89 protein-coding genes and 1 riboswitch (1 of these 90 cut by a window edge) are annotated in these 115,343 nt (G+C 44.4%); of the genes, 33 read left to right on the forward strand and 56 right to left on the reverse strand.

The genetic code is table 11. The features are described 5' to 3' along the window. The 10 genes from relA to djlA all read right to left on the reverse strand — a co-directional run. On the reverse strand, window positions 1-1,872 hold the 5' portion of the coding sequence (gene relA, locus R1T43_RS17130) for a GTP diphosphokinase (protein ID WP_211069857.1). Its footprint begins 312 nt before the window's first position; only the first 1,872 of its 2,184 coding nucleotides appear in the window; its start codon is at window positions 1,870-1,872; its stop codon lies off the left edge, out of view. Between the two features lie 12 nt (window positions 1,873-1,884). Beyond that, window positions 1,885-3,306, reverse strand: coding sequence for a 23S rRNA (uracil(1939)-C(5))-methyltransferase RlmD (gene rlmD, locus R1T43_RS17135; protein ID WP_317350482.1), 1,422 nt, complete (start codon window positions 3,304-3,306; stop codon window positions 1,885-1,887). Between the two features lie 17 nt (window positions 3,307-3,323). Then, window positions 3,324-3,701 (reverse strand): holo-ACP synthase, encoded by a 378-nt coding sequence (acpS, locus tag R1T43_RS17140; RefSeq protein ID WP_057793791.1) that lies wholly within the window; start codon window positions 3,699-3,701, stop codon window positions 3,324-3,326. 53 nt (window positions 3,702-3,754) lie between these two features. Further along, complete coding sequence (gene pdxJ, locus R1T43_RS17145) at window positions 3,755-4,492, reverse strand: pyridoxine 5'-phosphate synthase (protein WP_317350485.1); 738 nt, start codon at window positions 4,490-4,492, stop codon at window positions 3,755-3,757. A 154-nt stretch (window positions 4,493-4,646) separates the two neighbouring features. Then, on the reverse strand, window positions 4,647-5,360 hold the full coding sequence (gene recO / locus R1T43_RS17150; RefSeq protein WP_317350487.1) for a DNA repair protein RecO: 714 nt from the start codon (window positions 5,358-5,360) through the stop codon (window positions 4,647-4,649). Between the two features lie 45 nt (window positions 5,361-5,405). After that, complete coding sequence (locus R1T43_RS17155) at window positions 5,406-5,681, reverse strand: hypothetical protein (RefSeq protein WP_057793797.1); 276 nt, start codon at window positions 5,679-5,681, stop codon at window positions 5,406-5,408. 63 nt (window positions 5,682-5,744) lie between these two features. Beyond that, on the reverse strand, window positions 5,745-7,466 hold the full coding sequence (gene recJ, locus R1T43_RS17160) for a single-stranded-DNA-specific exonuclease RecJ (RefSeq protein WP_317355902.1): 1,722 nt from the start codon (window positions 7,464-7,466) through the stop codon (window positions 5,745-5,747). A gap of 138 nt (window positions 7,467-7,604) precedes the next feature. Next, entirely contained in the window at window positions 7,605-8,327 is a 723-nt protein-coding gene (gene dsbC / locus R1T43_RS17165) for a bifunctional protein-disulfide isomerase/oxidoreductase DsbC (protein WP_211069862.1), read from the reverse strand. Between the two features lie 183 nt (window positions 8,328-8,510). Beyond that, entirely contained in the window at window positions 8,511-9,428 is a 918-nt protein-coding gene (gene xerD, locus R1T43_RS17170; RefSeq protein WP_317350490.1) for a site-specific tyrosine recombinase XerD, read from the reverse strand. Further along, a complete protein-coding gene (gene djlA, locus R1T43_RS17175; protein WP_317350492.1) occupies window positions 9,428-10,285 on the reverse strand; it encodes a co-chaperone DjlA in 858 nt (285 codons plus the stop codon). Before djlA ends, xerD begins: the two co-directional genes overlap by 1 nt. A 441-nt stretch (window positions 10,286-10,726) precedes the next feature. Between djlA and R1T43_RS17180 the strand changes: the two genes are divergently transcribed. From R1T43_RS17180 to R1T43_RS17210, 7 genes are all read left to right on the forward strand, one after another. Beyond that, window positions 10,727-12,961 carry an LPS-assembly protein LptD gene (locus tag R1T43_RS17180; RefSeq protein WP_211069865.1) on the forward strand — a complete coding sequence of 745 codons (2,235 nt, stop codon included), beginning with the start codon at window positions 10,727-10,729 and terminating at the stop codon, window positions 12,959-12,961. A gap of 60 nt (window positions 12,962-13,021) precedes the next feature. Beyond that, a complete protein-coding gene (surA, locus tag R1T43_RS17185; RefSeq protein WP_211069866.1) occupies window positions 13,022-14,302 on the forward strand; it encodes a peptidylprolyl isomerase SurA in 1,281 nt (426 codons plus the stop codon). Between the two features lie 14 nt (window positions 14,303-14,316). Continuing rightward, window positions 14,317-15,300 carry a 4-hydroxythreonine-4-phosphate dehydrogenase PdxA gene (gene pdxA, locus R1T43_RS17190; RefSeq protein ID WP_013785394.1) on the forward strand — a complete coding sequence of 328 codons (984 nt, stop codon included), beginning with the start codon at window positions 14,317-14,319 and terminating at the stop codon, window positions 15,298-15,300. Further along, on the forward strand, window positions 15,297-16,124 hold the full coding sequence (gene rsmA, locus R1T43_RS17195) for a 16S rRNA (adenine(1518)-N(6)/adenine(1519)-N(6))-dimethyltransferase RsmA (RefSeq protein WP_057793809.1): 828 nt from the start codon (window positions 15,297-15,299) through the stop codon (window positions 16,122-16,124). Before pdxA ends, rsmA begins: the two co-directional genes overlap by 4 nt. A gap of 9 nt (window positions 16,125-16,133) precedes the next feature. Continuing rightward, complete coding sequence (gene apaG, locus R1T43_RS17200; RefSeq protein ID WP_013785396.1) at window positions 16,134-16,508, forward strand: Co2+/Mg2+ efflux protein ApaG; 375 nt, start codon at window positions 16,134-16,136, stop codon at window positions 16,506-16,508. A gap of 11 nt (window positions 16,509-16,519) precedes the next feature. Further along, the gene (locus tag R1T43_RS17205; protein WP_317350497.1) at window positions 16,520-17,335 is read left to right on the forward strand and encodes a symmetrical bis(5'-nucleosyl)-tetraphosphatase; all 816 of its coding nucleotides are present in this window, start codon (window positions 16,520-16,522) and stop codon (window positions 17,333-17,335) included. 226 nt (window positions 17,336-17,561) lie between these two features. Continuing rightward, window positions 17,562-19,586 carry a methyl-accepting chemotaxis protein gene (locus tag R1T43_RS17210; RefSeq protein WP_211069869.1) on the forward strand — a complete coding sequence of 675 codons (2,025 nt, stop codon included), beginning with the start codon at window positions 17,562-17,564 and terminating at the stop codon, window positions 19,584-19,586. A 146-nt stretch (window positions 19,587-19,732) separates the two neighbouring features. Here R1T43_RS17210 and lysC read toward each other — a convergent pair whose 3' ends face one another. From lysC to R1T43_RS17240, 6 genes are all read right to left on the reverse strand, one after another. Continuing rightward, the gene (gene lysC, locus R1T43_RS17215; RefSeq protein ID WP_211069870.1) at window positions 19,733-21,082 is read right to left on the reverse strand and encodes a lysine-sensitive aspartokinase 3; all 1,350 of its coding nucleotides are present in this window, start codon (window positions 21,080-21,082) and stop codon (window positions 19,733-19,735) included. Window positions 21,083-21,154: 72 nt separating this feature from the next. Beyond that, entirely contained in the window at window positions 21,155-21,604 is a 450-nt protein-coding gene (locus R1T43_RS17220) for a DUF192 domain-containing protein (protein ID WP_317350500.1), read from the reverse strand. A 70-nt stretch (window positions 21,605-21,674) separates the two neighbouring features. Then, window positions 21,675-24,287, reverse strand: coding sequence for a bifunctional aconitate hydratase 2/2-methylisocitrate dehydratase (gene acnB / locus R1T43_RS17225; protein WP_317350502.1), 2,613 nt, complete (start codon window positions 24,285-24,287; stop codon window positions 21,675-21,677). Between the two features lie 359 nt (window positions 24,288-24,646). Then, window positions 24,647-25,576, reverse strand: a complete 930-nt coding sequence (locus R1T43_RS17230) for a DNA ligase (RefSeq protein ID WP_317350504.1) — start codon at window positions 25,574-25,576, stop codon at window positions 24,647-24,649. A 200-nt stretch (window positions 25,577-25,776) separates the two neighbouring features. Then, window positions 25,777-28,590, reverse strand: coding sequence for a bifunctional aconitate hydratase 2/2-methylisocitrate dehydratase (locus R1T43_RS17235; protein ID WP_211069874.1), 2,814 nt, complete (start codon window positions 28,588-28,590; stop codon window positions 25,777-25,779). A gap of 415 nt (window positions 28,591-29,005) precedes the next feature. Beyond that, window positions 29,006-30,403 carry a PQQ-dependent sugar dehydrogenase gene (locus tag R1T43_RS17240; RefSeq protein ID WP_317350506.1) on the reverse strand — a complete coding sequence of 466 codons (1,398 nt, stop codon included), beginning with the start codon at window positions 30,401-30,403 and terminating at the stop codon, window positions 29,006-29,008. Between the two features lie 97 nt (window positions 30,404-30,500). Between R1T43_RS17240 and R1T43_RS17245 the strand changes: the two genes are divergently transcribed. From R1T43_RS17245 to R1T43_RS17265, 5 genes are all read left to right on the forward strand, one after another. Further along, entirely contained in the window at window positions 30,501-30,971 is a 471-nt protein-coding gene (locus R1T43_RS17245) for a hypothetical protein (protein ID WP_317350508.1), read from the forward strand. A gap of 232 nt (window positions 30,972-31,203) precedes the next feature. Beyond that, complete coding sequence (locus tag R1T43_RS17250) at window positions 31,204-32,772, forward strand: AMP-binding protein (protein ID WP_317350510.1); 1,569 nt, start codon at window positions 31,204-31,206, stop codon at window positions 32,770-32,772. A 138-nt stretch (window positions 32,773-32,910) separates the two neighbouring features. Next, the gene (locus R1T43_RS17255) at window positions 32,911-36,246 is read left to right on the forward strand and encodes an ATP-binding protein (RefSeq protein WP_317350512.1); all 3,336 of its coding nucleotides are present in this window, start codon (window positions 32,911-32,913) and stop codon (window positions 36,244-36,246) included. Beyond that, on the forward strand, window positions 36,239-37,333 hold the full coding sequence (locus R1T43_RS17260; protein ID WP_317350514.1) for a two-component system response regulator: 1,095 nt from the start codon (window positions 36,239-36,241) through the stop codon (window positions 37,331-37,333). The genes R1T43_RS17255 and R1T43_RS17260 overlap by 8 nt, the downstream gene beginning before the upstream one ends. A gap of 237 nt (window positions 37,334-37,570) precedes the next feature. Further along, window positions 37,571-38,152, forward strand: coding sequence for an acyloxyacyl hydrolase (locus R1T43_RS17265; protein WP_317350516.1), 582 nt, complete (start codon window positions 37,571-37,573; stop codon window positions 38,150-38,152). Window positions 38,153-38,277: 125 nt separating this feature from the next. On the opposite strand, the gene R1T43_RS17270 is transcribed toward R1T43_RS17265, so the two are convergent. The 12 genes from R1T43_RS17270 to phoB form a co-directional block, all read right to left on the reverse strand. Beyond that, window positions 38,278-39,603, reverse strand: coding sequence for a tetratricopeptide repeat protein (locus tag R1T43_RS17270; protein WP_317350517.1), 1,326 nt, complete (start codon window positions 39,601-39,603; stop codon window positions 38,278-38,280). Between the two features lie 4 nt (window positions 39,604-39,607). After that, complete coding sequence (locus R1T43_RS17275) at window positions 39,608-40,216, reverse strand: energy transducer TonB (RefSeq protein WP_013785411.1); 609 nt, start codon at window positions 40,214-40,216, stop codon at window positions 39,608-39,610. Between the two features lie 3 nt (window positions 40,217-40,219). Further along, window positions 40,220-40,627 (reverse strand): ExbD/TolR family protein, encoded by a 408-nt coding sequence (locus R1T43_RS17280; protein WP_013785412.1) that lies wholly within the window; start codon window positions 40,625-40,627, stop codon window positions 40,220-40,222. Between the two features lie 29 nt (window positions 40,628-40,656). Beyond that, window positions 40,657-41,175, reverse strand: coding sequence for a MotA/TolQ/ExbB proton channel family protein (locus R1T43_RS17285; protein ID WP_211069881.1), 519 nt, complete (start codon window positions 41,173-41,175; stop codon window positions 40,657-40,659). A gap of 2 nt (window positions 41,176-41,177) precedes the next feature. Beyond that, window positions 41,178-42,545 (reverse strand): MotA/TolQ/ExbB proton channel family protein, encoded by a 1,368-nt coding sequence (locus R1T43_RS17290; RefSeq protein ID WP_317350519.1) that lies wholly within the window; start codon window positions 42,543-42,545, stop codon window positions 41,178-41,180. 13 nt (window positions 42,546-42,558) lie between these two features. Then, window positions 42,559-43,317: a DUF3450 domain-containing protein gene (locus R1T43_RS17295; protein WP_211069883.1), complete on the reverse strand. Its 759-nt coding sequence runs from the start codon at window positions 43,315-43,317 to the stop codon at window positions 42,559-42,561. Between the two features lie 155 nt (window positions 43,318-43,472). Further along, entirely contained in the window at window positions 43,473-46,169 is a 2,697-nt protein-coding gene (locus R1T43_RS17300) for a TonB-dependent receptor domain-containing protein (RefSeq protein ID WP_317350522.1), read from the reverse strand. Between the two features lie 95 nt (window positions 46,170-46,264). Further along, window positions 46,265-50,338 (reverse strand): hypothetical protein, encoded by a 4,074-nt coding sequence (locus R1T43_RS17305; protein WP_317350525.1) that lies wholly within the window; start codon window positions 50,336-50,338, stop codon window positions 46,265-46,267. A gap of 207 nt (window positions 50,339-50,545) precedes the next feature. Further along, window positions 50,546-51,355, reverse strand: coding sequence for a 2OG-Fe(II) oxygenase (locus R1T43_RS17310; RefSeq protein WP_317350527.1), 810 nt, complete (start codon window positions 51,353-51,355; stop codon window positions 50,546-50,548). Between the two features lie 25 nt (window positions 51,356-51,380). Next, the gene (locus tag R1T43_RS17315; RefSeq protein ID WP_211069887.1) at window positions 51,381-52,343 is read right to left on the reverse strand and encodes a PstS family phosphate ABC transporter substrate-binding protein; all 963 of its coding nucleotides are present in this window, start codon (window positions 52,341-52,343) and stop codon (window positions 51,381-51,383) included. Further along, window positions 52,344-53,645: a phosphate regulon sensor histidine kinase PhoR gene (gene phoR, locus R1T43_RS17320; protein ID WP_061997161.1), complete on the reverse strand. Its 1,302-nt coding sequence runs from the start codon at window positions 53,643-53,645 to the stop codon at window positions 52,344-52,346. Between the two features lie 73 nt (window positions 53,646-53,718). Then, window positions 53,719-54,408, reverse strand: a complete 690-nt coding sequence (gene phoB / locus R1T43_RS17325) for a phosphate regulon transcriptional regulator PhoB (RefSeq protein WP_057793852.1) — start codon at window positions 54,406-54,408, stop codon at window positions 53,719-53,721. Window positions 54,409-54,610: 202 nt separating this feature from the next. Between phoB and R1T43_RS17330 the strand changes: the two genes are divergently transcribed. Together R1T43_RS17330 and rdgC are read left to right on the forward strand one after the other, a co-directional pair. Beyond that, on the forward strand, window positions 54,611-56,347 hold the full coding sequence (locus tag R1T43_RS17330; RefSeq protein ID WP_211069888.1) for a sensor histidine kinase: 1,737 nt from the start codon (window positions 54,611-54,613) through the stop codon (window positions 56,345-56,347). 93 nt (window positions 56,348-56,440) lie between these two features. Then, window positions 56,441-57,352, forward strand: coding sequence for a recombination-associated protein RdgC (gene rdgC / locus R1T43_RS17335; protein ID WP_317350532.1), 912 nt, complete (start codon window positions 56,441-56,443; stop codon window positions 57,350-57,352). Window positions 57,353-57,481: 129 nt separating this feature from the next. Here the strand turns inward: rdgC and R1T43_RS17340 are convergent, their stop codons facing one another. Next, window positions 57,482-58,051, reverse strand: coding sequence for an XRE family transcriptional regulator (locus R1T43_RS17340; protein ID WP_317350534.1), 570 nt, complete (start codon window positions 58,049-58,051; stop codon window positions 57,482-57,484). Window positions 58,052-58,213: 162 nt separating this feature from the next. On the opposite strand from R1T43_RS17340, the gene R1T43_RS17345 reads away from it, so the two are divergent. After that, a complete protein-coding gene (locus R1T43_RS17345) occupies window positions 58,214-59,377 on the forward strand; it encodes a benzoate/H(+) symporter BenE family transporter (protein ID WP_317350536.1) in 1,164 nt (387 codons plus the stop codon). Window positions 59,378-59,424: 47 nt separating this feature from the next. Here R1T43_RS17345 and R1T43_RS17350 read toward each other — a convergent pair whose 3' ends face one another. Beyond that, window positions 59,425-60,261, reverse strand: a complete 837-nt coding sequence (locus R1T43_RS17350) for an HDOD domain-containing protein (RefSeq protein WP_211069892.1) — start codon at window positions 60,259-60,261, stop codon at window positions 59,425-59,427. Between the two features lie 389 nt (window positions 60,262-60,650). Between R1T43_RS17350 and R1T43_RS17355 the strand changes: the two genes are divergently transcribed. Further along, a complete protein-coding gene (locus tag R1T43_RS17355) occupies window positions 60,651-62,357 on the forward strand; it encodes a dipeptidyl-peptidase 3 family protein (protein ID WP_317355903.1) in 1,707 nt (568 codons plus the stop codon). 100 nt (window positions 62,358-62,457) lie between these two features. Here the strand turns inward: R1T43_RS17355 and R1T43_RS17360 are convergent, their stop codons facing one another. From R1T43_RS17360 to folB, 4 genes are all read right to left on the reverse strand, one after another. Continuing rightward, window positions 62,458-62,826: a histidine triad nucleotide-binding protein gene (locus tag R1T43_RS17360; protein WP_211069893.1), complete on the reverse strand. Its 369-nt coding sequence runs from the start codon at window positions 62,824-62,826 to the stop codon at window positions 62,458-62,460. 142 nt (window positions 62,827-62,968) lie between these two features. Beyond that, window positions 62,969-63,769, reverse strand: a complete 801-nt coding sequence (locus R1T43_RS17365) for an undecaprenyl-diphosphate phosphatase (protein ID WP_211069894.1) — start codon at window positions 63,767-63,769, stop codon at window positions 62,969-62,971. 8 nt (window positions 63,770-63,777) lie between these two features. Next, a complete protein-coding gene (folK, locus tag R1T43_RS17370; protein WP_317350541.1) occupies window positions 63,778-64,272 on the reverse strand; it encodes a 2-amino-4-hydroxy-6-hydroxymethyldihydropteridine diphosphokinase in 495 nt (164 codons plus the stop codon). After that, window positions 64,272-64,625, reverse strand: coding sequence for a dihydroneopterin aldolase (folB, locus tag R1T43_RS17375; protein ID WP_317350543.1), 354 nt, complete (start codon window positions 64,623-64,625; stop codon window positions 64,272-64,274). Before folB ends, folK begins: the two co-directional genes overlap by 1 nt. Before the next feature lie 238 nt (window positions 64,626-64,863). On the opposite strand from folB, the gene plsY reads away from it, so the two are divergent. Then, the gene (gene plsY, locus R1T43_RS17380) at window positions 64,864-65,466 is read left to right on the forward strand and encodes a glycerol-3-phosphate 1-O-acyltransferase PlsY (RefSeq protein ID WP_211069897.1); all 603 of its coding nucleotides are present in this window, start codon (window positions 64,864-64,866) and stop codon (window positions 65,464-65,466) included. Between the two features lie 40 nt (window positions 65,467-65,506). Here plsY and R1T43_RS17385 read toward each other — a convergent pair whose 3' ends face one another. Together R1T43_RS17385 and tsaD are read right to left on the reverse strand one after the other, a co-directional pair. Next, the gene (locus R1T43_RS17385) at window positions 65,507-66,811 is read right to left on the reverse strand and encodes an ectonucleotide pyrophosphatase/phosphodiesterase (RefSeq protein ID WP_317350545.1); all 1,305 of its coding nucleotides are present in this window, start codon (window positions 66,809-66,811) and stop codon (window positions 65,507-65,509) included. Window positions 66,812-66,880: 69 nt separating this feature from the next. Then, on the reverse strand, window positions 66,881-67,894 hold the full coding sequence (gene tsaD / locus R1T43_RS17390) for a tRNA (adenosine(37)-N6)-threonylcarbamoyltransferase complex transferase subunit TsaD (RefSeq protein ID WP_317350546.1): 1,014 nt from the start codon (window positions 67,892-67,894) through the stop codon (window positions 66,881-66,883). Between the two features lie 389 nt (window positions 67,895-68,283). Between tsaD and rpsU the strand changes: the two genes are divergently transcribed. The 5 genes from rpsU to R1T43_RS17415 all read left to right on the forward strand — a co-directional run bounded on the left by rpsU (window position 68,284) and on the right by R1T43_RS17415 (window position 74,167). Next, the gene (rpsU, locus tag R1T43_RS17395; protein ID WP_012517258.1) at window positions 68,284-68,499 is read left to right on the forward strand and encodes a 30S ribosomal protein S21; all 216 of its coding nucleotides are present in this window, start codon (window positions 68,284-68,286) and stop codon (window positions 68,497-68,499) included. A gap of 307 nt (window positions 68,500-68,806) precedes the next feature. Continuing rightward, window positions 68,807-69,253: a GatB/YqeY domain-containing protein gene (locus R1T43_RS17400; RefSeq protein WP_062086005.1), complete on the forward strand. Its 447-nt coding sequence runs from the start codon at window positions 68,807-68,809 to the stop codon at window positions 69,251-69,253. Between the two features lie 141 nt (window positions 69,254-69,394). Next, window positions 69,395-71,176, forward strand: coding sequence for a DNA primase (gene dnaG / locus R1T43_RS17405; RefSeq protein WP_317350575.1), 1,782 nt, complete (start codon window positions 69,395-69,397; stop codon window positions 71,174-71,176). Window positions 71,177-71,500: 324 nt separating this feature from the next. Continuing rightward, a complete protein-coding gene (rpoD, locus tag R1T43_RS17410) occupies window positions 71,501-73,327 on the forward strand; it encodes an RNA polymerase sigma factor RpoD (RefSeq protein WP_013785437.1) in 1,827 nt (608 codons plus the stop codon). Between the two features lie 144 nt (window positions 73,328-73,471). After that, entirely contained in the window at window positions 73,472-74,167 is a 696-nt protein-coding gene (locus tag R1T43_RS17415; RefSeq protein WP_317350577.1) for a cupin domain-containing protein, read from the forward strand. 187 nt (window positions 74,168-74,354) lie between these two features. Here the strand turns inward: R1T43_RS17415 and R1T43_RS17420 are convergent, their stop codons facing one another. The 5 genes from R1T43_RS17420 to R1T43_RS17440 form a co-directional block, all read right to left on the reverse strand. Next, on the reverse strand, window positions 74,355-75,974 hold the full coding sequence (locus tag R1T43_RS17420) for a methyl-accepting chemotaxis protein (RefSeq protein WP_317350579.1): 1,620 nt from the start codon (window positions 75,972-75,974) through the stop codon (window positions 74,355-74,357). Between the two features lie 152 nt (window positions 75,975-76,126). Beyond that, a complete protein-coding gene (locus tag R1T43_RS17425; RefSeq protein ID WP_317350581.1) occupies window positions 76,127-77,308 on the reverse strand; it encodes a topoisomerase IV in 1,182 nt (393 codons plus the stop codon). Window positions 77,309-77,340: 32 nt separating this feature from the next. Further along, window positions 77,341-77,745, reverse strand: a complete 405-nt coding sequence (locus tag R1T43_RS17430) for a phosphate ABC transporter substrate-binding protein (RefSeq protein ID WP_317350584.1) — start codon at window positions 77,743-77,745, stop codon at window positions 77,341-77,343. 530 nt (window positions 77,746-78,275) lie between these two features. Then, window positions 78,276-81,386 (reverse strand): efflux RND transporter permease subunit, encoded by a 3,111-nt coding sequence (locus R1T43_RS17435; RefSeq protein ID WP_211069903.1) that lies wholly within the window; start codon window positions 81,384-81,386, stop codon window positions 78,276-78,278. A gap of 3 nt (window positions 81,387-81,389) precedes the next feature. Then, entirely contained in the window at window positions 81,390-82,451 is a 1,062-nt protein-coding gene (locus R1T43_RS17440; protein ID WP_317350587.1) for an efflux RND transporter periplasmic adaptor subunit, read from the reverse strand. A gap of 145 nt (window positions 82,452-82,596) precedes the next feature. Between R1T43_RS17440 and R1T43_RS17445 the strand changes: the two genes are divergently transcribed. The 5 genes from R1T43_RS17445 (at window position 82,597) to R1T43_RS17465 (ending at window position 86,949) form a co-directional block, all read left to right on the forward strand. Then, window positions 82,597-83,118 (forward strand): NUDIX hydrolase, encoded by a 522-nt coding sequence (locus R1T43_RS17445; RefSeq protein WP_211069905.1) that lies wholly within the window; start codon window positions 82,597-82,599, stop codon window positions 83,116-83,118. 116 nt (window positions 83,119-83,234) lie between these two features. Then, a complete protein-coding gene (locus R1T43_RS17450; RefSeq protein ID WP_211069906.1) occupies window positions 83,235-84,002 on the forward strand; it encodes a class II aldolase/adducin family protein in 768 nt (255 codons plus the stop codon). 64 nt (window positions 84,003-84,066) lie between these two features. After that, complete coding sequence (locus tag R1T43_RS17455) at window positions 84,067-85,251, forward strand: mandelate racemase/muconate lactonizing enzyme family protein (RefSeq protein ID WP_013785445.1); 1,185 nt, start codon at window positions 84,067-84,069, stop codon at window positions 85,249-85,251. A gap of 61 nt (window positions 85,252-85,312) precedes the next feature. Further along, on the forward strand, window positions 85,313-86,599 hold the full coding sequence (locus R1T43_RS17460) for a hypothetical protein (RefSeq protein WP_317350592.1): 1,287 nt from the start codon (window positions 85,313-85,315) through the stop codon (window positions 86,597-86,599). Then, window positions 86,596-86,949: a hypothetical protein gene (locus R1T43_RS17465; protein WP_317350594.1), complete on the forward strand. Its 354-nt coding sequence runs from the start codon at window positions 86,596-86,598 to the stop codon at window positions 86,947-86,949. Before R1T43_RS17460 ends, R1T43_RS17465 begins: the two co-directional genes overlap by 4 nt. Window positions 86,950-87,059: 110 nt before the next feature. Here R1T43_RS17465 and R1T43_RS17470 read toward each other — a convergent pair whose 3' ends face one another. Then, on the reverse strand, window positions 87,060-87,929 hold the full coding sequence (locus R1T43_RS17470) for an amidohydrolase family protein (RefSeq protein WP_317350596.1): 870 nt from the start codon (window positions 87,927-87,929) through the stop codon (window positions 87,060-87,062). Then, window positions 87,926-88,675, reverse strand: a complete 750-nt coding sequence (locus R1T43_RS17475) for an SDR family NAD(P)-dependent oxidoreductase (RefSeq protein WP_211069911.1) — start codon at window positions 88,673-88,675, stop codon at window positions 87,926-87,928. Before R1T43_RS17475 ends, R1T43_RS17470 begins: the two co-directional genes overlap by 4 nt. Before the next feature lie 245 nt (window positions 88,676-88,920). Here R1T43_RS17475 and R1T43_RS17480 point away from each other — a divergent pair, with 245 nt between their 5' ends. Beyond that, complete coding sequence (locus R1T43_RS17480) at window positions 88,921-90,681, forward strand: acyl-CoA dehydrogenase family protein (RefSeq protein ID WP_317350599.1); 1,761 nt, start codon at window positions 88,921-88,923, stop codon at window positions 90,679-90,681. 87 nt (window positions 90,682-90,768) lie between these two features. Here the strand turns inward: R1T43_RS17480 and R1T43_RS17485 are convergent, their stop codons facing one another. Both R1T43_RS17485 and R1T43_RS17490 read right to left on the reverse strand, forming a co-directional pair. Continuing rightward, window positions 90,769-91,302 carry a DUF3016 domain-containing protein gene (locus R1T43_RS17485; RefSeq protein ID WP_126872447.1) on the reverse strand — a complete coding sequence of 178 codons (534 nt, stop codon included), beginning with the start codon at window positions 91,300-91,302 and terminating at the stop codon, window positions 90,769-90,771. A gap of 309 nt (window positions 91,303-91,611) precedes the next feature. Continuing rightward, complete coding sequence (locus tag R1T43_RS17490) at window positions 91,612-91,977, reverse strand: hypothetical protein (RefSeq protein WP_317350602.1); 366 nt, start codon at window positions 91,975-91,977, stop codon at window positions 91,612-91,614. A gap of 321 nt (window positions 91,978-92,298) precedes the next feature. Between R1T43_RS17490 and ccoG the strand changes: the two genes are divergently transcribed. The 5 genes from ccoG to R1T43_RS17515 all read left to right on the forward strand — a co-directional run bounded on the left by ccoG (window position 92,299) and on the right by R1T43_RS17515 (window position 98,496). Continuing rightward, window positions 92,299-93,732, forward strand: a complete 1,434-nt coding sequence (gene ccoG / locus R1T43_RS17495; RefSeq protein WP_317350603.1) for a cytochrome c oxidase accessory protein CcoG — start codon at window positions 92,299-92,301, stop codon at window positions 93,730-93,732. Further along, window positions 93,729-94,700: a serine/threonine protein kinase gene (locus tag R1T43_RS17500; protein WP_317350605.1), complete on the forward strand. Its 972-nt coding sequence runs from the start codon at window positions 93,729-93,731 to the stop codon at window positions 94,698-94,700. Before ccoG ends, R1T43_RS17500 begins: the two co-directional genes overlap by 4 nt. 44 nt (window positions 94,701-94,744) lie before the next feature. Further along, window positions 94,745-94,961: riboswitch (cobalamin riboswitch) on the forward strand. Between the two features lie 51 nt (window positions 94,962-95,012). Continuing rightward, complete coding sequence (locus tag R1T43_RS17505; protein WP_317350607.1) at window positions 95,013-96,938, forward strand: TonB-dependent receptor plug domain-containing protein; 1,926 nt, start codon at window positions 95,013-95,015, stop codon at window positions 96,936-96,938. A 200-nt stretch (window positions 96,939-97,138) separates the two neighbouring features. Beyond that, window positions 97,139-97,771, forward strand: coding sequence for a thiol:disulfide interchange protein DsbA/DsbL (locus tag R1T43_RS17510; RefSeq protein ID WP_317350609.1), 633 nt, complete (start codon window positions 97,139-97,141; stop codon window positions 97,769-97,771). Window positions 97,772-97,893: 122 nt separating this feature from the next. Further along, complete coding sequence (locus R1T43_RS17515) at window positions 97,894-98,496, forward strand: HD domain-containing protein (protein WP_317350612.1); 603 nt, start codon at window positions 97,894-97,896, stop codon at window positions 98,494-98,496. Between the two features lie 209 nt (window positions 98,497-98,705). Here the strand turns inward: R1T43_RS17515 and R1T43_RS17520 are convergent, their stop codons facing one another. The 11 genes from R1T43_RS17520 to R1T43_RS17570 form a co-directional block, all read right to left on the reverse strand. Continuing rightward, on the reverse strand, window positions 98,706-99,881 hold the full coding sequence (locus R1T43_RS17520; protein ID WP_247670620.1) for an alginate export family protein: 1,176 nt from the start codon (window positions 99,879-99,881) through the stop codon (window positions 98,706-98,708). A gap of 274 nt (window positions 99,882-100,155) precedes the next feature. Then, the gene (locus R1T43_RS17525; RefSeq protein ID WP_317350614.1) at window positions 100,156-101,022 is read right to left on the reverse strand and encodes an ABC transporter ATP-binding protein; all 867 of its coding nucleotides are present in this window, start codon (window positions 101,020-101,022) and stop codon (window positions 100,156-100,158) included. Between the two features lie 15 nt (window positions 101,023-101,037). Next, entirely contained in the window at window positions 101,038-102,033 is a 996-nt protein-coding gene (locus tag R1T43_RS17530) for an ABC transporter permease (RefSeq protein ID WP_317350616.1), read from the reverse strand. A gap of 36 nt (window positions 102,034-102,069) precedes the next feature. Next, window positions 102,070-103,485, reverse strand: a complete 1,416-nt coding sequence (locus R1T43_RS17535) for a CmpA/NrtA family ABC transporter substrate-binding protein (RefSeq protein ID WP_211069922.1) — start codon at window positions 103,483-103,485, stop codon at window positions 102,070-102,072. A 438-nt stretch (window positions 103,486-103,923) separates the two neighbouring features. Then, on the reverse strand, window positions 103,924-105,240 hold the full coding sequence (locus tag R1T43_RS17540) for a methyl-accepting chemotaxis protein (RefSeq protein ID WP_317350618.1): 1,317 nt from the start codon (window positions 105,238-105,240) through the stop codon (window positions 103,924-103,926). A 199-nt stretch (window positions 105,241-105,439) separates the two neighbouring features. Continuing rightward, the gene (locus R1T43_RS17545) at window positions 105,440-106,435 is read right to left on the reverse strand and encodes a glycosyl transferase family protein (protein ID WP_317350620.1); all 996 of its coding nucleotides are present in this window, start codon (window positions 106,433-106,435) and stop codon (window positions 105,440-105,442) included. Continuing rightward, window positions 106,419-107,318 (reverse strand): uroporphyrinogen-III C-methyltransferase, encoded by a 900-nt coding sequence (cobA, locus tag R1T43_RS17550; protein ID WP_317350622.1) that lies wholly within the window; start codon window positions 107,316-107,318, stop codon window positions 106,419-106,421. The genes R1T43_RS17545 and cobA overlap by 17 nt, the downstream gene beginning before the upstream one ends. A 117-nt stretch (window positions 107,319-107,435) precedes the next feature. Then, window positions 107,436-110,225, reverse strand: coding sequence for a nitrate reductase (locus R1T43_RS17555; RefSeq protein WP_317350624.1), 2,790 nt, complete (start codon window positions 110,223-110,225; stop codon window positions 107,436-107,438). Between the two features lie 43 nt (window positions 110,226-110,268). Continuing rightward, window positions 110,269-110,622, reverse strand: a complete 354-nt coding sequence (gene nirD / locus R1T43_RS17560) for a nitrite reductase small subunit NirD (protein WP_317350626.1) — start codon at window positions 110,620-110,622, stop codon at window positions 110,269-110,271. Window positions 110,623-110,636: 14 nt separating this feature from the next. After that, the gene (gene nirB, locus R1T43_RS17565; RefSeq protein ID WP_317350628.1) at window positions 110,637-113,186 is read right to left on the reverse strand and encodes a nitrite reductase large subunit NirB; all 2,550 of its coding nucleotides are present in this window, start codon (window positions 113,184-113,186) and stop codon (window positions 110,637-110,639) included. Window positions 113,187-113,539: 353 nt separating this feature from the next. Continuing rightward, a complete protein-coding gene (locus tag R1T43_RS17570) occupies window positions 113,540-115,105 on the reverse strand; it encodes a SulP family inorganic anion transporter (protein ID WP_211069928.1) in 1,566 nt (521 codons plus the stop codon). Between the last annotated feature and the right edge of the window lie 238 nt (window positions 115,106-115,343).

A 115,343-nucleotide genomic window follows, 5' to 3' on the forward strand; every position in this document is an offset into this window, starting at 1 on the left:
TTGATCGCAGCTTTCCTTATGTACGCTTACCCCACGCCCTTGCGTGATATACCCCATAATGGGTTCACCAGGAACGGGTTTACAACAATTGGCCAGCTGGCTCATTAAATGACCAACACCTTGTACTACCACTGCATCCTTTTTGCCTGCGCCCTTAGCCGTACGCTTTGTTTTTACTTTAGGGCTAATTTCAGGCTCTTCTGGCTCTGGTTCTTGTAAGAAATGAATGAAGTTAATCACTTGCATCACCCTTACATCACCTGTACCTATTGCTGCATAGAGATCATCAGCACTATGGCCGTTAAACTTCTCGTACACTTCACTGGCTATTTTAGTAGGCAAGTGGGCGCGATGCAGTTCACGCTCTAGCAGCTCTTTACCTGCGGTTAAGTTTTTATCCCTATCTTGCTTTTTAAAGTATGAATGAATAGTGGCGCGGGCGCGAGAGGAGTGCACATAGCCCAAACCTGGGTGCATCCAATCTCGACTGGGGTTCAGCTCTTTGCCAGTGAGCACTTCTACCTGGTCGCCACTATGCAGCTGATAAGTAAAGGGCACAATTCGACCATTGGCTTTTGCGCCAATACAGCGATGCCCTACGTTGCTGTGAATATAGTAGGCAAAGTCTAGGGGCGTAGCACCTTGAGGCAAATCGATAACATCGCCTTTGGGTGTAAATACATACACGCGATCATCAAATACCTGACTGCGCAGCTCTTCCACCATATCGCCAGATTCGGCCACTTCTTCTTGCCACGCTAATATGCGGCGAAGCCAGTTTATGCGTTCATCGTAGCCCGACTGCTTACCCGTACTGCCTTCTTTGTATTTCCAATGTGCAGCAACACCTAGCTCGGCATCTTGATGCATTTTGTGCGTACGAATTTGAATTTCTACTGGCTTTCCTTCAGGACCTACAATAACCGTGTGGATAGACTGATAGCCGTTAGATTTAGGGGTGGCGATGTAGTCGTCGAATTCATTGGGTAAATGCTTGTAGCTGGCGTGCACGGTACCAAGCGCGGCATAACAATCTTGTAACCGCTCGGCGATAACCCGTACGGCACGTATATCGAAAAGTTGCTCAAAGGTAAGGCGCTTTTTCTGCATTTTTTTCCAAATGCTGAAAATGTGTTTTGGCCTGCCGTACACATCGGCACGAATGTTTTCGCTATTCATTAATGATTGAAGATCATCAACGATACCATCGATATAATCCGCTCTCTCTCGACGTTTACCGTCAAGTTGCTTCGCGATTTGTTTGTAGGTAATAGGGTGCAGATAGCGAAAGGCTAAATCTTCCAGTTCCCACTTTAATTGACCAATGCCTAAACGGTTAGCCAATGGGGCATAAATGCTGGCACATTCACGGGCCACCATAACCCGTGTTTCCTCATCTGCTTTTTTCGCTTGTTGAAGGGCGCAAATACGTTCTGCCATTTTAATCACAACGGCACGTACGTCTTCAACCATAGCTAGCAACATACGCCGAATACTATCTATATGTTGTTCATCAGATTTTTCGTTGAACGGCGAGCCATTAGCTTTTCTAGCATGTAAGGTTTTAATGGCGTCCATACGCCTTACACCCACGACTAAGTCACGAATTTCACTATCAAACTCTTGCTCAATATCCGCTTCGGTTAAACAGTGTTGTTCGCAGTAAGGAAAGACCAATGCCGCCTGCAAGGTGACATCATCCATATTTAACTGACAGAGTATTTCGACCATTTCTTGGCCGACGAGAAGGCGCTCTGGCATAGAAGACACACTGCGTAGTTTGTCTTTGGTTTCTTCACTTAAATCGAGGCTGTCTAGCCAAACCTCAAAGGGAGGTCTATCGGCTGCATGCACTTTTCTTGTTGTCACCATAACCGCTGCTCGCTATTGCTGTTGGCGTGTAAATAGCGCCATCGTTTCCATGTGATGGGTAAAGGGAAACATTTCAATCACACCCGCTTTTTGCATTTGATAACCTCCATCTATCAGAATACGCGCATCCCGCGAAAAAGTGTTCGGGTTGCAAGAAACATACACTATCGTATTTGGTATAGCGCGGACTAGTGCATGACAAACCGTCAAAGCCCCCTCACGAGACGGGTCGAGCAAGACTTTGTCGAACCCACCAGCTAGCGCTTTATCCACTGATTTTTCGTCAGCTAAGTCAAGCTGCATCCAGTCAACATTGGAAATGCCCTGTTCGAGAGCGTTACTTTTGGCGCGCTGCACCATTTCAGCAACCCCTTCCACTGCCCTTACCGTAGCGCCGCTGTTAGCAATGGGCAAGGTGAAATTACCTAAACCACTGAACCAATCAGCAATGCGTTCTCCGGCTTTTGGTGCTAACCATGACAGGGCTTGTGCCACCATTTTAGTATTTACTTCTGCGTTCACCTGAACAAAGTCATTAGGTCCAGGCTGCAAATAAAAGCCATCTACTGTGTTACACGTGATAGGTGCTATTTCATGCAATGAGGTAAAATCGCCATTACCGTCTTCGATTGTCATATTCACGTTTTGTTCCGCAGCAAACTGGGATAGCGACGCAATAAAGTCGTTGGCTAGAGAGCGGGTATGCTTCACAGTAACTTGCACCGCATTTTCACCCGCAAGCAAGCTGATGTGGCCAACAAGACGAGCGCTTGCATAGCCTGTAATGGCAGATTTGAGTGGCGCGATAAGCTGACTTAGTGCCTCAACTAAAACCGGGCAACCGTCGATATCAACAATGTTTTTGCCCGCACTTTCTCGAAAGCCAAGTTTTATTTTATCTGGATTTCTTGCATCAATTGCTAGGCGGGCTTTACGGCGATAGCGTGGACTGTCGCCGCTGATGGGCGCTTGCCATGCCCCCTCGTTGAAACCGAGTTTACGCTGGAACATACTTTTAAGCGCATCGTCTCGTAGCGCGAGAGCTTCTTGAGGCTCTACGTGCTGAAGCTGACAACCCCCGCACTGATTTGCCACCCCGCAAAACGGTTTTTGACGGTGCGCTGAGGGTGTATTCACTTTCGTGACTTTTGCGTTAACAATCTGCTTGTTGCTTGAAAGCGCTTTTATTTGTACGGTTTCACCAGGTAAAGCACCATCAACGAAGTATAAGGTTTCACCCCGGGCAACACCCTGCCCCTGCCAATCCATACCATCAATGGTTACCGCTTCATTGGCTGCATTGATGTCATCAACCGAGGGCCAAGATTGTTTGGTTTTTACAATGTGCTGCTTTTCGCCCGAGCCTGCGCCGCGCACTCTCCCTTTCACATTGCTTTTGTTTTTGCCTTTGCTCGGTTTATAAAATATGGCCACGTGGTGCTCCCGTTACATTAATTTTCAAGAATAACGGTAGCAACCGCATAGTGTATTTCATCAGATATGCTTATTACGCTAGAGGTAATAGCGCGCTGTTTACACAGCGTGGCAAATTCACCGGAAAAGTGAAGTTCTGGTGCGCCAAGGTCATTGTTACGCACTTCAATATGTTGCCAACTTATTCCATTACCAATACCAGTGCCCAAGGCTTTAACAGCAGCCTCTTTAGCGGCGAAACGCTTGGCTAAGTAGCGCACGGGATCATTGCTAGCAACATAAAGGGTAAGTTCGTAAGGCGTGAGCACACGTTTGGCGAGGCGCTCAGTGGTAGCGTCGCTTTTATTCAAACGTGCAATTTCAATAATGTCTGTGCCTAATCCAGCTATGGCCACAAGGTATTCTCTTAGTTGTTGCTAGCGTTAACGTGCTTTTTTGAAGTTCGAGTTTACACGCCGCTTCGTGCTTCTAGCATAAGTTTGCGCATATCAGCTACCGCAGTCGCTAAGCCATCAAACGCGGCTCGTGCGATAATCGCATGACCAATATTCAGCTCGATAAGTTGAGGGATAGCCGCAATTGGCTTCACGTTATGATAATGCAACCCATGACCAGCATTCACTTTAAGCCCTAGTTTATCGGCATATTCAATGCCTTCTACTAATCGGGCTAACTCTTTTTCAAGCTCTGCTTCACTGGTTGCTTCAGCATACTGGCCTGTATGAATTTCTATATAAGGTGCACCGCATTCAACCGCTGCATCTATTTGTTTTTTATCTGCATCGATAAACAGCGACACCAAAATGTTTGCAGCCGCTAAACGCTCACAAGCGTGTTTCATCACGGCTAAATTACCCGCAACATCAAGACCGCCTTCAGTGGTTAGCTCTTCACGCTTTTCAGGCACTAAACAACAAAATACCGGTTTCACTTCTTCGGCAATAGTGAGCATTTCATCGGTAACCGCCATCTCTAAGTTTAGGCGGGTATTGATAGTTTGCGCCAAAATACGTACATCTCGGTCTTTTATATGGCGACGATCTTCACGTAAGTGAACGGTAATGCCGTCTGCTCCCGCGCGTTCTGCAACATCAGCAGCATGCACCGGATCTGGGTAGTTGGTGCCACGGGCATTTCGAAGTGTGGCAATATGATCGATGTTAACGCCAAGAAGAAGTGTACTCATTAACAGATACCTATAGTAGAACAAGCATGTGGCAATCAGCGAGCATAGAAGTTTCGCGTATTGCCTGTCTAAAATTGAATAAGCGCTATTGTAACAAACTTTCGAACTATCACGTGGCAAAAAGCGTGATTAAATATGCGTAACACTTATCGCACTAGTGCTTTCGCACCACAAATAATTCTCTACTTTTTAGCGGTTTATCACCAATTAGCGGCTTGAGTAAATCACGACACAAAACTTTGGCCACCCGTTTGCTCATGGGCGTAAATTCACCTTGGGCTAAGGCAAGTAACGCACTGCCCGGCAAGCCCTTACGAGTGTAGCCATTTGGCACATCATCTGGCAGCGCACAAAAGCCAAACTCAGGCTGAAGCACATAGTGTTTTTCTGCTTCAATGGGCATCTCATACTCTACATCTTCAGTGAAATCAGGCAGTAATCCCATTTCATCTAGAAGCGACAATTCAAACTTTCGCAGGGTAATTTCAATGTCATCATCGTTAAATAGCGCCGTAAGCGCCTGCTCGTAAGCCTCAAACACCGCTTCACTGGCAAGGCCAGCAGGCATTATTCTATTGGTGAGTTCATTGAGGTACATGGCACAAAATAGCGGCGTACCCGCTAAATTAATGGATGGCGCAGTGCTTTCTACGTGCCGCAAATTTTTTAAATCAAATTTACCGGCAAGTTGAAGTTTGAGAGCTTGAAAAGGTTGAAGCAGGCTTTTTTTATCAGATTTACTGTTACGTACGCCCTTTGCCACCGCACTCACTTTGCCTTGTTCTAAGGTAAAGAAATCGACAATATAACTGGTCTCCCGATAGGCTCGGCGGTGCAACACAAAAGCAGTCAACCAGTCGTTATTCATTCATTTTCCTGTGTGTTATTTACCAGCGCTAGCAGATAAGTGGGCTTAGCTTCGTTTAATGCGTACCACTTTCATGGTTTCAAATTCAATGCCCGCCACCTCCTCTACCTGTCGGTAGTAAGTGATATTAACCCGCGCGCCCTTTAAGCTTTGGTACTGCTTTTTTCGTCGATAGATAAACGGGACATCAATGCCTTCTAACATTACCGTGTGCCGTATCCAGTCATCTTCTTCACGCTGAACATGAGACACCACCTTCATATTATCAGACTGATTTAACTGGCCATGCTTGCTGATTAATTTGTCAGTCTCTGATTTCATATTAGTCACCTTGCACCACGTTGTGTTCTGATGAGTGAGCGCTATGATCTGCGCGCTTTGGCTTTATGCGCTTTCTAGCTGTTCAATAATAAGCTGTACAGACTCTTGGCCGCGAAATACGTTTACATCTAATCGGTAAGCAATGCGTACCTGTTTTACCATGGCATTCGGCCACGCTTTAATATCAATGTTGAAAGCAATGGCATCTACTTCGCCCACTGAAGGCTCTCGCAATACCAGCTTTAAGTGTTTTTCACCCACCAGTCGTTGTTGCACCACTTGAAACTCACCATCAAAGAGTGGCGATTCAAAGCCCTGACCAAAGGGCCCGGCTTGCCTAAGCAAATGGGCAAAAGACAAAGACAACTCTTGTCCCGTTAAGCTGCCGTCAGACAGTAGTACTTGGTTACCGTCTAGTTTATCTACATGCTGCTTAGCAATGTCGATGAAGGCTTTTTCGAATTCTGCTAAGTTAGCAACCGGTAAACTCAAACCGGCTGCCATTGCATGGCCACCAAATTTATCAATAACGCCGGGAAAGCGGGTATTCACTTCATCGAGTACATCACGAATATGCACCCCTGGGATAGAGCGAGCCGAGCCTTTTATGGTCGTATCGTCTTGATGAGCAAAAGCGATAACCGGTTTCAAATACTTTTCTTTTAGGCGCCCCGCCACAATACCAATTACACCTTGGTGAAAATCCGCTTGATATACTACCAATGCGGCAGGAATATCGCCTTCAGTGAGAGACATTTTTTCTAGCACTTGTTCGGCTTGCGCCTTCATTCCAGTTTCTATTTCTCGGCGTTCGCGGTTTAGTGCATCTAGCTCCGAGGCTATCATGCGAGCTTGCATAGTATCGTCTTCTAACAGACAAGCTATGCCTTGAGACATGTCGTCTAATCTGCCGGCTGCATTTAAGCGAGGGCCAATAACAAAACCTAAATCGGTAGAGGTAAGGTGAGTGCAGTCTCGATTAGCCACTTCAACCAAGGCTTTAATACCCGGTCTGCATTTACCTGCTCGAATTCGCTGTAGGCCTTGATGTACCAAAATTCGGTTGTTTTTATCTAATACCACCACATCGGCCACCGTGCCTACGGCGACAATGTCTAGTAACGATGCCAAATTAGGCGCTGGAATATGCTTTTCAGTAAACCAGTTTCGTTGTTGTAGTTCGGTTTTAAGCGCTAACATGATGTAAAACGCCACGCCTACCCCAGCTAAGTTTTTAGAGGGGAACGTACAGCCTGGTTGATTAGGGTTAACAATAGCATCGGCGGGAGGAAGCTCATCACCCGGTAAGTGGTGATCGGTAACAATAACTTCTATGCCCAATGCTTTTGCATGCATCACACCTTCAATACAAGCAATGCCGTTATCTACCGTAATAATAACGTCCGCGCCTTGTTGCTTGGCAATATCCACAATAGGTACGCTAAGGCCATAACCAAAATCAAAGCGATTTGGCACCAAATAATCAACCTTCTTGAACCCCATCATGTGCAATGCATGAATACACACCGCAATACTAGTCGCGCCATCGGCATCGAAGTCACCCACAATAATAAGCGTCTTATTCTGCTCAATGGTGTCAGCCAGAATGCTCGCCGCTGCGGCCATACCCTTAAGCTCATTAAAGTGGGTAAGGCCCTTCAGGCCATTTTCTAATTCGCTAACATCTTGTACGTTTCTGCCGCGATAAATCCGGTCTATTACAGGGTGCAAAGCAGAAGCAAGAGGGGCGTCACCAGTTTCACGGCGCACTACAGGCAATATCATCGACATTCATCACTACGGTTAATTAGAGGGTAATGATACCCAAGGGAATGAGGTAGGTAAAACGAGAACATAAAAAAACGCACCTAGCATAAGCATTACCTTTTGCTATGGTGCGTTTTTAAAAAATTAAGATTGACGCTATTCGGCTTGCTCAATAGCCTGTGCAATCATACCAGCAGGCTGGTAACCAGGAATAAGCGAGCCATCTGGCAATACGATGTTAGGGGTACCATTTACACCCAACTTTTGCCCTAACAAATATTGCTCTGCAACTTTATTGGCACATTTAGCGGTTGCCACATCGTTGCCCGCTTTTGCGTCAGTTAATGCTTTTTGTGGGTTCGCTGCACACCATACCGACACCATGTCTCGGTAATTTTGGCTGTCTAAACCTGCACGAGGAAAGGCCAAGTAGTTTACGGTAATACCCATGTCGTTTAAGTCGCCCACTTCTTTATGAAGCTTTCGGCAGTAACCACAAGTGGTATCGGTGAAAACACTGATCACATGCTTTTCGTTTTTAGCTTTAAACGTAATGGCTGATGGCGCCATTTCTTTCACGCCTTCAATACGAAGGCCTGAATAGGCAACTTCGGTTTCATTACGCATGCCTTCATCAATATTAAGAATACGCGCTTGCACTAAATATTTAGCATCATCACTGACATAAAAGAAACCGCGGTTGGTAGATACTTGTACCAAGCCCGGAATAGGAGAATCGGCAAGAGAGTCAACGTCTAAGCCAAGCATATTAGTCAGCTTATCTTTAATTGCCGCATCATCAGCTGCGCTTGCAACACTCGCAAAAAGGCTTGTGGTGAACACCATTGCAACTAATAGGCTAAATTTTACTACTTTCACTATATTTACTCCGACAGCAACCATGCTTTCAAAATATTAAAATGGGATATAACTAAGACCGCTTAACGTTGAAAAAAATTTCATTTACTCGTTTCACTAAAGCAATACTTAGTGAGTATTTAAAGCAATGCTAACACACCCCTCGCTGGGGAACACTGAAGTTTGCCTTACCAATTAGTGGAGTTATCCCCGAGGGTGATGACTGTGAATAAGTGTTTGTAATCGCTCGGTCGCCACATGGGTATAGATTTGGGTCGTCGACAAATCGCTGTGGCCCAACAACATCTGCACAACCCGTAAGTCGGCGCCATGATTGAGTAAATGGGTGGCAAAGGCATGACGTAAAGTATGCGGAGACAAGTGCTGGTCAATATTGGCTTTCACTGCATAATATTTTATACGATGCCAAAAGGTTTGCCGCGTCATTTTTTGACCACGTTTGCTCAAATACACATAGTCTGATTGCTTAGTCGCAAGGACTGGCCGGGCCGTTTTTATGTAGGTTAACAGCCATTCTATGGCGTCTTCACCCAATGGCACTAATCTGTCTTTGTTACCCTTACCGGTCACACGAACCACGCCTTGCTGCAAGCTTACCTCGCTCATTTGCAAACCGATAAGCTCACTTACCCGCAGTCCTGTAGCATAAAGCACTTCGAGCATGCTTTTGTCTCGGCATTCTATCGGGTCTTCAACTAAGGGGGCGGCGAGTAAGTCTTCTACCTGACGCTCACTTAATGAGGCAGGTAAAGATTTAGGTAATTTAGGGTTTGATAAGGAAGATATTGGATTATCTACCCGTATTTGTTTACCGATTAAATACGTATAAAAAGCCCGTAACGCACTCATTGCACGTTGTGTGCTTCGTGCTGAAAGCCCCTTGTCATGGCGGTAGGCAAGATAGTCTTGCATCATTTCGGTGGTAAGAACCGCAATATCTTTGATGCCTTGGTTATTGCAAAAAATGGCAAGTTTAGTCAAATCGGTGCGATAGCTTTGCTGAGTGTGATCAGATAACCCTTTCTCAAGCCAGAGCATTTCTATAAAGCCATCGATATGCGCCTGACTTGCGGCAGGCACATAAGTAAGCTCACGCTTCATTAAAAGCCACGCTTTTGTTTTATCAACTCGTAAGCAGACTGAATATCTTGGGTCTTTTTCTTGGCCATTTCCATCGCTTGTTCAGGCAAGCCTTTAGATACAAGCTTATCGGGATGATGCTCTGCCATACGCTTTCGGTAGGCTCGTTTAATGGTTTTTTCATCATCAGACGCAGTAACACCCAAAATACGGTAAGCATCATCAAGAGATTGTTTTTCGGTATACGCGCTTTGCTGGGAAGAACGCTGCTGGCCATGGGCGCCTTGGCCACTTTGTCCTCCTCGCTGTCTAAAGCGTATTTCAGCCTCAAACATAGAAATAAGATAATCGAGGTCTCGGCGTCTAAAGCCCAGTGGCTTCGCTACTTTTTCTAATACCACATACTCTTCTTGGGTTAACTTGCCATCGGCAAACGCCGCTTGAATCAATATTTCTAAGAAAACTTGTAGAATATCTCGGCGACCATGGCTGGCTTCATACAGGCCTTTCAAAGTATCTGTAATAGGGAAGTCTCTGGCTTTACCTTCACGAAACGCTTCTTGTGCTTCTTTTCGTGCATCACCGGTTAACTTCATGTCATCCATGAGTGCGGTGGCAATTTGAATTTCACGGCTAGTGACTTTGCCATCAGATTTCGCTAAATGACCCAGCGCTGAGAACAAGCTATGAAAAAACACGGCTTGTTGCTTCATACTGTTTTGATCGGTAAAGAAACGGCCGAACCCACCAAGTTGATTAAAGTCTTGGCTGTAAGCCTTATCAAAGAAATGCCCTACAATTAGCCCTAAAACAGCACCGGGGATTTTTAAAAACATAAACCCAAAAAGTACACCAAGGATTTTTCCCCACACAGCCATGTCAGCATTCTCCTGTAATCATTAGCGCATTGTTGATGATGATTTTGCACCCAACCAACGCCTGAAATCGTTGTTTAAGCACCATGATCTGCAAGCCTTATAAGGCTATAAAAATAAAGTAATCATTAGAAGTAGGTATAGCTTGACGCTTTTCAAGCTAAAAACTTGTCTATTCACTTCATTAATTGAGTAGTTTTTTATGCAATAAGTCAGTAAATATGCGGTAAATCACTATTTAGATAAAGAGAAATACGATTTTTTTAATCCAATGGTTGGTAAATACAGCAGAAGTGCTTAGAATTGACGGCTAATTACATTGCGTTAACTGCCAACGCTACTTAGGTTGGCGTATTATTAACTCTATGCAGAACTATATGTGCGCCTTAAGGTCACACCATATAGTGTCAGCACCGAATAACAAAACAGGCCATTCACCACCGCATGAAAAAGACCTGCGCCATGCTTGTTTCCGCGACCTTGTCTACTCACGTCGCGTTTGCACAGGAAGCTAATCCAGAATCAGTCTCACCGCTAGCCTTTTGCTCGGTGGAGCCCATTGTCTTTAAAAGCTCAGCACTTATGCCTAAGGGGCATGTGAAGGTTGAAGCCAACCGAACTGAAATCATCGAAAATAAAGTAGCACTGTTTTCAGGTAATGTGGATATTACGTCTGATAGCGCCATCATTAGTGCGTCTCAAGCACAAGTGAATGGCAATGGTGAAGACGTTCTGGCTAAAGGCGATGTGCATTTTCGCGATGCACAATTAAGCGTAGAAAGTGATGCGGTGTCACTTCGTTCGAAAGAAGAACGCTTAGAAATGCAAAACACCCGTTATCAATTAACGGGGTTTGTTGGTCAAGGCGCTGCCGAAGACATATTGGTTGATACCAATGAGGGTATTGTTTTAAAGGAAGTGAGTTTTACTACCTGCCCTGAAGGCCATGAAGATTGGATGATTCGGGCCAGTGAGATTAGTATTGAAAAAGGCACTGCATGGGGTAAAGCGAAACATACCCGCTTTTATGTTGCTGATGTTCCTGTTTTCTATCTCCCCTATTTCGCATTTCCAGTAAGTAATGAACGTCAAACCGGCTTATTGTTTCCTGAAATAACAAGCTCTAGTAATACCGGCATCGATTACACCCAGCCGTTCTATTGGAATATTGCCCCTAACTTTGACATGACTATATCGCCTCGGGTGATGACCCAGCGTGGTGTTCAACTAAATACCGAATTTCGTTACCTAACCGAAAAAAGTGAAGGTACCGCGTACGTAGAGTACTTGCCGAGTGACAGTGATATTGAAGGGTCACCTGACCGTTACTTCTACCGTTTACAGCATCAAGGTCAACTTAACGATAACTGGGTATTGGGCATCGATTTCAATGGTTTGAGTGATGACAACTATATTGTCGATTTAGGCTCTGATTATTATAACAGCGCAGACACGCACCTTTACCGTACCGTAAGCTTGGGTTATTACACCCGAGATCTCACGGTAAATATGCAAGTAAAAGACTTTGAAATATTGGGTGATACCGCCGACAGCTATCGCGCGCTTCCAGAAGTTAAAATTGATTATCGTACGCCTTTTGGCCGCTATTTCGAATTCAGTGTGAACTCTGAACTGGCGTATTTCGATAACACGTCTGAAACCGCACCAACAGCAACTCGCTTTCACGTAGCCCCTACTCTTGCTATGCCTATTCGTGCTGCATGGGGTGAATTTGTTGCCGAAACTACCGTATTGCAAACGGTTTATAAACAAGAAAATATTCAAGATACAGACTTAGAAGAAAACGTAGAGCGTACTTTAGGTCAAGCTCGCTTGTTCGGCGCGCTGTATTTCGAAAAAGACTCTTCATGGTTTGGTAACGATACCGCCATGACGTTAGAGCCTAAAATTCAGTACCTGTATACCTCGTATGAAGACCAAACAGCAATTGGACTTTACGATTCAACGCCCTTGCTAACCGATGTTGAAGGGCTATTCAGAGGCCAAGAATTTACCGGGTTGGATAGAATATCAGACAACAACCAAGTTACCCTGGGTATAACCAGTCGAATATTGGATAAAAACAATAGGGAACAATTTGTACTTAGCTTGGGTCAGATATTCTACCTTGAAGATAACAAGGTCATTGCCGCGACTAAAAATCAAGACCGCTCGGCGCTTGCAGCTGAAATGGACTGGCGGTTTAACAAAAACTGGTACGCCCATTCTGATATTCAAGTGACCACTGACACCGATAAAGTTGACTTAAGCAGTGTTGGTTTAGAATATCGACAAGATGCAAAGCGATTTATTCAGTTAAGTCATCGATACGTTCGTGATTTAAGTGGTGAAACCATTGACCAAGTGGGAATATCGGCGAGTTGGCCTATTGCGGAAAACTGGCAATGGGTGGGACGAACTTACCGTGATATTGAGCGCGACCGCAGTATTGAGACTTATGCAGGTATTCAGTATGAATCCTGTTGTTGGGCAATACGATTAGTGGCAGAAAGAAGTTTAAGCAACCGTTACGATTCATCGGGGGAGCAATCTACCGACGATTTCGATACGGGTGTGTCATTACAATTTATATTCAAAGGTATCGGTACGTCTGGTACACAAAGAAGCATGTTACAAGATGGCATGTTTGGCTATCGTCAGCCATATAGTTTAAATTAATCCGTTGTAGCGTAGGGAGTAGCCCTACGTTAAGCATTAACCAATAATAAAAGAGTGAGTATGAAGTTCATAATCCGGGCCTTGTTAGTCAGTGCAGTGTTGTCGTTTAGCAGCTACGCGCAAGAAGTAATGCTTGACCGCGTAGCGGTTATTGTCGATCAGGGTGTTGTACTTCAAAGTGAAGTAGATGCACTCATGAATGACGTTAAACGTAATGCAGAGGCAAATGGGCAAGACCTTCCTTCTGACCGCGCACTGCGTACTCAAGCCATCGAGCGTTTGATCACTAAGAGCCTTCAGTTGCAGATGGCACAAAGAATGGGTATTCAAATAAGTGACCCACAGCTTGAGCAAACCATTGCAAATATTGCTGCAAACCAAAATACCACGGTAGATGAATTACGCAGACAATTGCGTTTAGAAGGCATTGCTTATGAAGACTACCGTGAAGATATTCGTGAAGAAATCGTAATGGGTGAAGTACGTCGCGCGAATGTTCGTCGCCGTGTTTACATTACCGATCAAGAAAGAGAAACCCTTATTGAACTCATGGAACAACAGGGGGCTGAACAAGAAGAATACCGTCTAGGCCACATTCTTGTTGGCTTCCCATCGGATCCTTCTGACGAGCAAATCAATGCAGCAAGAGAGCGAGCAGACAAAGTCCTTTCTCTATTAAATTCTGGGTCAGATTTTGCTAAGATAGCAATTGCATCATCATCAGGTAACGAAGCCTTAGAAGGTGGTGATATGGGTTGGTTGAATATTAACGCTATGCCTACCCTGTTTGCTGAAGCGATTCAGGGTAAAGCAAAAGACGAGCTAGTCGGCCCTATTAGAAGTGGTGCTGGTTTTCATATCTTGAAAGTTTTAGATACTCGAGGCATTGAAAAAGTAACCATTGAAGAGGTTAACTCTCGTCATATCCTCGTTAAGCCTTCAATTATACTCAGTGAAGATAAAGCAAAAGCGATGCTTGTTAAATTCAGAACTCAGCTTGAAGCGGGTGAAGCTGAATTTGAAGACCTCGCTAAAGAACATTCGGAAGATCCAGGTTCAGCCCTAAAAGGTGGTGAGCTTGGTTGGTCAGATCCAAACAACTACGTACCAGCTTTTAAAGACGCCCTTGCGCAATTATCGGCTGGTGAATACAGCGACCCAGTACGTTCAGTACACGGTTGGCACTTAATCCAATTAATCGATAGACGTGTAGACGACGCAACAGAGCGCCGCAAAGAAGACAAAGCGTATCAGCTTATTTTCAACAGAAAGTTCGCAGAAGAAACGGAAAACTGGTTACGTGAAATGCGCGACGCTGCCTACATTGAAGTTATCGAGTAATATATAGAGCATAAATGACACCGATAAAAATTGCAGTAACACCAGGTGAGCCTGCCGGTATTGGGCCAGACTTAATTATTAAGCTGGCTCAAGAATCTTGGCAAGCTCAGTTAGTGGTATTCGCCGATGGCGAGATACTAGAGACCAGAGCGAAAGCGCTTGGTTTACCGCTTACTTTACTTCCTTATGATGCATCAAACCCGCAGGTTCAGCCTGCGGGTTCACTGTTTATTAAGCAAATTGATAAAGCCGCCGATGTGGTAGCCGGAACGCTAGATAGCGAGAACGGGTTATACGTAGTAGAAACCCTTCGACAAGCTTGCCAAGCAAACATGGAAGGTGACTTTCATGCGGTAGTCACAGGACCTGTGCATAAAGGTATTATCAATAAAGCAGGCGTATCTTTTAGTGGCCACACTGAATTTTTCGCTTATCAATCCAATACCATTGATGTTGTCATGTTATTGGCAACTGAAGGCTTAAATGTTGCGCTAGCGACTACCCATATTCCTTTAGAATATGTGTCTCGTGCCATCACGAAAGAACGTCTTCACAAGGTGCTCCATATTATCAATACCGACTTCAAACTGAAGTTTGGTGTTCGTAATCCACATATCTACGTGTGTGGGCTCAATCCCCATGCAGGTGAAGATGGGCATATTGGTACAGAAGAAATTCAAACCATTATTCCGGCATTAAATGAGTTGCGTGAAGAAGGCCTAAATATTACCGGGCCACTTCCTGCGGACACTATATTTCAGCCTAAATATCTGGAAGATGCAGACGTTGTTCTTGCGATGTACCACGACCAAGGCCTTCCCGTGCTAAAATATAAAGGGTTTGGCGCTTCGGTTAACATCACCCTTGGCCTTCCATTTATAAGAACATCCGTCGATCACGGTACTGCACTTGATTTAGCAGGCCATGGTAATGCCGATCCTGGCAGTTTCAGAAAAGCATTGGAAAAAGCCATTGAGCTTGCACATCATCAACAATGAGTAAAACACATTTAGGCCACACGGCCAGAAAACGCTTCGGACAAAACTTCCTACATGACGACTATGTGATTGGTCAGATTGTGTCGGCGATTAATCCGCAACACGAGCAAAACTTGGTTGAAATAGGCCCAGGATTAGGCGCACTAACCGATCCGGTTTGCGATGAAGTTGAAGCACTTACCGTTATCGAGCTTGACCGCGATTTGGCCAAGCGTTTACGCGAGCATCCGTTTAACGGCGATAAGCTAACAGTTATTGAGCAAGACGCAATGACAATGGATTTCACTGAGCTGGCTAAAACCATGCCTGTGAAAGATAAAGGCTTGCGCGTTTTTGGTAACTTACCGTACAACATCTCAACGCCGTTGATGTTTCATTTGTTCTCTCACGCCGCCTGCGTAGATGACATGCACTTTATGCTACAAAAAGAAGTGGTGAATCGCTTAGCTGCTGGTCATGGCTCTAAAAGTTATGGTCGATTATCGGTAATGGCGCAATACTATTGTAAAGTCATGCCGGTACTCAATGTACCACCAGGTGCCTTTAAGCCGCCCCCGAAGGTTGATTCTGCGGTAGTACGTCTTATTCCACATAAAACACCGCCGGTGGATGTGGTTTCAGTAGCTACCCTTGAGCGAGTATGCGCGCAGGCGTTCAATCAACGTCGCAAGACAATACGAAACTCGTTAAAAGAAAGTCTTACTGAAGCACAAATCAGCGAGCTGGGTATAAACCCAACCGTAAGGGCTGAAGTGCTATCCTTGCAGGATTTCGCCACCATAGCGAATGCAGTATCAGCGTTAGAAGAAGCACAAGAAAATTAAAGTTAGCTTATGAATGAGTCTGAAATTAAGGTGCGGGTGAAAACCCGTCACCTGCCCGAGCATCTACCTTCTGATTCGCCACAATTCGCGTTCGCTTATCACGTGACCATTGTTAATGACAGCCAAGAAACGGTACAACTGATTAATCGTTACTGGCAAATTACCGATGCTAACGGTAAAACCTCAGAGGTAAGTGGATCAGGTGTTGTAGGTAAACAGCCCATATTAAAACCGGGCGAAGATTTTGACTATACCAGTGGTGCAGTACTTGATACCCCGGTAGGAAATATGCAAGGCTATTACGAAATGGAGCGTGAAAACGGAGAACGTTTTCGTGTTCCCATTGAAGTATTCCGTTTAGCGGTTCCCAACATTCTTCACTAAGTTTGAGACTTATGACCTATCGCAACACCTTTGTAGTGGGTGATATTCAAGGCTGTTATGGCGGGCTACAGCAACTGCTAGAAAAAGCCAAATTCTCTGCGGATAAAGACAAACTCATCGCCGTTGGCGACTTAGTTGCCCGAGGCGAAGACTCGTTAGGTACCTTACGGTTTCTAAAAAGCTTAGGTAGCAGTTTTGAGACAGTGCTAGGAAACCATGACCTTCACTTGTTGGCTGTGGCGAATAAGATTCGTAAACCTAAGAAAGCTGACAACCTTCAGCCCTTACTTGATGCTCCCGATTTAAAAGCATTGCTAGATTGGCTTCGCCAGTTTCCCCTCGCTAAAAAAATCAATGCCAATCAAACTATTGTACATGCCGGTCTTTACCCGCATTGGAGTACAGACACACTCGTCAGCTTAAGTGATGAAATCAGTCAACAATTACAATCGAAGCACTATACTGATTTTTTGAAAAACATGTACGGCAACACGCCAGTCAAGTGGTCTGATAAACTTGAAGGCGTACCGCGAACTCGCTTTATTGTAAACGCATGTACTAGAATGCGCTTTTTAAACGCAGATACTAGCTTAGAGTTTGAGACCAAATCCCATCCTTCTCAAGCGTCAAAGTCTGTTGTACCTTGGTTCAAAATAAACAATGCCCACCTTAACGCTCAAGAACAGGTACTTTTCGGTCATTGGGCTGCACTGAATAGTGAGACGCAAGATAATCGTTTCGTTGCATTAGATACCGGTTATGTTTGGGGCCAAGAAATGACCATGCTGGATGTCAATACAGGTAAGCTCATCAGAGTACATGCATAAATTACTTAATTGATACAGCAAACTACTAAATCACAAATTCTTGTGCTTTACTTGTTAACTTAATAGCTTACCTGCCGATACTCTGGTTATATACGTTAGTCTATAATCCCATTACAGTTCATGTTATGTATTTTAATACCTTTCTCTGGGTCATTGAGGTGTATTTTGGACGTAGTGCGGGGTAGTATCGTCACGCAAAAGAATAAAAAATAGTCTAGGAGTTTCAATGAAGATTACAGTAGCCACTCGCGTAATCGGCGGTTTTGTAGCAATTACTTGTCTACTGATTGTCATTAGCGTTGTTTCGTTGTTTAACCTCAATTCCATCGGTTCAGCTACCGAAGAGGTAAATGACATAGCGCTTCCTACAGTAGCGGGTAGTAACGCCTTAAAAGCGAACTTCCTGAACATGGGTAGATTGACATTCGAAGCCTATATTGAAGAAAATTTATCGGGCCTTCAGGAAAAGCGCACTGCTTTCAATCAAAGCCGAGATATGTTCGAAACTGAATATAAGAAGCTTGCCACTGCGGTTGCCAATGAACCTGAACTGCAAAGTAAGTTAAACAGCGTTCGAGCTTCCTATGATAACTACATTAAAAATGTTGAAGCGGTTTACCTGAACCACCAAAAGTTCATGGATATTCGAAACACTATTGACGACCGTTTAGGTGATGCTGAAGACAATGCTGACGATGCGTCTACTTACCTACTAGACTTTTCAGACCTTGACGCAGTGCAAAGCGACCCAAATCTTAGACGCGCAGCAGATATTGGTAGCCAACTAGAAACCTCATTACTTTCTTTACTTACCGTTTCTTATGAATACGTAAAAACAGAAACTATCGTACGCTCTCAAACGCTAGGTAACGAAGTTGACTTAGTGGTAGATAAGGTTGCTACTTTACTTAGCGATATGGGCCAAGCCGCTGGGCAGCGCGACCAATCTGGTACGCTTAGCGATATTAATGAATTGGTAAACGATGCTCTAAATGCGATTACCGCCAGTGATGGCGTCATGGCGCTGCATGTAGAAAGACTAGAACGCAGAAATGACTCTGAAAACGCGCTTAATGCGTCAGATAAAAACATTGCGAATGGTATTGTGGAACTTGAGCAGCTTCTTTCTCTTGCTGATGCTAAAGCGAAAGACGTAGAAAACCAAGTGAACAGCGCTATCACCACAGGTAACATTATTATCAGTGCGGTGGTTATTCTGTCTATTGCGATAGCCATCATTATTGGTTACATAACAGTTCGTGCCATTACTCGCCCGCTGTACCGCGTGAACGAGTTGCTTACCGTGGCGTCGTCTGGAGACTTAACCCATCGCCTTGACGATTCTGCTGAAGATGAATTTGGCCTATTAGCTAAAAACTGTAATAACCTGATTGGTAACCTTAAAGAGCTGATTTCAGGAATTAATACCCGTGCCGAGCAACTTGCCGCAGCATCAGAACAAACCTCTGCCGTTACTGCGCAAACCACCCATTCGATTCAAGATCAGAAGTCGCAAATTGGCCAGGTGGCAACAGCGACTACAGAAATGCACTCTACCTCGCAATTGGTAGTGCAAAACGCTGAAGATACGCTGAGCCAAATTCGCCATGCGGATGCAGAGGCTGAAAATGTACGTCAACTCTCGCTTGAGAATAAACGTATTATCGAAATTCTAGCCAAAGACGTACAAGACGCTGCAGATGTTATTAACAAACTTCATCAAGACAGCGCCAGCATCGGTGGCATTCTTGATGTTATCCGCGGCGTGGCCGACCAAACTAACCTACTTGCCTTGAATGCGGCCATTGAAGCGGCTCGTGCGGGTGAGCAAGGTAGAGGCTTTGCGGTAGTTGCTGATGAGGTTCGTACTCTTGCCAGCCGCACGCAACAGTCTACGCAGGAAATCAACGCGATGATTGAGGTACTTCAAGCGGGTGCTGAACGCGCGGTATCGGTAATGAATCAAGGTAAAGAGCAAACCGTAGCCTGTGTAGAGCAAACGGAAAAAGCGACGCAAGCCCTTGATATTATCTCTGAAGCTGTACACAAAGCTCACGACGTAAGTTCTCAAATTGAACAATCGGCACGTGAACAAAATACTGTGTCACAAGAAATTAGCGAGAAGCTTGAAACTATCGTTAATATTGCTGAAGAAACCACATCAGGTGCTCAGCAAACTTCTGACTCTAGCCACGAAGTGGCAAGACTTGCTGAAGAACTACAGCAATCTATCCGTCAGTTTAAGGTCTAGTTCCACTTAAGGTTTAGCACCACACTGAGTATTTGGTTTGCTTGAATTGAGTTAAACTAGATTGGATTGACTTAAATAGTCAGCTTTAAATAAAAAAGGGAAGGTTAACACCTTCCCTTTTCTGTCTGTGAGAAAAACATAACGCGCTATTCGAAGAGCGCTTTATGCAAGTCCTTCACTATTTTATCGCTGTCAGTTTCATTCACTAGGAATGACAGGTTGTGCGGGTTCGCACCGAAACAAATCATGCGTAAGTTAAAGTCAGACACCGCAGCGAAAATCTTGCTAGATACACCAATTGCCGTTTGCATGTGGTTACCTACCACAGTGACTAAGTCGTAACCATTCTCTACTTTCACATCACAAATAGTCTCAAGCTCTGCAATGGTTTCTTTGTTCAAGCGCTGTGCCACAGAATTAGCAGGGTTATCTAAGGTAAACGACACCGAGATTTCTGATGTCGTTACCAAATCCACACTTAGCTTGTGCTTCGCGATAATGGCAAAAACCTGCTGTAGGAAGCCCTGTGCGTACATCATCTTAGGTGTTTTTACTGTCACCATAACTTGGTCTTTACGGCGAGTAATGGCCCGATAAGGAGGCTCTTCCACGCAGTCTCGAACAATCCAAGTACCGCCCTTTTCTGGCTCTTTACTTGAGCCTACAAACACTTTGATGTTTTTACGAAGAGCAGGTTCCATGGTTGCAGGATGAAGCACTTTAGCACCAAAGGTCGCCATTTCAGCCGCTTCTTCAAAGCTAAGTTCTGGTAACGGACGAGCAGCTGCAGTAATACGTGGATCGGTAGTATAAACCCCAATCACATCGGTCCATATTTCACAGGCATCGGCGTCTAAAGCTTCAGCAATAAGCGCAGCTGTAAAATCAGAACCACCGCGACCTAATGTGGTAGTGCGACCTTCATCATCAGCTCCTACAAACCCCTGCGTTACCACAATGGCATTTTCAATTTCAGGGGCTAGCAACTGCTTCGCCAAAGCTTCAATAGTGTCAATTTGTGGTACGGCTTCACCAAACTCACTGTCGGTGCGCAAAACTTTCCGTACATCGAAGTTCATGGTAGCCACTTCTTGTTCAGCCAACACTGCACTAAACATCAATGACGACATGCGCTCCCCCATAGAAAGCAACTGGTCTTTCAAATCGTTTCTATGCAGAATCTCTTCGTGGAATGCTAGCGATTTCACTTCATCTAGCAAATCGTTTAATTTACTTTCAACCGAGCTTTTATCAGCAAGCTTGTTGAGAATGGCAAGTTCAATATCAACAATAGACTGGCAAGTAGATTCTATTTGCTCTTGGGTAAGTGGGCTGTGCGCCAAATTCACAAGGTGGTTTGTCACCCCTGCTGATGCGCTGACTACCACAATACGGGTCGCACTGTTTGAGGCAACAATTCGCGCACAGTTTTGCATCACTTCATAGTTCGCAACACTGGTTCCGCCGAACTTGGCGATGGTTAAAGCATTTGCCACGATTTCACTCCGAATTTCTTTTACCGAGCATGTTGCTCGATACTGACCGGCGAATAGATTATTCGCACCGGTTTAACGATTAATTTCTATCTGGTCACCCACACTTATATTGTGTGAAGCGAACCACCCTTGGTTCATTTCTAGCGCGTAGAGTACCTCTTTAGTGGCCTGCACCGACGTTAGGTCGTGAGGCTCTAGAGGTTTTATATCTGTAATTACGCCGTTTCTGTCGATATAGGCGACATCTAAAGCAACATTCGTATTCTTCATCCACATACTGGCGTATCTTGACGATGCAAACTTAAAGAACATTCCACAATCATCACACAGTGACTCTCTGAACATTAACCCTTGGGCACGTTGTTCAAAAGAATGCGCGTATTCCATTTGATAAAGTTTGCCGTCAATCGTTAAGGTGATTTGATCAAACTCTACGCTTGGCTGCATTTGTGCGCTGGCATTCAAAGCGCCATATCCTAGAAGCACAAAAAGCGCGATTGCAATGAAAGTAGTTTTAGCCATTAGACATTCCTTTAACCCATAAAAAAAGCCGGACACTTACTGTGCCCGGCTTTGTAGTTTATACACTAAATCAGGCAACATTCAACGTTGGAATGATATTGGCCTTCGCCTCTTCTTCAGCCTTCTTGAAACTTGGCATTTTATCAAAGTTTAAGTAGCGGAATACTTCAGACGACATGGAGTTAATTTTACTCGCATATTCCATGTATTCTTCTGCCGTAGGAATACGGCCAACGATAGCGCCTACCGCCGCTAATTCAGCCGATGTGAGGTATACATTCGCTCCATCACCTAAACGGTTAGGGAAGTTTCGAGTTGAAGTAGACAGTACTGTGGTACCTGCATCTACACGTGCTTGGTTGCCCATACACAGTGAACAACCAGGCATTTCTGTACGTACGCCTACCCTGCCATAAATATTGTAGTAGCCTTCTTCCATTAACTGAGCCTTATCCATTTTTGTCGGTGGCGACATCCACAAACGGGTAGGTAAGGTTTTATTAAACTGCTCAAGTAATTTACCTGCAGCACGGAAGTGGCCAATATTCGTCATACACGAACCAATGAAGACTTCATCGACATTTTCACCGGCTACGTCTGATAAGGTTTTCGCGTCATCAGGATCGTTGGGGCAACACACAATAGGCTCTTTAATATCATTAAGGTCTATCTCGATAATTTCTTTGTACTCAGCATCCGCATCGGCGCGCATAAGTTCAGGGTTAGCCAACCACTCTTCCATCTTTTGAGCACGGCGCTCGAGGGTACGTGGGTCGCCGTAACCTTCGTTAATCATCCAACGAAGCATAGTGATGTTTGAATTGAGGTATTCAGCAATAGACTCTTCAGACAGATTAATACTACAGCCTGCCGCAGAACGCTCTGCTGATGCGTCAGATAATTCAAATGCTTGCTCTACCGTTAGGTGCTCAAGCCCTTCAATTTCGAGCACGCGACCAGAGAACGCATTAATCTTGCCTTTCTTCTCTACGGTAAGTAAGCCTTGCTTAATACCGTATAACGGAATGGCGTGTACTAAATCACGCAGGGTAATGCCTGGCTGCATTTCGCCTTTAAAACGAACCAGAATGGATTCAGGCATATCAAGGGGCATGACACCGGTTGCTGCAGCAAACGCCACTAAGCCAGAACCGGCAGGGAACGAAATACCCAATGGGAAACGGGTGTGTGAATCGCCACCTGTACCTACCGTGTCTGGTAACAACATGCGATTTAACCAGCTGTGAATAATGCCGTCGCCTGGGCGAAGCGATACACCACCTCGGTTCATCATGAAATCTGGTAAGGTGTGCTGCGTTTCTATATCAACAGGCTTAGGATAGGCCGCGGTGTGACAGAACGACTGCATGGTTAAGTCAGCAGTGAAACCAAGACAGGCTAAATCTTTTAGCTCGTCTCGCGTCATAGGACCTGTGGTATCTTGCGAGCCCACTGTGGTCATTTTAGGTTCGCAATAGGTGCCAGGGCGAATGCCTTCAACGCCACACGCTTTACCTACCATCTTTTGGGCAAGAGTATAGCCTTTACCGGTATCGACAGGTTGCTCTGGGGTACGGAACAAATCTGTTGCGCCTAAGCCTAATGTTTCTCGTGCTTTTTCAGTTAACGCGCGGCCAATAATAAGGTTAATTCGTCCACCAGCGCGTACTTCATCTAAAATTACTTTAGATTTATAGTCATATTCAGCTAATACTTCGCCAGTTTCATGATTGGTGATTTTGCCTTCAAACGGGTAGATGTCGATAACATCGCCCATATTCATTTTTTCTACATCAGCTTCAAATACTAAGGCCCCGGCATCTTCCATCGTATTGAAGAAAATGGGGGCCACTTTACTTCCAATACAGACACCGCCGCCGCGTTTATTAGGTACGCCGGGTAAGTCTTCACCAAAGAACCACAACACGGAATTGGTTGCCGATTTACGTGATGAACCAGTCCCTACCACATCACCCACAAAGGCAACGGGATAACCTTGGTTTTTTACCTGTTCAATTTGTTTCATTGGGCCTTTCACGCCATGCTCTTCTGGCTCTAAACCGTCACGAGTCATTTTATAAGCCGCTAAGGCGTGAAGGGGAATATCAGGGCGCGACCAGGCATCGGGTGCGGGTGACAAGTCATCGGTATTGGTTTCACCGGTCACTTTAAATACTGAGTAAGTGATTTTATCGTCCATTAATTTACGCGACGTAAACCATTCACCTTCTGCCCAAGACTTTATAATATCAGTGGCAAATTCATTTCCGGCTTTGTGTTTTTCTTCAACATCATGGTAGGCGTCAAACATGAGCAGCGTGTGCTTAAGTTCTTTAGCGGCGAGGGGCGCTAGGTTGTCATCGTCGAGAAGCTCAACCAATGTCACGATGTTGTACCCACCATGCATATTGCCTAGAAGCTCAACGGCCTTTTCTTTTGAAATTAACGAGCAGCTATCTTCGCCTTTCACGATAGCACTTAAGAACCCCGCCTTTACATAAGCGGCCTCATCCACGCCCGGAGGAACGCGTTCAGATAACAATTCTAATAAGTTATCTGCTTCGCCTTTTGGTGGATTTTTAATTAACTCAACCAAGCCGGCTACCTGTTCAGCATTTAGCGGCTTAGGAGGGATCCCTTCAACAGCACGTTCTTCTACATGTTTGCGATAGTCTTGTAACACGATGTCTTCCTCTTGATGTCGCTTGCGCAATGGGGATAAACGGTCTTGTACGGTCTTGTACGGTCTTGACGCAAGGTCTGATTAAAAATACTTCATCAGTATAACGATTAACCTGCCTAAATTAAATTTTTGAGGCTTTTTATTCGTTTATAGTCGCCATTCAGCGCACTTAATATTGAACGATTAAAGCTATTAATAAGAAACAAATTAAACTTTAAAACTAATTAATATTTCATCTTATTATTTCTGTTATCGCTTTCTTTCATCATTACCAGTCATCACTCCCTGTCATTAGCAGCATGGAGGTTACCACCGTTAAAACCAAGCTATGTTTGAATACCACAGGTGGGTATAACGCCTTATAAATTTGGTAGGTCTTTAGCTGGACGAATATGCCTAAAGCTCGCAAAGCGGGGAATACCTTTTTTTGTTAAGCCAAAATATTTGAAGGTGATCCAGCTGTTCAGTGGTGGCGGATATTGACGCTGTTTTATACTAAACCCTGTTCCAATTTTAAATTGTATACCCTCAGGCGTTTCTACAATAAGAGAGCCCATCATGCCAGCGAACTTCCCTTTTCCTTTTACATAGCCAATCACTTGGGCTTCTGCATCGCTATACCGTTTCGCTTTTAATAACTGATTACTGCGCCCGCTCTGATAAAAGGCCGCTTTGTGATGTAGCATTAAGCCTTCACCGCCCTTTGCGGTGACCTCATCTATTTTCGCTTCAAGCAGCCGCTGAGAACTCAACGTAAATTGTGGGACCATAGCCAAACTGCTGCTATCGGCTCCCCTCACTAATGATTCCATTGTAGATAAGCGCGAGGCAAAAGGTACATCGCTGACGGGCATATCAAACACCATCATCTTCACCGCCCTCCAACGTTCATCAGGCGTATGGCTAAGTACAATTGAAGCGATAGATTCAAAGCTGCTCCGCTGCGTCCATAGCTCTCCATCAAGGGCTACATCAGGCCAGTTGTAGGTAAACCACGTAGGTGCATAAATTTTATTCCCATTTCGGGTAACAAGTTGCACTCCCGTCCAGCGGGCCCTAACGCCATCTAATTTTTCGCTTACGAAATACTCAGCAATATTGATGTTATCACCTGCCGTGTAAGTCGCTGCGGTTTGGATAGGCGGAACAGTCTGCTTGGGCACTCTTGTAATGGGGTTAAGCATTGGCTTAGCAGCGTTAGACATTGCGTCAGGAACGGGAGCGGCCAATGAGGCTGGAAACGAGCTTATCGCGAGTATTAGTAGTAAGAAAAAGGGTTTGAAATTCATGTCCGCATTCTTGTTAAAAACAAAAAAGCTTACGCTGTTCAACTTATGAGTAAACTGGGCTTAGGACGGGTTTACATGAAGGTTTAGAATTCAGGCGGGAATACAGGTGGGAATCAGGTAGGAACATATATATAAAAAAGCCCCAACCAAGGTTGAGGCTTTCACACTAAATTTCAATTAACCAAAGGTTAAGTTTGAACTTAGCTTACTGTTTTAACAGCAACGCTTGGCGAAAATTTAGGCGCAACAGCCATATCTTCAGCCGGTGGAGCGAAGTCTGTAAGGTTAATACCTTCAACCGCAGCTTTGTACTCGTCCATAGTAGGGAAGCGTCCCAGCACAGCAGACAATACTACCAATGGTGTTGAACCAAGAAGTGACTCGCCTTTCTTCTCGGTAGAGTCGGCAACAACACGGCCTTGGAATAAGCGCGTAGAGGTAGCAATTACCGTATCACCAGGTTCTGCTTTTTCTTGGTTACCCATACAAAGGTTACATCCTGGACGTTCTAGGTACATGATGTTGTCGTACTTAGTACGTGCTGCTTCTTTCGGCTTGTCGTCGTTAAACTCGAAACCAGCGTACTTAGTAAGGATATCCCAATCGCCTTCCGCTTTAAGCTCATCAACAATGTTGTATGTTGGTGGTGCAACAACAAGTGGTACGTTAAACGACACACTGCCATTTTGCTTTTCAAGGTTGCGAAGCATTTGAGCGATAATCTGCATGTCACCTTTGTGAACCATACAAGAACCAACAAAGGCTAAATCAACGTTTTTACCGTCGTAGAAAGACACTGGACGAATAACATCATGGGTATAACGCTTAGAAACGTCGTCGTTGTTTACGTCTGGGTCGGCAATCATTGGCTCTTCAATTTGATCCAAATCAACCACAACCTCAGCGTAGTACTTCGCGTTGTCATCAGGTGCTAGTGCAGGGTTCTCACCAGACTTGATTTCAGCAATACGCTTGTCAGCAAGGTCAATCAAACCTTGAAGCATGTTGGCATCGTTTTCCATGCCCTTGTCGATCATTATCTGAATTCGGCTCTTCGCAACTTCTAGCGACTTGATCATAGTCTCGTCGTTAGAAATACAGATTGAGGCTTTCGCCTTCATTTCTGCCGTCCAGTCAGTAAAGGTAAACGCTTGGTCAGCAAGCAAAGTACCGATTTGTACTTCAATAACTCGGCCTTGGAACACGTTCTCGCCGCCAAATTGCTTAAGCATTTGAGCTTGAGTAGCATGAACAACGTCACGGAAATCCATGTGGCTCTTCATGTGACCTTTAAAGGTTACTTTAACCGACTCTGGAATTGGCATCGCCGCTTCACCTGTCGCAAGCGCTACCGCTACCGTACCTGAGTCAGCACCGAACGCGACACCTTTAGACATACGCGTATGTGAGTCACCACCAATGATAATAGCGCGATCGTCCACGGTAATATCGTTTAATACTTTGTGAATAACGTCAGTCATTGCATGGTAAACCCCTTTAGGGTCACGTGCCGTGATTACGCCAAAGTTATTCATGAAAGACATAAGCTTAGGAATATTGGCTTGAGCTTTCTTATCCCATACCGATGCTGTATGACAGCCCGACTGGTATGCACCGTCTACAAGCGGAGAAATCGTTGATGCTGCCATTGACTCTAGCTCTTGGCATGTCATCGGACCGGTTGTATCTTGTGAGCCTACAATATTTACTTTAACGCGAACGTCTGAGCCAGCGTGAAGCGGGGTCTCAGACTTAACGCCTACCGCATTGCGGTTAAAGATTTTTTCAACAGCAGTTAGGCCTTGGTTCTCTACAGATACTTCTTTCGAACGTGCGTAAACTTCAGGAACGTCTGTGCCTAACACTTTTGCAGCAAAAGTTTGTAATTGCTTACCAAACGTTACCGCGTAAGAACCACCCGCTTTCATAAACTCCATTTTTTGTGGAGTGAAAGCGCTTGATATATCAGCAAGTTCTTCTGAACCGTTGAACAATTTCTTCGCTTTAGTATCGATAGTCAGCACAGTACCAGTCGCAACAGAATAAGCTTGCTCCAATACTGGGTCGCCGTTCTCATCACGAACCACTTCACCGTTAGCATCAGTTTTCTTAACCCAGTTTTTAAGGTCTAAACCAATACCGCCAGTAACGTCTACCGTGGTTAAGAAGATAGGTGCGATTCCGTTAGTACCTGCAACCACTGGCGCTTTGTTCACAAATGGAATGTAAGGGCTTGCTGCTTCACCGGCCCAAAGTGCAACGTTATTTACACCAGACATACGCGAAGAACCTACGCCCATGGTGCCTTTTTCTGCAATAAGCATGACTTTAGCGTTAGGGTGCTTTTTACCTAGCTCAACAATTTCTTGCTGTGCTTCAGGGGTGATCATGCACTGGCCATGTAACTCGCGATCTGCACGGGAGTGAGCTTGGTTACCTGGAGAAAGTAAATCAGTAGAGATATCACCTTCTGCAGCAATATAAGTCACTACATCAATTTTTTCTGGTACGTCAGGCAATTTAGTAAAGAACTCTGCTTTTGCGTAGCTCTCAAGAATGTCTTTTGCTATTACATTACCTGCGTTATAAGACGCTTCTAAACGCTCTGTATCAGCTTCGTATAAGTAAACCTGTGTTTTTACTACTTCAGCGGCTGTCTTAGCAACGGCTTCGTTGTCTGAAAGTGCCAAATCTAGAAGTACTTCAACAGACGGGCCACCTTTCATGTGTGAAAGCAGCTCTAACGCAAACTCAGGTGTAATTTCAGCAACAACTGACTCACCTAGTACGATTTCTTTAAGGAATGCGGCTTTAACACCTGCAGCACTTGTTGTACCTGGCAGTGTGTTGTAGATGAAGAAGTTAAGAGAGTCTTCACGGTGCTCGTTATTCGTATCTTTAATTTGAGCAATAATTTCTGACAGTAAATCAGCACTGTCGATAGGCTTAGGGTGTAAACCAAGTTCCGCTTTACGGGTCTCGATTTCGGCCATGTATTCTGAATACAAACTCATATAATTCTCTCGGTCTTGGTTATACGTAGGTATTTTTTATACGCAGGGGTTAATTATACGTCGGTCTTAGCTATACGCATGAAATTATAGTGGTTATTTTAACTGATTTTTAAGCATCAGGTAATCATTAGAAAATGGCAGAATGGCGCAAAGCCCCATTTACACTTTTCATTAACTTCAGCGTATTGACAATTTTCTAATCTGGCAGTTAAACGCCAATTGACTAAAACAAAAAATAATTACTAATTATCATTGAGTTAGAATAAAAATCTAGCGTTAAGCTCGTTTTATATTGCTTCTTTGGGCAATATGAAAAGCGAGCTATACAAAGCACGACTTATCTTAGGTATTTCTCGTATTTATGGTCGAACCAGATGAAATAATAAACAATAATGTTGTAATTTTACAATATTTTCTAATTATTAGATTCAATGTGATAAATCTGAGCTAGTTCTGAGCTAGTAGCCGCGACTGAAGGATCAGGTTGTAGTAACTGTATAAGCTTGGCACTTTCCCCATCAGTCAGCACATAAACACCGCCATCGCCCCCTACTGCCACATCACGAACCCGTTGATTTATTGAAGAAAAAACTCTTCGATACTGAAAAGGCTGGCTTGATACGTCAACCGCATAAAGCGCTTTCGCTTTTAAGGCAGAAACAAGCAAGTGATTAGAGAGTGCCGGAAAAGTATTGTGGTTGTATATCGCCATGGATGATGGCGCTATAGATGGCGTCCAATCCACGAGTGGGTTAACCATGCCTTCGTATTGATTAAAGGGGGAAATGGTTGCCCCAGAATAGTCCCTTCCTAGCGTAACCACCGGCCAACCATAGTTCGCACCAGACGTAAGCTTGTTTAGTTCATCGCCGCCATCTGGGCCGTGTTCATGCAAGTAAACGTCACCATTTTGCATTTTCACTAACCCTTGTGGGTTCCTGTGCCCAAAGGTGTAAACAAACGGTGCATTGTTAAAAGGCACATTCGAGGCAGGCTTTCCTTCTATGGTAAAACGAAGCACTTTCCCTAACTGTGAACTTAATACTTGGGCCTGTTCTCGGTAATCGAAACCGTCTCCTGTAGTCACCAACCAAGTGCCATCATCCATGGCCACCAGCTTGCCACCAAAATGCACTGGCGTAGCCTTGCTGTCGTTAATTTCTATTACTGGTGTGAGTGCTTCAATTTGCCCATTATCAGCCAAAACTCCGCGCATGATTGCCAAACGATTCGCGTCGTCGGTGCCCTTCGAGTACGAAAAAAGAATGACTTTCGAAGTGCTAAAATCAGGAGAAAGCGCCATGTGCAGCAGACCGCCCTGCCCTTTTTGATAAAGCTGTGGAAGGGGTAATTTTTGTTGAGCCAAGGTTTTTCGAGCTGATGCTTGTGCTAACCCGGCTTGTTTGGGCGAAGATGGTTTGCCAGAACTACCCACAGTAGAAGGTACGGTGACAATCGTGCCGTCTCGTTCTGCCACTAGCCAGCTGCTATCGGGCAATTGCAAAAGTGCTTTGGGGTAATGCAGAGCATCGGTGATTACCCTAGTTATTGCCGTATCAGAAGTTAGTGCCTTAGAGGCTTGTTCTTCAATAGTACGTTTACCCGAGGTATCTGCTGAAGCACAGTAGGTTGATAATGAACTCAAGCACGTAAGCATTATCAAGGTTACATGTCGTGAAGGTCGACGCGCCTGGTAGTTTTCATTTCCACGTATTTTGCTCACACGCTTTTTATTGTCTAGTTTTCTATTAGCTAGTTTTTTAGTATCGAGTTTGTTGATACCAAGCATTGCCCACCCGCTTCGGCTAAACATAATTTCCTTCCCCCTATTTATTAAGCTACCTTAGCATGCAATAGTAGTTTGATTGTTATAACACCTTAAAATAGCGTAAACAGCGGAAACAGCGGTTATGTGGTCTTTTATCAAAAGTTTTCTTCCTGCGTGGTTAGCAACCTTTCTAGTGGCTAGCAGTTTACACACGTTTCAAGTACTAAACGCACTATCCAATCTTGGGGTGGCAATATCACTCTCCGACTGGCTATCTACCGCATGGAAGGATGTAGTAGGTTTGCTACCCACTTATGGCATTATTATCGCTGTTGCACTGTTACTTGCGTTCGGGGTTGTCACTATCATTCGCAAATACGCCATAAAGCACGACATTACAAAACCTCGCTTTATCACGTTAACGAGCGTGGCGGGTGCAAGTAGTATTGCCGTCGCGTTACTTGCCATGCAGCCTATTCTTAACGTCACGCTTATTGCAGGCGCACGTGGGTATGATGGCTTTTTACTTCAATGTTTCGCAGGGTTAGTAGGTGGTTTCATTTATGGCTTATTGCGGGCAACGAGTACGTCGGGTCCACTTTTAAATAGCTAATCGCCAGTACTCCCAGCGCCACTCCCAACACTAATATCACGCTGGATACACGCTTAAACCTTGCTCAAACCAGCAATCCCCAAACCCATTCAAATTTATTCAAACTGTCAGCAATCATCACTGAGGTGAATATTTAGCTATAATGTAATAGGTATGTAAATAAAAATGAACATTTGTTACTGTAGCGGCATAGTCATCTTTCATTGAAACCTCTCATTCAGGATAAAGCATTATGTTAACGTACCCAGAAAACGTTACTTGCCTGGCCGACAATATTGAAGCCGTTCTTATTAAGCATGCTGATAAGCCTGCGTATACCGCATTAGGTCAAACCCTTACCTTCAAAGAAATAGACGAAAAATCTGCTGCCTTAGCGCGCTACTTCACTCATGAAGCCAAGCTAGAAGCTGGCGACAGAATTGCTATCCAGCTGCCTAACCTCATTCAAAACCCTATTGCCGTTTATGCTGCTTTGCGCGCCGGCTTGGTAGTGGTTAACACTAACCCGCTTTATACCGAGCGGGAAATGAAGCACCAATTTACTGATAGCGGCGCGACAGCGTTAGTTATCTTAAGTGATTTACTGCCAAAATTTGATGCCATTAAAAGCGACACGCAAATTAAAACCGTCGTTGCTACATCGGCGACTGAATTATTAGATGCTGCTACGGCGCCAACTATGACAGGCACAGTTTCGTTAACTGATGCGATTAACGCCGGTGCAGATTTGCCCGCAGTTGTGAGGCCTAAAACAGAGTTTGAAGCCCTTGCCATGTTGCAATACACAGGAGGAACTACCGGTGTATCTAAAGGCGCAGCCCTTAGCCATAAAAACGTTATGAGCAATAGCGTTCAAATGCTTGACCACCTAGGCGGTTTCTTCAAAGAAGGTGAAGAAGTGGTAGTTTGTCCACTTCCTTTGTATCACATTTATGCCTTTACGGTTTGTATGATGGCGCTGTTCGCAAAGGGCAGCCATATCGTGCTTATTCCGAATCCTCGCGATATCGACGGCTTCATTCAAACATTAAAGCCGCACAAAATTACCGCGTTTGCGGGTATCAACACGTTGTTTGTTGGTTTGGGTCGTCACCCAGAATTTGCCAAGCTCGATTTTTCAAAACTGCATTTAACCATGTCTGGTGGTACGGCCCTCACTCAAGGCGCGGTATCTATATGGAAACAAGTAACCGGCAATACTATAACTGAAGGTTACGGGTTGTCAGAAACCGCGCCAGTGGTTTCTTTTAACCTACCTGGCGAGGAAGAAATTGGTACTGTTGGTAAACCACTGCAAGATACTGAAGTTGCCTTGCTAGACAGCTACGATAATCCAGTGGCCGAGGGTGAATCAGGGCAAATTGCGGTTCGTGGACCACAAGTTATGCTGGGCTATTGGAACAGAGACGATGAAACCGCAAAAGTTATGACCAAAGATGGCTACTTCAAAACTGGTGATATCGGCATTTGGGTAGCATCTGGCGCACTTAAAATTGTCGATCGCTTGAAAGACATGATTATTGTTTCTGGCTTCAATGTGTACCCTAATGAAGTAGAAGATGTACTCACTGCCCACCCAGATATTATGGAAGCCGCTGTAGTCGGTAAACCAGATGATAAATCTGGTGAGCGAGTATGCGCGTTCATCACCGTAAGCAAACCCGTTACTAACGATGACATCATTGCGTTTTGCAAAGAAAGCTTAACCAATTACAAAGTCCCTAAGGAACTTACCGTTTTAGAAGAGCTGCCTAAATCGACCGTAGGGAAAATACTCCGTAGAGAGCTGCGTTCAGCCTAAATTGCCTTAGCGCTACTTGCCGTTAATGTGAATAAAATCAGGTTATTGCTACCAAAGAATAACCTGATTTGTTTGCTGCAATACCATTTCCGTTCTATAAATAATCTATTAAGCCCAACGTAAGTCTGCCCCAACGCTGTGAACTCCCTTTTAATCAAGCAAATCAAAGCTGCATTTTCTTGTGAAAACAACGAAGAAGGCGAACTTTGGTTAGACGATATACTCAATAAAACTGCTTTGTTAGACAATCATGATGCATCCCGCCTTACCACGGGGCTTAGTGCATTGCTTGCCTCTATTGACAATACATACCGTCAACATGGTCTTGAGGCCGAAGATGAGACAACAAGCGGCGGGTACGCACGTAAAAGTAGTACGGATAGGCCGACTTTAGAACAAGGGCAAACCTGGCCGCAAGAATTAGCCGCCATTACAGATAACCTTGTTCAATCGGTTAATGCATTATTAACGGCGCAAGCGCGACCTGAAATTGATAATGACATTGCTAGCCTAGCCTCGCTGTCCACCTTAGTTTTAGACTTAATTACTGAGCAACAACACAAAGAAAACGACATGCTGATCCAGAGACGAGCAATGGATCAGCACAGCATTGTGATCACCCTCGACTTAAACGGCACTATCTTAAGTGCTAATGATAAGTGCTGTCAGTTATCTGAATTTACTCGAGACGAGCTTATTGGGAACAATGCGGATATGCTCAATGTTAAAAATGTTCCCTTATCTACACGCCTCGGTATTCTGCAATCCTTATTTAAAGGTGAGATTTGGCACGGCGAGCTTCAAAGTATTACTAAATCCGGTACCCCTTGGTTTGTATTTTGTACCATCGTACCCAACATTAATGACCAAGGCCGTGTTGAAAACTTGGTCGTGCTGTGCACCGATATTTCCAATCAGAAAAGGTTAGAAAAAAGGCTAGAGACAGGTAGGCAGTTTTATCAAAGCATTACTAATAGCATTGGTGAAGGCGTATATGCTGTAGACGCCAAAGGCAAAACTCAATTTTTAAACCCTGAAGCATCACGTTTATTAGGGTGGGAATTAGAGGATTTACAAAGCCATAGATTCCACAACGCGGTTCATTATCAAAAAGAAGATGGCACACTTTTATCAAGAGATGATTGTGCCGTAAATCATGCTATTCGTGTGGGAAAAACCTATAGCTCCGATGAAGACTTCTTTACCGATAAGCGAGGACGGATCTTCCCGATTTCAATTGTTGCAGTTCCCCTTGAGGACATTCATGGTGAGCCTAACGGGCACGTGGGTGTATTTCGCGATATAAGTGGCCGGAAAGGGTTAGAACGGCAGCTACAGCACGCCTACAAAGAAGCCGCTAACGCTAACAAAGCTAAGGGTGATTTCTTAGCCACAATGAGCCATGAAATTCGCACGCCTATGAATGCCATTATTGGCTTAACTCATTTAGCAATTGAAAGTGATAATCAGGCGCAGCAGCAGAACTACATGTCCAAGGTGAAAGGCAGCGCCACCTCGTTGCTCACGCTAATAAACGGCATTTTAGATTTTTCAAAAGTTGAGGCCCAACAAATTGAATTACACCGCGCTGACTTTAATCTTGCCGATATGATGAACAAGCTCGCGCAAGTGTTTCAGCATAAAGCGCGTCAAAAGCACCTACAGTTACTTTTCGATATGCGTTTAGACACAGATGTTACCTGTAAAGGTGACAGTGACAAAATTTATCAGGTGTTGGTTAATTTACTGGGAAATGCAATTAAGTTCACTCGTCACGGTTTCGTTAAGTTAGTCGTTAGCCAACAAGGAGAGGCGCTTTCTTTTTGTGTGAGCGATACTGGTATTGGCATTGATGAAGACAACAAAGAAAAACTGTTCAATGCCTTCGTGCAGGCAGATGCGTCAATTTCGAGGGAGTATGGCGGCACTGGGTTAGGGTTGGCCATTAGTAAGCGCTTAGTTGAGCTAATGCATGGTGAACTTGAATTCACCAGTGAGCTTGGCAAAGGGACTCACTTTTGTTTTACCCTACCTGGAATGGTTCATGAAAAGGCTAAGGAAATTGGTCGTGGAAAGGCTAATGAGACAATCTCAATAAATGCGAGTCAAGCCGCGCCCATGCGGGAATTGAATCATCCATTGCTGTGTGTGAATACCAGTCAAGATATGGATGAAGCGAACAATATTTTAGCTCACACACTGTCGCGACTATCCATACCTTGCCACTTTATTAACGGGAATGCAGATACGTTCCCAGCCAGCCGTCATGATGTAATTGTGTTGCTTCCCGCTAAGCCCGCAGCTTGGCAAAAATTCGTCAACCACATAAAACTTGGTGAATATGAAAATTTGAACCTGATGTGTATTGTCACTCCCGTCGACACCGAAGAAGCCAAGCGACGATTACAATCTGTCAAACTCAACATGCTTAATATAATAGAGCTACCTTTTACCGATGTTCACATCTTACGGGCATTATTTCCAACCTCTGGTTCCACGTTAGCAACGCACGCCGACGGACTGGAAAGTAAGCTCTGGCGTAAGCGACGCTTAGCAGGAAAGCACGCCCTATTGGTTGATGATGACAGTATTAGTCTTGAAATAGCGCAACAAATTTTACTTGATGCAGGGTTGAAAGTCACCACAGCAACCTCTGGTGAGCAGGCCTTGGCATTGGGTAAGAGTAACAACTTCGATGTGGTACTGCTCGATTGTATTCTTCCCAAAAAAAGCGGATTCACTGTTGCTGAAGAACTCAATAATTTAAACGGCTGGCACTGCCCTATTATTGCACTTAGTGCTGATAGTAGTAGCGAGAACATACAAAAAGGGGCTAGCGTAGGTATGTGCGCGCACTTGTTAAAACCCGCAAGCGCGGCTGAAATATTACATGTCATCGATATCAACATCCATACTTCTGCCAATTTAAGTAACATGCATGACAGTGACGACCCCTATCTTACGTCCATCGCTGAGTTTTACTCAAATTACGGAAATGCAGAATTACTCGCGCAGCTTATTAATATCATGATTGAAAACGATTCAAAGCATGATGCCATTAACTCGCTCTTGGACGATGCAAAAAAAATAGGAGCTGATACCTTGGTGGCCGCGCTAGAAGGGCTACCAAGCAGCCTTGAAAACAAATCTAATTATGCGCATAAGATATCTAACATCTCTTTCGCTTTAGACGCCACTCTTCGACTTATTGCTCATACGCTTTCATTGCCAAACGAGTATGATGAAAAAGAAGTAGAAGAGACATTATCTATCTCAGATTTATCAGCGGTGATCACAAGCCTTGAATCTTACGATGCTGAGGCAGTGTCTCTGCTATCAGCGCTATACAACAAACATGCATCATCAGCATCGGCACATGCATTAAACCATGCAAGGCAACTTGTTAGTGTTTACGATTACGGCCGAGCACTTGAAGAACTTTTACGCCTAAGGGATACACTGCTAAATGGCTGATAACCAAAAATCGAAAAAGACGGATTTTAGTATTTTAGTCGTCGACGACGAGCCAGCAAATATCGATTTATTGCAGGGTATTTTGTCGCCTTATTACCAAGTAAAAGTTGCGCCCACTGGGCATATTGCATTGAAAGTTGTAGAGCAGTTCACCCCAGACCTTATTTTACTCGATATTATGATGCCGGGTATTGATGGGCATGAGGTATGCAGACAAATTAAAACCTCACCAGAACTTGCCCCCAGGCTGGCTAAAGTGCCTATCATCTTTGTTACCGCGTTGGGTCAAGGTCAAGATGAAGAGAAAGGCTTTGAATTAGGCGCAGTAGATTATATTACTAAGCCTATCTCCCCCGCATTGGTACTTGCTAGAGTAAAAACACATATCTCGTTAGCGCATCAAGTAAGAGTAACTGAACAAGAAGTTAAAATCAGAACGCAGGAGTTGCTTCGTAGTCAGCAAAGCGCGATTAGTATGTTGGCTGCTGCAGGACATTACAACGATACTGACACCGGCCATCACATTTGGCGCATGGCTGCTTATTGTCAGTGCTTAGCTTTAGCCTCTGGTTGGTCACCTGACGACGCCTCATTACTGGCACAAGCCGCGCCGATGCACGATACCGGGAAAATAGGTATCCCCGATAGTATTTTAAAAGCCCCTAGGCGACTTACCTATGATGAAATGGAAGTAATGCGCACCCATGCGGCAATTGGGTATGAAATATTAACCCGCAGTAATTCCCCCTTGTTTAGCTTGGCGGCAGAAATTGCACGCTATCATCATGAAAAGTGGGATGGCAGTGGTTATCCTTATTCATTGAAACGCGAACACATTCCGGTAAGTGCACGTATTGTGGCAATTGCCGATGTGTTTGATGCCTTAACAATGAAGCGCCCTTATAAGAAAGCGTGGCCAGATGAAGAAGCTTTTGCCTACATTGAAGGTGAATCGGGCAAACATTTCGACCCAGAATTAGTGTCTACTTTTTTGTCTATTAGAGATGAAATTCTTAAAACAAAAGCTTATTGGAATGAACTTGAAGCTAGAAATGAACTGCCATCAATAGAAGCCTTTCTTCCCTGAGCTTTTATTCCTAGAGCCTCAATCCCCTGAGGCTTCCGTGAATGGCGCTAATCATCGATAGCGGTTTATAGCTCAAAATATTGCGGTGAAACCGCAGATTTCAGCGTTAACTTGTTAGTTCAATTTTCTCTAAACTATCAGAATAAAATTGTCATATTTAATCGAATAAACCACGTCTTTTTTTAGAATTGGGTTACCTATATTCCTCCCTCATATAGGGCGTTGGAGGAACATACTATGACTAACACACACATTTTTACCCTTGCTGCATTATTCACACTATTACTTACCCCATTTGCTGTTAATAGCAGCGAGCGCCAATCACCTAGCTTATGGCCAACACCACGTCAAAGCGCTCATGGCTACGCTATCGACTTCATACGTGGAGAAGGCGCTGTAAATGGTATCAAATTAGCCTATCAATATAATATCGATCAGCCTTTAAATGTAAGTTGGCCCATGACCTTAACCATGGAAACCAGTGCTAACTTTTGGGAATATGGCGACGATAATCAGTACGACTCAAATGTAGTACTTGCCCTTTCACCTATTTTTCGGTTTCCACTGACCACAGTGTTTAACAAGCCTATCGATTTAGAGTTGGGCATTGGCGTGTCCTTGCTAGACGATACACAGTTTGCAGGTAAAGATGTGTCTACCCATTATCAGTTTGAAGATAGGATTGGGTTTTCGACCACGTTCGGGCAATACCAAGAATATCGCGTGTCTCTGCGCTACTTTCACTATTCGAACGCAGGTTTTAAGAAGCCTAATCCAGGATTAGATTTTGTGTCGTTATCTTTTAGCCAACGGCTTTAAAAATAAAACTTCAGCCCAGTGGGCTAATAATTACAACAACACAAACAAAAACGCCGCCGGCTCGTGTAGATGCCTGCGGCGGTTTTCATATCACGTATATGCGTTTAAGCGTGTTAGCTGTCGCTTTAGCTGTTGCCAAGCTCAGCTTCAATGATTTCAGATTGCGTCTTTTCAGACTGAACAAACTGTTTCCACTGCTGCGCCATAGCACGGCTTTTCTGATGCTTTTCAGCTTCAGCAAGTTGGTTAAGTGCTAGTGCATACTGCTTTTGATTATAAAGCGCCATGCCTTTAATCAAATATACCAAGCCAGGGTTACGCATCTCGCCTTTTTCAATCGCGCGATCTGCTGATGTAATCGCCTCATCCCATCGTTGTTCATTAAGCAAAATTTGCGCTAGCTGAGCATCTAACTCGCCGTCTTCTGATAATTCAGCTGCTTGCATCATTACCGGAATCGCTCTGTCTTGCTCTTTGGCGAGAGTCCAGCTTTGGCCTAAAAACTTAAGGTTTCGAAGATTCTCTTCAAGCACACCTTCTTTCATGGCTTGTTCCATCAACAATGCGCCTTTATACGGTGCACGATGATAGTAATAAAGCTGAGCCATGTTAAAGATATCAGCAGGTGATGATACAAAACCTTGTTGGTAAGCCGTTTCCATAATGGCAAGCTGCTTACGCTCTTCACCAAGCTCGCCATACATGCCTGCTAACTGTATCCAATACTTTGGTTCGCTATAAAGCTTCACTAGCTTAATCAAAACATCTTTTACTTTAGTTGGCTGCTTGAGTTCGTAGAACACTGCACGCTGAAGAATAAGCCATGACTCATCTGGCAACATACCTTCTGCTTCATGTTCAACTATGGCTTGAGTGATCCAATCTGCTGCGTCGTCATAACGCTTATTTTGATAATAAGCCTGTGCTTTTAGCACCTTATTTTTAGGTGGAATAACCCCGTTGTTTAATACTTCCCAACGTTCGATAAACTCTATCGTTCTATCATAGTTACCTTGCATTAAATGCAATTGCGCCAAACTGAAGAGGGTCGACATTTCGAACTTTTCAGGAATAGGCTGTTGGTTCACTACGTTTTCAAACGATTCTAGGGCCTTATCGTAGTTTTCGTCGTTGTAATAAATGAAGCCGAAAAAGTTATACATCATGGCTTTTTCATAGCTATTCATAGAGTTAGCTTTTTCTTCTACCTCTTTAAGAATAGCAATAGCTTCTTCTACATCGCCTGCATCATCGGCGGCTGATTGTGCACGTGCTAATTGCTCGTATACCTTGCCGCGAAGTGTAGGAACACGACGGGTTTTCTTATCACTGGCTTTTTGTTCCTGAGCAACCGCATTATTGGCAACCAACATAGTAGGAACAGACACAGTTGCAAAAACAACGGCAAACGCCAGTGCGCTAAGCAATGTATTCGTTTGTTTTATTCTCATGTCATTATCCGTCTATCTGGAAAGTAATACGGTTTTGAATACCAGACACTTCCGTGGCTTCGCCATTTACTACTCGTGGCTTATATTTAAACTTCATGGCTGCATCCATTGCTGCTTGTTCAAATATGCCTTCTGGATTGGCTTCTATCACAATAGGGTCTCGCACAGCGCCTTGCTTAGTTACCGTAAATTCAACAATAACAAAGCCTTCAATACCACGTTGTAAAGCACGACGAGGATACACCGGCGCCACCTTAACAATAGGTAAATATTCGCCATCACCAGACTCAAGGGCTAACCCGCCGTCTAAAGAAATATCATCACCAACATCTGCACCGAAATCCATGGATGTCCCCTCTGCATCTGGGGTAGGAGAGTCCATTTGAGGCTGCTCCATTTGCGGTGGTGGCTGATCTGGCTTAGGCGGCTTCTTAGGCTTACGATCTTTTTTCTCGACCTGTTCGTCCTGCTTAACCCTTACAAAGTCAAGTACACTACCCTTTGGCGGTTCCGTTAACGCGCTGCCACCCATCTTGATAAGTGATTGCATCAAGAAGAACAGGCCTAACGTGATCGCAAGGGATATAACAAATGCGATTATATATCGTGGCATGATTTATGGCTCTTGAGCTGCAATCGAAACATCAAAAACACCTGCCGCACGGGAGGCATCCATAACCTTAATAAGGGTTTCAGTTGTTGATTCTTTATCTGCTTGAATCACAACGGTACCCTGCGGGTTTTCAGCGTGAAGACGCTCGATGTTAGCCTGTACTGCGCGCTCATCGATACGACGCTTATTAATCCAAATCTCGCCTTTATCAGAGATAGCAATAAGGATGTTAGCGCGGTCTTTTTTCACAGCAGTAGCTGCTTCAGGGCGGTTAACATCAATACCCGCTTCTTTTACAAACGATGCGGTTACAATAAAGAAAATCAACATGATAAATACAACGTCCAGCATGGGCGTCATATCGATGGCTGCTTCTTCTTCATCAACCAGGTTTTGAAAGTGCTGCTTCATAATTTTTACCTTACCTTAATGCCGTAGCATTAACGTTGAATAGTCAATGCATCCTCAAGATGCGTGCGTTCAGATTTCACCATACGGTTGAGCCACGTAGAGGCGAAAACGCCTGAAAGTGCACCAACCATGCCCGCCATAGTGGGGATAGTGGCTTTCGATACGCCTGATGCCATAGAGCGAGCATTACCCGACCCTGCAATCGCCATTACATCGAACACTTCAATCATACCGGTTACCGTTCCCATCAAGCCCAGTAACGGACAAAGCGCTACCAAAGACTGAATAATCGGGATGCTACCGTTAAGTCGCATGGTTAACTGTGAAATCGTTTTCTGACGAACTTGCTGTGCAATCCAAGAAGCGCGGTCGTGACGTGCAGTCCACATCGCTACCGCCTCTTTCTTAGCTTGCTTATGCCAAATCATCAGATACATGGCACGCTCGAGGATCAAAAGCCACATAACGAATATCAGCAGACCGATGACCAGAAGAACCTGGCCACCTGTTTCTGTGAAATCGCGAATTGCTTCCAGAAACTCGATCATGATTAGCTCCGCTCTGCGCGCTCTGCAATAACGCCAGACGCTTGTTCTTGAAGAATGTATACAATGTTCTTAGAACGTGTATTTAGCATGGCGTATAGCAACGTCATCGGAATAGCGACTACCAGACCAAGAACCGTTGTGACTAGTGCTGTTGAAATACCACCCGCCATTAGTTTCGGGTCACCCGTACCAAATAAGGTAATGGCTTGGAATGTATTAATCATACCGGTTACTGTACCCAGTAGACCCATAAGCGGCGCTACTACTGAGATAATCTTGATGATAGTAAGGTTACGCCCTAGCTTAGGTACTTCGCCCAAAATCGCTTCAGTAAGGTGAAGCTCTAGCGCTTCAACATCAGCATTTGGATGATCGTCACGAACTTTAAGCACGCGGCCAAGTGGGTTATTGGTTTTTATTTCCTTGCTCTTAAGCTGGCTGTTCACTTTCATGCGAATAAGCGACAAGGTAATCAAACGCTCTAGGGCAAGTAGCAAACCGAACGCACCAACGATGAGGATGATGTACCCTACTACGCCGCCTTGTTCAACACGCTCTTTAAGATTTGGCGCTTGAACTAGAAGACCTAGAATTGAACCACCTGTTGGGTCGATACCAAACTGAACTAGCTCACCACTTGCAGATTCTTGAAGTTCTGCAGCAGAGCTGTTGTAACGGTCAGCAGGCTGACGGATAAGTTCTGAAACCGTTCCGGTCACACCGTTGTACTCAAGGTATTTACCATCAGCAACGAGTGCGAAAGGTCCTACACGTACCACTTCTTTCGATACTTTCTGACCACCCGCTTCAACGACGTCAGTAGTGAATTTGGTCACTTTTCCTGACTCTGTCATTTCACGTTGCATTTCAAACCAAACACGCTCAATTTCTTCAATAGACGCAAGTTTTGAGCTAGAGCCCATGTCTTGTGCCATTTTATCAAGGAAGTCTGAACGACCTGTGATTTGCGCCGATACTACTGAGTTATAAAATTTGTTTTTCGTGTCGCCAGCAATTTGCTGAAGTACACCAAACAATTCTTTTAGTGAACCTAAACGTGTATCTAGCGCACCGTTAAGGTCTGCTAATTTAAATTCATTTTCTTCGAATTGGGTTTCAAGCTGCTCTGACTGTGCCAACATTTGGTCACGACGAGCGCGTGTATCACGCAATACTTGATCTTGCTCAGCACGCTGGGCTACGAAGTCACGCTCACGTTGTTTGTTTTGCTCAGACTGTGCAAATTGACCTTCTTCTAGCTGCTTAAGCAGTGCGTCTAGGTCCATTGCGCGGTCGTTCTGTGCTACTGCACCAGCGCTTAAGCTAAGGGCTACTAGGCCAAAAGCGATACGTTTTACTGAATTAAACATTCTCATCAACCTCTTAGTCTGTGATAGCCACTGGTAGCATTAGCAAGTCTGGAGCAAGTTGTTTCTTCGCCATGCGCAGACCTTTGGTAATTTGTGTGCGGTAGCTGCTGTCTAGCGCTTCCCACTGGCGAGTTTGCTTGTTCCAAACACCTTGTGAACTAGCATCACGAGTTTGATAAATAAGCGCTGTGCGACCTAAGCGTAAAAACTCAACGTCACGCTCCTGGCCATCAATAGTATGCAAGCCACTGTAAGCTTCCATTGTGCGACCATAGTCCATCTCAACTTGGTACGCTTCCATAACACGACGGAATTTCTCAGATGCAGCAACATCGGCGCGATCCATCATGGCTTTTAAATCCATTACGCGGTTTTTGCGCTCTTCAGGAAGAAAAGGCACGTCTAGGGCAATAAACTGCTCCATGCCGTCAATCATACGCATCATTAGCGGCGTAATTTGACGCTCAACAACCGATACTTCATCGATAGCAGCGTTCAAGTCATCCATTTCTTGTTCTTGGCTATTAATTTGTTTACGAAGTTGAGTGTTATAAACTTCCAAACCTTCAATTTCTTTCATCAAAGTTTTGAATTGCTGAAGTTTACTGTCAATCTGATCGGTAATGCCGTTTATTTTTTCCTGCGACTTCGCAGCAGATTCATTAATTTTCGCCGCCTCATCGATAACGGGATTTAGTACTTCATCGTCTTGTGCTAGTACAGGTGTCGCCACAAGCGCGCCTGCAATAAGCAAAGAATTGATAAGCTTCATACATTCAAACCTTTAAAGTTAAAAGAAATCGGGGTTACCGACTATAAAATTCTGGGCGTAGGATAGGAGTTTTCCATGACAGTTTTATTACATAACCGTCATATTCAGCAGACAATCGCGCAATAAAAAACCCGGTCAATTCCGGGCTTTTTAAATTAGAAGTCGTAACTTACGCTGGCACTAATACCTGTACCGACGGATTCACGGCGCAACAGGAGTCCTTCCTGTTCAATTTCTTTATCCTCGTTGAGGATATTTTGAAATTTTAGTTTTATCGTCGTGTTGAAGTCCGGATAGTAGGTATAAACAAAATCCAATGAGTGGAAAGGATTTTCTATACCGTCTTCAAACCCGCGAACACCAGGTGCAATAATACGTTCACCAAAAGAGTTATACACCAATGAAGCCGAATGCTCTCCGTTGTCTAAATCCCAACCTAATTGCAGGTTAGCAACCCATTCAGAGTGACCCACTAAACGACGCTGATCATTCGTGATAGTCGCTGTGATGGTACCACCATAGGCTTCACGTGCTTGCTGTGAGAACAAAGAATCTTGATCTCCGCTGCCAATAGTTACTTCTGAATCTGACACCGTCATGTTTCCAGATATAAAGAAGTTACTCATTGAGTCACTGATAAAGCTAAGGTCATGTAAAAACTCTACTTCAACCCCGTATAGTTCACCTTCTTCACCGTTTGCAGTAAGCAACTGAGGTACGCCCTCACCGCCATCGAACTGCACCATCTCAATAGGGTTTTCCATATCCTTGTAGAACAACGCAACAGAGACGTTGTTCCCTTGAGACATATACCATTCCCAGCGGACGTCTATGTTCATTAGCTCAGTTTCAACTAATGACGGTGAACCACGAACAAGAAATTCGGTAAGTGGATCGATAAAGAATGTGGTACTGATATCACGTAAATCAGGACGGATTAACGTTTGGCTGATGTTGAAACGATACTGCATTTCATCGTTAGGGATATAAGTTAGCGCGAATGAAGGAAGAATATCATCTTCGTTATAAATGCTGTCCGCAATTTCATCCGTTTCTGCTGCAAACTCATTCGAGTGTTCAACAAAAGGCACTGAAATTTGCTGGAACTCTTCCCATCGCGCACCACCACTTAAACGCCACTTTTTATCGATAAAAGCATCTACCATCAAGTAACCAGCAGTCAGCTTACTTGCTGCGGAATACTTATCACCTTCACCGGTATTGTCTTGAAATAGCGAGCTACCTGTTGAACTTGCGTAGAAGTCAGGGTTATTAATATTTTCTTCTGAGAAAATATCATACAGTCGGTTGCCCACTTTAAATTCATCATTAATACCAAAATGGCGAATCGCTAAATCGATATTTACGGCATCCCGTGTTTTCTCGTAATAATCAAAGCCCGCCTTAATTTCGATATCGTACCCATCACCGTAGAAAGGAGTAGAGATATTAAAACCATAAGTATCAGATTCATCTTGAAGGCTTTGATACTGACGGTTTAAGTTAGTCCCTGAAGTATCATCGATACGTTCAAGCTCTAACGCACCAACATCGTCATAAAATAACTGGTAAGTTACTTCCATAATATCGGGCGCTTCACGCGAGGCTCGGCTTGTACCTGCGTACCAATCAAAAAACACACCGTTAGCAATATCGAGGAAATTATGTGTTCCTTTCAACTGTGACGACACCATTTCACGCTCTTCGAAAATGATATCCATACGACTGAACTCTTCCACGCCGATGGTGCTTTCACTGTCATCGAAGTATTCGCCGTCCCGCAGGCGGTCACGCATGTCGTGGAGCATCATATTAACCAGTTCAATTTTGTGGTTACTATTTAACTCATAACCCACATTGAACATGCCGCTCCAACGAACATTTTGTTCGGTAGAAATCATGTCACGATATTTAGTAAAGCGAGGGTTATCTTGTCCGCCACCAATATCATTACCCAATTGCTCTTCGGTAATTGACCATTCGTTGCTGTAAGAAACCGTCGCAAGGAAGCCCAATACACTGTCGTCATCAAATGTGTAACGATTACCTAGCGTTGCACCTAAATTAAAGTCAGGCTCGGCAGACTTACTTTCAGGGCCAATATCCCAATTAAATGAATTCAGTATTTCTTGTGTTTGCGCCAACGTACGTGAAGAATCACCTTCAAACCCGTCAGAGCCAGAAGCGGCCAAATTCGATGCTATGATAGACGGCAAGGCGCGTGTGCCATCATCTCGTCCAGTCCAATCATCGCTGCCACCGCCGTAGAAAAATCCGTCATTACTGTTTTCTGAATTCCAACCTGCCCCACCAGACACACTGAACACAAATTCAGTTGGGATAGACTTAGTACGGATATTGACGTTACCGCCACCAAAGTGGCCAGGCATGTTGGGTGAAAACGATTTTTGAACATTCAAGCTTTCAATGATACTTGAAGGGAATAAATCCAATGGAACCACTGAACGCGTAGGATCAGGGCTAGGTACTGTCATACCATTCAATTGTGTACTTGAGTAGCGTTCACCCAAACCACGAACGTAGATGAACTTACCATCTACCAATGTTAATCCAGTTACACGACGAAGTGCTGCTGCTGCATCGCCATCACCGGTACGTGCAATTTGATCTGCACCCATGATATCGGCAACAAACGCTTGGTTTTGACGCTCTTGCATTACTGCTGTTGCTGTCCCTTTTAATCGGGTACCTGTAGCAACAACTTCTTCAATCACTTCATCTTCTGATTGTTGCGCTATTGCTGCTGTAGACAATAAGCTTGAACCCAGAATAGTAGAGATGGCAAGCGTCAGACTACCTAACTTGAATATTGACGATTGATTATTTTTCATTATGGAAACTCCTATGGGGCTGTAGTTAGGAAGACCTTTCAACACAAAAGCTAAGGCGCATAAGCGCCTTAGCTTCAATGAATGACGAAAGTAAATTAGTCTTCAAGACCTACAGTTACCCAGCCTAGCGTCCAGTTAGCTTCGCCATCGAATGCACCCTTATAATCAGTGCTATCGAAGAAGCTATCTAGCGTAGACGCATCAAAACCAGAACCAAGTAACGCTGAATCACTGCTTGGCACATAGCCGGTTGCGTCATCGAAGCTTAATGCGTCAATATCTGCAACAACGGTGTTACCATCTTGTGCTTCAAACCACTCTTGGGTTGTTGCCGTGCCAATCACATCAGAACCAAATGCGCTTGTAGACTCACAAGCCACTGCAGAATGGGTAACGGTAAGTGACGCATCTGCTGCATTCGCAATTGATTCATCACCGTTAACGCGTAGGCAGTTGCTGTAGTCAGCGCCGCCAGTTACCACTAAGTTTTTAATGGTTCCTGCAGTACCGTTGCGCAGACGTACACCATTGGTATCTGTAGAACCAATGATGGTTACATTAGATACAGTAGGTGTTGTAAGTGGTGTCCAAGTAGGATTGTCTTCATTGTTGTCAGCTTCAAATGCGTTGTCGCCGCCATTAAGACCCTGTTTGATAAGTACGTACTGAGCCTTACCTGTCCAACCGAAAGACCAATCCAGTGAGTCATCACCGATGGCTGTTAATACTAAGTGGCTAACGTTTACCGTGCCACCAAAGAACTCAACACCATCATCTAAGTTCTCGTGCACTTGGATGAAGTCTACTTCTGTACCACTACCAACACCAGCAAATGAAATACCGTTTAGTTCATCACCTGCTGCCAGTGCTTTACCTGCATGCTTAACAATAACGTAGCGGAATGTACCAGAGCTATCTTCTGCATCGGCGCCGCCATATAGACCAGCGTCACCTTCAGCAGATACACCACATGCTGCTAATTCAGCCTCTGATGTTGCGTCGTCGTCGCCTGTATTACACAAGTTAGTTGGCGCATTACCTAAGATAACTAGGCCGCCCCATTGACCGATAGTCGTTTCGCCACCTGTCATATCTTCAGATGAGGTGAACGTGATAGGCAATGTTGCTGTACCAGACGCTTCCATCTTTGAACCGCGGCGTACCACTAAGAAATCGTCGCCATCTTCACCAAATACGGTAGTACCGCGTTGGATATAAAGCGTAGCGCTATCAGCATTATCGTTACCTACTGCAGTACGGCCTTTAATTAACCAGTGAGCATCATTGGTTAAAGAAACGTCAGCAGTAAAGATAGTATCAGCAGCTAGTTGATATACAGGCTTATCTGTAATGGCGGCAAAGCTGCCTGAAACGTCAGTCGCTAGGCCTTGCTCAAAGGCGTTAGTCACATCTGAAGGGATTGAGTCGTTAACCGCAACAGTCCAACCATCCATCCAGTTGTTTTCGCCATCAAATGCGCCGATGTAGTCAGTTGATGTGAAGAAATCACTGTCAGCAGACATATCAACGCCAGCGCCAAGTAAAGGAGAACCAGAGCGAGGTGTGAAGCCATCGGTAGAAAGCATTAAGGCTTCAGCCGTTTGTACACTGTTTCCAGTTTGACCGGTAAACCACGCTTGTGTTGAATCACCGCTGATTTCATCAGATCCAAAGTTGTCATCTGTCTCACAGGCAACCACTGAATTCTCAACAGAAAGTGCACCAGATTCTGCATTAGCGATAGATTCAGCACCGTTAACACGTAGGCAGTTTGAGTAGCCTTCACCCGCCGTAACCACTAAGTTACGAACTGCTCCTGCAGTACCGTTACGTAAACGCACACCGTTTGTGCCATCGGCACCAACAATGGTTACGTTCGAGATAGTTGGGCTAGTAAGCGGTAACCAAGCTGGATTATCTTCGTTGTTATCCGCTTCGATAGCATTATCGCCACCTGCAGCAGATTGCTGGATATAAACGTTTTGTGCGTTACCAGTCCAACCAAATGACCAATCTAGTGAGTCATCGCCGATATCAGTCAACACAATGTTGCGAACACTTACTGTACCACCGAAGAATTCAACACCGTCATCAAGGTTTTGGTGAACTTGAATAAATTCAACTTCAGTACCAGAACCAATACCCGCAAATGAAATACCGTTTAGCTCGTCACCTGCCGCTAATGCGCGACCTGCGTGCTTAACGACGATATAGCGAAGTGTACCTGAATTATCTTCAGCATCTGCACCACCGTATAGGCCTGCATCGCCTTCCGCGGCTACGCCACATGCCGCTAATTCCGCATCTGAAGTATCAGAATCATCACCCGTGTTACATAGATTAGTGGGTGCGTTACCAAGAAGCACTAAACCGCCCCATTGACCAATTGACGTTTCTTGACCCGTTAGGTCCTGAACTGAGGTAAATGTAATGGGTGCACTGGCCGTGCCTTCAGCTTGAATCTGAGAGCCTCGACGCACTACTAAGAAGTCATCGCCTTCTTCGCCGAACACCGTGGTGCCTTGTTCAATGTAAAGTACTGCATTATCTGCGTTATCGTTACCAACCGCTAAGCGACCTTTAATTAGCCAGTAAGCATCGTTAGTTAACGTTACATCACTGGTTAATGTTGTATCTTCAGCAAGTTCATAAACTGGCTTATCGGTTAATTCTGGGAAGTTAGCAGATACATCTGTTGCTAAACCTTGTTCGAAAGCCGTTTGGATATCCGTTGGAAATCCACCATTTACGCCAACCGTCCAACCGGTAGTCCAGTCTTCACCAGCAGGGTCAAATGCACCGATGTAATTTCCACTGTTAGCTAACGGCGATGCAGAAGTTGGGAAATAACCGTTATCTTCAAATAATAGTTCTGATGGTGTAAGCACACTATTGCCTGTTTGGCCTTCAAACCAAGCTTGTGTAGACTCACCGCCAATCTCATCTGAACCAAAGTTGTTGGCAGGTGTTTCACACGCAACAACAGAGTTAGTAATTGAAAGCTCGCCAGATTCTGCATTAGCAATAGACTCGTCACCATTTACACGCAAGCAGTTAGCGGCCAAGGTAGAACCTGTTACCACGACGTTTGATAACACACCCGCAGTGCCGTTACGTAAACGTACGCCGTTAGTGCCATCGGCACTTACAATGGTTACGTTAGAAATCGTTGGTTTGGTAAGAGGTAACCATGAAGGATTATCTTCATTGTTATCCGCTTCAATGGCGTTATCGCCGCCGTCAGCAGATTGCTGAATGTAAACGTTAGTTGCACTACCCGTCCAGCCGAAAGACCAATCTAGTGAATCATCACCAATATCAGTAAGTACGACATTGCTTACACTAACCGTACCACCGAAAAATTCGATACCGTCATCAAGGTTTTGGTGAACTTGAATGTGATTAACGGTGGTTTCAGAACCGATACCCGCAAATGAAATACCGTTTAGTTCATCACCAGAAGCCAACGCTTTACCCGCATGCTTAACAACAACGTATTCAAGCGTACCCGAGTTGTCTTGAGCGTTGTTGCCGCCATATAGGCCTGCATCACCTTCAGCAGACACACCACAAGAAGCCAGTTCATCGTCAGACGTTTGGTCATCATCACCAGTGTTACAAAGGTTGGTTGGTGCATTACCGAGTAATACCACACCACCCCATTGGCCAATTGATGTTTCTTCGCCAGTAACATCTTGTATAGATGTCATAACGATTGGCGCTGAAGATGAACCAGACGCTTCAATTTGTGAACCACGGCGTACCACTAGGAAGTCATCACCGTCTTCACCGATAACCGTAGTACCTTCTTCAATGGTAAGTACTGTTGAATCAGCGTTGTCGTTACCTACAGCCGTACGACCTTTAATGATCCAGTGTGCATCGTTCGTCAACGTCATGTCTTGCGTTAACACTAAGTCGTCGTTTAACCGATAAACAGGTTTATCGGTAATAGTAGAGAATTCGCTAGATGCATCTGTCGCCAAGCCTAATGAAAATGGCGTATCAACATCAGGGGTTGTTGGCGTGGTTGGGGTCGTTGGCGTGGTTGGTGTTGTTGGCGCTGCAACAACTTCGTCACCTTCGTTAATATTTATATCGCCACCGCAACCTGCAAGAACAAGTGCTGTTGTAATTGCACTGATCTTAAAAACATTACGAATTTCCATTAAATTCTCCAGTTAGATCTTAGTTTGAATTTCAAAGTCCGGTAGAGGTTAAATGAGAAGGGTGACATTTTTGTTACAAATGCACATTCAAATAGAAATATTTGGAACTTTTATAAATAGTCTTAAATGTCTTTAAGATTGTCTTGTTTTTTAGGTAGTTAAAACGAAATTTAGGGATTTCAGCAGATGGTTATATTGAAAGATTTGCTAATTTCTATCTCGAAACCACTTGGTTATGACGTTTTTATTACCCGTAGTCACCGGTTCAGCATAATGCAGAGTATTAAAATTAGGCGCGCCTGTTTGGGTCAAATTGTTCCATATCAGTGCTGCGCCTCGGCGGGGCTTTATCGACACCCCAATTTTTGTAAAATGTGTATGCCCCCCCTCCACGACATCGTCTAAATAAATCATGCAAGTCCATGTCCGCTGACCTCTTGTTTTTGCATGTTCTAGATATTGTGGTGTGCCTGGCGGGAAGAAATCAAAATGCGGTTTAAAATATTGCCCTTCCTCATAATGTTGTGCTTGAATCACCTCTTTTTCTCCTACGCCCAAGTCTAAGAAGTTGACGACGCGGCTATCTATTGAGGTAAATAATTCGCTCTGCATGAAGGCGAGTTCACAAGTGGAAGATGTTCTAATTCCTGCTGTAGAAGGAGCTCCAGTGAGTTTTGAGGGCGTAAGTTTACTTGAAGAAAGGCTTATCACCTCGTGGCACTCGTCAGCAGATAGAAAGTCGTCAACGCGATAGAGCTGAACTTGCTCTTCATCGTACAAACAACTCACATTCTGATTTGAAGGCTGATGTAAAAACGCAGGAAATGCGAGCTTACGGTAAAATTCTATGTCTCGGTCGAAAACATGCTTTTCAGGTAAATTGCTGCCTAGAAGCGAGCGAACGGTTTTTGCGTCAAACCCATTTAGAGTTAACTGTTCAATAATTACGGGCAGTGCCGTGCCTGATAAAAGGTTTTTTACTACCCAATTTTTCCAGCGTGATGAAACGTGCTCCACGATTACCCACCTGCTTGTACAATAACTAATCAACCAACCTACGCTGTCTAAGCAGCATATCTTCTCGAATAGGAAAGTACCCATCTCGTGATACTTGCTCTTGGCCTTGTTCAGACAAAATATAACGCAGAAACTCTCTTTCAAGAGTAGGTAGTGGCTCACCAGGTTTTTTGTTTATCACCAAATACAAGAAACGAGAAAACGGATAAGACTCACTGCGAACGTTATCTATGGTAAGTGGCACTAAAGAATCTTTGCTTTCACCTAATGGCAGCGCCCGCACTCCTGCAGTTTTATACCCGTAGGCGGCGTAGCCCATCGCCCCTTTGCCTGAAGCCACAGATAGCACCACTGATGCCGACCCCGGCTGTTCGTTAACTGTATTTCTAAAGTCACCGTCACACATGGCTATGATTTTAAATAGCCCATAGGTTCCTGATACCGAATTTCGTCCGTACAAGCGAATTGGAGCGCGATAACCGTTCGCGTCAATGCCTAACTCTGACCATCTATTGATTGGCCCATCCCCTCCGCAAAATTGTGTTTGGGAAAAAATAGAATCGACTTGGTTTAAGGTTAGCCCTTGCAACGGATTGCGGCGTTCAACAAAGATAGCGATGGCGTCCATCGCAACCTTAAGGACTAAAGGCGGGTAACCGTGCTTGCGGGTAAAGTCGCGAATCTCGCTAGGTTTTAATTCTCGGCTCATTGGGCCGATAGTGGCGGTTCCTTCAATGAGCGCAGGGGGCGCAGTAGAAGAACCAGACGCTTGAATTTGAAAACCCACCTGCGGATAGAGGGCTTTGAATTCTTGTGACCAAAAAGTCATTAAATTCGCGAGTGTGTCTGACCCTACCGAAGTAATTTTTCCTGCCACCCCAGGTTGACGTTCGTATTCTAACTCGTGGGTAGTTTCAGCGCCTAGCGAGCCTGAAACAAGAAGCAAAACGGCCACATTGCACAAGGCGATGAATTGCTTTATTCGCATTTAAATTTGCTCCGCAATTAACTCTTTATCCAGCACAAAGGAAAACTGACTGCCCTCCCCTAAAGTGCTAGCAATGTCTAAACGAGAATTATGGTGGCTAAGTACGTGCTTCACTATCGACAACCCCAATCCTGAACCACCGGTTTTGCGTGACCGTGCTTTATCAACCCGATAAAAACGTTCTGTGAGTCGATTAAGATGATTGGATTCAATGCCATCGCCATTATCGTGCACCGCGAACTTTGCGCCTTCCTCATCATGCCGCCAATATACATGAATTTCACCACCAGGTGGAGTGTAGTGCACCGCATTAAATACTAAGTTAGAACAAGCACTTCGTAGCTCGGTTTCAACCCCAAAGACTTTAAGGTCGGTATCAATATGAAATTCAATATGGTGTTGTTTTTCTTTATTCAGTGCTTGGGCTTCTCGCTCTATCTGAGACAGTACCGTGGGAATATTAACCACATTTTCGTAAATCCGTTCCGAGCTGGCTTCAATGCGAGACAACACCAATAAATCTTCAATCAAATTTTGCATACGATGAGTTTGCGCAGTCATCTCCTTCATGGCTTTTTGCATAAAAGGATCTGCGGTTTCATCCACTGGCAAGATTTCTAAATAGCCATTGATAACCGTGAGAGGCGTTCGTAGTTCATGTGACACATTGGCGACAAAATCTTTACGCATGGCCTCTAACTGAGAGACGCGGGTAATATCTCGCGCAATCAATAACAGGTGCTCGTCGCCATAAGGCATAACCCGATATTCAAAGGTTTTATGCGGGTTGGTTGGTGATGGAACTTCAATAGGATATTTGAAATTTCCAGCATGAAAATACTGAATAAATTCTGGGTGTCGTAGTAAGTTATCGAGCCTTCTGCCCGCATCTTGTGGCCACTTTAAGCCCAGATCCAACCGCGCTAAGCGGTTACACCAGATAATACATGCTTTAGAATCTACTACTACCGCTGCATCGGGGAGTGCTTCAGACCCCTCACGGAAGCGCTTCACTAGTTCGCCAAGCTCTTTACGCTTATTCCTGTTTCTGCGCTGCAGGTAATAAATACCTTCGTAAATATGCTCCCACACACCACGCACTGTGGGTGGTGACATCTTACGGCTATGCCATAACCAGCGGTTAAGCTTGTATAAATGCCAATAGTTGAAAATGAGCAGCAAGGTGGCGCCAATGGCTACAGCAAATAACATGTCATTCATGTACCAACCGATTAGCGCGAATACCAGAAGGTATAGCACTAGTCGAAGCGTACTTCTCAGCCATGAGAACGGGTAATACATAGTGAATGCGCCCTGAAACAGTGAAACGCGGAGAGCGAAGAGACGCTAGTGGCGTCTCTTATCCGCTGGGAATTTAGAGTTTGGTAGAGAAACGGTAACCGGCTCCACGCACGGTTTGAATCATAGCATCATGCCCATGACGAGAGATAGCTTTACGTAAACGCCTGATATGTACATCAACCGTTCTATCTTCCACATACACATTCGTACCCCATACATTGTCGAGTAATAGCTCACGGCTATAAACACGCTCTGGGTGGGTCATGAAAAAATGCAGTAATTTGAATTCTGTGGGACCCATGTCAAGTGGCTCTTCATTAGCCATAACACGGTGAGACACCGGCTCAAGTTTCAAGCCGTTAAATTCAATAGGCTCTTCATTTGATGTAGGCGTTACGCGTCGCATCACCGCTTTAATTCGAGCGATAAGCTCTTTGGGTGAAAACGGTTTAGTGACGTAATCATCCGCACCCGCATCAAGGCCTCGAATTTTATCTTCTTCTTCGCCTCTAGCGGTAAGCATAATCACTGGAATATCACGAGTAAACTCATGCTGCTTTAAACTCTTAGCCAATTGCACGCCGCTACCACCCGGTAGCATCCAATCAAGTAAGATTAAATCTGGGTAAGGTTCACATATTTTTTCTTGCGCTATATCGTAATCTTCGGCTTCAATGATATTAAAACCAGACTGCTCTAACACAAACTTAAGCATTTCACGGATGGGCGCTTCGTCCTCAACCACCAAAACTGTACGAGACATTATTATTTTCCTGCTCATCACAAAACGCCGCTATTATTAATGTGCACTGTGACACTTTTATTAAAACGATTACATTAATGTGTCAAGTTTTCGACAAAGATAGGTAAAACTTTCTTCATAGAGGTTGCTTGTTTATTCATACATTTACGCATATTCTTGGCAATGAAGGTCAAGTAAATTGTAGACAGAGGAATGTTGTTCAATGGCGGCGGTAAAAACTGGGTTATCAAGAAAACTGCTGACACGAGTGCTTTCTGTATACTTCATTCTTACGCTTATTGTTACCGTTGGACAGATTTTTACCGAGTATCTTAGTACCAAAGATCATGTCGAAGATGAATTACAAACTTTAAAGAACACCTTCTCAACCAGCTTGACCCGTGCCCTGTGGGAATTGAACACCGAACAAGCTAGCTCAATAGCAGAGGGGTTATTAGAACTTCCTATTGTTGAAGGTGTACAAGTCAGGGATGAAAATGGCAATCAAATTGCCGACTACGGTTTAAGCATTCAGCGTCCCCGCTCTCCTATCGAAGAAGAACTTATTGAAGACCACCCAGGTGGTATTTTCAGTTATAGCTTTCCATTAATATTTAAATTTTCAGGACGAGAATCGACTGTAGGCGATGTAACGCTCTACTCAAGTTTCGATACTATTTTTGGTCGTATTGAAATTGGGATCTTTTTTCTTATTGGTAATGCGTTAATAAAAACAACCTTCTTGGTGTTTCTTTTTATGACCGCGTTTCGCACCATGTTGTCCGAACCCTTGGCTGAAATCACCCATCAAATGGAAGGGTTCGATCCACTTCACCCTGAAGAAAGTAAGCTTTCAGTCAAAATAAGTGACGATAATGAATTATTGCAACTAAAAGAGTCGTACAACAATGTTATCGACGACTTAATCGTATCAAATAGCAAGTTGACCAATGCCCAAAGTCAGCTGTCACATGCCAATAAAAAATTAGACGACCAGAACCTCATTTTAGAACAAGAAGTGGCCAAGAAAACCTCTTCGCTTTCTCAAATTATGCTTAGCCTAGAACAGCAAAAAGACGAGCTTATCGCGAATCAAAGAGAGCTTCGTCAAGAGAATGAAAATAGGCAGTATATAGAAGATGAGCTTCGTAAAAGAAACTCGGAGTTGGCGAATTCAATGGGAAATTTACAGCTCGCCAAAGATCAGTTAGTCGAATCTGAGCGCATGGCTTCTCTTGGCGGGTTGGTAGCAGGCATTACCCATGATGTGAATACTCCATTGGGCGTTGGCGTGACGGCAGCCAGCTTTTTGCAAGAGCGACTCAATAACTTAAAAACGGGTTTTGAAGAAAAAAGCCTGACAACTAAGAACATGGAAAACTTCATTAATGAAGCTGAGCAAACGGCTAATCTTCTGTTAACTAACTTAAACAGAGCATCTGAGCTTATCGCCAGCTTCAAACAAGTGGCGGTAGATCAAACCAGCGAAACTGAGCGAGAGATAAACCTTAACGATTACATTCGTGACATCATTAAATCGCTCAAGCCAAGCTTCAAGCATAGTAATCATGAAATAGTGGTCAATTGCCCTGAAGATCTTTATATTCGCTGTGCACCAGGGGCCATTGCCCAAATTGTGACGAACATGATTGTGAACTCTTTAGTGCATGGTTTTGAAGACACTAACGATGGCAAAATTACGTTGGATGTGAGTACTGATAACAACACCATAGAAATGCGTTACCGTGACAACGGAAAAGGTTTATCTAATGACGACTTAGATAGGTTGTTTGATGCCTTCTTTACCACTAAGCGAGGAGAAGGCGGCAGCGGGCTTGGCACACACATTATGTACAATCTTGTTACTCAGTCTTTATCTGGCCACATTGAAGCGCAAAGCAAACCTGGCGATGGCCTCCAATATACCATTCGCTTTCCTATGAAGGGCAAACCTGCTTAACAAAAAATCTCTATAGCTCCCGTACTATATCCGTTGCACCGCATTCGCTAGCTTGGTACGCTTGCCCACCATTTTTAAAAGAGATAGCCTCAAATGTGGTTTAAAAATATAAAAGCCTACCAAATTACACAGCCACTTTCCCTTGACGATGACGACCTAGAGCGCGTGCTAAGCGAGCAAGCCTTCCGTCCTTGTAAGAGTCAAGACTTGGCCACTATGGGCTTTGCCTCCCCTTTCTCTCAAGCCGGCAAACAAGGCACTATGTTTCAGCGTGTTGGCCAACGTTATTGGCTTACTGTTAAGAAGCAAGAAAAGCTACTTCCTGCCGCGGTAATTAATGCCGAACTGGACGACATGGTTGCCAAAATTGAAATGGAAACCGGTTCGCCTGTCGGTAAAAAGGCGAAAGCTGATCTTAAGCAGGAAATTCAGACTCGCTTGTTACCTCAAGCGTTTACTAAAAACACTTACACCCATGGGTTTATTTCATTAGAAGATAACCTTGTGGCTGTTGATGCCTCTGCCGATGGCAAAGCTGAAGCCTTTTTAGCCCTAGTTCGAAAAGCCATTGGCTCACTACCGGTTGTGCCTTTAGCTCGCCACAGTTTGCAGTCTGAACTGACTCACTGGCTGACTGACGCTGCGCCAGATGGCATAGCACTACTTGAAGAAGCCGAGTTCAAATCTACAGATGATGCTGGCAGTATTATTCGCTGTAAGAACCAGCCGCTTGATAGTGATGAAATCACGATTCACTTGGATGCAGGTAAGCTGGTACAAAAAGTAGCGTTTGAATATCAAGATACCCTAACGGCAGTTATTGCTGAAGATGGCTCGTTAAAGCGTATTAAGTTTACCGATAGATTAAAAGAAGAGACTGAAGACATTCCTAAAGACCAAGTTGAAGCACGCCTAGATGCTGAATTTGCGTTAATGTCTGCAGAGCTTTGTACTTTGCTAAACTTCTTGCGTGAAACGCTCAACTTGAACGACGCTAACAACTAAACCGTGTTTAACTAGCGTGACATTAATACGTGTTGAGCAGTGCCCCATGGGTATTGCTCAACATTCTGTTTATCTTAGTCATCCGTTAGCCAGCCGCTTTACCTCTAATCACTTGCCTGCCAGCTGCCTTTACAACACCGGGTAGTGGATAATATTAATAAACCGGGTTTTCCCACTTTCATCTTTGTAGCCATGCACTTGATCGGCATTTATCAAATACTGCTCGCCTGCCGTTATGGTTCTACTATCATCGCCCTGCCTTAGAGTTAACCTACCCTCAATGCAATGAATATGCTCTGTTACCCCACTTTGGTGGGCGGTAGAACGCTGCTCATGGAAGTGAGTTAGGGTAATTTCAAACACCTCAAAACCTTTGTTTACATCAAAAGGAAATAGGGTTTTCACTTGCATGTTTGGGTCGTGAATAAAGCCGTGATTAATATCGAATTCAGACTGTGCGTTTGCTGCAATAAAAGAGGAGAACGAGGCATTTAACCCTGTCGCAATTTTCCATAATGTGGCAATAGTCGGGCTTGATTCTTGCCGCTCTATTTGGCCTAACATGGCTTTAGACACACCTGTTAACGTGGCGGCTTTATCAAGAGACAAGCCCATATCACCACGCAACTGCTTTAAACGCGTAGAGATACTTAACGAAAAGTCCCCTGCCTGTAGTGCATCGCTATTGGTTTTCATCATTCACTGCTTCTTGTCACATTTAAACAACTAGCGTCTATTTAGCATTTTAAACAAAACGCCTTGTGCGTTATAGCGCACAAGTGTAGAGTTAACTTATTGCGTACGTTATAACGCACATAGTATGAAGTAGTTTAGAAATAGGTTCAAATTGTTGGGGCAAAGATGAAATCAAAATGGCAGATTAGCCACATTTCTTCAGGATTAACGGCAGTCACCGTTGGCTATAGCAGTGCCGTTGTTATTGTTATTGATGTTGCCCGTAAAGCGGGAGCAAGCCCTGATATGGTCATTAGTTGGCTTCTCGCCTTAGGCCTAGGCATGGGCATTTCCTGTATTTTCTATTCTTGGCTAATGAAAATGCCTGTCGTCACTGCATGGTCTACCCCTGGTGCGGCCTTTTTATTAGGTAGCGTGGAACAGTATAGTCTCCCAGAGAGTATCGGCGCCTTTATTATCTGCGCAGTGCTTTCACTGGTTACCGCGCAAAGTCGCAGTTTGCTCAATCAAATAAGCCGTATTCCGACTAGTATCTCATCGGCGCTACTGGCAGGTATTCTATTGCCTATCTGTATATCGATATTCACTGATGTAGAACAACATCCCTATATTGTTGCCAGTTTTCTGGCTATCTATCTTGCTGGAAGCCGATTTTTCCCTCGCTACCTTATGTTGTGTTTACTGGCTGTTTCTATCGTCACGAGTAGCTACTTAAACGGTGAAATTCCCTTAACACTCGCACTACCTACGCCCGTGTGGGTTAGCCCTGAGTTTTCAGTTACCGCCGCCATTGGGCTTGCCATTCCTTTGTACATTATTACTACCCTTTCTCAGAATTTACCCGGCATTGCGATACACCATGCCCATGGTTACCACCCCGACCATAAAAAAGTGCTAAGTGGCATTGCCATATTGCAGGGGGTGCTGGCGCCGTTTGGCGGGTTCACGTTTAATCTTGCGGCAATAACCGCGGCCTTGTGCATGGGAGAAGAAGCAGATAAAGATAAAAGTCAGCGCTACAAAGCGGCCATTGCCGCCGGTATTGGCTACCTATTCATGGGGCTACTCGCCTCTGTTGTGGTGGTTTTATTCGTTTCAATGCCCACGATTGTGGTGCATTTACTGGCAGGTCTTGCGCTGCTGGCTACCTTGCAAGCCGCTCTAGTCAAAACCGTAGAGAGCGACAAATACCGTCACGCTGCCTTAGTCACTTTTTTATGTACGGCGTCAGGCTTCAGTCTTCTATCTATCACCTCAGCGGTGTGGGGCCTATTACTCGGCTTATTGTTAATGCTGGTTGAAAGTAATAAACAAAAAAGCCGAACATAAGTTCGGCTTTAAGTCATCGTTCTTACCAGCGTTATAGTCGCAACGTGTTAGGCAAATATTTGCTTTGCGGCACTGGCAAGGTCGGCAAATTCATCTGAGTGAAGTACCGCCACATCATCAATCACATCTCGCTGTATGGCTAAGTTCAACACTGCGTCTTTTTGACTATCCATTGCGCCAGAAACGGCCGCACCAACACGAACGAAATCTATGTAGGTAACCTGTTCAGGTATATAGCTTAAGTCTTTCCAGCATTTGGCTACACTCACAAACTCTTCACCAAAGCCCCACTCTCGCATAATACTAGCGCCAATTCGGCCCGCTAGCTTGTCGATAGCCACTTCTAAAAAGGTTGGATTCGCAAACACTTCAGGGTGTCTTTCCGCTTCGGTTAAAATAGGTAATACGCCAATGTTATGGGTTAACGCTGTTAGCGTCATAATATCCATACTCATTTCACGCTTTTTCGTGCGAGCGATATAAAGCTGCATTACCGCCATTGAGTTAGCCACGATATTCACCGTATTCGCCCACTCTTTTTGTAGATAGGCACTCACTACATCGTTTTTAGAAACGAACAGCTGCTCCATGGCAAGCGCGGTTGAAATATTTTTGATTTGGCGTAAACCAATGCGGGTTACCGCTTGGCTGATAGAATTTACTTTGATACTGCGACCCATATAAGCACTGTTCGCAATTTTAATCATTCTTGCGCTTAGTGAGGGGTCTTGTCCGATAACATCACCCATCGCACTTAAGTTGATATTAGGATCGTCCGCTGACTTTCTTACTTTTAAAGCAATAGCCGGTAATGTAGGAAGTACGAGTGTGTCGTTTGTTATTTTTTCAACAAGAATTGTTGAGAGCGCATTTTGTGTAGACATATACCTACCCTTAGATATGTTTCAAATAGCCACTAAAAGGCAATGAATTTAAGATACCCGCGGTTACACTGTAATCCTTGTTTGCGAGTAAATGACCAAGTTGCAGTTGCTCAGAGACTTACTATTCCACTATACGCTACACATATGAAAAGCATAGCTTTATGATAGCAGGAAATCACATTCCCCTTATGTTATAACCGTTATTGAGCTCGAATAATATTGAACCTTTTACTAACTCAACATTGAATATGCATTATTACGCGTTATGAACAGTGTAGTACATATGCCTTTACATGAAACCTTGATACACATCAAAACGCCGCTCGCTAACGTGTTACTTTATTGTATATTCTTATCCTGCCAATAAATGTAGAACAGAAACCTTTATGATGAAATTTCCGCGCAAACATTACTCTACTCTTGCAGTGGCTGTTGCCACAAGTTTATTTATGAGCGCCTGCTCTAAGGCGCCAGAAGAGACAGTATCAAAAACAAATCCTTCTGTAGAGGCTCCGCAAACTGCATCACCCGATAGTGCCCTTCTTGTGAATGAGTCTCGGCTATCTATTTATCATCCCGTTGAACTCACAAGCGATTTATCCCACTTAAGCGACAACCAACAAAAGATGATTGGTTTGCTTATTGATGCATCAAAGATAATGGATGACTTATTTTGGAAACAAGCCTTTTTCGGCGATAAAAGTGAGTTTCTAAATAATATTAAAAGCGACGATGTAAAACACTTTGCTTCAATCAACTACGGCCCATGGGACAGATTGAACGGCGATAGCCCTTTTCTTTCAGGCTATGAAGAAAAAGCCCTAGGTGCAGAGTTTTATCCTCACAACATGACAAAGGCCGACTTCGCCACCGCTACGTTTGAAGGCAAACAAGGCTTATACTCGTTAGTGAAGCAAGATGAAGCTGGCAACCTTTACTCTGTACCCTACTCTGAGGCGTACAAAAGTGAATTAACTGCAGCATCCAAAATTCTAAAAGAAGCGGCTGAACTGGCAGAAAACTCAAGCTTTAAAGCCTACTTAACCCTTCGTGCACAAGCATTACTTACCGACGATTACTTAGCGTCTGACATGGCATGGATGGACATGAAGACCAACCCTGTAGAGTTGGTAATTGGGCCAATTGAAAGCTATGAAGACCAGCTATTTGGTTATCGCGCCGCCTTTGAAGCCTACGTTCTGGTAAAAGATTTAGCTTGGAGTGAAAAGCTCGCAAAATACGCAGCATTTCTTCCAGAGTTACAACAAGGTTTACCTGTACCTGCCCAGTACAAAGCAGAAGTACCAGGCTCCGATGCCGACTTAAACGCCTATGATGTAGTGTATTACGCGGGTCATTCAAACGCTGGCAGTAAAACCATTGCGATTAACTTGCCTAACGATGAGCGTGTACAGCTTGAAAAAGGCACCCGTCGCTTGCAACTGAAAAACGCTATGCGTGCCAAGTTCGACAATATTCTTATTCCCATTGCAGACATGCTAATTGCACCTGAGCAACGCGCTCATATTACGTTTGATGCGTTTTTTGCTAACACTATGTTTCACGAAGTGGCGCATGGCTTAGGGATAAAAAACACCCTTGATGGCAGCAATACGGTAAGAGGTTCATTGAAAGAGCACGCCTCTGCATTAGAAGAAGGTAAAGCTGACATTTTAGGTCTTTACATGATTCAAAGCTTGCTAGAAAAAGGTGAAATTTCAGAAGGTACACTTGAAGATTACTATGTGACCTTTATGGCTGGAATTTTTCGCTCAGTACGTTTTGGGGCGTCTAGTGCACACGGAAAAGCGAATATGATCCGCTTTAATTTCTTTGCACAAGAAGGCGCTTTTGAGCAAACCGAAGACGGTGTTTATCGCGTTAATGTTGAGAAAATGGGCGCAGCAGTAGCCGCGTTATCAGAGCTTATATTAACCTTGCAAGGTGATGGCGATTACGACGGTGTTGCAGAACTTGTCGACAGTATGGGCGTAATTAAACCACAGCTAGCGGCAGATTTAGCACGCTTAGAAGCGGCAAATATTCCTGTGGATATTCACTTCGAACAAGGCAAAAAGGTACTTGGTTTGAACTAACCACTTCCTTTCTATAAGTGGTTTAGTAAAGACTAAGCCGGTTAGTTGCCTGTGTTAAGCAACTAGCCGGCTATTAAACTTATCGCTATGCGTTTAAAAGCTATTCTAAACGCTTAGCGTTATCGGTATATGGCGGCCAGCCCATGATTTTACCGGCTAGTACATGCAAGTGTATGTGGTACACCGTTTGCCCACCAAACTCATTACAGTTCATTACCGTGCGGTAACCCTGCTCATCCACACCTAATTCAGCGGCTACCTTCGCAGCAATATAAGATAAATGCCCCACCAACTCTCTATCTTCTTTTGTGATGTCATTGATAGTAGGAATTGCTTTTTTCGGGATCACTAAAAAATGCACCGGCGCTTGCGGGTTAATGTCCCTGAACGCCAACGAGATATCATCTTCATAAAGGATATCTGCTGGAATTTCTTTATTGATAATCTTCGTAAAAATAGTGTCTAACATTGCGTACTCCCTGCATCAATTATTGTAACCATACTGCGTTGCTGAATACGTCAAAAAAGGCGACGTCCGAAAAGGAAAATCGCTCCTTTGTGTTACGCCAACACAGTATTATGAACCCTATGCTAACAGCTTGGGGAAAAGCTTATGCGAAAACGAACCAAAGCAAAATGACGCCTAACAGTAAGCGATAAATCACAAATGGAAGCATACCAATTCGCGATATCCAGCTAAGGAAGAGGTAAATACATAAGTAAGCACTCACAAATGAGAACGCAGCGCCATAAAGCAACGCAGACCAATCAACTGCTTCGTTAGCTTGTAATAAATCAAGAGTGGCGAGCAAACCGGCGCCCAAAATAACAGGGATAGACAGTAAAAACGAAAAGCGCGCACAGCTCTCTCTATTTAAGCCCAGCATCAAACCTGCTGTCATGGTAATACCCGAGCGAGAAGTACCAGGGATTAGCGCCAGTACTTGCGCTAAACCAATCAACAATGCTTGTTTCCAGTTAAGCGATGTTAATTCTTGAGTGCGTTTCGCGGTGGCGTCGGCATACCATAGGGCTAGGCCAAAAATAATGGTGGTAGCGGCGATAACAAGGGCAGTCCTGGCGTTAAGCTCTATCCAGTCTTTCATGACAAAACCAATAATTACAGCAGGTATAGTGGCGATAATCACATACCAGGCCAACTTACTGTCAGTGTTTTGCTCTTTTGTGAATCCCTTGGTAACCCACGCCACTGTCATTTGTACGATTTCTTGGCGAAAATAAATCATTACCGCCAGTAAACTTCCCACGTGAACAGCAACATCAAACGCTAACCCCTGACTTACCCAGCCAAATAGTTCTGCGGGCAATAATAGGTGCCCAGAACTGCTGATAGGTAAAAACTCGGTAACGCCCTGAATAATGGCCAATATGATTATTTCGAACAGTGTCATTCCGTTGCTTAGCTCCAAGTAAAATTGATGGGCGAGAGTGCTTGTGTTTCTTTATCGAAAGCCTGCCAAAGCGCCTCGTAGGTTTTGCCTTCAACAGGGTGAATATCATTGGGAACCAATTCAGCTAACGGCCATAGTACAAAGGCGTTATACAGAATCTCTTCCCGAGGCAATACGACGGGTTCATGGGTAACTTGGTCGTCGTATGTGAGTAAATCTAAATCTAGTGTACGGGAACAAAATTTCTTTTCCCCGTGTTTACGGCCATTGTCGCTTTCAATCTGACGAAAGGTATCTCGCACTTCAATGATACTCATAGAAGTCTCGGCTTTCGCGACTAAATTATAAAAAGCACTGCCATCGAAGCCGACTGACTCACTCTCATATACCGAAGAGTAGCTAACGTCATCGAAATTCTGTTTAAGCGCTTTAATACTTTCTCGTATGTAGTGTTCTTTGTCGATATTAGAACCCACACTAATTAAAATCGTATGACGCCCCACTAGGACTTTTCCTGATACATAGCCACTGCCACCGTTTGTGCATTAGGAAGAATATTCGGCTTCACAATTTTCAGGCGAATAGCATGAGCCCCAAAGGTGGCAAGTACTTGCTTCATTACAGCACCGCCAAATGCTTCTAGCAGCATAAAGCGACTGTTTTTCCCTACCTCAGTAATGCAATCAGCCACGTCGGCGTAGTTAATGGTGTCATCAACATTATCCGACTGCATTGCAGCATCTAGGTCAGCGTCGAGTTCAACATCGAGCAACAGCGTGGTTACACGCTCGCGCTCCCAATCATACACACCAATGAGGGTATCGACAGCTAGCCCTGTTATATATATTTTTCCCATAAACCTTTTCATTCTTATGACCATACTGGTCTTACTACCACGTTAACTTCTTCTCAAAAGGTGGTATATCACTTTTGAATGGAGTAGCTTTACGCTTTACGTTATTCGCCTTAGAGCGATGGTGGCACAACTATACCGTTGTACTGCAAGTGGGGGCAACACGCACAATAGCATTCGCCTCATATTATTAGTGTAGATATACGTTTAGTGTACAAAGCAGCAGGTTAAAGCAGCAATAATGATACCGTTAGCCCTATTAATGATTTGTGTAGCCTATTTGTTTGGCTCTTTATCGAGCGCGGTAGTTATCTGCAAAGCATTTTCTCTCCCCGATCCCCGTACTGCAGGCTCTAAGAACCCCGGCGCCACCAATGTATATCGAATTGGTGGCAGAATTCCGGCTTTGCTGGTGTTGGTAATGGATATTTTGAAAGGCACTATTCCGGTTTACTCAAGCTACTTTCTAGGCTTGGAACCCGTGCTTTTAGGTCTTATCGCTATTGCCGCATGTTTAGGCCATATTTTCCCTTTATATTTTGGCTTTAAAGGGGGCAAAGCAGTAGCAACGGCATTTGGTTCCATGTTACCTATTGGGTTAGATTTGGCAGGGCTACTTATTCTAAGCTGGGTTATTGTGGTGTTTCTTACCGGCTACTCGTCACTCGGCGCATTGGTTGCAGTCAGCCTAGCGCCGCTGTTTACGTGGTTAATAAAGCCACTTTATACCGTTCCGGTACTCATGCTGTCTTTACTTATCATCTTACGGCACCGGGAAAATATCGCCCGATTGATGAGCCGTTCTGAAGGTAAAATTTGGGACAAGGGCAACACCAAAGAGTAACTACTATCATCCTGTTGGCCTAACAAACGCTATTGATGATTTATCGTAAACCTTGCCTTAATACGTCAATTTCGCCATCAATAGTTGTCAGTAATTCCAGCCCCATAATTTCCGCCAACGCTGGGTATATTTCCAAATTGCTAAACGCAGGCACTGTCTTACCTTCTTCAAATGAGGGGCCAGATGCAACAAATAACCCTCCCATATCTGGAAGCGTATTTAAGTATCCATGCCCACCTTTACTAACATGGATGTCCTCTTCACTTCTAAAACGACCTGGAGGCGAAATTTCAATAATAATGTCGCCAGTGCGCTCGTTGTACGGTATTTGCCTTTTATTACGCTCAGCAGTGGTTAACACATTAAATTGGCCGTTTGCGACCGCATTAAGCCGTGATGCCTCATCTGCAATTAGCTCGGGCGACACCTCAGAATGTGCATATAATCGAACCAGAGCACCACTATTATTAATGGTAAAATAATCCGGAATATCTAGAGATTCCACCATAACGTTATGACTGTCTTTTAATGTTGTCATTCCGTGATCAGACACTATCACTAAATCTACCTTTATGGGCAGCGTGTTCAGACGGTCATACAGTTGGCCAATTAACTCATCAACCTCAGCTACGGCTTCTTTTGTTTTTGACGACGTAGGCCCTTCGTCGTGACCCACCGTATCGGTTAGCGAAAAATAGCCTGCAACAAAGAGTGGGCGTGATGCTTCAGGTAAACGTAGCCATTGAACAATTTGATCAATCCGCTGTTGGTAGTCCGCATATTTTGAATAATGGTAAAGATAGGTAGGAAGAGCGCCGGCTATTCTGGCGTCAGATTCAGGCCAGAAAAAGGTCGCTGCTTTATGTCCCTGAAATTCAGCTAAATGCCAAAGGGGCAATGCCGTAATCCAACTACTATCTTGCTTAGCTTTACCCATCGAATATTTAGCATATCCCCCCGCACTATCAGGCCGCGACTTAGCATAGAACCGGTTATCAATAATACCGTGGTTTATGGGTAACAGCCCCGTTATAATCGAAATATGGTTAGGGAATGTATTCGCAGGATAAACTGGCGTTAATGATGTTGATCGCACACCCGCTTTAGCAATACGGGCGAGATTTTTTGCATCGTGAAGTTCAATGTAATCATGCCTAAACCCATCTAATGAGATGAGTACGACATGATTTTTTTCGTGCTGGACCGGTAAATTGGTAATGGGGTCTAACGTGATATCGTTATGACTTTGGGCGTTGGCATATAAAGCTACTAGCGATAAAACACTAGCAATGGATAGCTTTACGTAAAATTGAATGAATCGCCAAGGTTGAATCTTTTCAAACATAATGGTTGTCCTACAAGCTAAATACATACTTTTTAGTTAGCATGATAACCCTGCCCCACGATAGCTTTATTATACAGGCGCTAACATATCGAGTGGCCAGCGAGGTTTGGCTTGTGAAGAAAGCCCTAATATTTCACCTGCTTTTAAACGCTGCATACCTGCATAGGCAATCATGGCACCGTTGTCGGTACAGTATGCCAAGTTCGGGTAGAACACTTCCCCACGTAAATCGTCCATCAAGGTTTTCATTTGTGAGCGCAGCATGGTGTTCGCACTTACGCCTCCAGCAATGACAAGGCGCTTCATCCCAGTTTGTTTAAGCGCTCGCTTACATTTAATGATTAACGTGTCGATAACCGCTTCTTGAAATGCATAAGCAATATTTGCTTTGGTTTGTTCGTCGTCATCCGCAGCACGAATAGTATTGGCTGCAAACGTTTTTAAACCGCTAAAGCTAAAATCTAAACCAGGGCGATCTGTCATAGGACGTGGGAATTTGTAGTGGCCTGGCTCACCTTTTTCAGCCAATTTAGCTAATAAAGGCCCACCAGGATAATCAAGCCCCAGAAGCTTAGCGGTTTTATCGAAGGCTTCGCCGGCAGCATCATCTATCGACTCGCCAAGTACTTCGTAGCTGCCTATACCTTCTACTTTTACCAACATAGAATGGCCGCCCGATACTAACAATGCAATAAAGGGAAATTCAGGTGCGTTATCTTCTAGCATGGGGGCAAGTAAATGCCCTTCCATATGATGCACACCTACCGCAGGTACACCCCACGCATACGCTAAAGAACGGCCCACTGATGAACCGACTAATAAGGCACCAACAAGGCCTGGACCTTGGGTAAAGGCTACGCCGTCTAATTCACTAGGTTGGGTGTTAGCATCACTAAGCGCTTTTTCGATAAGGGGAATAATTTTTCGAACATGATCTCGTGACGCAAGTTCAGGCACTACACCGCCGTAATCGGCGTGTAATTTAACTTGGCTATATAATTCGTGTGACAATAACCCCGCAGTGTCGTCATAAACGGCAATACCCGTTTCATCACAAGAAGTTTCTATTCCTAATATACGCATACTATTCCTAATATTTGCATTGAGCCAAACCTTACTTTTACGTCTTTAATAACAAAGTTTATTACAATAGATCAGTACCTGACCTGTTTGATCATCTGCGATCTGTGATATGATCCACTCAACCAATGCGGGATCGCGCTGAATTCTTCTTCTCACGTAGACAGATAAAAGGTATTACCTTGTCTCAGAGGGCGCAGAGTTTACCTTTATTCCGCATATCTTGGAATGGTGCTTCGTTTATTTGCGCAATATTGCCTATTTTTTGGCAATTCAGTCTTTACTTTCTGTTCGGAAATGATTAGAATTTCGCACCATTTTTAACCCGGGTGGCCTTTTTAGCGCTCAATTTCCCGGAATTATACAGCAAAAGTTTTGAGGTGAGTGTTTAAATGCCTATCGTTAAAGTTAGAGAAAACGAGCCGTTTGATGTAGCGCTGCGTCGTTTTAAGCGTTCTTGTGAGAAAGCAGGCGTATTGTCTGAAGTTCGTCGTCGTGAGTTCTTCGAAAAGCCTACTTGGGAACGCAAGCGTAAGAAAGCCGCTGCCAAAAAGCGTCATCTAAAGAAATTAGCTCGTGAAAACGCACGTCGCGTAAAACTCTACTAATACAGGGTTAACTTACGAGTCTGAAAGGTGTTGCATTTGCAGCACCTTTCGCGTTTCTGGGGTACAAAAACTGTTTCGCTCGTGCTAGTTGTTACAATTGTCGAATAACTTGTAATGCATCGTGGAATATCAATAATGCGTGTTAAAGCTCGTTTTCAATACGTTGCGGACTTACGTCATTATTTATAGTGCGTGCCTTTTATCGGGTATGCCTGTATAGAATCTCTTTTTTATTTATATCTTTCTTCTTTATATCTTTATAATGACTTTCCTTCTTTTTTGAAACTTTACTTAATTTGGGAGCATCATGGCTTTAATAGACGATTTAAAATCTGCACAAAAAGATGCAATGCGCGCTAAAGCGAAATTACGTCTAGGCACCATTCGTATGGCAATTGCAGCCATTAAACAACGTGAAATTGACGAGCAAATCACCTTAGGTGATAGCGATATTCTTGCAGTATTAACCAAGATGGTTAAACAACGTCAAGATGCCGCCTCTCAGTTTGATGCCGCTGACCGTGATGATTTGGCCAGTAAAGAGCGTGAAGAGATTGTTGTGTTGGAAGGTTTTCTTCCTCAGCCTTTAACCGAAGACGAACTTGCCGCCTTAATTGATGAAGCAATGGTAAGCACCGGTGCTCAAGGTATGCAAGACATGGGTAAAGTAATGGGTAGCCTAAAACCACAAGTGCAAGGCCGTACCGATATGGGCGCACTAAGCGCTAAAATAAAAGCCCGTTTGAACGCCTAAATATCGTCAAAGATATAGCGGTAGAAATAGAATTAGCCGGGTTTGTGTAATCGCAAACCTGGCGTTTTCATTATTTACCTTCCCTGTTAAAGTACTTTTTTGTGCTACCCTAATTACCGTTATAAGCATTAGTGTCTCCCCATGGCCGGAAAAATACCTCGCGATTTTATTGATGATATTCTCTCACGCACCGATGTTGTAGACATTGTTGATAGTAGAGTGAAGTTAAAAAAAGCGGGCAAAAATTATCAAGCTTGCTGCCCTTTTCATAATGAGAAAAGCCCTTCTTTTACCGTAAGCCAAGAAAAGCAGTTCTATCATTGCTTTGGTTGTGGTGCGCACGGCAACGCTATTTCCTTTTTGATGGAATTCGACCGGCTTGAATTTGTTGAAGCCATTGAAGAACTCGCCAAACTCTATGGATTAGAAGTACCGAGAGAGAAAGGCCACTTGCCTGTTGTTAGCGAAGAGAAAAAGCAACAGCTGCAAGACGACTATTCACTAATGGAACACGTTGTTCGCTTTTTTCAACACCAACTAAAGCAAAATGAAAATAGCGGAAAAGCCATAGATTATTTGAAAAGCCGAGGGCTTAGCGGCGATATCGTTAAGCAATGGGAAATTGGCTATGCGCCAGACAGTTGGGACGCCCTGCTAAAAACCTTTGGCAAAGACCAAGCCCGTGTAAAGCAGCTTATCGACTTAAAACTGGTTAATCAAAACGACCAAGGCAGACGTTACGACTTCTTCCGCGACCGAATCATGTTCCCTATCAGGGACAAGCGAGGCCGCGTAGTCGGTTTCGGTGGCCGTGTATTAGAAGACGGCGGCCCAAAATACTTAAACTCCCCTGAAACCCGTATTTTCCATAAAGGCAGTGAGCTATTTGGTTTTTACCAAGCTCGTCAACAAAACCGTCAACTCGATGCAGTACTCATTGTTGAAGGTTATATGGATGTAGTGGCATTAAGTCAGTTTGGTATTAACCAAGCAACGGCTGCACTTGGAACCGCTACCACGGCTGAACATATGCAAATGTTAGTGCGAGCAACGCCGCATATTGTTTGCTGTTACGATGGCGACCGTGCAGGTCGAGAAGCAGCATGGCGCGCGTTGGAAAATGCCCTGCCCGCGTTAAAAGACGGCGTCAGACTGTCTTTCTTATTCTTACCTGACGGCGAAGACCCAGATACTATGGTAAGAAAAATTGGCAAAGATGCCTTTATGGAAATGCTTGATAATGCCATGCCATTGTCACGCTTCTTTTTCGAAAACCAATTGAAAACTCATAAAGTGGGTACACCGGAAGGCAAGATAGCGCTTCGCAAAGCCGCCATGCCATTAATTGAAAGTGTACAGGGTGACGACCAAAAGCAGATGTTATTAGAAGAGCTTGCTAAACATACCGGTGAATACGATAGATTTAAGTTACAGCAAGATATATCTAAAGCGAATCACGCCAGTAGCAAGCCCGCTTATTCAGCGAATAGAAACCTGGTAGGAAAAGCCCGCTTGTCACCGCTACGCATGCTGATTCGATTACTGCTAGATTCCCCTTCGCTAGCCACACGCTGTGATGACGTGCAACCTTCTGTATTTGAAGGGAGTGATGCCACCGGAATGGACCTTTTATTGGATATTCATCGTTATTGTGCACAAAATCCTCAAGCAACCACCGCGCAGCTAGTTGAAAACTTCCGCAATCATCCCCATTCTTCTACTATCGCGAAATTATTGTTACAAGAACATCTTGTTAAAGACGAGGAAGCTGAACGTGTTTATAGCGACAGTTTTGCTCGATTACTCGATTGGCATTTCGATAGCCGCGTTGAAACTTTAATTTCCCGCTCTCGGGTTCAGCCACTAACTCAAGTGGAAAAAGAGGAACTGAACTTGTTAATGAAGGAGCGCCAGAAAAGCTGACCACAAGGTCTAGGCTAATAACTGGCTAAAAAAACAGCCGTCAATCTGGTAAAACCATTAGTAATTCTGCTATACTGGTTAATTCGCTGCACGCAAGCTTATAAGCATAAATGTGAACAAATTTGCAGCAATGTCAGTAGCAATTATAAAGCCGAACAAAACGGGCAGAACCAAACCCGGGCAGGTGTGCACCGTTTAATATGACGTGACACCGAGCGGAAGCGGCATTGATACAACAGTAGTACTACAGAGAAATAATGTACATACCTCTTTGGTATGGGTATTTCTATTGCAAACTAATTGAATGTGAGAAGTGTAGGTTATATGGCGCAAAGCAAGCAGTCTCAGATTAAACTCCTGATTGCAAAAGGTAAAGAGCAAGGTTACTTAACCTTTGCAGAAGTTAACGACCACCTGCCGCAAGATATTGTCGATTCTGATCAAATTGAAGATATTATCCGCATGATCAACGACATGGGAATTCAAGTTTCTGAATCTGCACCAGATTCAGATGAACTTCTCATGCAAGAAGCAACCGCCGATGAAGACGCAGCTGAAGCTGCTGCTCAGGCGCTTGCTACAGTAGAAAGCGAAATTGGGCGTACCACCGACCCTGTGCGTATGTATATGCGTGAAATGGGTACGGTTGAGCTTCTTACTCGTGAAGGCGAAATTGAAATAGCCAAGCGTATAGAAGATGGAATCAATCAGGTTCAGTGCTCTGTTGCTGAATATCCTGAAGCCATCACCTATTTGCTCGATCAGTGGGACTTGTACGAAGCAGAAGAAATTCGCATCAGCGACATTATTTCTGGTTTTGTTGACCCGAATGATGATCAAGATCTTGCTCCTACGGCCACGCATATCGGCTCTGAACTTTCAGAAGAAGAACTGGAAGATGAAGACGATGATGATGATGAAGAAGATGAAGATGAAGGCGGTGTAGATCCTGAACTAGCACGCGCTAAGTTTGGCGCCCTTCGTGATCAGTACATCAAAGCACGTGATGTCATCGAGAAGAAAGGTCGCTCTCATGCTGCCGCTCGTGAGCAAATCAATGCATTGAGTGAAGTCTTCAAAGAATTCCGTCTAGTGCCTAAGCAATTTGATCGTATGGTTAAAAACATGCGTTCGATGATGGACAAAGTGCGTATCCAAGAACGTCTTGTTATGAAGTTCTGTGTTGTTAACGCCAAAATGCCTAAGAAAGATTTCATCAAGGCATTTGCAGGAAACGAAACGTCTTCTGCTTGGTTAACAAAAGCGATTAAAGCTAACGCTGCGTACTCTGATGCATTAGCCGTAAATAAAGAAGAAATTGAACGCTGTATTAGCAAAATGAACCAGGTTGAACAAGAAACTGGTTTGGTTATTGCTGATATCAAAGACATCAACCGTCGTATGTCAATTGGTGAAGCAAAAGCTCGCCGTGCGAAGAAAGAGATGGTTGAAGCTAACTTACGTTTGGTTATTTCAATTGCTAAGAAATACACTAACCGTGGTTTGCAATTCCTTGACCTTATTCAGGAAGGTAACATCGGCCTGATGAAGGCGGTAGATAAGTTTGAATATCGCCGTGGTTATAAGTTTTCAACTTATGCTACGTGGTGGATTCGTCAGGCAATTACTCGTTCTATTGCCGACCAAGCGCGTACTATCCGTATTCCTGTACACATGATAGAAACGATTAACAAACTTAATCGTATTTCTCGTCAAATGTTGCAAGAAATGGGTCGTGAGCCAACACCTGAAGAATTGTCTGAACGCATGCTTATGCCAGAAGACAAAATTCGTAAAGTGTTGAAAATTGCTAAAGAGCCAATCTCAATGGAAACGCCAATTGGCGATGATGAAGATTCGCACCTAGGCGATTTTATCGAGGACAGCACCATTATTCAGCCCCTCGATTCTGCGACCGGCGGTAGCCTTAAAGACGCAACACAAGAAGTGTTGGCAGGGCTTACAGCACGTGAAGCGAAAGTACTTCGTATGCGTTTCGGTATCGACATGAATACTGACCACACACTTGAAGAAGTGGGTAAGCAGTTTGACGTTACCCGTGAGCGTATTCGTCAGATTGAAGCGAAGGCATTGCGTAAGCTACGTCATCCTAGCCGCTCTGAGCAGCTACGAAGCTTCTTAGACGAGTAGAATACTCGCAAAAAAGTAATAAAAATTTAAAAATCCCCTGCTTCGTCAGGGGATTTTTTTATATTGAGTTAGCGCTAAGCTTTGCTTAATACTTAGCGTGGATGAAAGCCTAACATTCTTAAATATAACAATGGCAGAGGTCATATGCGCTATAACGCTGATTTTTCTCAACCTGTGTTTGTTCACCCAGCAGATTACCAGTGGCTTCCCTCACCAGCAAAAGGTGTAGAGCGGATGATGCTAGATCGTATTGGCAATGAAGTCGCAAGGGCCACCACTATTGTTAGATACGCACCCAATTCGCACTTCCCAGAACATGCACACGATGGTGGAGAAGAAATTCTGGTACTTGATGGCGTGTTTGGAGATGAGCATGGTAAATACCCCAAAGGCACTTATCTACGAAACCCTGTTGGCACCTCTCATAGCCCAGCAATTGGCGCTGAAGGCGCGGTAATACTGGTTAAGCTGCACCAATTCGATAAAGATGATAAAACGCCCAGTATCATTAATACAGCCGCCAGCGTTGTCGATTCAGTCACCTGTGCTAACCGCATTAACGCCAATATGACCCAAACGGCAGAATGTAATACGCAGCTTTTGCATCAATATGGTAAGGAAATCGTTTGTATGCAGTTTGTACCTGCCAATACCTCTCTTACGCCCTGTTTATACGAAGGTGGCGCAGAGTACTTTGTGGTAGAGGGAACATGTATCTATGAGAAGAAACACTACCCTGCGGGAAGCTGGCTGCGTTTCCCCTCGGGATTTAGTCATTCACTTTCAACTGGCAAAAGCCGCGTTAAGCTGTGGCATAAAAATGGTCACTTGCCACAATAAGTGAGTTCTATATGCAGCGGTATAGCTTTAATCCGGTATAGTTTTACTGCGATATAGTTTTTCGGTAGTGATGGTTTTACAGAGGTAATTAGCAACCGCTTCGCAACTTGCATTGCGCGTTACCTACTTAATGCCAGATACAAAAACGCCCTCAATGGTGAGGGCGTTTTTAATATTGGGTTAGCGATTATACTCGGAACTGTTTCGCTATCAATTCTAGATGCTGTGCTAAATCCGCAAGTTCATTACACATAACACCTAATTCGCCTGAGCGAGTAGAGGTTTGCTCTGTACGTTGATGAATTTCTTCAACGTGCTTCACAATGTCTACCGCCACTGAACGTTGATCTTCAGTGTTGTGTGCAATCTGTTCGTTCATTTGGTTAATGCGACCAATGGTGCTGGTGATCGTTTCTAAACTAACACCCGCTTTATTAGCCGTTTCAACACTATTCGTTGCTTGCTCGGTACCTCGAGACATCACTTCTACCGCTGAATGCGCTGCACTTTGTAGTTGTTCAATAGTGCTTTGAATTTCCTCAGTCGATTGTTGAGTACGTGATGCTAGTGTACGTACTTCATCAGCAACAACGGCGAAACCACGCCCTTGTTCGCCGGCTCTAGCAGCTTCAATAGCGGCATTAAGCGCAAGTAAGTTAGTTTGCTCAGCAATACCCTTAATAACGTCGAGTACCGAGCCAACTTTGTTCGAATCTGATTCCAAACGACCAATCACATCAGCGGTTTCACGCACGTTTTCAGCTAACTGCTGAATACTAGAAACGGTTTGTTGTACGATTTGACGACCTTCGCCAGCAGCGCTGGTGGCTTCGTTAGCATCACCTGCTGCTTGTGCTGCACTGTGTGCTACACCGTCTACCGAGCCACTCATTGTATCAACCGCGAGTTTGGCGTTTTGTGCTGACTGTTGTTGAATATCTATAGTACGTTGGGTTTCTTCTGTAAGACCGCGAAGGTTTTGCGCTAAGTTTGATAACGGCAAACTTGCCTCAACCACATCTTTCACAACGCCTTGCAGTTTATCCATAAACTGGTTGAACCAATAAACCAACTCGCCAATTTCATCTTCACTTTTCGTTGCGATGCGAACGGTTAAATCGCCATTTTCTTGAGCAATATCTTTAAGCGAGCGCACTACGTCATCAATGCTTTGCTTAATGCCACGAACGATGGGCACAGCAGTAGCAAACAATAATAAAGTAACGACAATGGTCATTACCACACCGGTACTAATAAGCGAGGTATTCGCGGCGTTGGTTCTTTCAAACGAGGCAACAAAAGCGGCTTGTTGCTCGTCTCTAAAATTCGTCATAGAAGCAATAACGGCGTCGTATGAACCATTCATTTGAGCCGATAGCTGCCCTAAACGGCTAAAATCAGCAGTACCATCAACCATAGATTGTGAAACACCGAAAGCTACCTCGAAGTAATCATCGAATCCCTGAGAAATCTTTGATATTGCAGGACCGAACTCAGGACTAATCGCTTTGATCTCATCTAGCCCAGCTTTAGCATCTGTAGCCAACTCACTTGCAGCACTTAACGTATCTTGGTCGCCAGTGGTTACTGCACTGCTTAGCGTGTCCCTCACTTTTTGCATATCGACTAATGTAGAGGCAGACAATTGAAGTGCGGGGAACTGAACCTTCTCAACTTTCTCGAGGGTGTCGCCATTATTCAATGCAACGTAAACAGTAATTAAGAGGTAAATAATAAAGCTTAATGCAGCAATTCCCGGTATCAGAAAAATCTTTGTTGCGATGGGCATTTTTTTTAGAAAATTCATTTTTATCTCACCAATTACGTCACTTTACTTTAGGCACGGCCATAAAACATGGCTTTGTTATTCTATATCTTCACTTTCTCAAAAAACTTTAGAAATATCTTAGCCCTGCGCATTGCTGAACAGGGCGATCTAACATTTTATTGTAGTGCTACTTAGAATGTATAGTTTGCACCAACTCTAAGTAGAGTAGCATCGTTAGCGTCATTTAGGTCATCGCTGTACCAAGTAACGCCAGCTTTAACTGCAAATCCTGGCTCGATATCATAACGAAGACCTAAAGTAACAGCAGAAGTGTCCTGTTCTTGGTCGGCAGCAATGCCTGTAGCCGCTTGATAGATTGCAGACCACGTTGCATCTGTTACTGCATCGCCAGTGTCAATCATGCTAGGCAACCCAGCAATAAGTGCTACTTGATCAGCGTTATCAGCTTCTTCTACTTCAAAAGTAATATGAGGTGTGAACTTACCAAAACGCATTCCGGCCGTTACGTACCAAGCATCATTTGATGCAATGATTGCATCATCTACTTCTGTTTTTGTATACTCAGCACCGATAAACCAGTCGTATTTATCAATATCCACAGCGACTTCAAAGAATGTACCTGTGTCTTCATTTACGCTGAAACCTTCAGCAGCAGCAGTTGCTGGTGGAATGAACGCACCAAATTGCCCCATGCCTGCAACAAACGTATCAAAATCTTCGTTAACTGCTGTAGTTTTACCGCGTGCTAGTAAAGTACGTGCACTAAACCAATCTCGTGTCGCTTCAAAAGAAACGGCAACTACGTTTTCTAACTCTAGCTCAGCCGGTGTACCTGAAATAAAGGTATCAGCTTGAACTCGACCTACAGTAAACTGCGCGCCATATTCCCAATCGCCTGAGTATGTGCTGTAGTCAAGACGCACACCATCAATGTTGTTGAAATCGATTCCGTAAACAGAGTCAGGTGGCGTTAACCAGTGGTATGAATAGCCCACATCTAATGACGCAGAGTATTTGAACAGTGGTAAACGGATTCTACCAGCGCTAATGCTTACGTTGTTATTTACCACGTAAGTCATGTAAGCCCACTCGAAGCTTGCATCGTAGTCATCACTACCACGGCCTACTAACTGCGCCGTAGCAGAAAGCTTGTCGCTTACATCGCCACGTACTTGTAGTCCAAAGACACTTGCTGGATCAAAGTTAAAGTCGCTGTCGTAATCGTATACTGCTTCGTCATCATCTAGTGTCATACCACCGATTAGGTTAGCGAAGCCGTTAATTTGAATTTCTGCAAATGCTGGCGCGGCTAAAAGGCTAGCAGCGGTTAAAAAGGCAAGTTTGGTTTTCATGCTCGTTCCTTAAAAATTCTTAAACTGTGTAATCAAAAAGTGGCAACTACGCGAACGCTTCCGTCGACGGAGCCAGCATCTACATAGCCAATTGCACCCGGGTCTGCAGCAACAGCTGAAACCACCTCGGCGTCGCTACCTAGTGCTTTAGGAGGCTGACCTTTCCCAGTAAAAACTAATTTAGACCAAAAAGCGGTAAGCTGTGACGCAGACTTATTTAAAACTTTGCCATTGAATTCATCTGTAGCGGCTTGTCCTTCAGCAAGTGCTAGAGGTACTGCATTCGTGCCGTTTGGAAAAGATTTCATTTTATTGAGGAAAAGTCGGCTGATTGAATCTTTATCTAACGCATCCCCATTGGATGGGTGAACTATCACTGCTACATCTGCAAAAGCCATGCTGCTGCACAAACTTGCTGCTAGTATCCACTGTTTCATTACATGTCCTCTAAGTCGTATTTGTTTCGGTAGCGCAAAACTAAGAACGTTATTCTTTAATTTACAAATACCGATGTGCTTATTTTTTATTCTTACTCATACAGATATCTTCCTGCTTTAAGATTAAGATAAGTATTAGCAAGGATTAGAAAAACTGCCAACTGAGTTACAAAAAATTCTTGTATTAAATTTCGTTGCGTTCAGTCTGGCTTTAAAAAGTAGGCGCAGTTTAGGGAAGAGAGGCGTAGAAGCAACTATACTAAAGGATAAGCGCACTGGAAGGGCTTAAAAAGTCATACGTAAAAATAACTAAGGCGTAGCGAGAATTCCTATTTAATTACTTAAAATCAATTAGATAACAAAAAAACAATAATTTAACTTAGGAGTGCCGAACGATATTAGTGTATAAAAATATATACCTTAATACCGCACGACTTTTTGAACTTTTTAGTCCTTATTGGTCAAGCACTGAGCATAACCGTATGGAATAAGCGTTTAAAAAACACGCTCTTGCCCTTACTAATAGGGGCTCAATTTTCCTCACCCTTACGGTAGGGAATGTCAACTTCTAGGCGTTCTATTTCAGTACTTCTTTGCTGTGGCGATCCGGTATTTCGGGCTAGCCAACTGTAAGCGGTAGGCACTACGTATAAAGTCATGAAAGCTGAAACCAGCACGCCTGCCGCGATAACCATACCAATTACCATGCGACTTTCCGCACCAGGCCCAGAGGCAAACACTAAGGGCAAAGAACTAAATACCGTCGTAAAACCAGTCATAACGATTGGGCGAAGACGCTGAGCAGCGGCACGTCGTAAGGCATCTTCAAAGTTCATACCGGCATCTCGTAGCTGATTAGCAAACTCCACAATCAAAATACCGTTCTTCGCCGCAAGGCCAATCAACATAACCAGCCCTATTTGGCTATAAATATTAAGTGTCATCCCGGCAAAGAATAAGCCGATAAAAGCACCTACCAGCGCGAGCGGTACGGTTAGCATTATGACTAACGGATGCACCCAACTTTCAAATTGGGCAGCAAGAATAAGGTATGTAACAGCTAACGCCAGCATAAACACATAGACAAAGGAATTCCCTTGTTCTTGATAAAGTTGTGACTCGCCTTTGTAGTCGATAGACACATTGTCAGGCAGCTCTGTGCGTACGATATTTTCAAGGTAAGCCAAGCCTTCTCCTAATGTATAATCGCCGGCAAGGTTTGCTGAAATGGTGACAGCTCGCATGCGGTTATAGCGATTTAAGCGAGACGACGTCGCCTGCTCTTCGAAAGTAAGCAAGTTGTCCATGGGAATAAGCTCGCCGCTTCTTGAAGAGCGAACATAAAGATTATCGATACTATTTGGGCTTCTGAAATCAGCCTCTATCCCCTCGATAATCACATCATACTCTTCGCCTCTATCTAAGAATGTAGATACCGTACGTTGCCCTAACATCACTTCTAAGGTACGGCCAATATCACTAATAGACACACCCAAATCAGCGGCTCTGTCTCTGTCGATATTGACCAGAAGCTGAGGTGATGTTTCTTTATAGTCAGAATCGATACGAACTAAGTTTCTATTTTCTGATGCCTTTTCAATGAGGATGTCACGCCACTCAACTAAGTTCTCGTAGGTGTCACCTTGCAATACGAATTGCACAGGTCGGCCGAAGCCTGCGCCTGAAATCCCACTTCGCATGATGGCAAATGCTCTTACATCAGGTACGGCATCAAGCTTCGCACTTATTTCATCCATCAATGTGAAGGTGCTAAAATCACGCTCATCCCAATCAGCAGAGCCAATAATAGCCATACCAGCATTGTTACCAAATCCAGGTGTACGTACCAGTAACCTGCCTATTTTACCGCTTTCACGGTAGGGCATTAGGATGTCTTCGATAAGTTTTAGATTAGCGGCATTACTTTCGAAACTAGCCCCTTCTTGCGAATTCATTAGAATATAAAAGTTTCCGCGATCTTCTTTTGGTACGAATTCGCTGGGTAACTTCTCTGAAATCTGCACTAGCGCAACCACTGAAACAATCAGTAGTAGCACCATGATAAACGGCTGGTGAATAGTGCTTCCCAAGCTTTTGAAATAGCGATTTTCGAGTGCATGAAAACGCTTGTCCATCCAAGCGCCAAACCCTGCTGAACGGGTACGTTTCTTTAGAATTTTCGACGCCATCATGGGCGATAATGTTAATGCGGTAAAACTAGAAAACGCCACAGCAGCAGCAATGGCCAGGGCAAACTCAGTAAACAAACGCCCAACATTCCCTTCAAGAAACACCAAGGGTACAAACACAGAAATCAGTACCAAGGTAGTTGCAATAACTGCAAAGCCAACCTCTCTCGCCCCTCGATAAGCGGCTAATATGGGCGGCTCTCCCATTTCTATACGCCGGGAAATGTTCTCAAGTACCACGATGGCATCATCTACCACCAGCCCAATTGCCAGCACCATGGCAAGTAAGGTAAGTAGGTTGATAGAGAAGCCTAACGCGTACATCACAATAAATGCAGCGACCAACGACACGGGTACGGTGACCGCAGGAATCAGTGTGGCGCGTACATTGCCCAAGAAAAGGTAAATAACAATCACCACCATAAGCATGGCTATGGCAAGGGTTTCGTAAACTTCGTTAATCGATGCTTCAATAAACACTGAGGAGTCATAGCTAGGCACAATGAAAATATTGTCCGGCAATGTTTCTTCAATCTTTCTAATTTGCGCTTTTGCTGAGCGAGCAACATCTAAGGTATTGGCTTTTGACTGCTTTATAATGCCCAATCCAATCATGTTAACGCCGTCACCTCTGAACTCGGTTTCGTCGTCTTCAGCCGCCAATTCCACATTCGCAATTTCACCTAAGCGAACCAGGTATCCATCGTCTCCTACCGCAACCGTTAGGGCCGCAAAGTCTTCTGGCGATAAGAAAGTACGGGCTACACGCACTTCAAAGTTTCTATCTAGCGACTCAACTTCACCGGCAGGAAGTTCGACGTTTTCAGAACTGATAATACTTTCAACATCAGTTACGGTAATGCCTCGCGCAGCCATCGCATTTCTATCAAGAAATACTTTCATGGCATAGCGACGACCACCACCAATTTGGACCCGCGCGACCCCATCGGCTACCGATAAGCGGTCTACCAAGAAGCGTTCTGCGTAGTCGGTAAGCTCCATGGTATTAAGGTTTGTACTGCGTAGGTTGTACCACACAATGGCACTTTGATCGGAATCGGCCTTTGAAACTTCTGGAGGATCGGCCTGATCAGGCAGATTATTCAGTGCCCTACTCACTCGCTCTCGCACATCATTAGCGGCAGCGTCGATATCTCGAGATAATTTAAATTCTATGGTGATATCAGAACGTCCATTGGTGGACGTTGAGGTAATATTTTTAATCCCCTCAATACCCGAAATTCGGTCTTCGAGTAATTGAGTAATGCGAGTTTCAACAATATTGGCCGATGCGCCCGTGTATTTGGTTGAAACCGATACAATAGGCGGGTCAATATCTGGGTATTCACGAAGGGCCAGCATGGATATGGCGACCACGCCAAATATAATCAGCAGCAGGTTGATAACCGTTGCAAATACCGGTCTTTTTACTGAAATGTCAGATAACAACATGGCTTAACCCTCGTTGTTACGGTTAAGAACGTTAACAGCAGACTGGTCGCGTACTCTAAGCGTGCCTTCTGTTATCACTTCGTCACCAGCTTTAAGGCCTGACACAATTTGAACAATACCAGGGCGGCGTTCACCAATCACCACTTCACGCTGATGGGCAACGTCGTCTTCTACCACATACACATATTGAATATCTTGCACTGGCACTAAGGCTTTCTCAGGAAGAATAAGCGTATCAAGCACACGTTTTTCAACCACTATAGTAAGTAACATGCCTGGTCTTAATCGCTGGTCTTTGTTATCGATAATGGCGCGTACGCTAATTGCGCGGCTGATGGGATCTAATCGGGTATCAATATGCGTAATTTCGCCGCTAAATATTTCACCAGGATAGGCCACCGATGTAGCAGAAACCTTCTGACCTTTCGCTACACTCGCCAATTGATTTTCGGCAATACTGAAATCAACTTTTACTACGCTAATATCATCAAGGGTAGTTATAACGCCAGCGGGCTGAACCAATGAGCCAATACTGACTTGTCGTGCGCCCAGCACACCTGAAAATGGCGCGCGAATTTGTAAATCATCAACCTGTGCTTCAGCGATGTCTAATTGCGCTTCTAATCCTTTTACCCGCGCTTGTTGTTCATCAAGCAGCTGCTCAGATGCGGCGCTAGATTCACGCAAATTAAAAATACGGGTGTATTGACGCTTTGCTTCATCAATATTGGCGCGCAATTCAGCAACCCGAGCCAACTCTTCATTGTTGTTTAGCTGAATAAGCACTTGGCCAGCTTTCACACTATCGCCATCTTCGAAGTTAACTGAGCGTACGGTTTCGGTAACTTGTGCAGTGACCGCTATCGATTCATTCGCTCTGGCAGTGCCAAGGGCTTCAATAGTAATCGCCATTGCGCCTTGCTCTACCAATATGGTTTTCACTGTTGTGGCTAAAGGACCGCCTTTTTTCACCTCTTCTTCTGCAGGCAAGTTTAAATAGACAACCACAGCCGCTAACAATAAAGCCCCTATTAGTAATGGAGATAGTAATTTGCGTGAAGACATAACCTTTCCTATTGGTAAATATGCACCACGTGATAAAGTAACCAAGTTGGTGCATTAACGAGATTCAGGGTCGCGTTCAAACCAAAACCTTTATCTACGTTTTTATTATTATTAATTTTTTCTGAATAGTATTTTACCCAAACTAATGAGTATCAATTTTCGCTTATCATCCATTTTGGTAGTTTTAACGCTTTTTGGATGTACAAAGACGGTGCCTGAAGCGCCTTTTTGCCGAAGCACGAATAACGATGAGCATACTCAAAGTGCCGCAGCATGCATCATTAAGGTGCAAAGCAAAGCGCTTTTGATTAAACATCGCCTTTCAAATCGTTTAGATTTTCCCGGTGGTGGAAAAAAAGATGGCGAATCATTAGTTTGCGCAGCCCACCGAGAAACATGGGAAGAAACAGGTTTCAATGTCGAGGTCGGTGAAAAACTGGCCGTTACACAAAACGGTCTTGCGCTATTTGAGTGTACATTAAACGCAGGGGTAGAACACTTGCCAGATGTGTTTGATGCGCCGCCATGGGCAAAACTAGAAGTGATTGAATTAGTACAAGCCGATCCCTTTTTACTCACTCATATCGAACTTCGCTTTCCTGATGACCTTATTGCGTTTCGCGATAGCTTTAATAAAATTGAAGTGAGCCAGTCCCAGCAAGAATAATGTGTGAGTAGTTGTGCCAATGCCCTTGCTTTGGTAATTTGACTACCCGCTGATATCAGAAGGCATTAAGCCATCATTATCTTCATGTTTAGCCTACGATATTTAGGAGACAGGCCGTGTATTCATTAGCTCCTCTTAGCCTTAAAGGCAAAGTGTCTGAAATAGAATGGCAAACCCGCGTCGATTTAGCTGCATGCTATCGACTGGTTGCTGATATGCGTTGGGGCGACCTTATCTATACGCATATTTCGGCGAAAGTCCCCGGTACCGACCATTACTTAGTTAACGCCTTTGGTTTAGGGTTTGACGAAGTGACAGCGTCTAACCTTGTCAAAGTAGACCTTGAAGGTAACATTCTTGATGACTCACCTTATCAAATAAACCCAGCTGGATTTACTATCCATAGTGCCATTCACGAAGTTCGTCACGATGCACTCTGTGTTATTCATTTGCACACACTCGCCACCATTTCAGTGGCATCGGTAAAAGGCGGTTTAAAGCCTTGGAGCCAGTATTCTTTATTTTCACTCCCCTCGCTGTCTTACCATAGTTACGAAGGCTTAGCAGTGAACGATAGTGAAAAGAAAAGCCTACAAGATGATTTGGGCGATACCAATCATATGCTATTGCCTAATCATGGAGGGCTAACAGTAGGCCCCACCGTAGGCGATGCGTTCATGCGCTTTTATGATTTACAAAGGGCCTGTGAAATTCAGCTGGCACTCATGCAGTCGAATGAAGAGGTTATTGATATACCACAGCCTATTATCGACGGTATTTATCAGCAAGCCAGCGTAGTTCACAGTGGTGAAACCGGCGGCCAGAAAGCGTGGCCCGCCATGCTAAGAAAAGCTTACAAGCTCGATCCAGGCTTTTGCGAATAATCCAATTTAAGGTCGCTGCCAGTGCAGCTTGTGGCGACGCCAAACAGACAGTAGAGAGCCATAAATGAAAGTAACCAAAGTAGAAATATTTGATATTGAATGCCCTAAGCGCCCAGCATGGAACCCTGTTTTTGTGCGTGTGTATACGGATGAAGGTATCACTGGTGTGGGTGAAGCGGGCTTGGCTTACGATTGGGGTCATAGTGCTGCAGCGCACATGATCAAAGAAATTGCCGAAGCCATGTTAATTGGCTTCAACCCATTCCACACCGAATTATTGTGGTCGCGTATGCTACGTGAAGGTTTTTGGGGCTTAGGTGGCGGACCTGTTATTTATGCAGCAATGAGTGCCATTGATACTGCACTTTGGGACATTAAAGGCAGAGCCCTAGGCTTGCCTGTGTACGAACTATTGGGCGGAAAAACCAATGGCAAACTACGCAGCTATGCTAGCCAATTGCAGTTCGATTGGGATAAAGAAGTCACCAAGCTTAACGACCCTGCAGATTATGCTCGTGCTACCGAAAAAGCATTAAAAGACGGCTACGATGCGGTAAAAGTAGACCCTATTGTTTACGATAAAGATGGCGTGACGCATTTCGATCGCACTAAACTTTTCTCTAAGCCAGAATTAAAGTTATTTAAAGCTCGCTTACAAGCTATACGCGACACCATGGGTGAAGACGGCGATATTATTTTTGAGTGCCACAGCTTGTTAGGGGCATCTACCGCCATACAGCTTGGCGACATTGTTGAAGAAATTGGCTGCTTGTATTACGAAGAGCCTGTGAATTACCTAAATTCAAAACTACACGATAAAGTGGCTAAAAATGTAAACGTACCGATTGCTGGTGGTGAACGCTTATATCATCGCTGGGACGTGCGCCCTTATTTAGAAGACCAATCTATTGATGTACTGCAGCCTGACGTAGGCTTGTGTGGCGGATTTACTGAAGCGAAAAAAGTATGTGATTATGCCGACATCTATGACGTGCGCATTCAAGCACATGTCTGTGGCGGACCTGTGGCGACAGCAGCCAGTTTGCACTTGGAAACCGCAATACCTAACTTCTTAATTCACGAACATCACACTTATGCCATTAAAGACTGGAATCGTGAGCTTTGTTTACAAGACCCACAACCTGTAAATGGCTTTATTGAAGCGCCAGACACTCCTGGATTAGGTATCGATTTAAATGACGAGATTGTTTACCGCTCGCCTCATATGACAGTAACAGAACTTAAATAACGAAACGCTTAGATTGGGGCAATGATTTTTGCCCCGCCTGTTTTCAAGGATAAGAAGAAGTATGTCAGCCTCGGCTTCCTCATCGGCTTTATTGTGCTCACCGCCCGTCTCTATTGTTACGTATACGCCTATCGCGTTAACCCGTAAATTCAGTGCGCTTACGCCGTCTTTAACCAGCAAAGTTGAAGAAGTCATGCACAGCCAAGATTGGGTACTTAATCAAGAAAGTAAACTGGACATGGGCTATGTATCTACCGATTCTGACTTATTAAGCCCCATGTTTACCCCATTAGTAAAACTTGAAGTCGATCATGAAAGTCCAGCTTTTCAACATGCATTTTCAACCCTAGAAGAAATAGGCCTTAAGCTTCAAGGTTTAAATTTACGCTTATATCAAACAGGCATTGCTACCTTACAAGCGACATTGGCACCCGCATCTCAGGAACAACTCACTCTATGTTGGCAAAAGATTGAAAACAGAGATATTGAACAAAGCCTGTCTTTAATTTTACAAGCGGCAGGAGGTGTAATGATCAACTTGCTAAACACCACCTTTGATACACTAAGTAAACGCTGTAAATTATTGACCTCTGAACTCACCGACAGTGACGCGGTATTGTGGACTGGACGTTGTTATATTACTCGCGTTCCAGAATCTGACGCAGAAGCCAAACAGGTGTTCTCAATTATTCATGAATGTCCGCCTACCAACTACGAGAACGATGAGGCTTTCTTCCGTTCGGGAAATTGCCTATTTTTAAACAATGATATTTTACTGTCGTTGGATAACCGGCGGGTTCTGTTTTTGCTTCAGCATTACAATGCGATGTTGTATGCCTATCAACAATCGATGAGCAACGCGTACCATCAGCTGCAATCGCTTAAAGCTCTGTCGACGGGGCGGCGCAGAAAAGCCCTTGAAAAGTTGATCCAGCGCATGGTTTCAATTAGAACCCTAGAGTATATTCGATTGGAGTTTTGTGATTCGCTTCGAGGACTGCAAGGAAGTCGAAAGCCACTCGCGAACGCACTCATAGATGCATGGGAAATTAATGCCGTAGAAGAGAGTTTGCTTGATAGGGCAGCCTATATTAACAACGCCATATCAAGTTACGAGAACCAACTTAATCGTGCTATAAATAAATCGATTGAAGTAATACTCATGCTAATTGGGGGTATTTCTTTGGTGGATATTACCAACAACTTTGTCGCCGCATCACAATCTGTGAAGCATGATTCAACGTGGGGTATCTACGATATATTCTCGCTAATGTCATCTGAAAATACGGTTAACCTAGCCTTAATAGCGGTGCTGTTAATGGCCTTACTATTTGCGAAGAACAAATGAATAAGCGCACAAAATTTACCATTATATTGACACCAGGCACACACGCATACGAACCAGTAAAAGAAGCGTTAAACGAATATTTATCCACCTATTATGGTGGATGCACGCACTTTGATTGTGAAGGGTCTTGGCGCGAAGATGCGTGCGAATTCAAACCTCGTTACGACGCTAATTTAATTACCGAGAAGTCACTGTGTGTGTGGTGCGCGATAATGCCAGATAAAGCAGAGCGCTTTGTGGATGAGCTTCGTGCATTCCTCACTATATTGAAAAAACAGCAAAGCGCAGAGTTTAGCTTTATTCATATTGAAAGCCAGACAGTGGCCGCCCACCATCAACTTATAGACTAAAAAGCGATATAGAGGTGCAAGCCCTTGGGTGCCCGCTCTTGAGTGTAAGCTCTTGGCTGCAAGCTAGCGACGTAGCACTATCGCTTAAAATAGTGGCTGGCATTAGTCGTTTAGATATCTAGGCCATACCAACGAGCGGTATTGTTTGCCAACACGCTGCATTTCTCGTCAAAGGTAAACTGCGCCAGCATTTTTTCATATTGCAGCCAAAGCGCTTGATAACTGTGGCGCCAGTTAGAAAGTGGAAAATTGCTTGCTAACATTACTCGCGACACGCCAAATATAGCTACCGTTTCCATGACAATATTTTGCGCACTGCGCCAATGCCAGTCTCTGCACTGCATTTCCCACCCTGAGAGTTTTACAGCCACCTGAGAACACTGAGCGAGTGCGTTCATATTAATTCGCCACTGCTTAATGTAGGTAGCGGTAACAGCAGAACCTAACAGCGCTGAACCTGCGTGATTAATAATGACTGAAAGTGCGGGCAATGCCTCTAATAACTTTAATAACGCTCTTACCGCCTCGCCGTCACCCACATCCAGTTGGGCATCGAAAGACAATCCATATTCGCTACTACGCTTAAGCGCATGTTTTGTTTTAGGGTGGGTTAATATAAAGTCGGCTTGTTCATCTAAAATATGGCGAAGCCCCGCGACTGAAGAAAACCCTGCCAATGTTTGAATATCAGACAAGGTCCGTTCACTACATAAATCGATACTGGCAACGCTTTTAAACGGCAGTTGGGCTCGTTGTTCTAAATACCGGATCTCACGCCAAGGACGTTCATTGTCGAACCCTGCTTCAACATGCACGTAGCCTGCAAGAGTGTGACCGCTAGAAAGTGTTAAGCTTCTTTCATCACATGATGATGCAATGGCTTGCTTGTCGTGCCAATACGGCGGATTTTGCGGCTTAAGCCAGTGGTAATCACCCGCCTCAAGGGCAAAAAAATGTAGATGACCATCGACGATATTCACTTGGCGGTATAACCGCCGTCGACAGCGTGTAAGCTTCCGGTAATAAAGGTCGCTTTATCACTGCAAAGAAAATACACCAGTTCAGACACATCTTCGGGCTGGCCAATACGACCAATAGGTTGCTCAGCGGCCTCTTGGGCTACAACTGCGGTTTTATCGGCCCCTGATGCTGCTACATATTTATCGATAGCGTGGTGAAACAAGGGCGTTTCAATCGTCCCCGGGCATACCGCATTAGCTCTAATATTAAAGGGGGCATAATCCAGTGCCGTGGTTTTAGCTATAGACGCCAAGGCAGACTTTGTTAAACCATAGGCAAAAGAGTTCTGCTTACCGACAAAACACTGATCGGATCCCATCACCACAATAGCCCCACTTTTTTGAACTTTCATAGTAGGTAGTGACGCTTTAATTGCCCCATATGCGCCTTTAATGTTTAGGCTCATTATCTTATCGAGTAGTGCTTCATCGGTATCTTCAATGGTTGCCGACACGTGCATACCTGCGTTACACACCAATGCATCTATACGACCATATTTTACGGCAATATTATCGATAGCATGTCGCACTTGTTCCACGTTACTGACATCACAAGCCACCCATTCAGCGTTAGTTGGTGTGTCGTCAAAATCTCTTACATCCAGGTTTATCACTCGGTAGTCATTTTCACTAAAGGTATTACAAACCGCTAAACCTATTCCTAAACTTCCGCCGGTAACGACACAAACTGATTGCCCGTGGTTCATGAGTTCTCTACTTCTTAATACATGGAATTAACTATAGTTATAGGATGCCAGCGAGCTATTGAAAAGCAAGCTTTGCCACAGATTATGATGCCCCTGTGGTTTAAATTTAAAGGGATTGAACAGTTGTTGTGCAAATACAGCCATATTATTTTTCATTAACTTTCCCTTAACGGGCTACTCTGTCTATGCTTTTTGTGTCTATAATGTGGCAAAATTAAAACACTTGTTTGAAAAGGGAGTCTTCTATGCCTCTGTACCACGCCCCTACTACCGATTTTCAGTTCTTACTTAAGGACTGGTTAGGCCTAGATGCCCACTATGAAAAATTGGGTATCAGCGATTTTGATAGCGAACTGGCCAACGAAATTATTTCGCAAGGCGCTAAATTCGCCATTGACGTTGTAGCACCATTAAACCGTGAAGGTGATGAAGAAGGCTGTAAGCTGGAAGACGGAAAAATCACCACACCGAAAGGCTTTGCCGACGCATATCAAGAGTATGTAGCAAATGGCTGGAACGCCATGTTAGGTACGGCTGAATACGATGGGCAGGAGTTGCCTTACACCATGGCGGTGCCTGTACATGAAATGCTAAATGCCGCAAACCTAAGCTGGCGTTTGACCACCATGCTAACAGAAAGCGCAACGCTTGCTGTGACTAAGCATGCTAGCAAGGAATTAAAAGACAAGTATCTCGCTAAACTCATCAGCGGTGAGTGGACAGGTACAATGAACTTAACCGAACCTCACGCGGGCACCGATCTTAGTTTACTTAGCTCCAAAGCTGAACCTCAAGACGACGGTAGTTATAAAATTACCGGTAATAAAATATTTATTACCGCCGGTGACCAAGATTGGAGCAGCAATGTTATTCACTTGGTACTCGCTCGCTTACCCGATGCGCCTAAGGGCGTAAAAGGCATTAGCTTGTTTCTAGTGCCTAAACTAATGCTTGATGAAAATAACGAACCAAGCACTGCAAACTCTCTATCTGTGGGCAGTATTGAACACAAGATGGGTATCAAGGCGAGCCCAACCTGTGTGATGAACTTTGACGACGCGACAGGCTGGTTAGTGGGTGAAGAAAACCAAGGCTTAGCCTGCATGTTCACCATGATGAACGACGCTCGTTTCCAAGTGGGTTTACAAGGCCTAGGAGCTGCAGAAGCTTCTTACCAAGGTGCGTTAACGTATGCCCGTGAGCGCGTTCAATCTCGTGCGCCGCAAGGTATTCAAAACCCTGAAGGCAAAGCCGACCCTATTGTATTTCAGCCTGATGTAGCCCGAATGCTACTTACGCAAAAATCACAAATTGAAGGTAGCCGCGCACTGTCTTTGCTATACGCAAAGTACATGGATATCGAAAAATTAGGCACTGACGAAGAAAAAGAAAATGCAGATAAAGTGCTGCAGTTTCTTACGCCAATCTGCAAAGCCTACATGACAGATATGGGCCTTGAAACTACCAGTATCGGGGTGCAAGTTTTTGGTGGTCATGGATTTATCCGTGAGTGGGGCATGGAGCAATTGATGCGTGATGTTCGTATCGCCATGTTGTATGAAGGCACCAACGGTATTCAGGCATTAGACTTAATTGGCCGTAAATTAACCCGTGATGGCGGGCAAATGATGGAAGCTACTTATCAGGCGTTTGCTGAGCTAGTTGCTGATATTAGCGATGCTGAAAGTAAAGGACTGGCGCAAGGCTTACTTGACGATTGGCGCGCATCATCGGCTGACTGCCTAGGTATGGATGGCACTACAGCAGCGGCGGCGGCAGCAGATTACTTAGCCTATTCTGCCTACTCGCTAATTGGTGTGCTGTGGTACAGCATGGCAGATAAAGCGGCGAGTACAGATAATGCTGTGCTAGCTTCTTCTAAGCAGAAAACCCGTGATTTCTACATGCAGCGTATATTGCCTCGTCGCAATGCGCATAAACAAGCGTATTCAGCAGGCTATGAAAGCACGTTGGCCGTATCCGGCAGTGAGTTTGATTACATTTAATCAAGCAGATAAAACTAAAAAACCGCCTGTATAGGCGGTTTTTTATTCATATTGATATAGCAAATAACAGCTGGTCGCTAAACGTAACTACTTATTAGCAACAAGGCTTTCTGCAAACGTATCGTTAAACCAATCTTCAATCATGTTCTTTTCGTAAACCAGATTATCGCTGGGTAACCTACGATTAACGGTATTCATGAACATCATATCTTTAATCTTAACCTCTTCGCTCTTAAGCACTGTGCTGTCACCGCCTGTAAGTACATATGAGAATGACATTCTAGGAATGTCTATTTCTTTAATGATCCTGACATCCGTAGCAGACTGCCCCATACCAACAAAAGATGCAGGCCACACCTGACCGGCTAAATCCAAATCAGTAACGGTAATTGACAGTTTTTGATCGTCAGGAAGCTTTTCTGCTAATTCAGTAAAAAACTCATCGAGCTCTTTAAAAGTGCGTTCTCTAAAGCGAGTTCGAGATTCATTCGATGGCTTAACATCTCGGTAAGACTTTGGTTCTTCCCAGGTTACTTCAACCTGTGCCGCTTGCAGTACACCAGACATACCCACGCTGGCGAGCAAGAGCGCAGATACACTCGTTAACTTAGCTATTTTCATGTAACCCCCTACCTCGTTTCTAAAAACCCGGTATTAGTCAGCGACAAAAAACTGAGTAAGCGGGTAACGGCGCTTAGTGAAGCATGGCTTCAACTTATAGCAATGTTACTACTTTTATCACAACTATATGCTCAATAATAGCACAGGTAGCTGAACGTAGAATGAATGGCTTTATCTATATACAGGGTAATAGTGGGAAAGGATTGGAAGGTACGACGACAGAAACGAAGAAGAGACTAATACAAGAAACAACACCTTTAGCGCCAATTATTTATCGGGCTCCAGTAGCTATTTATCGGGCTGCAGTAGCTATTTATCGGGCTGCAGTAGCTTAGATTGTTCTATCATTACGCACAACTGCTGGCGCTTGCCGCGGCTAAAATTTGGGTTTATATCGGTGGTTTCGCAATATGCGATATGAAAGCGCATGACCGTTGAACGACTTGCCAGAATTCTTCGAAGGTAGTTTGCTTCGAATTCTTTTAAAGGCGCAAGCTGCGCCGCCGCTTGATCTTTTAACGCATCTAGCTCTCTTTGTTCAGGTAACTCAGAAATAGAAACAAACCAACCTGAGATGGTACTTTGTATATCTGAAAAAAAGTATTGAACAAAAGGCGATCGTAGCACAATCACCAATAATACAATTTCGGCACAGATTACAAAGAAACGAAGCATTTAAAATTATTCCACTACTATACTTAATTCAAACAACGCAGCTATCGTTAATTATTTTCAACAAACATTTTCGTCAAAAAAATCAAAAGGATAATTACTTGTATAATTTTCATTCGGTATTAAAAACTATTATCGCCATAGTAGTCAACTAGCATTAAGTAAAGATAGATTGATAAAATCTAATTTCTGAACTTTCAGTATTGACTGAAAGATAAATAAAGCTGATCATTAGCCCTATCATTGATCTATGTTAAACACGCTGAATTTTCAGCTGTTATAATGCGCCGCGCAATACAAGAAGTTGGCTAAGGTTTTGAAAAAATGAACGAACAAATTCCGGTTAAAAACGTTACTCCAGTTAAGGTGCATAAACCAGCATCAACCACTGAAGGGAAGCGATACGACTCGCGTAGTCGTATTTATGTTCGTGCGGTTAAAGGCCCTCTTGAAACATTCAGACGTTTTTTCGGTTTGTTTTTTCTCGCCATCTTTGCCGCTATTCCTTGGATAAGATTTAATGGCCAGCAGGCAGTGCTACTCGATATTGTCGAGCAGCGCTTCTCTATCTTTGGGTTAACCTTATGGCCGCAAGATTTAACCTTGCTTGCCTATATCTTCATCGTGGGCGCATTCGCGCTGTTTTTCGTGACGACCTTTGCAGGTAGGGTGTGGTGCGGCTTCATGTGCCCTCAAACTACCTGGGTGTATATCTACACTTGGTTTGAAGAGAAGATAGAAGGCCCTAGAAATAAACGTATTAAGCTAGACGCACGAAACATGGATGCGGATAAGTTTATTCGCAAAACCCTCAAACATACGGCTTGGGTGGCGGTTGCCCTACTTACCGCACTCACCTTTGTGGGGTATTTCACCCCAATCGGCGCACTCTTTGTTGATTTTTTCACCTTTAACACAGGCTTCTGGGCCGCGTTTTCAGTGGTCTTTTTTGCAGTGTGCACATATGCCAATGCGGGTTACATGCGAGAAATCATGTGTACCCATATTTGCCCTTATGCCCGTTTTCAATCGGCCATGTTCGACAAAGACACCTTTACCGTCTCTTACGATGCCAAACGAGGCGAACAGCGAGGCCCTCGTCCTCGTAAGCTTAGCCATGAACAGGTGCATGAAAAAGGCCTGGGTGACTGTATTGACTGTAACCTCTGTGTGCAGGTTTGCCCCACCGGCATCGATATTCGAAACGGTTTGCAATATGAATGCATTAACTGCGGTGCGTGCGTAGATGCCTGTAACGGCGTAATGGATAAAATGGGTTACCCCAAAGGGCTTATAAGCTTTACGTCGGAAGAAGAGCTAGCGGGGGGTAAAACACACATCGTGCGGCCTAAGCTAATTGGCTACCTTATCGTGCTTATTGTCATGACAGGATTATTGGTTGCCGACATTGTAACCCGCGTGCCCTTAGAAATTGATATTATTCGCGACCGTAACTCGTTATACCGTGAAACGAATGAAGGGTTAATTGAGAACGTTTATACCGTTAAAGTATTAAACAAATCTCAGCAAACTCATACCTATACCATTTCGGTACAAGGGCTGCCTGAATACACCTTTATTGGCAATAAAGAAGTGACTGTGCAAGGTGGTGAGGTTTATAGCACACCGATTTCGGTTGCAACCGACCCGTATAATCTGGAAGATGTGGTAACAGACATTCAATTCACCGTTACCACTACCACCGATTCAGGTGAAAACGTTACGGTTAATGAGCCAACCAAATTCCTTTATCGATGAAAGACTTTTCGTTTTCTGGATTAGATCCAGACACTATATTAGATGCCCTGGAAACTCAGGGCATTTTTCTTCAAAGCGGCTTACTCGCTCTCAATAGTTATGAGAACCGGGTTTACCAATTTCAAGCCGATGATAATAAACGTTACGTGGTTAAGTTTTATCGCCCTGCCCGTTGGACAGACGCGCAAATTTTGGAAGAACACAGCTTCGCCCAAGAACTTGCTGATAACGAAATTCCGATTGTTGCGCCCTTAGCGCTAAACGGAAAAACCCTTCACCACCATGGCGATTATCGCTTTACGGTTTTTCCTTCTGTGGGTGGGCGCCAGTTTGAGAACGATAACTTAGATCAGCTGGAATGGATGGGCCGCTTTATTGGCCGTATTCACCGCGTATCTCAATCGAAAACCTTTAAACAGCGCCCAGATATCGATACCCAAAGCTATTTAGATGAACCTCGTCAGGTTCTTGAGAACAGCACCTTGCTTCCAGATCATCTCAAAACAGCCTTCTTTGCTATTTTGAACCCTGTTATCAGTGCCGCTTCCTCTGCTTATAAAGCCACCGACATTATTCGATTGCACGGCGATTGCCATCCTGGAAATATTCTATGGCGAGATGGTCCTACCTTTGTTGATTTAGATGATTGTCGGATGGGCCCTGCTATCCAAGATTTATGGATGATGTTAAGTGGCGACAGACAGCAACAACTATTGCAACTTGATACGTTGATTGAAGCCTATGAAGAATTTCAGCCATTTAATACTAATCAACTTGCGTTAATAGAACCCCTTCGCGCCATGCGTATGGTGCACTATATGGCATGGCTGTCTCGCCGCTGGGAAGATCCAGCCTTCCCTCGCGCCTTTCCATGGTTTGCCGACGATAAATACTGGGAAGGTCAAATTCTTGCGCTAAAAGAGCAACTCTCTGCCATGCAAGAAGCGCCCTTGAAGCTCGGATATTAGCCCGCTAAACCTGAACACACTCGCTATTTATTAGGCACTTAAGCTATACTCCTTCGCGCTTAGGTGCCCATCTATGGGTTAAACGGGAAATCAGTGAAATCTGATGCTGCCCCCGCAACGGTAAACTCAGTGTGAACACACACATTCTCCTTAACACGCCACTGTGTCATCGCTATTAATGTCGCGACATGGGAAGGCAGAGAAACCATACACAGTATTGGTGAGTGAGCCCGGATACCGGCCTAGCTTCACGGCAGTTATTCTGCTTACATTCACCCTTGTACTCGGGCGGAGTACATAGCGAGAAATACAATGAAATTTCAAACACACTTTACCTGCACTGCAGTTTACGCTGCCGTGGCAACACTGCTGTCTGCACCTGTTTTAGCGCAAACTCCTGATACCATAGAAACACTTACCGTTACTGGCACCCGTTTACCTGTACAAATAGCTAAGCTGCCTGCATCGGTAAGCGTATTAACCGAGCAAGATATTCAAGCCTCTGGCGCTGTACAACTTACCGATTTAATTCGTGGCCTACCTGGCGTAAGCCTTTCCCAATCTGGTAGCCCAGGCGGCCTTACCGAAGTTCGTGTTCGAGGCAGCGAAAGTAACCACTTACTCGTGCTTATTGATGGCGTGGTGTCTAACGATATTGGCCAAGGAAGCTTGATAGACTTGGCCCACTTAACCTCGGCTAACGTGGTACGTATAGAGCTACTACGTGGCCCGCAAAGTGCCTTATGGGGCAGTGGTGCAATTGGTGGTGTATTGAGTATCACCACCAAAGCAGGTGAAGGAGCCAGTGCAAAACCAAGCATTAATTTAAGTGCGGGAATAGGCACACAAGGTACTTACCAAGGCAGCATTAATGCCGCCACGCAAAATGGCGATGTGGCTGTACGCACCTATGCCAATTACCTAAAAACAGATGGCGATAACATTTCCCGCGTGGGTAATGAAGATGACGGTTATGACAACATGACCGCAGGCATCAACGTTGATTACGCAATGGCTGATGCACACACGTTAAGTGCGAAATTTCGCAGCACCCAATACGAAAATGATTACGATGGTACTGATTATGTAACGACTGGCCTGCCAGCTGATGCCGACAATGTGACTGAGGGTAGCCAACTTAGTACTAAACTAGCTTGGCGCTACGCGCCAGATGCATCGGCCTATGCGTCTACCGTGTCTTTCGATTACCGAAAAGACGACAATGACAATACCACATCAGGTGCCGATGCAGGTGGTACCACGGGTGAGCGCTTAGCCCTAAATTGGACAAGCTTTTACCAATTTGATAACTGGCAAGTAGCGGGTGGTGCTGAATACTTACAACGTTTGTTTGAACAACGTGGCCCTGTTGTATTTGGCGATCCGAATCAAAAACAGCACGACAATACGACCAGCTTATTTGGTGAAGCCACTGGTGACCTCGTTGATAACGTTTTTGCGACTTTAAGCGCACGGTTCGACAACAACAGTGAATTTGATGACGCCGTTAGTTATCGCGCAGGCCTAACGTGGCAAGTATCAAAAACCTATGCGCTATTTTCAAGCTACGGTAAGGCGATTAAAACCCCAACCTTTACTGAGAGATTTGGCTATTTCCCAGATAGCTTTATTGGTAACCCAGACTTAACGCCCGAAGAGAGTGAAGAGTGGGAAGTTGGCGTAAAAGCAAATTGGAATTCGGTTACCGCACAAATGAGTGCTTATAGCGCCCAACTTGAAGACGAAATTAATGGCTTCGTTTATGACGCCACCCAAGGCGTGTACACCGCTGCCAATGTAGATGGTGAAAGTAGCCGTGATGGCGTAGACGTTGAAGTAACTTGGCTTAGCGATTTAGCGAAGGTGTCGGCGTCTTATAGCTATTTAGACGCTGACCAAACCAGTTTTGGCATTGCCAGCACAGAGCTTCGCCGTGCACGTCATCAAGGCGCATTGTCGGTATTGTCTGATTTAGGTACCGAGAAATTTAGCCTTTATGCAAAATTGGCCTATACCGGCACCCATTACGATACTTACTTCCCTCCCTACCCTGCTAATGCAGAAACCTTAGGGTTGTCAGCTTATATCCTAGCGTCAGTTAACCTTGGCTATCAAGTTTCTGAAAAGTGGGCATTATCATTAAAAGTGAATAACCTTTTTGATACTGACTACGAGGATATCGTGGGCTATGCAGGACAAGAACGACGTGCATTGCTATCGGTGAGCTACAGCTACTAGTAATACCTATTCCGTCACTTTTTAAACTCAAATAGTGACACTTTATTCGCTTCTTCGGCACGAAGAAGCGAAACTTTCCTCTCAGATATCATCCATTCGTTGCATTTTTCCGCTCGCTTGTCGCGTAAACTAGTGCCCAATAAAAGCCTGTGGTAACCTCAGCATTGATAGATAGATTTGAAATCAAAGGATTCAATTACATGAAGAAGTTTGCAGTATTGTTTGTAATGGCAATGCTTTTGCCATTAACCGCATGTGCCCAAGAAGGTACAGCTAAATGGAAAGAAGGTACCCATTACACGGTATTAGATGAAGAAGCGACTATAAAGCCAGTTATCACAGAATACTTCTCTTTCTGGTGCCCACATTGCTTCCAATTTGAGCCAATCGTAAAACAAATTAAAGAGAAGAAAGGCGAGAACACTAAGTTTGAAAAGGTGCATGTTAACTTTATGCGCTTTACCGGCCCTGACGTTCAAGATGCCGCGACGCATGCCATGTTAATTGCCCGTGCAATGAAACAAGAAGATGCAATGAACACCGCTATCTTCAACTACATTCATAAGCAACGCGCAACCATTACCAACCTTAAAGATTTGCGTAACATCTTTGTGGTAAACGGTGTTGATGGCGCTGAGTTTGATAAGTTAGCCACCAGCTTTGGCGTAAACAATATGATTCGTAAGAACCAGCAGCTTATCGATAAGAACCGAGACTACCTTTCAGGTGTACCAAGTTTTGTGATTAATGGTAAATATCAGCCTAAGTTTACTGCTGAAATGACCTTTGACGATATTGCTGATTTGATTGTTTGGTTATCTGAGCAAAAATAGTTACTTACATAATTGAAGTAGGCTGCAACATTTCTACTTCAGCACATGATTGAATGGGCCATAGTGGTTAACGCTAAGGCCCATTTTCATTTTTTCAATCCGTAAAAAAGCCGGAGCTATTCATGTCATTTTTACCGGAAGATTTCAGTGCCTTTATTTGCGAATTAGACAAGCTAAAAAGTATTAAACGCCAAATAACCTTGCCTTGCGATGGCGATCGCCAAGAAAACTCCGCTGAGCACAGTTGGCACGTTGCCCTCATGGCCAGTACATTGGCACATTATTCCGAGAAACCTATTGATGTCGCTCGGGTGATTCGTATGATTTTGATTCATGATGTAGTGGAAATTGATGCAGGCGATTTGTTTGCCTTCAACGACGCCGCAGAACACGACGCGCAAGCAGAAAAAGAGCTTGATGCGGCAAAGCGTATTTTTGGCTTACTGCCCAGTTCCTATGCCGAAGAATTATTATCACTATGGGTAGAGTTTGAAGAAGCAAAGACCCCTGATGCCGAGTTTGCCAAGGCAATGGACCGAGTGCTTCCTGTGTTTCAAAACATGCAAAATCAAGGTGGTAGTTGGAATAAACATGCTGTTACCAGAGATAAGATAGAAAAGCGTAACTTACACTTGAAGCATTGTGCACCTAAATTATGGGATTATGTGACGCGTCAATTAGATACCGCGGTACAGAACAAGTGGCTGCTTCCAGCAAAAAGCTAAAGCGGTTAAACCTCTTAAACGCTTCGACCTTCGCGTTCATAAGCGACAAAAAAAGTGCTAGAGAGTCTATTCTCCAGCACCTTTTTTATAAGTCTTTTGTATGGGCCCGTTGGTGTGTCTGTTGGTAAATTTGTTTTGTCGGCCCTGCTGGTGGCGCTTAGTTGATGTCGCTTTTTAAAAAAACGTCATCAAACGCCCTTCAAGCATGATTAAAAACGCGTACTTGCCCACACCCATAACTTATTGGCGTCTACTTTGATATCACCAGCTGAGTAGCTACCATACTTCACCGCAAGGGTGACCTTATCCACCACTTTAGTCACGTACTGTACGTTAATTTCGCTACCTAAATCATCTACCTCCGCTGTGGCTTCATCGGCACTAAAATCATGATAGGCCAGCAACCATTTACCTCCAGCTAATTTTCCGGATAAAGAGAAAGTAACATCTTGAAGACCTTGTGCAGGTGTACCTAAGAATTGATCTGTCCACCCGTTAAATTTATGCAGGGTGGCCAGTGGCGTTGCAAAACCATATGCACCATCGTCAGAGCCTAACAACTCATAATCAATCTTTGCGGTAATACCTGAAAAGGTAGCCGCAAGGTTTGCATTAATGTAGCTAGCATCATAGTCGGTAGCGGTTTCACCAGAGCCTGACTCACTGCTTTGCGTAGCAAATTCAGCGCCGTATGCCCAATTCACTGTCTCACCTTTCATGCTTCCGTTGTAGCGAATACCGTAGGTATCAAGCGCATTGTCGGTGTCATTATCAATTTCTAATAAATAACCATAAGCGGTAAATTTTCCTACCGCGGTTTTGAAGCTCGCGTTGAATAAATGATCTTTTGAATCAAAATCAGCGGCTTGTGCAAAAATTCGATTTCGCTGGGTAAGGTATCCATAAAAGAAATTCACTTTCTCGTTAAGCGCATAGGTAGCAGTTACACCATCGAAGGTCTGCCTATCTTGACGCCACCCCACATGTCCTACAAACCTGTGATTATCGAGGGCGATCACTTGTCTGCCCCCTTTGAGTGTTAGCTTTTCATTTTTGTACTGAATAAAAGCTTGATCCACTTCGGTGGTTTCAGGGTCTGCAATCACTGAATACTCACCTACGTTATAACCTGTAGGGCCTACTGTATAATCGCCTTGCCCCATAACAATGCGGCTATCTTCCACTTCTGCGGTAAAAGAAAATCCATTTAACGTACCCGATTTAAAACCTAAGCGAGTACGAAGCGTTAATGCACTGGCGTCATCAAGCGCATTATCTTGGTCGACTGATTCATAACGTAAGTTCAAGTCTGCCCATGCAGAGGCTTCGCTTAATACATCGTGCCAACTTTGGGCAAACGATGGCGCACTGAAACATGCCAACATAGCGCTTGTCAGTGCTGCTTTTGCAAAGCGCTTCTGTACCGGTTTACATCTATTTGTCGGTGCTTCTGTTAGCTGGGCTGATGGTTTTATATCTTGCGTATTCATGTGCGTTCCCTTGTTATTAACGATATTAACGTTTATTGGTTAGCGTTCTTATTGACGATTTTTAGTTAAGGGGCTCCCTCCCAGTTAAAAATGGGATGAGCACCTAAGGGTTTAAATAAGTTTTAGCGACTTATGCTGTAGCGCTTTGAATTAGCGTTAAACGCCTAACTCAAGCTGCGTCGGATTTGCTGTTCGCTTTCTTTGCAGAACCACCTCCAGCTTGAGTAGATTTGATATGGGAAGACACCGGCTCAATTTTTTTTTGCTTATCATACAAAAAGGTCAGTACTTCATGTCGGTAGTGGTTGTACTGAGGGTTGTCAGCAAGCTTAAGTCTGTCTCGGGGTCTAGGCAGCTCGATATCAAGGATTTCGCCTATCGTCGCTGCAGGGCCGTTATTCATCATCACGATTCTATCGGAAAGCAACACGGCTTCGTCGACATCATGGGTGATCATAATCACTGTATTCCCTAAATCAGCATGAATTTCCATTAAAGAGTCTTGCAGGTGCGCGCGCGTTAACGCATCTAACGCCCCAAAGGGCTCATCCATGAGTAATACTTTTGGTTCCATCGCTAAGGCCCGAGCGATACCAACACGTTGCTTCATACCCCCAGATATTTCACTGGGTAATTTATCAAGGGCGTGGGTCATATGCACAAGCTCTAAATTGTGCATTATCCAATCTCGCATTTCTTTTTTAGGCTTGCCACGCATAGTGTGCTTTACCGCCAATTCCACGTTTTTATAAACGCTTAACCAAGGCAATAAGGAGTGGTTCTGGAAAACAACTGCACGTTCTGGCCCAGGTGTTTTTACTTCAGCACCATCGAGTATAACTCCGCCTGTGGTGGCTTGGTGTAAACCCGCCACAATATTAAGAACGGTTGATTTACCACAGCCCGAGTGACCGATTAATGAAACAAACTCACCTTTCGCAATTTTAAGGTTTACATCAGTCAGTGCCGTAAACGGGCCTTTCGGTGTAGGGAAATCGATGCCTACTTGTTCTAATTCCAAGTGTTTAGCTTGCATGTTCTTTCTCCTTAATTACCGTAATACGCTGGTTTTGTCCCAGCTCACTGCACGTTGAACCGACAGCATTATTCTGTCTAGTATGAAACCGATAGCGCCTATAGTAAGCACCGCTACCATGATGCGAGCCAAAGATTCTGAGCTACCATTTTGAAACTCATCCCAGACGAACTTACCAAGGCCCGGGTTTTGCGCCAGCATTTCTGCGGCAATCAATACCATCCAGCCGATGCCAAGTGACAATCTCAACCCTGTGAAAATCATAGGAATAGAAGAAGGCAGAATGATTTTTGTTAAATGAGACATGGGCGTTAAACGCAGTACTTTACTCACGTTAATCAAGTCTTTATCAATAGCAGACACACCCACCGCAGTGTTAATTAGCGTGGGCCAAAGGCAGCATAATGATACCGTGAGTGCCGATGTTACAAATGACTTTGAAAACATAGGGTCGTCGCTAACATACAGCGCGCTCACGACCATAGTGACCAATGGTAGCCATGCTAAAGGTGACACGGGTTTAAACAGCTGAATGAGCGGATTAATGGCCGCATAGGCTGACTTACTCAGTCCACATAAAATTCCCACGGGTACAGCAATCACTGAGGCAATAAGAAACCCCACCATGACGGTGTAAAGACTTGTCCATATTTGATCAAAGAAGGTGGGTGAACCGGTAAACTCACGAGTTTTTGGTTCGTAAGTTGGGTCTTGTGCAACTCGCGCGGCATTGCGCTCTTCTTGTCTTGTGTAAAACGCATCAGCTTTCTCTCGCTGTGCACTGTGCTCAGTAATAAGTGATCCTGCCTGCTCCCATACTTGAGCAGGACCAGGAAATTGCCCGAGCGAGGTATCAATACTTTTTGCCACACCATTCCAAATAGCGAGGAACATCAAAAGGCCAATAAGAGGCAATAATAAAGCGGGCGCTCGACTATAGACTGCCCCCATGGTACCGCTCATCGGTGACTTGGCTGGCGAAAAGCTTAATATATTTGCCATCTTACTCATGTTGTTCTCCGCTATGTGTGTATGACTGTGAAACTGTTAAAGAACAGTTTCACCCTTTAGCCCAATACCAAACTGCTCGAGATAAGCATTTGGCTTGCTACCGTCGTAGGTAACGCCGTCGATAAATTCAGATTGAGGTGGTTTAAAGCCAGTTTCAGTGGCAAACGCTGGGAAGTCCGTCGCTTTTGCTTTTCCTTCAGCAATGAGTGCTTTTGCAGCCATGGCGTAAACCTCAGGCTTATACACTTTACGTGCAGTCTCTTTATACCAATCGTCTGATTTAGGCTCTGAAATTTGTCCCCAGCGGCGCATTTGCGTTAAATACCAAATCGCATCACTGTAAAATGGGTAAGTGGCGTTGTAGCGGAAGAATACGTTGAAGTCTGGTACTTCACGCTTATCGCCTTTTTCGTATTCGAAGGTGCCTGTCATGCTGTTAGCCAACACATCTTCATCGGCGCCAACATAGTTGCTTTTGGCTAAGATTTTTACTGCTTCTGGGCGATTAGCATTGTCATTTTCATCTAACCACATGGCAGCTCGAATTAACGCTTTAACCACACGAATGTGAGTATTCGGGTACTTCTCTGCCCATGCTTGGCTCACACCAAACACTTTCTCTGGGTTGTTTTTCCAAATTTCGTAATCGGTAATAACCGGAACACCAATGCCTTTAAATACCGCCTGCTGGTTCCAAGGTTCGCCTACGCAATATCCATAGATAGTGCCGGCTTCCATGGTGGCGGGCATTTGAGGAGGAGGGGTAACTGATAGCAAAGCTTCGGCATCTATCTGCCCAGCATTATCACCTTTGTGCGGTGCATAGTAGCCTGGATGAATACCACCAGCAGCAAGCCAGTATCTAAGCTCGTAGTTGTGTGTAGATACAGGAAAAACCATACCCATGTTAAACGGCTTACCCGCATCACGGTATTCTTCAACTACAGGCTTTAAATAGTCAGCTTTAATAGGGTGCACCGGTTTGCCATCTTCTACCGGAATATGGGCTTTCATTTTTTCCCATATTTCGTTTGAAACCGTGATGCCATTTCCATTTAAATCCATACTGAACGCCGTCACAACGTGTGCTTCAGTACCAAAACCAATGGTTGCGCCAAGAGGTTGCCCTGCCAGCATGTGAGCGCCATCAAGTTGACCGTCGATGGTTCTATCTAGTAATACTTTCCAGTTTGCTTGGGCTTCTAAGGTTACATACAAGCCTTCATCTTCAAAAAAGCCTTTTTCGTAAGCGATGGCCAACGGCGCCATATCGGTCAGCTTAATGAAACCAAATTTTAATTCTTCTTTTTCTGGCCAACCCACTTTTACATCGCTTTGTGCGCTAGCAAGTGGTGCGCCTAAGGTAAAGGAAAGGGCTATCGCCGCGGTTATTCCAGCTGTCATTTTTTTCTTTATTTGTTTGAGCATTGAAACGTTTTTAAACTTGGTCATTTATGTTTCCTTTAGCCAAAAAAAAACCCACCAGCGTAGACGAATAAACGTCGCGCTTGGTGGGCTTCGATGCCGAGCCTGTAATCATTAGTTAATGAAATACAGGCGAACTTATTGTTTGGGTGTTAATTGTAGCTACCAGTACTTAATGTACTTTTTTATTTTAGTATCGCTTAACAGTGTAACTGCCTTTGACATAGCAGAGTTCGTGCCAAAACCCTAACCTACTGAAATTATAGGATTTACAAAAAATAGAAATGGTAATCATTCTTTTACCTGAACAATAACAGTGCGTTTATTGCACTAGAAGAGTTCGATGCACAGCTCAGGGGTGTTTGTTGAACAGCTCAGGGGTGTTTGTTGCAAAGCGGGGACGAAGAATAAAAACACGAGGGAGACACCACGTTCTCCCTCAGTGCTTTATTTTTAGTTTCTGGCTTACAACCGTTGGGTGAATTGACCAATGGCGTTCACTACTTCTGAAGATCCATTTTGAATTTCGTTCATGACTTTGCCCGACTCGGTCGAGTATTCAAGCGCTTCTCTCGCTTTTTCCTGGCCAGCCTCAATGAGTTGCACCGCATTTTCTGTGAGCTTTCTGTTTTCATTTACCACACTGACAATTTCTTCAGTGGCTGTACTGGTTCTGGATGCAAGTTGGCGCACTTCATCAGCAACAACGGCAAAACCTCTTCCTTGATCCCCCGCTCTGGCGGCTTCAATTGCCGCATTCAGCGCCAATAAGTTAGTTTGGTCGGCAATACCACTGATGCTTTTAACTAAGTCGGCCACTTTTTGCGACTGTTCGTCAAGCTCTCGAATACCCTCGCTCGCCGTTCCCATCTGCGAAGTAAGCTCACCCATAATTCGCACCATACTACCCACAACCTCTTTACCTTTCTGGGCTTGCTCTCCCGTACCTTGTGAAATATTAAAAGCAACATTAGCGGCCTCAGAAATAGCAAACTCTCTCTGCATTTGTTCGGTTATGACGGTGGCAAACTTAACGACTTTGTACAGTATGCCCTTGTCGTTTCGTATTGGGTTGTAAGATGCCTCTAGCCACACTTCATTACCGCGACTATCTACTCGCTTAAAGCGGTCTGAAAACATTTTGCCTTGCGAAAGATCGCTCCAAAATTGTCGGTATTCTGGCGTGTCGACTTCATCTGCGGGGCAAAATATCTTGTGGTGTTTACCCACTATTTGCTCTGATGAATAGCCCATAGAAGATAAGAAGTTATCGTTGGCTTTAAGAATAATACCTGTGAGGTCAAACTCAATTACCGCAGTGGAGCGATGCAAAGCCTCAAGCATGTCTTTCATCTCACGGCTTCGATTAATATTTCTCGTTTGTTCAGCCATATACAAGGCGAGTCGGTCGACCACGCCGCTCTCATTAAGGATGGGTTGCAATATTCCTCTAAACCAACGGTCTTCGCCATTCGCATTAGCAAGATTAATCGCACCATGCCAATGCTGCGCTTGCTTAATAGCAGAAAGAAACTCTTTCGTGGCGGCTTGGCTCATGACTCCCTGAGGAATGAGACTATCCATGGTTTTTCCATCAAGTGTATTGGATGAAAAATCTATTGCATCTGAAAAGCTGTCGTTAACTCTATTGATTCTGCCGTTTCTGTCTAATTCAACATAAAGCATTTCTGCCCTGAGTTCGCTTTCTACCGTGTGAAATGATTCAACATCTTTGCGTAAACGTTCTACTTCTTCTAACAATTGCTTATTCTTAAAAAACATCCCGTGCTCCTCGACATTCGGGTATAGCATCTCGCTCACACAAACTTCTCATAACGTTTATGAGAGCGAGCGAGGATACAAAGTCGTTATTGCTTTAGTTGGCTGATCTAAAGATAGCAGAGGATTTACAAGTTACTTAATTATTGGAGAAATTTGAAAATGAATTGATTAATAGGCAACAGCATTAGACACAAATGGCCTAATGCTGGGCAAATGGAAGTGTAGTTTTATCTCGTTTTGCCCACATTTGTGTGGCAAGCGTATTCGCTTTTTCTACGTCACACCCTTCAAGTAAAATAAGGTAGCTCACCAGCGTAGCGTGAATGGCTTGTTCACCGTAAAGATGCGAAGCCTCGCCTCGCCAAACCGCCAGCATATCGTTTACGTTCATTTGGGTATCTTTAAGAGCCATCTTTGCTGTTAACTCAGGAAGAATGATTTCTTCTGTACTTCCATTGCGCGTGACATAGAGCTCGGTTTTTCGCTCACTGTTTACTTCGGGGTCTCCCCCATCACCTCGAAAGCACAGCGCTTCGAACGCGGGAAAACTTTCATTCACGCGGCAATGCTTATGGTCAAGGTGCATGTGATAAACACCCTGTACACAAAAAGGAGCCGACGTTGGGTTTAGTAAACGCGCCAAGGTGTTTGCGCATGAGCGCAGGCCAAACACTTCACGTAATTTAATGATGGTATTAAGCGCTGGTAATAAATGCGATAAGTCGAGATAGGTAGCACCAAATTCACGCATTTGGCGAGATGCATCGGCAATGCTATTTACTTCTACAAGCCCCAAAGCCGGTAACGCTTTACTAGCATATAACCGACCAGAGCCTGGCTCATGAGCGCCATGTAGCATAACGGTATAGTTGTTTTTAGCCAGCACCGCGCACGATAGCAGATACCAAGGTAACTGGCGGCGCTTACCGGCATAGCAGCCCACATCTAATGTAGGTGTTAATTCAGCAAGTTCAGGCTCTAGTAATTCACGGCATGCATCTATAAACCCAATAACTTCTTCTGGGGTTTCTTCTCTCGTGCGTAATAGCATTAAGAAAGCACCACGTTGATCGCCGGTAACTTGGTTAGACAAAACCATCTTCATAGACTCGTAAGCTTCTTGGCGGGTAAGACTACGCCCACCTTTTTGGCCCTTGCCAATGATTTTTATATAGTTGCTAAATTGCTGAGACATGCTGCTTATTATGTAAAAGTGATGTATTGACGAGTTGTCGTGACTCTATCACCTTTCCAAAAATAAGTAACGTAGGACCACTCACATTCGCTTCAGATACTAGACCACCAATGGTGCTTAAAGTGCCCTCTATAACTCGCTGTTGTGGACTTGTTGCATTTTCTACTGCGGCTACAGGCCAATCATCGGCTATGCCCTGCTTTCCTAACGCGTCGCACAGTATAGACAAGCGACTTAACCCCATATAAACCACTACCGTTTGAGAGGCTACGTTTTTTGCCAATTGGGTCATCTCTGGCCATGTTTCAGGGTTTTGAAAGTGTGCAGTAATAAAGCTTACCGCCTGTGCACAACGTCTATCAGTCAGGGGGATACCTGTGTAGGCAGACATGCCAGAAGCTGCCGTAATACCAGGTACAATAGCAAAAGGAATCTTCGCTTCTGTTAGCGCCATGGTTTCTTCGCACGTTCTGGCAAACAACGCAGGGTCGCCCCCTTTAAGTCGCACTACGCAATGACCAGCTTTAGCCAGCTCAACCACCATTTCGCTAATATCTTGCTGTTTCATACTGTGCTGACCACAGCGTTTACCCACATATTCACGTTTCACATGACGGGGAATTTCTGCAATGACATCTTTGCCTACTAACGCATCAAACAAGACAATATCGGCTTGCTTGATTAATCTAAGCGCTTTAAGGGTGAGTAATTCAACATCGCCGGGACCCGCCCCAACAATGTACACTTTTCCTTCTTTCTTGCTGCGTGGCGCGTTTTTCCCGTTGCCCAACCATCCACTTAAAAAATTTGACGTCGAGTGACGAACAGGTAACGATAATGCTTCGCGAAACAACAGCCCAAATGTGTTAACTAAAGTGTTCATGATAATGTCTCCAGAGCAAGGCTCGTGGCTGTAGCTTTTGTGTTAATCGCTCTTGTATTAGTTACATTTATACAAGGATGCACTCTGTATAGCGTTTTGGCAGACACGCGCTTGGTGTTAACTTTCACGCGCGACGCCTTCTACCGGGGTAACATGTTCGTTAATTAATGTTGCTAGAGCAGGTTTGCACGAACCGCAATTTGTGCCGCACTTTAACGTATCGCCCAATTCAGACACTGATGAGCACCCAGCTGCAATCGCTTTGTTAATGGTTTTTTCCCTTACGGAAAAGCAGCTGCAAACCACAGGGCCGTTTAAAAACGCTTCATCCACTTCGCAGCGTAAAAAACTAGCCAGTTTGTCAGGCCTGAAGCTTTGCGTTAATGCACTGTCTATCCAAGAATTTGGCACATCATACTTTGGCTTTGTACTCGGGCTTTGCGCACCGAAAAATGCCATGAAACAAAACGAATCTTCATAAGTACAGATAAGCACTTGGCTATCGGTGGTTTTGTGTTGATAGCACACCCACGTTTTAGGTAATTTTTCTAGCAAACCCGTCATTAACGCGTGCGATCTAAGTTGGCTGGCAATAGATACTCCCAGCCCATTTTCGATTAATTGTTTAGCCCAGTAGCCGCCATTACTTTCCACTACCTCGCTGAGCACATTGACGATATCCAATTTGCTATTTGCCGATTGTACGTCGTCACTAATATAAAGCTTTCCGTAGCTTAAAAAGCTGTGGGGGGCAATGGATACCGCACCATGTTTTAATTCTGGCTGTCCTGAAATAGGATCGGTTGCCGGCGCAAAAAGCTTTGCCAATTTACTGTGCGAGCCCCACTCTCCAGACCAATGAATAGGAACGAATACATCGCCTCGACGCTGACGTTTATCGATTTGCACAGGGAAGATACAGGGTGTTTCGCCGCTCACTTCACTGCTAAGAGCAACATAGTCGTTTTGTGCTACAAGCAATGTTTTTGCATCTTCGGGATGAATATAAACATTAGCGAGGGCAGTGTGGGCATGAAGTACCGGCGCCTTGCCTGTTCGAGTCATGGTGTGCCATTGGTCACGCATTCGCCCGCTATTGAGCACAAATGGAAATTCATTCGAGGTCACTTGAACAGGTGCTGTAAATGTCACAGCAACAAAGTTTGCTTTGCCCGTCGGGGTAGAAAACACTTTGTTATAAAAGGGGCGAACAGGTAAAAGGGTTTTATCGCTGTTGGTCATTAATGGCCATTGCACTGGCGCCATTGCATCATACTGAGCCTGCGACTTCCCCACTAAGGGAGCAAGATTGAGTAGTCGTGCTCCGTCATTTTTATATGATGTTAAGCGGGCATGTTCATCAAATATTTCACTGGGATGTGAATAAGAAAATGCGTCATTAAATCCCATTTTCCGTGCGACATCACACATAATTTGCCAATCGTGTTTGGCTTCACCTGCAGGCGGCATAATCCCTCGCTGACGTGAAATTCGGCGCTCTGAATTCGTCACGGTTCCGTCTTTTTCAGACCACCCCGTTGCCGGTAGTGCAATATCGGCAAAGGCAAGGGTATCGTTACTCTGTACAATGTCAGATACCACTACCATGTCGCACTTTTTGAGCGCCGATTCAACTTGCTCACGATAAGGCATACTGACTACGGGGTTTGTACCCATTATCCATACAAACTTTATTTGCCCCGCATCCATAGCAGAGAACAGGTCTACCGCTTTTAAGCCGCCTTGCTCTGGCATAGCAGGAGACTGCCAAAACGCTTTTACATTTTCACGGTGTTCAGGGTTTTCAATATCACAATGCGCCGCCAACATGTTGGCTAACCCCCCCACTTCTCTGCCACCCATGGCATTGGGCTGGCCTGTTATTGAAAAGGGTCCACAACCTGGCTTGCTAATGAAATCTAGCGCCAAGTGGCAATTAATAATGGCGTTGGCCTTATCTACCCCAGCAGAGGATTGGTTAACCCCCATGGAGTAGAAAGTAACTGCACTTTCTGCGCTAATAAACCATTGATAGAAAGTGGCCAAATCTGCTTCATTCAAACCACACACACTCGCCACGTCTTTTGCATCAAGCGTGTTAGCACTTGTAATGGCGTCACTTAATCCTTGGGTGAACTCGCTAATAGCAGGTTCATTGATTGCCCCATTGTTGTGAGCAAATTGAAGTAACCCATTAAAAAGTGCAACGTCGCTGCCCCCTTTAAGAGGCAAGTGTAAATCGGCGATAGTACATGTTTCGGTTTCCCGAGGGTCTATCACCACCACTTTCATAGCTGGATTGCGCAGCTTAGCCCGTTGAATACGCTGGAATAGCACAGGGTGTGCCCACGCGGTGTTACTGCCTGTAAGCACCAACAGCGAAGTACACTCTAAATCGGTGTAATCACAAGGCACCACGTCTTCGCCAAACGCACGTTTGTAACCTGCAACAGCAGATGACATGCAAAGCCGTGAGTTTGTGTCTATATTTGCGCTGCCAATAAACCCTTTCATGAGCTTATTCGCAACATAATAATCTTCAGTAAGTAATTGCCCTGATACATAAAACGCAACGGCATCCGGCCCATGTTCAGCAATAGTCTGGGTGATTTTATCAGCCACCGCGCGGGTAGCCGTGTCCCAATCTACCTTTGCACCTGCCATGGTTGGGTGAAGCAAACGGCCGCTAAGATCGTTTGTTTCAAGCAGGTTTGTGCCTTTTACACACAGACGACCATAATTGGCCGGATGCTCGGGCGTACCAGTAACCTTGTCCAGGGAGGTAGTGCGCCCGCTAACGTTGCAACTGATATCTACACCACAACCCACACCACAATAAGGGCAGGTGGTTTGCTTTTGCCGTAGTAGTGGTTCCAGCATAGTGGTTTTTGGTGTAGCCATATTCATGGAAAAACTCTCTTAGTAAACAAAGACAACGGATAAAAATGGGTTAAACAGCAACGAGTATTCGCTCACCTTCCACTTTCACGTCGTACGCCACTACGCTTACGTCATCACGTTCAATACACTTACCTGTGGCCAACACGTAATGCTCTTTATAAAGAGGCGATGCCACCACAATATCATCCGCTATAGAGCCTATAAGGCCACGATATAGCACGTTTGCTTTGCCGATGGGATCCCAGTTGCTAATGGCGTAAAGAAACTGCTCGCCACCTTTTATTACACTAAACAACGCCACCTGCTGACCTTCGATAAGTGCACAAACACCGCTGTTTGTTACCACGTCGTCAATGCCACACACATCATGCCAAAGGGGCGCCACTTCTGTATTTGCTGTCATCAGTTTGTTCCTTTTTAAATTACGTCAACCGCAATGAGGTTGTCGGCACCTTTAGACTTTTCCATTTCAGTGGCAGGTCTAACTTGGCCTCGTTCAGATACAAATTGAATGTTTGTATCTGTGCCATCTGTGTTAACGAATTGACGGAAACGTTTGCGGGATGCTTCGCTTTCAAGGGTAGTTTTCCACTCACATTGATAAGCACCAACCACGGTTTCCATTTGGGCTTCTAAGTCAGCGTTAATGTTTAGCGAATCATTCATAACAACATCTTGAAGATAAGCTAAACCGCCTTCTAAGTTGTCCATCCACACTGATGTACGTTGAAGCCTATCGGCGGTGCGTACATAGAACATCAATACGCGGTCGATGTATTTAACCAGCGTTTCTGTATCTAAATCGGTAGCGAATAAATCGGCATGACGAGGTTTCATACCGCCGTTTCCGCACACATATAAGTTCCAGCCATTTTCGGTAGCAATAACACCAATGTCTTTACTTTGTGCCTCTGCACATTCCCGGGTACAGCCGGAAACGCCGAATTTAATTTTGTGCGGTGCCCGTAGGCCTTTATATCGGTTCTCTAAATCGATTGCGGTTTTCACCGAATCTTGCACGCCGTAGCGACACCACGTGCTACCTACACAAGATTTTACGGTACGAAGGGCTTTAGCGTATGCATGCCCAGTTTCGAAGCCGCCTTTAACAAGGGCCTCCCAAATATCAGGAAGTTGATCGACCCGCGCGCCAAATAAGTCAATACGTTGACCGCCGGTGATTTTGGTATACAAGCTATATTTCTTGGCAACTTCGCCTAACAGAATAAGCTTCTCTGGGGTAATTTCTCCCCCCGCCACACGAGGAACTACAGAATAAGTGCCGTCTTTTTGCATGTTACCAAGGTAAATATCATTGGTATCTTGCAGAGGTAAATGCTCTTGTTTAAGTACGTAATCGTTGTACACAGAGGCTAAAATAGAGCCTGCTGCTGGCTTACATATTTCACAGCCAAGACCCGTACCATGCTTTTCGAGCAACTCGTCAAAAGAGGTAATGCCGTTCACTTTTACAATGTGAAATAGTTCTTGGCGGGTATGATTGAAATGCTCACAAATGGCTTTCGAGACTTCAACACCCCGTTTTTCAAGCTCGCTATCAACCACGTTTTTCAACAATGCGGTACACCCGCCACAGCCGGTACTGGCTTTCGTGCAACTTTTAACATCGCCAAGGCTGCAACAGCCTTCGTCGATAGCCGAGACAATGTCGCTTTTGGCCACGTTATGACATGAACATATTGTTGCGGTATCTGGCAGTGCATCTGCACCTAACGCTGGCGCAGCACCAGCACTAGGCAAAATAAGCGTTTCAGGATTTTCCGGTAAATCAATACCGTTTAAGGCATATTGCAACAAGGTATCGTAATCGCTGGTATCACCCACTAACACGGCACCTAACACTTTTTGTTGGCTTTCATCTACTACCAACTTTTTGTACACGCCTTCGGGCTGATTAAAGTAGGTGTAGCTTTGTGCGCCAGTGGTACGCTCGTGCGCATCGCCTATAGAGCCCACTTCCACGCCCATCAACTTGAGCTTGGTACTCATGTCGGCGCCGGTGAATACAGTATCACCACCTGTTAGCGCACTTACTGCAGCGCGAGCCATGGTGTAACCAGGCGCAACCAAACCAAATATGCGGTTTTGCCACAGCGCACATTCGCCCACGGCGAAAATGTCAGGATCTGAGGTTAAGCAGTTGTCATCAACGACAATACCGCCACGCTCCCCTAGGGCTAGCATGGATTTTCTGGCGAGTTGATCTGATGGGCGAATACCTGCTGAAAACAGCACCATATCCGTTTCAAGAAAAGTACCGTCGGCAAATACCATGCGATAACGTGATTGCTCACCGGCTTCAATAACCTGTGTCGCTTTCTGGGTATGTACGGTTACCCCTAAGGATTCAATTTTACTGCGAAGTACGTCACCGCCGGTTTCGTCTAACTGCACTGCCATAAGCTGTGGCGCAAATTCCACCACATGGGTTTCAAGCCCGGCTTCTTTTAATGCGTTTGCCGCTTCAAGCCCCAATAAACCGCCCCCCACTACCACACCTACTTTGCTCTCGCGGGCAGAGTTTTCAATCGCAATCAGGTCATCAATAGTGCGATACACTAAGCAGTGTTCTTGATCGTTTCCTGGAATAGGCGGAACAAACGGGTAAGACCCCGTGGCAAGTACCAACTTATCATAGGGAAACACCTGGCCATCTTCTGTTAACGCCTTTTTTTCGTCGCGCAGCAAGTCAGTCACTATGGCGTTGGTTACCACATTAACGCCCCACTCACGATATACATCAGCGGTTGTCAGCGCTAAATCATCTGCGCTAGCACCACTAAAGTAAGAGGACAAATGTACTCTATCGTAGGCCAGTCTCGACTCACCACACAGTACGGTGATATCAACGTTATCGCTGCTTTGATGAAGCTGTTCAACAAAATGGTGCCCTACCATTCCGTTACCAACAACCAGAATTCGCGTTTTAGATGCCAAAGATGTCATGGTCTCTCCCCTTTATTCGGGACAAAAAAAAGCCCGCATCAACTTTCGTTGTTGCGGGCTTCGTTGCCTATCAAGCGCTACGAGTGATCGTAGCTATCAAATTTTTATGAGCTAGGTTGCTCTAAACATACACACACAGTATTTCACACAATTAAGTATATCCAATATTAGTGCCATGTCATTACAAGCCTGTTTTATATAGATTTATTCAAAAACTAGGCTTTTCGAACCACCCTAATTTGCACCAAACAAAAGCATTTGCGATTTCATTTGGTGCACTTAAGCGCTCTATCTTACTTTCTTGTATTAGTAATTCGCCTCAGTAGTAACACCAAGGCGATAACCAACAGCGGTTAAGCAAGTTTATCGGTAGCAACGCGATAACGTGGATCTTCATTCACGTTAATTTCTACAAACTTGTCAGCTTTGCGCAGTAAGTTACGACACTCATCACTAATGTGACGAATATGCAGTTTCTTGCCTTGCTGTTCGTATTTATCCGCCAACGTATCTAGCGCATCAATACCTGAAGAGTCCCAAATTCTAGACTCTTTAAAGTCGATAACTACATGCTCTGGATCATTGGCAATATCAAACAAGTCTTTGAAGTGGCTAACTGAACCGAAGAACAAAGGCCCTTCTAAGTCATACACTTTCCAATCGTCGCTATCGATATGACTCTTAACTTCAATATGGCGAGCGTGCTTCCACGCAAATACCAAGGCAGAAACGATAACACCCACCACAACCGCAATCGCAAGGTCGGCAATGACCGTAACCGCGGTAACTAAGAATAGGACAAAAGCATCTTCTTTATTTACACCACGGATAATGCGGAACGATGCCCATTCAAAGGTAGCAATAACCACAACAAACATAACACCGACTAATGCCGCTAGTGGGATCATTTCAATTAATGGAGCTGCGAAAAGGATAAAAGCAAGAAGTACTAGTGCTGCAGTAATACCAGATAAACGTCCACGACCACCAGAGTTAATGTTAATCATACTCTGACCAATCATGGCGCAACCACCCATACCGCCGAAGAAGCCATTGACCGTATTCGCAACGCCCTGACCAACACATTCTTTGTTGCCACGGCCGCGGGTGTCTGTCATTTCATCAATAAGCGATAATGTAAGGAGTGACTCAATCAAGCCAACCAAACATAAAATGATTGAAGTAGGCAGAACAATCATCACCGTTTCCCAAGTAAACGGTACCATCGGGATAGCAAAAGTTGGTAGTTCACCCGCTAGGGTAGCGCTCGCTTTTTGTGCTTCAGGCAGTAAATCACGCACGAAATCGATAACGGTACGCGCTTCTAAATCAAGCCCATGTACCATGGCAGTTACCGTAACAATAGCCACTAACGAGGCGGGCACTGCGGTAGTAAGCTTAGGCAGTAAGTAAATAATCGCCATGGTAAGCGCGACGAGCCCAAGCATCCAATACAACATAGACCCTTGCATCCACTCCAACTGACCTAAGGCATTCACGACTTTGAATTGACCTAATTGGGCAAGGAAAATAACAATTGCTAGACCATTTACAAACCCTAGCATTACTGGGTATGGCACCAATCGTATAAATTTCCCTAGCTTAAATACCCCACAGAGTATTTGCAGTAAGCCGGCTAGAATAACGGCGGCAAACAGATATTGAACGCCATGCTGTGCCACTAGTGCCACCATGACCACGGCCATAGCACCTGTCGCACCAGAAATCATTCCTGGACGCCCGCCAATGGCTGACGTGATAAGTCCCATCATAAATGCGGCATACAACCCAATCATGGGCTCAACACCAGCAACAAATGCAAAAGCAACCGCTTCTGGTACCAGTGCTAGTGCAACGGTAATACCAGAAAGCACGTCATTTTTTACATTACTATCTCGATTAGTAATTAAATCAAACATGTTTTCTCAGGAGTTTAGAGGTTTTAGGGGTCGTGCGTTGTCAGTATAGCTGTGGATGCTATAAATCACTGTCTTGCACAAATTTTGGTGCGATTCTACCACCATTAATGCTTAAAATCTTTTAATAGAATGTTAATCGTACAGAGGATTTTAAGCTGACAAGACTGGCTTTCCATGGCATCGTAGCAAGCTTAGTTTTTATCTAGCAAATGATGCGTCGTTTATTGTCATTGACGCT

It is taken from the genome of Alteromonas sp. CI.11.F.A3, assembly GCF_032925565.1.
Classification (GTDB): Bacteria; Pseudomonadota; Gammaproteobacteria; order Enterobacterales; family Alteromonadaceae; genus Alteromonas.

What these genes read in the sequence shown, in the direction of transcription:
- pdxJ (WP_317350485.1), bottom strand. Translation starts at nt 4,492, where the DNA reads ATGAGTACACTTCTTCTTGGCGTTAACATCGATCATATTGCCACACTT.
- recO (WP_317350487.1), bottom strand. Translation starts at nt 5,360, where the DNA reads ATGAATAACGACTGGTTGACTGCTTTTGTGTTGCACCGCCGAGCCTAT.
- R1T43_RS17155 (WP_057793797.1), bottom strand. Translation starts at nt 5,681, where the DNA reads ATGAAATCAGAGACTGACAAATTAATCAGCAAGCATGGCCAGTTAAAT.
- recJ (WP_317355902.1), bottom strand. Translation starts at nt 7,466, where the DNA reads ATGATATTGCCTGTAGTGCGCCGTGAAACTGGTGACGCCCCTCTTGCT.
- xerD (WP_317350490.1), bottom strand. Translation starts at nt 9,428, where the DNA reads ATGAAGCGTGAGCTTACTTATGTGCCTGCCGCAAGTCAGGCGCATATC.
- djlA (WP_317350492.1), bottom strand. Translation starts at nt 10,285, where the DNA reads ATGGCTGTGTGGGGAAAAATCCTTGGTGTACTTTTTGGGTTTATGTTT.
- R1T43_RS17180 (WP_211069865.1), top strand. Translation starts at nt 10,727, where the DNA reads ATGAAAAAGACCTGCGCCATGCTTGTTTCCGCGACCTTGTCTACTCAC.
- surA (WP_211069866.1), top strand. Translation starts at nt 13,022, where the DNA reads ATGAAGTTCATAATCCGGGCCTTGTTAGTCAGTGCAGTGTTGTCGTTT.
- pdxA (WP_013785394.1), top strand. Translation starts at nt 14,317, where the DNA reads ATGACACCGATAAAAATTGCAGTAACACCAGGTGAGCCTGCCGGTATT.
- rsmA (WP_057793809.1), top strand. Translation starts at nt 15,297, where the DNA reads ATGAGTAAAACACATTTAGGCCACACGGCCAGAAAACGCTTCGGACAA.
- apaG (WP_013785396.1), top strand. Translation starts at nt 16,134, where the DNA reads ATGAATGAGTCTGAAATTAAGGTGCGGGTGAAAACCCGTCACCTGCCC.
- R1T43_RS17205 (WP_317350497.1), top strand. Translation starts at nt 16,520, where the DNA reads ATGACCTATCGCAACACCTTTGTAGTGGGTGATATTCAAGGCTGTTAT.
- R1T43_RS17210 (WP_211069869.1), top strand. Translation starts at nt 17,562, where the DNA reads ATGAAGATTACAGTAGCCACTCGCGTAATCGGCGGTTTTGTAGCAATT.
- R1T43_RS17220 (WP_317350500.1), bottom strand. Translation starts at nt 21,604, where the DNA reads ATGGCTAAAACTACTTTCATTGCAATCGCGCTTTTTGTGCTTCTAGGA.
- R1T43_RS17230 (WP_317350504.1), bottom strand. Translation starts at nt 25,576, where the DNA reads ATGAATTTCAAACCCTTTTTCTTACTACTAATACTCGCGATAAGCTCG.
- R1T43_RS17235 (WP_211069874.1), bottom strand. Translation starts at nt 28,590, where the DNA reads ATGAGTTTGTATTCAGAATACATGGCCGAAATCGAGACCCGTAAAGCG.
- R1T43_RS17240 (WP_317350506.1), bottom strand. Translation starts at nt 30,403, where the DNA reads ATGTTTAGCCGAAGCGGGTGGGCAATGCTTGGTATCAACAAACTCGAT.
- R1T43_RS17245 (WP_317350508.1), top strand. Translation starts at nt 30,501, where the DNA reads ATGTGGTCTTTTATCAAAAGTTTTCTTCCTGCGTGGTTAGCAACCTTT.
- R1T43_RS17250 (WP_317350510.1), top strand. Translation starts at nt 31,204, where the DNA reads ATGTTAACGTACCCAGAAAACGTTACTTGCCTGGCCGACAATATTGAA.
- R1T43_RS17260 (WP_317350514.1), top strand. Translation starts at nt 36,239, where the DNA reads ATGGCTGATAACCAAAAATCGAAAAAGACGGATTTTAGTATTTTAGTC.
- R1T43_RS17265 (WP_317350516.1), top strand. Translation starts at nt 37,571, where the DNA reads ATGACTAACACACACATTTTTACCCTTGCTGCATTATTCACACTATTA.
- R1T43_RS17270 (WP_317350517.1), bottom strand. Translation starts at nt 39,603, where the DNA reads ATGAGAATAAAACAAACGAATACATTGCTTAGCGCACTGGCGTTTGCC.
- R1T43_RS17275 (WP_013785411.1), bottom strand. Translation starts at nt 40,216, where the DNA reads ATGCCACGATATATAATCGCATTTGTTATATCCCTTGCGATCACGTTA.
- R1T43_RS17280 (WP_013785412.1), bottom strand. Translation starts at nt 40,627, where the DNA reads ATGAAGCAGCACTTTCAAAACCTGGTTGATGAAGAAGAAGCAGCCATC.
- R1T43_RS17285 (WP_211069881.1), bottom strand. Translation starts at nt 41,175, where the DNA reads ATGATCGAGTTTCTGGAAGCAATTCGCGATTTCACAGAAACAGGTGGC.
- R1T43_RS17290 (WP_317350519.1), bottom strand. Translation starts at nt 42,545, where the DNA reads ATGTTTAATTCAGTAAAACGTATCGCTTTTGGCCTAGTAGCCCTTAGC.
- R1T43_RS17295 (WP_211069883.1), bottom strand. Translation starts at nt 43,317, where the DNA reads ATGAAGCTTATCAATTCTTTGCTTATTGCAGGCGCGCTTGTGGCGACA.
- R1T43_RS17300 (WP_317350522.1), bottom strand. Translation starts at nt 46,169, where the DNA reads ATGAAAAATAATCAATCGTCAATATTCAAGTTAGGTAGTCTGACGCTT.
- R1T43_RS17305 (WP_317350525.1), bottom strand. Translation starts at nt 50,338, where the DNA reads ATGGAAATTCGTAATGTTTTTAAGATCAGTGCAATTACAACAGCACTT.
- R1T43_RS17315 (WP_211069887.1), bottom strand. Translation starts at nt 52,343, where the DNA reads ATGCGAATAAAGCAATTCATCGCCTTGTGCAATGTGGCCGTTTTGCTT.
- phoR (WP_061997161.1), bottom strand. Translation starts at nt 53,645, where the DNA reads ATGTATTACCCGTTCTCATGGCTGAGAAGTACGCTTCGACTAGTGCTA.
- phoB (WP_057793852.1), bottom strand. Translation starts at nt 54,408, where the DNA reads ATGTCTCGTACAGTTTTGGTGGTTGAGGACGAAGCGCCCATCCGTGAA.
- R1T43_RS17330 (WP_211069888.1), top strand. Translation starts at nt 54,611, where the DNA reads ATGGCGGCGGTAAAAACTGGGTTATCAAGAAAACTGCTGACACGAGTG.
- rdgC (WP_317350532.1), top strand. Translation starts at nt 56,441, where the DNA reads ATGTGGTTTAAAAATATAAAAGCCTACCAAATTACACAGCCACTTTCC.
- R1T43_RS17340 (WP_317350534.1), bottom strand. Translation starts at nt 58,051, where the DNA reads ATGATGAAAACCAATAGCGATGCACTACAGGCAGGGGACTTTTCGTTA.
- R1T43_RS17345 (WP_317350536.1), top strand. Translation starts at nt 58,214, where the DNA reads ATGAAATCAAAATGGCAGATTAGCCACATTTCTTCAGGATTAACGGCA.
- R1T43_RS17350 (WP_211069892.1), bottom strand. Translation starts at nt 60,261, where the DNA reads ATGTCTACACAAAATGCGCTCTCAACAATTCTTGTTGAAAAAATAACA.
- R1T43_RS17355 (WP_317355903.1), top strand. Translation starts at nt 60,651, where the DNA reads ATGAAATTTCCGCGCAAACATTACTCTACTCTTGCAGTGGCTGTTGCC.
- R1T43_RS17360 (WP_211069893.1), bottom strand. Translation starts at nt 62,826, where the DNA reads ATGTTAGACACTATTTTTACGAAGATTATCAATAAAGAAATTCCAGCA.
- R1T43_RS17365 (WP_211069894.1), bottom strand. Translation starts at nt 63,769, where the DNA reads ATGACACTGTTCGAAATAATCATATTGGCCATTATTCAGGGCGTTACC.
- folB (WP_317350543.1), bottom strand. Translation starts at nt 64,625, where the DNA reads ATGGGAAAAATATATATAACAGGGCTAGCTGTCGATACCCTCATTGGT.
- plsY (WP_211069897.1), top strand. Translation starts at nt 64,864, where the DNA reads ATGATACCGTTAGCCCTATTAATGATTTGTGTAGCCTATTTGTTTGGC.
- R1T43_RS17385 (WP_317350545.1), bottom strand. Translation starts at nt 66,811, where the DNA reads ATGTTTGAAAAGATTCAACCTTGGCGATTCATTCAATTTTACGTAAAG.
- tsaD (WP_317350546.1), bottom strand. Translation starts at nt 67,894, where the DNA reads ATGCGTATATTAGGAATAGAAACTTCTTGTGATGAAACGGGTATTGCC.
- rpsU (WP_012517258.1), top strand. Translation starts at nt 68,284, where the DNA reads ATGCCTATCGTTAAAGTTAGAGAAAACGAGCCGTTTGATGTAGCGCTG.
- R1T43_RS17400 (WP_062086005.1), top strand. Translation starts at nt 68,807, where the DNA reads ATGGCTTTAATAGACGATTTAAAATCTGCACAAAAAGATGCAATGCGC.
- dnaG (WP_317350575.1), top strand. Translation starts at nt 69,395, where the DNA reads ATGGCCGGAAAAATACCTCGCGATTTTATTGATGATATTCTCTCACGC.
- rpoD (WP_013785437.1), top strand. Translation starts at nt 71,501, where the DNA reads ATGGCGCAAAGCAAGCAGTCTCAGATTAAACTCCTGATTGCAAAAGGT.
- R1T43_RS17415 (WP_317350577.1), top strand. Translation starts at nt 73,472, where the DNA reads ATGCGCTATAACGCTGATTTTTCTCAACCTGTGTTTGTTCACCCAGCA.
- R1T43_RS17420 (WP_317350579.1), bottom strand. Translation starts at nt 75,974, where the DNA reads ATGAATTTTCTAAAAAAAATGCCCATCGCAACAAAGATTTTTCTGATA.
- R1T43_RS17425 (WP_317350581.1), bottom strand. Translation starts at nt 77,308, where the DNA reads ATGAAAACCAAACTTGCCTTTTTAACCGCTGCTAGCCTTTTAGCCGCG.
- R1T43_RS17430 (WP_317350584.1), bottom strand. Translation starts at nt 77,745, where the DNA reads ATGAAACAGTGGATACTAGCAGCAAGTTTGTGCAGCAGCATGGCTTTT.
- R1T43_RS17435 (WP_211069903.1), bottom strand. Translation starts at nt 81,386, where the DNA reads ATGTTGTTATCTGACATTTCAGTAAAAAGACCGGTATTTGCAACGGTT.
- R1T43_RS17440 (WP_317350587.1), bottom strand. Translation starts at nt 82,451, where the DNA reads ATGTCTTCACGCAAATTACTATCTCCATTACTAATAGGGGCTTTATTG.
- R1T43_RS17445 (WP_211069905.1), top strand. Translation starts at nt 82,597, where the DNA reads ATGAGTATCAATTTTCGCTTATCATCCATTTTGGTAGTTTTAACGCTT.
- R1T43_RS17455 (WP_013785445.1), top strand. Translation starts at nt 84,067, where the DNA reads ATGAAAGTAACCAAAGTAGAAATATTTGATATTGAATGCCCTAAGCGC.
- R1T43_RS17460 (WP_317350592.1), top strand. Translation starts at nt 85,313, where the DNA reads ATGTCAGCCTCGGCTTCCTCATCGGCTTTATTGTGCTCACCGCCCGTC.
- R1T43_RS17465 (WP_317350594.1), top strand. Translation starts at nt 86,596, where the DNA reads ATGAATAAGCGCACAAAATTTACCATTATATTGACACCAGGCACACAC.
- R1T43_RS17475 (WP_211069911.1), bottom strand. Translation starts at nt 88,675, where the DNA reads ATGAACCACGGGCAATCAGTTTGTGTCGTTACCGGCGGAAGTTTAGGA.
- R1T43_RS17480 (WP_317350599.1), top strand. Translation starts at nt 88,921, where the DNA reads ATGCCTCTGTACCACGCCCCTACTACCGATTTTCAGTTCTTACTTAAG.
- R1T43_RS17485 (WP_126872447.1), bottom strand. Translation starts at nt 91,302, where the DNA reads ATGAAAATAGCTAAGTTAACGAGTGTATCTGCGCTCTTGCTCGCCAGC.
- R1T43_RS17490 (WP_317350602.1), bottom strand. Translation starts at nt 91,977, where the DNA reads ATGCTTCGTTTCTTTGTAATCTGTGCCGAAATTGTATTATTGGTGATT.
- ccoG (WP_317350603.1), top strand. Translation starts at nt 92,299, where the DNA reads ATGAACGAACAAATTCCGGTTAAAAACGTTACTCCAGTTAAGGTGCAT.
- R1T43_RS17500 (WP_317350605.1), top strand. Translation starts at nt 93,729, where the DNA reads ATGAAAGACTTTTCGTTTTCTGGATTAGATCCAGACACTATATTAGAT.
- R1T43_RS17505 (WP_317350607.1), top strand. Translation starts at nt 95,013, where the DNA reads ATGAAATTTCAAACACACTTTACCTGCACTGCAGTTTACGCTGCCGTG.
- R1T43_RS17510 (WP_317350609.1), top strand. Translation starts at nt 97,139, where the DNA reads ATGAAGAAGTTTGCAGTATTGTTTGTAATGGCAATGCTTTTGCCATTA.
- R1T43_RS17515 (WP_317350612.1), top strand. Translation starts at nt 97,894, where the DNA reads ATGTCATTTTTACCGGAAGATTTCAGTGCCTTTATTTGCGAATTAGAC.
- R1T43_RS17520 (WP_247670620.1), bottom strand. Translation starts at nt 99,881, where the DNA reads ATGTTGGCATGTTTCAGTGCGCCATCGTTTGCCCAAAGTTGGCACGAT.
- R1T43_RS17525 (WP_317350614.1), bottom strand. Translation starts at nt 101,022, where the DNA reads ATGCAAGCTAAACACTTGGAATTAGAACAAGTAGGCATCGATTTCCCT.
- R1T43_RS17530 (WP_317350616.1), bottom strand. Translation starts at nt 102,033, where the DNA reads ATGAGTAAGATGGCAAATATATTAAGCTTTTCGCCAGCCAAGTCACCG.
- R1T43_RS17535 (WP_211069922.1), bottom strand. Translation starts at nt 103,485, where the DNA reads ATGACCAAGTTTAAAAACGTTTCAATGCTCAAACAAATAAAGAAAAAA.
- R1T43_RS17540 (WP_317350618.1), bottom strand. Translation starts at nt 105,240, where the DNA reads ATGTTTTTTAAGAATAAGCAATTGTTAGAAGAAGTAGAACGTTTACGC.
- R1T43_RS17545 (WP_317350620.1), bottom strand. Translation starts at nt 106,435, where the DNA reads ATGTCTCAGCAATTTAGCAACTATATAAAAATCATTGGCAAGGGCCAA.
- cobA (WP_317350622.1), bottom strand. Translation starts at nt 107,318, where the DNA reads ATGAACACTTTAGTTAACACATTTGGGCTGTTGTTTCGCGAAGCATTA.
- R1T43_RS17555 (WP_317350624.1), bottom strand. Translation starts at nt 110,225, where the DNA reads ATGAATATGGCTACACCAAAAACCACTATGCTGGAACCACTACTACGG.
- nirD (WP_317350626.1), bottom strand. Translation starts at nt 110,622, where the DNA reads ATGACAGCAAATACAGAAGTGGCGCCCCTTTGGCATGATGTGTGTGGC.
- nirB (WP_317350628.1), bottom strand. Translation starts at nt 113,186, where the DNA reads ATGACATCTTTGGCATCTAAAACGCGAATTCTGGTTGTTGGTAACGGA.
- R1T43_RS17570 (WP_211069928.1), bottom strand. Translation starts at nt 115,105, where the DNA reads ATGTTTGATTTAATTACTAATCGAGATAGTAATGTAAAAAATGACGTG.